This window comes from uncultured Sphingobacterium sp., assembly GCF_964277905.1.
In the GTDB taxonomy this organism is placed as follows: Bacteria; Bacteroidota; Bacteroidia; order Sphingobacteriales; family Sphingobacteriaceae; genus Sphingobacterium; species Sphingobacterium siyangense.
The window spans coordinates 57672-139144 of sequence record NZ_CAXYKD010000002.1 but is presented as its reverse complement, the minus strand read 5'-3'; the positions used below and the strand labels follow the sequence as shown (position 1 = coordinate 139144).

Genomic DNA, 81473 nt, shown 5'->3' with positions numbered 1-81473 from the left:
CATAGTCCCGACCATAGTTATAAGCCCCAAATCCCTGTTGTTCCCAATGACTGGGAACCGCAATCTTATCCCATTTTCCAGCCTTACGTCCCCCAGTTACCCAGAAGTCCCAATTGACCGTATGAACGTTGTCTGTTCCTGAGAGATAGTGTATTTGCTTCATCGTTTGTGCTGAGGCACTATGTGCCATCATAACGTATATCAAAGCAAAGAAGACAATTCGAATTTTAAGCATAGGTTTATTCATTGAATTAGCAAACCTCTAAAATAAAAAGTTCAGGACACTTAAGTATCCTGAACTTACCTGTATGGTTATGTTGCCAATATTGGCATTCACCCCCTGCGATACTGTTGAGACAGAACAGCACAGGATGACAAATTCATTCGGTATACCTAAACTTGCTGTATTAAATTGGTTATTTCCCAATTTAGACGGTGCCTACTTTTGGTATGATTTAGATAAAAAAAGCTATTATAGCAAAGGAAAGCCAGTAAAATAGTATCATATTTTTTATCATAAATTTAGGATTAATTGGTTATTTTAAAGGTTTTCATTCTCCCCGTTTGAAAACCTTTTTTTATAACAATCACTTTTATTAAGATGGCAACAGCATTACAATTTGATCATTATAAAAGCGTGAATATTTCGAAAGAAAGATCTCAGAAATACACTACTCCGTTCTAAAAGGTAAAGTAGGCAATCCTTCCTTATTAAAAAAATTGGGACGCGCTGTTTCATGCCAACCAAAGCTTTCATATATAGCATAAAACGATAGCCTGTCAATAATTAACAAGGCTATCAGTTTGCTTTTAACAGATTTGATAAAACCGTTTGATTTATCGTAAAAGCAGTTCCATGACGTACTCCCTTCGGAAAGCTCACCCGATCGGAGACATCCTCCCAGTTGATGCCGTCTTTGCTTCGTACAGCCCCATATTTGTGATCGCGGTATTTATCAAAATATACATATATATACTCCCCAACCTGCAGCGGAGCAGGCCCCTCCGCCCAATAATTTCCTGTAATCGGCTTAGAGACAGTCGTCGGAAATCCTTTCGCTAAACGCTTTGTTGTTGTGATCCGAATATTTTTCTCAGGTGGGTTAGAATTTTCATTTTTCAACACCATCATGTATTCCCCATTGGCCTGTTGCATAATGGCCGCATCGATGACACTAAATTCGGGATCAAAATATAACTTGGTTTTTGAAAAACGTTTAAAATCCTTTGTCGTGACGTTATACATCCGATGGTTCAAGCCTTTCTCACTGTCGCTGGTCTGTACCTCTTTATGTCGGCCCGGAATCGTCGTGGCCCAAATGATATAATATTCCTTCGTCGCCTTGTCGTAAAAAAGCTCCGGAGCCCATGCATTTTTCGCATCAGCTTCATCTACCATGACTGGTATTGCTTTTTGTTCGGTCCAATGTACAAGATCTTTGGAAGAAGAATATCCGATAATTTTATCCCACCAACCCGTTGTCCATACCAGGTGAAAGGTGCCATCAGGGCCTTGGCAAATACTGGGATCACGCATCAGCCTATCTTTTCCTACCGTTGGTATTAAGAAAGGTTTTCCCTGATTCAAGGGTTCCCATTTCATACCATCCAAACTATAAGCAAGATGCAGTCCGTCAGCACCATTACCTATAAAATAAGAGAAAAGGTAGACAGAAGATTGTGCCTTAACGAGGCAAGTTAAAATAACGAGGAGCGTGACTAGAAATTGTTTTTTCATTTTTATAATCTTATGAATAAGTCTATAACGAGTTTCCATTATAGAGCAGGAAACGAATACTTTAATCCAAATATAGTGTTACTTCATCGACCACTACGCCCTCATCAAGCGCTTTGATACGCAATATGTCCTGTTGCAATGAAGCTATCTTAAATTTAATCGTTCGAATGGCCTGGTTGCGCAAGACATTCTCTTTCCACTCCTCACTTCGTCCAATTGTTTTATAAGAAATGGCAGGCGAACGCTGTTGCCCCAAGGAAACTTCAAAACGCAAATCATCTGAAGAGACCGGGTGTGTAGGCAGTAAGTGGATGACAACGGTAACAGAATCGCCCTTGAGCCCTTTGAGCGGATAACTGGCTTCTACATCCAATGGGATAGCTCCGGCCTGCCCTTCATACCCCAAACCTTCATATCCAATTGAGCCTTTTAGATCTCTACCAGGAATCCGCTTGACGGGCTGATCATTATTGGCCAGTGGAGCAACTGCTTTCTCTTCTATAATCTTATCGAAAACGGCAAGGTTTCTGGGTTTATAATCCATTATCCCCTTCCACTTTCCTTTATTCAAGGCATTGTATTGCGCAGTTAAGGAAACGATTTTATCATACGCATCGTGGCTTTTTTGCCATTCAGCTTTGCCATGACGTGCCAACTGCGCATAAAGGTGCTTTTCATTCATCTTTGCCGCTGCAACAACCGGATACAGCACTAATTCAAAATAGGCATCCTTGCGATCCAACGGGACTGAAGCCTCAATTGCGGTGGCTGCATCTTGAATATGTTTATACTGCACCAATCGCTTTTTAATCTGCTGTTCGGACCAAGGTAGGTCTTTCACAATTTTATAGGCTGGATCTTTTTCTTCCGTACGTGTATTTCCCATAAACTCAGGTTTTCGAATATGAGCCAACCGATAGTGTTCCTGCATAATCGGCGCGATCTTCTTCGCCAAACGATGTCCAAATTCCCGTTGCAAAAATTGATTCAGATGCTGGTAGATGCCTATTTTCTGTACCTGGTCCATATCCCAGGCCATGTCCATCAGGAGTTCAATCTGATATTCAGCAGGCTTAATATCCCCAACATTGACAATCCACATTTTTTTAACATCATGTTGATAAGCTGTATTAAGCTGCTGGTAAATCAGCGCCGGACTCATGGTCGACAACCAAAGATAATCATGTGGTCGTCCCCAATAGGAAACATGATAATACAGTCCATTACCACCCGATCTTTTTCTTTCTATCGGATTTGGGAAGTGGGTGATATAACCATAATTATCGTCACACCACATCAGTGTTGTATAGTCAGGAAGATCCATACCGGCCCTATACACGTCCAACACCTCTTTATAAGGTATAACAACCTGAGGAATCTGCGCGGGGTCTGCATTAACATATTTTTTCAACAGATCCGTTTGATCTTTAATGACCTTATTGATCGCATCTTTATAAGCTGCAGTTGTTTTGACGCCTTCCATTGCTCCATCGTGTTTCCCACGCATACCCAGTGTAAATATGTTATGGGATTGCCCCAGTGTTTTGAGTCGATTGGACCAATAATCAACAATCTCATTTTTATTTGTCAAATAATTATAGGGCCCCCGACCTACGATATCCCATTCCGTCGCACTGTTTCGAGCGAGGGGTTCACAATGAGATGAGCCGATATATATTCCATATCTTTCGGCCATTTCGCGATTTCCCTGGACAAAATAGAAAGGAACAGTTACTTCATGCATTGCTGGCCAAATTGAATTAGCCCGCAGCCTTAATAACAGCTCAAAAATACGTGCATAGGTCTTAGGCCCTATCGTCGCCATTTTTTTTGTTTTGGCTGGATCAATTCCTGCCTCCAACTTTGCTTCGGCTTCATAGGTTTTACTGCTCCAAGGTGTCAATCCCCAGTCCTCGTCATTTATAAAAATTCCCCGGAATTGCACTTTAGGAAATTGCTTGTCTTCAAAATCGACGGGCAGAGAAATTGTTGATTTTTTAAGGGGAACCACATCTGCCCACCAACTCCATGGAGAAACGCCCAATTTTCTAGAAATTTCCATCACTCCATATGCCGTACCTCTGGCATCAGATCCTATCACTAAAAGTGTCGGCACTTTTTCTATCGGAATCACCTTCAAACAAAACATTTCCCATTGACCTTCCATTTCAGGAAGGCGGATATGATAATCTTTTATCAATTTGTCAATTATTGGATCATGTAATTCTCCAACGATAATCCCTCCGGGATCAGCCTTGTTGATTCGTTTAAAAGCAGATTGACCAACTTGCTGTGCATCTGCATCCAAAATTTCCAATGCGGTTTCAATGATCGGATTTCTTCCACCATAATAAACATCCGCAGCCCGATTATTTTTGATCAGATTGAAGCCTGAGCTGGCAAACAAGGGCACAATTGTCAAACAGAGGTATATAAAAACTAAAATAGACTTCTTCTGTAAAGCTGGATATATCATATGAATTGAATGAGGCTATTTCGCACCCGACTGAATTCGGATGACAGTTAACGAATAAGGCGGTAATTGTTGGTTTTTAAGCTTGTCAACGGACACGGTCTTTTCTTCGGGTTTTGCCGTTTTACTGTCCAATTTCCCCGCCAACTGAGCGACAAGAGCTGTATCACCCTTCAAATTGAGTTGATCCAATTCCAATTGTATATTGACCGCAACAGGCAAAATATTAACCAGCTTTACAATGAGTGATTGATCTTTCGGATCTTTAACAATAGAAAATGCCACACGCTTCTGTACCTCAACGTCAGCATTAGCATAAACTGTTTCTACTGGAATATATTCGGTTCCATTATTACGCCCAAATAATTGCTGTACATAATAGGATGGAGTTAAATTTACATCAGTATTGGAGAAATAAATAAGATCGGGGCGCCATTGCGTATAGCCTTCTTTGGCCAACAATGGCGCATAAGAGGCCATCTTAACAACGTCACCATTTCTTTCCAATGCCGTGAGATATGCTGCTTCAGCCAATGCAACTTCTAAGGTACTTGCTCGCCCATGAATATGGGCAGCATATTCGCCCAAATATACCTGCGATTTGCTTCGATCATATTTATCATAGAAGTCTTGATTATGAATAAACCAGCCCGGTGTCTGATAATAGTGTTCGTCCATAATGGGTACATTCAATTTATCGGCAATTTTCCAACCTTCTACATAGTCTGTTCCCTCAAAAAATGGCCCTGCCGTCCCAATAACCTGTATTTCGGGATATTTTGCACGGATAGCGTTATAAATCATGGTAAAACGCTCTTCAAAAACATTCGATATTAAATCTTCGTTACCAACACCAATGTATTTTAGATGAAATGGCTCGGGGTGCCCCGCGGCAGCTCGTACCTTTCCCCAGGTACTATTTTTATCCCCATTGGCCCATTCAATCAGATTCAGTACTTCCTGGATGTAGTCATCCATATCTTCCATTGGGATACCACATTGTTGTCCACCCAATGGGTGACCATGAGCACCCGAATTTTGGCAGGGTACACCAGCCGCCACTACAGGAACAGCATAGGCACCGATGTCTTCACAGAATTGAAAATACTCGTAATACCCCAAGCCCACGGTTTGATGATATCCCCACATGTTACGCTGTGGCATACGGCTTTCCAGCGGCCCTACAGTATTAGACCAATGGTAGATATTTTCAATTCCATCCCCATGTGCTAAACAGCCACCCGGAAAACGGACAAAACGGGGATTCAATGCAGCTATAGCCTCAGCCAGATCCTTCCGTAATCCATTTTTTCTCCCTTTAAATGTATGCTGAGGGAATAAAGAAATCAGATCCAGATCCAATTGTTGTCGGTCTGTAAATACAAATTCCACTACGGCATCCTTACAGGTTTCATTGGATGTCAATACCAATTGATATTTTTTCCAGTTTTTACTGTCAACAATTACAGATTTCTCATCGAGGATTTTTCCGTCTTTTGTACTTATCCGTATCTTTAGTTTAGGTACTTTACCAACAGTGCCCCTTCCGAAAAACGAAAGATCATAGCGTTCGTTCTTATTCAAGGCAATGCCATCGTAGCCTATATTTCTGAGGATGCCTTCACCCTGCAATCTCGCATAATGTTTATTATTAGGATGAATTGGATTGATGCTGTCAATATGAAATTGTCCCGAGCCATCCATACGCCAAGCAGTTTTCGCGTTCCAATTTTTATCACGGCCTTGTTTATCACTCAATTTATATTCAAAGTCTCTATTTTGAATCAATTCCGCATAGAGACCTCCGTCTGCGGCATAATTAATATCTTCAAAAAAAACACCCACCAACATATCACTGATGGACTTGGTTTGCCCTACCTTCGGCGTTAATTTGACATCCAATGGCTTTAGGCCAGGGAAGCGGGCGTCATCGTCAACGCTTCGTTCGGACCATTGTTTTTGCTTAAGCAGCGCGAGATCATAATGCTTGATTAATTCTTTAATAACAGACCATGAAACTTTCAACTTGGTTCCACGTAAACTTTCGCCATTCATGGAGATATTATCACGAGTCAATAAACTGTTTTTCACAAAAGAGACCACTGATTTATCCAAATCATTTAATGCAATAAAATAATCTTGTCTGCCCCAATTGAAAAAATCGGATGTAAAAGTATATGCATAAGGACCGTCACTTTCAGGACTTAATTGCCACGCACAGGACCAGCCGCCTCCAGTTCGAGGAAACAATACAGGATTTATCATCCGCTTTTCTGATCCCCAGCGTCCATAATCTGACTTTACAAAGGCAAGTTCTGTCCCGATGGAGTTCCATTGCTTACCATCCAAACTCCAGGCATATAATAGCCCTTCTCTGCCAGCATTCTTTTCTTTCGCATAAGCAAAGAAATAAGCCGAATCCGGTTCTGAACTCTTGCTATTATAAGCATATAAAGGCGTAGTGAAAATCCAAAATAGACAAAAAAAGCAGATCGCTTTTGCCAGCAAAAAATAGTAGATTCTAAATCTTAAAGAAACTCGTTCCATTGGTTATAATTAATCAGAAATACTTATAAATGTAAAAATTACATTTATAAAACACAAATGGCATTATCAAAAGATTGCACTGTAATTGACATGTTACGATTATATTCTATTCTCACAATAAACACTCGATTTGAATGAGCTGTTGATAGAGCCTAGAAGTATCGATTACCGCTAACAAGTGGTATGGTATCTCTACACAATGATATTAAAGAGTTTCGAATTCACTATCCTGCTGTCTCATGGTCAACATCAAAGAAAAAGGCCTGCACAGAGCAGACCTTTAATCATTAAATTAATAATCCAAACGTATATCAGGTTTACCGCAATTTAAAAGGTAAATACCAATTGTTCATATCCATCAACTTGCTACGTACTGCGCCAGCTTTTGGATTATTTGCTTTCAGCAATTTTTCGTAAACTTTATCGGCTAGGAAAGCTGGATCGTTACGGCGTTTTGCTATGCGCATCAGGTCAGACCAGCGTTCGCCCTCAAACGCTAATTCATAAGCTGATTCTTCGATGATCTTATCCTCCAAGTCTGCTTTCGGTACGTCAAAGGCGGTCATCATGCTTCCGTAACCACTTACTGTACCCGGACCATATTCAATTCCGGGGAATTGCCAACGTGGCATAGTAGCCCGTCCACGAATTCCCGAATTTCGATACCAAACCCCACGTACGATACTCGCATTATCGCGTGCGTCAAAATAATAGGGCGAAGACTCAGCATAAGTGGTCCGATTCGTCCCAAATCCGTCATAAGTTATTTCGGATTCCAATTCGAAAAAATTACCTGGGGCAATTGTTCCTGCACTGGTAAACGCACCATAATAAAAGGTACTGATCAGTCCCCAGTTCGCTAATGCATAGGCCAAGCGTCCCTGACCATCCCGATTGGCGGCCTCAGCAAAGCGCAAGTGTGCCCCTGCCGCTCGATTGATATTCCAACGACCGCCTTTATTTAATAAATTTAACAGACCTGTAGCGTTGTCAGTGAACTTTGTAATGACTGGTTCGCCATCAGCAGCAACTTCGTATGACATTTTACCTCTTGGATCCCAAGGAATACCGTTATTGTTTGTTTGTGCATTCCAGCTATCCATGATCTTTTGTGATGGTCGCAATTCATAATTCCCTGATTTTGAAAACAGTTCTATAAAAGGATTTCCCGGAGCAAAAGAATTGCTATAAGGAATAGACCAATTCCACTCCGAGTTCCACGGCTTCCCAGTATTTGCTACTGCAAACATACTTCGCCACCCCTCGGTCAATGAGTTGATCAAAGACGACCCCTCTTGCCCTCTTGTAAAACTGACAACATTATAGGACCAGCCAATCCGATTAAAATTAAATAAATAATCAATCTCTGTGTTGTTATCTTCGGCCGACATTAACTTCTTATACCAATAAGCCGCCTGATAATAATTACCTTTCCAAAGATAAATTTCGCCTAGTACCTGCGGTTTGTTGATAAATACCTTTTGTGTATTCGCTCCATCAGTTGTAAAAACCAGGGTTGAGCCATTTGGATAGGCATAATTCTCTAGATAGGGCAGATCTTTTACATCCTGAATCAAGGAGTCAATCAGATTATCAAAGTTTGTTTTAGGATAATCTGTCAATCCGGCAATCTGATCTACTGTCTCAATTGGTGTTTTCAAATAAGGCACATTGCCAAAATGTATTCCCAATTGCAAATATAGCCATGCACGCAAAACGGCAATATCCGAATAACGCTGATTGAATTCGGTATTGCTCAACTTACCTTGGCTTTCCATAATTTTAAAATTTTTCAATGCATCGTTGCAATTAAAAATAATCTTATAAAAAGCTGTTGGGTCTGCGTAAGGATTGTCCGATGCGACTTCGTGATTAGATATTTGTTGCAAATAAGGATTTGCATTTGCTGTGACATCCATCAGATCAGCTCGCAGCTCATTTAGCACGATATAACGATCTCCCAAAGTGGCAACTTGCCCGTAAATTCCCAATACCACAGCATCCGCGTCAGCTAAAGTATTGTACATTTTGGAGCTATCTACCTTATCTTCCGGCAAAAAATCTAAAGCCTTTTTGCACGAAGAGAGCGCTAAAATACAGGCTATAATCGCCCATATCATATATTTTTGATCTATTCTTAACATATATTGAATATTATAAACCTAAACGAAGTCCGAACTGGACAGATCTAACAATTGGTTCCATGGTCACGTCCACCCCCTGGTGAAAGCTATCGGCCGACTGTGCAAATTCGGGGTCATATCCCAAATACTTGCTGATTGTAAATAGGTTATTGGCCGTACCATATAGGCGAATATATTTGATAATCTTCTTATTGACCGGAATACCATATTCAACAGCGATCTGACGCAAACGTACATAAGAACCATCTTCAATCCAGCGATTGGAGAACCGGCTATTCCCCATTGGATCTCCATAACTCGCTTTCGGCACTTCAGTTACTTGGCCCTCTACACGCCATCTATTTTGCAACAATTCCGTCTGATTATAAAAAGTGCTCCCTGATTCCAGTTGAGCTCGGGTATAATTATAGACGTCATTCCCAATACTAAAGGTGAATAAGGCATCAAATTTCCAGTTTTTGTAAGTGATGGCATTACTAAATCCGCCCACCAAATCTGGATTGGGATCCCCGATTACGATCCTGTCATTCTGATCAATGATTTTATCTCCATTCTTGTCGAAAAACTTTGCATCTCCGGCTTCAAAGGAGATCTTCTTATTCGAGGCATTCAAAATAGATAATCCAGCGTTCGACGCCTCCTCCGACGTACTGTATACACCATCGAAACGATAGCCATAAAATGCATTGGGCGACGATCCGGCCTCCGTTATATAAGTCGCCCCTGCATACCGACTATAGGTTGTTTCAGGCAAATCGAGCATGTGGCTTTTATAATGTCCTAAATTTATACCAGCATCCCATTTTACGGCACCATCGATAATACGTCCAAAAAGACTAATATCAACACCTCTTGTACGCATAGAGCCGTTGTTGTATAAATAATAACTAATTCCAGATACCGAATTACCGGGATTATAAACCAATAGATCACGGCTTGTATTTTGATAGAGGTCCATCGTCATATTAAGACGTTCATTAAAGAATGATAAGTCAATTCCCGCATTGACCTTTTCAACTTTTTCCCATTTTAAATATGGATTCGCAACGCCATCACGCACAAGCCCTTGTACGCCCAAGAAATTTTGTGAAATATAGTTTTGTCTTGCATCATAATTACCGATGTCATCATTCCCTACCAAGCCATAACTTAATCTCAATTTGGCAACATTAACAGCTGTAATTTCTTTTAAGAAGTCCTCGTTGGAAAGAACCCATGCAATTCCAGCTGCAGGAAACACAGCATATACTTTATCTGCAATTTTAATTCCCGCATCAACCTTATTACCAAAACGTGATGAACCGTCCATAGCAATCGAACCATTAAAAATATACTTGTTTTTAACAGTAAGATTGGCCAAACCATATCCTGTCATATTTGCCCATTTACCAATATGCCCTCCGTAGACCCTCGATTCTGCAGTGGAATTACCTATACTAACCAATTGATCTGTTGCCGAATTGTAACCTAACGCATAGTCCTGCTCAGAATCGTGTTTATGGTAACGTATGCCTCCAATAGCTTGCAAATGACTCTCCGTTCCAAAATTCTGTTTATACTGCAACCTCAGATCATTGGAGATCGAATAATATCGAGCGACCTGCGTCCCTAGTCTACTATACACTTCAATATTGTTTACTGTATCTTTTGCAACCCCCTTCTTGGGTATAAAGAAGTTTTCCTGCGCTTTATCATAGGTTACGGTTGTTAGGTTACTCAATCTGAATTTATTACTAAAGTCATAGTTGAAAACCATTGAACCTAGAAAACGGTATGCTTTTTTATTATTGATCCCGTTTTGAATGATTTGCATGGGGTTGGAGTAGCCAAAATAGTCGGCATCCGCATAGTTGGGTGATATTGTACCGTCGGCTGCCATCTCATTGGTATTTAAAAACGGTGCCTTAATCAATGATAAAAATAACGGATTGGTCTTTGGTGAAAGACCTTGGTCTTTAAGTTGCTGTTGCCCATAGCCCATGGAAATATTGGTTTGTGCCGTAAATTTCTTCGTCAAAAACATATCGCCATTGAAGCGTGCAGTATAACGATCCTGACTTGTTTGATCGATAATACCTTTTTCTTTGTTATAACCAACAGATAATGCATATTTCGCAATATTGTCACCTCCTGTTACGCGTAAAAAATAATTTTGATCGACAGAATTCTTCATCACCTCATTCTGCCAATTCGTTTCGTTATGATACGCCGGGTATGTTGAAGAGGTCGGATTATCATCATTGAAAGGCATATTTGCTATTTCACTACCTGTATAATGGCTAGTCGCCAATATATCATTGAGATAACTACGATAGGCATAGGAGGTCATAACCGGCAAGTTCTTTGATTTGAAATTATACCCAGTAGTTGCCTGAAGGTCAATCTGCGTAGCAACCTCCCGCGAGTGATTGGTGTTAATAACGACAATTCCATTTGCTGCCCTAGCACCGTATATCGAGGCGGAAACTGCGTCTTTTAATACGGTTACATCCTGAATGTCACGCAGATCAATATGTTGCAATGCATTATTTAAATGCGCTGTTGTAATAGATGGGGACAAATGTTCCACATTATAAACGATCCCGTCAACAATGTATAAGGGTTGATTGTTTGTGTATAGCGACTGGACCCCTCTTATGTTCACATTACCACCCATTGATGGCGTTCCCGAGCGACGTACAACGTTCAGTCCTGCCATCCTTCCCTGCAGATAACTATCGATCGTTTCAGAGTTTTGTTCCCAAGCATCAAGTTCCAATTTATCTATCGCACCAGCCGTATTTAACAGTCCATTTTCTCCAAAAACTGTTTCAGTTGATTTATAGAGTGAGTGATAATCACTCGGATACAGCTTAACATGCAATTTGCTATTTTTAAGAATAGGGATTTGCTTGGCAATATATCCATCCATGGATACCTCAATCACCGCGTCTCCGGAAGAAACTTCTAAACTAAATTCCCCTTTGGGATTTGTCAATTTTGCAATCTTATCGCCGTAGGTTACCCGAGCTCCTGCGACTGCCTGATTGGTCCTGCTATCATATACTGTACCTTTTACTTGATATAATTGTTTATGTGTCTCAGCCAGATGAGTACGTGCCGAATCAATGCTTTGCTGCGCTACCGCTATGTGCCCTCCAAAACTAGAAAGCAACAAGATCAACCCGAGTCTACTATTCACTTTATTAAAAATTATCTTTGTTGTCATAGTTATTGGATAATGGGTACAAATCGTAAATATTCCAAAATAATTGGTCCGGTGGCATTACACATCACCAAAAGTGGCATATTACCATATTGATCTTGCGTTACCTCTCCTAAATAAACTTCGTCATGGTTCAATGGCAATACTTCAAATGCCATTCGTGTATCATTGCTACCAAGTTTATTAACCACCGCTCGCTTATATTGATCCGGCTCATTAGCAACCGTTGCTAAAGCAGGATCAAAAAATTGAACATATTGTGTAAATGTTGCTATTTGAGGATCTCCTGCCAAACCCATAATTGCCCGTCCGTACACTTTGTATTTAGTGACGTTCATGCCGACAGCTCTATATTTTGCATAAAATGATGTCACCCCGTGTCCGTAGATCTCAATATCATTATAAATATTCCCGTTGTTGTCGCGCTTTTCCCTATAAAATGTATTTGCCCGCTTATCCGCTTGTTTAAAACCTATTGGGTTCGTTCCTAACACCTTTATTTCTTTGATCTGACTGCTCAGCTGATAATCCAGTCTCTTGACGCGATAGACAACACCATTACTGGCTTTCGTTCGCGAAATAATATTGGTTGGATCAAGATGAAAAGCAGTTCCGGAAACCGAAATCAGTTCTTGCTCCAATTGCTCCGCATTCAACTCCCCTTCAACAATAAAATCACGGAGCAAAGCTTTTTTCGCAAAAAAAGTGGTTGTACTATCGGGACGATGGGTATTACCCTCTTCATAAGAGGTCATATAAAATGGCCGCAATTTTGCATATGCTGTTTCGAAATAATCGTCGTCGACCACGAAATAAGTATACTTGCGATTTTCGGTTGTCATATTTCGACGCACCTCTGAATACCAAACCGGACTATATTTGTAATATAAAACATCTCCTTCCGTATAGGCTGTATCAAAAGAGTTTACAGCCTCGGCTTGTTTTGTATCTTCAAAAAGCGTCCGCACGAGATTAAATATATTTTGTAATGGCTTCAACGGTTGTCCAACGACATGATAAAGGCCATTACTCGCTACAAGATTGCTTTGAAGCGGCTGAATGCCGTCAAATGTTCCATGGGTAAACTCGACATATTTATTTCGAAAGTTTAGGGCCTTGACAGTATCGACACCGGGATTTACATTGTATACCGAATTAATAATATGATAGCCAACAAAACTTTTTATCACGGCGGTATCGGAAAAATTATATTGATCTTGCACGGCTGCAATGGCATCGTTTGTGGGCACAATCAGCGTATAATTTTTTGACGCTTTCAATGATTCACCGTAACCTGATTTATTGAGCAAGTCCATAAAAGTCGAAAACTCGGCATGCTCGGATACAACTTCATATAAGTTTTTTTGTGCGTTACCATCCCCGCCGCCAAAATGGTCTTCCCATTTTTTTGAACAAGAAAACAGCAAACACAAACTCAATAAAGCTAAATTTATTTTATATATAATAGATTTCATAATTGCGTATCCTGTTATTTTGGTCTATAAAAAAGTTCGCCTGTAATCTGGTGAAACCTCGGATAATTCTGTTCGAGATCATCTGCTGGAATAAATTGAATCATATCTAGATACACGGTATTGCTTCCACATTTTTTATCTTTCACAGCTTCAAATCGTATCGTATGGCGATCTGTGGTCTCTACATTGATCGTACCAGCCAAGCGGCCGACATTCAACGGAGCTTCACTACCTGATTTCGCTTTGAGACCACCTGTGATATTATTCGCATTGTAATCACCTACCGTAGCCATATAACGTTTATATCCCTGCGCTAACATCAAATTATCCGCATTGGGATCTGCAAGATCGCTTACGCCCGAAGCCGTTAACGACTGATTCAGTATAATCACATTGGGTAAAACCTGCGCATCGGCTTTCCCTGGATTGAATGTTGCCTGAATCTCAGGAGCATCTCCATGCTGGGCATAGCAAACCCAAACTTTATAGCGTCCCTTGACGAGATAGGGTGTTTTGAACTCGATCCATTTTGCTCGATTTGCATTATTCGCACAAATCGAAAGACTCAACAGATCACCATTTGCATAAGGACGTTTTGTTTCCAATGTCTTGTAGACAGTATATGCATTAGTACCTATGGTAATAACACCCAAATCATTGAAAGAAAACGAATTGGCTATCGTTGCTCCGTTAGCGACAAGTGCTTTGTTGGAATTTTGGAATGCACTTCCCAATGCATTTACCATCTCTGGAGATGTTGCGATATCAAAATAAACCGGAACCTGTTGCCTTACCTTGATTTTGAAGCTTTGTTTGCTCTCATGAATAACGCCATTCGAAGCCATTACATCACTATAGTTACGATTCAATTCCGCGCCCGCCTCAAACACACCATTAAAGGTATCCTCATTCAACAATACTTTCGAGCCCACCAATTTGGTGGTTATGATTTCCTTTGGAGCCAAAGTATAAATACTGGAAGCGGCGACCACATCTTCCAAAAACTTTGCATCGTTACTTAAATGATAAGCGACATACAGCCAAAGACTATCTTTGGGATTGGTAGGCGTTCCTGTTTGTGAATATTTATTTTTTAAATCGTTGAAATTATAAATTCCCTGTGCATTTAATACAGAGTCAGATTCGACAATCGCAGTTTGGAAGCGTTTTTCAGCAGGAACCTCGCTACCACGTTGATAATACAATGTGTCGTAAAATCCTGTCTCTTTCAGTGCTGCCGAAAAGATGGAATATCGTGCATTTCCGGCAATAAATTCGGCAATACTCTGTACTGGAGGAACAAGAACTTTATCAATAGCATGAATAATTCCGTTACCACAGGAAATATTACTTTTGGTAACCAGGGCTGATTTATTCACGCGATAGACACCATTTTGAACATCTGTGTACAGATATTCCCCGAAAAGACTTGGCGTTTTGATCTTGCCATCCGTAAAACGAATACTGCCAACAGTATCTCGTACCACATGGTACTTGACAAAGTCCAATAATTCTGCATCAGTAAAATCAGTCAAGGACGATTTTCCCTTTTCTTTAATCCAAGCTGTAATACTCTCATTGTTTGGAGCAAACAAGGTATATGTACCGTATGCACCTAGGTATCCAGCGGTTTTGGAACGATATAGAATATCTGTCAACAGCGAATACGTATCAGGGTGTTCTTCCAAATAACCGGTAATATTAACTTCATCAGTTGTGGAAATACGATATTTTTCTTTTTGGCAAGCCTGAATCATTACGATAATCAGGCTTAATAACACGCCTACAATCCAAACCTGTTTTTCTAATTTTCTTTTCATAACGATTTATTTTAGGTAAAATGGGTTTTGCTTCAATTGAGGATCCTTAAAAAGCTCTGTTTCTGCTATTGGAAGATAATGGCTATCGGTATTTCTCACTTTACTGATGGCCGATTGTTGCACATTCGCATCTACAGTTTTGGTTATCAAATCAACCAAAATATTTAAGTTCGAGTAATTATCTTTCTTAGCCAACCGCAATAAATCAAACCATCTTTTGCCTTCAAAAGTTAATTCCCGCGCTCTTTCCTGGAAAATATATTCAATAATACCATCTAAATCACCCTCATCAACAGCTGCATCTGTCGCTTGCAAAGCCTTCCTTTTTGCTCGTAATTCCTTTATAATCTGCAATGCTTCAGCGCCTTTCCCCAATTCAGCAAGTGCCTCCGCTTTCATCAACATAACATCAGCAATACGATAAATCTGGAAATTAAAATAATCTGGTGTTTCAAGCCCATATTTAAGAACAATGCCATCTGAGGTATACAGGTATCCCTCACTACGGTTATCGCGTAAGTCCACATCAGTTTCTGTATTTGATGGAAATATTTCCGCATTTAAAATTTCTACATTCGCCATATAAGGTCTACGTGGATTAATAACCAGCGGGAACATCGGATTCTCCCGAGAAGCTTTGTGGCTAATTTCGAAAATGGTCTCTGTCGTCCCGCCATCAAAAATTGACGTCCAAGCATTACTTACAAGTGCGTATCGATTATTGTTCAAAATTTTATTGGTTTCAATCTCAGCTTTACTATATTCTTCCATCCAGAGATAAACATCAGCCAGCATTGCTGTTACTGCAGGTTTAGTAATACGCCCCGTATTACTTGCGTTATATCCTATGGCCTGTTCATGATATTCTGGTACCCAGGTCTGTGCCTGAATAAGATCGGCTTCAATCTGTTTTAACACCTGCGATTCTGATGATTGCCCCACGGAAACAATATCCGTGTCTGTTGACGTCCCTTTTAACTTTAAGGGAATATCCCGGAATGTACGAACCAGATAAAAATAAAGGAAACTACGTACCGCAAGAGCCTCCCCACGATAGCTATTGTATTCTGCATCACCAAATGTAGGATCAGCTGTTTTCGCCAAGGGAGCAAAATCTAACAATAAGTTACAGTCGTTTATTGCGGTATATACAGCGGACCAGTCTGATATAACATTCGTACTTAATATATTGTAATTTTTAACCAAACGATTATCATCACTTGCATAGGTCGTTAATCCAATCAAATCTCCTCGTAATTCACCCCATGAAAATAAACGTTCCTCAACAGCCCCTGCATTCAAGGAAGAATAAATTCCGAATACAGCGGCTCGTACATCTTCTTTTGTTTTCCAAAATTCCGCACGTGTAATACCATCCTGTGGCTGTAGATCAAGCCATTTACTACAGGAACTGAAGGCAATTGAACTCAATGCAACTATGCTTATTAAAAGTATTTTTTTCATTAGAATATTTTTTAGTAAAATTCCTGTTGGTTTCAATCTTTCGTTTATTAAAACCGTGCTGTAATCCCAAGCGTAACTGTCTTTAAAGGTGGTGTCATAGAATTGTCGATCAAAACGGTAAATGCGTCTTTTAGTTTAACCGCAACATCGGGATCTTGGCCAGTATACCTGGTGAACGTCAACAAATTTTCGACGGTCACATAAGCACTTAACCCATTGATCCTTAACCGATCCAACAACATCTTACTAAAATCATATTTCAACGTTACAGTACGCAGTCGTAAAAATGAGGCATCTTCCACATATCTACTGGATCCCAATGAATTATAACCTGAACCGTATAACGCCCTCGGAATATCGGTTACGTCACCTTCCTTTCTCCATCTACGCAGCACTGCTGTACTTTGGTTATTATAACTCAGCATATCAGTGGTATTCATTTTCGTTCCGTTAATCATATCCGCCCCTTGTCGATAGTTAAAGAAAGCACTCAATTTTAGGCTTTTATTATACCCCAATGAGAAACCGAAACCTCCGGTCAATTTTGGATTGGAATTGCCCAGATAGACAATATCTTTCTGATCTATGACTCCATCATGATTAATGTCTTCATATTTAGCATCTCCAGGCTGGAATACATAGTCCACTGTCGGATAATTGAAACGCATGTAAATGATTTCACCGTCTGGGCTTATAATTGGATTACCTTGTGCGTCACGTGCTACTGTTGATTCTTTATCTTGATATACACCTTCATAACGAAATCCATAAAATGAACCAAATGGATTATCCTCTTGCAAATAGGTAAAAAAGGACTTGTTCTTTAATGAAGACTTCGCATTTTCTCTAGGATATAGCGGAGAAATTTCCCGAATCACGTTCTGATTATGGGCAATATTAAAGTTGAAGCTCAAATCCCATTTTTTATTACGAATTGGAACTACATTAAAAGAAGCTTCCCATCCATCATTATCCATGGTTCCCACATTCATACTCAATCCGCTAAAGCCATTATAGGTAGCGATCTGAATATTGTCCATCATCAAATCTGTCGTTCTGTTTTTATACAATTCGGCACCAAAAGTCAGCCTATAATCGAACAAATCTACATCGAGACCTAAATTCTTTTGAGTTACAGTTTCCCATTTGAGATTCGACAGCTCGATATTATTGGAGTACACACCATTCTCCCCTAAGTAAGCATAATCATATGTATTATAAACATTGATATACGTGTAATCTTTACGCGGTGCATTTCCACTTTTACCCCAGCTCGCACGAATCTTAATATCTTTAATTGCGTCGATGTCTTTCAGAAAATACTCTCTACCAACTTGCCATGCTGCTGAAAAGGATGGAAATAGTCCATAACGATTATCTGGACCGAACTTCGAATTTCCGTCACCCCTTAAGCTTGCTGCAAAAACATACTTTTCATTAAGCATATAATTTGCTTGAATCAATGCGCCAATAGATCTTGACTGTGTGGTCACAGATTTTGCATCTCCGGTTAATACACGTGAGGGTACACTGGGATCTTGTAAATAAGAAGACGCTGTATTTGTTGAGCTAAGTCCTTGAATCGTATAGCGGTAATCTGAGGTCAAAAATGATAGGTTGGCTGTAAACAGATGATTTTTTCCGAAATCAGGTGTATACAATAAATTAGTTTTTGTGTTTAGGGAGAATTCATCCAAATCTGAATCAGAAGCCTGATTGACAGCACTCTCTGTAAATGGACGCCCAGTTGCTAGTTGTGGTAAAAAGTTTTTAGTTTTATTATTTCGGATATTCAGTGTTAAATTACTGGTAAAGCGCAAAATATTGGGTATTAACTTATAATCGATATTAAAGCGCGTATTTAAGATATCTCCTAATTGTCTATTAAATGAATTAGTTACCATCGACAAAGGATTATATGTTCCCCTAGAATCTTTGTCCGCAGCAGTAGAGATATAATATCCTTGTGCCGTCGAGATCGGATTAAATAAATTACCCGTCAAATTTCCATACTCATCATATTCCCAAATCGCCTGATTGGGCATTTTTTGATAGGCTACATCGCGTACATTTTTATGGTATAGATTGTCATTTGACACATGTGTATAAGATACATCAGACTGAAAACTGATCCGTTCAGAGACGATATAATCCAAGTTGATACGTGACGAAAGCCGATTTAACCCCGTACCAATTGTCGTACCTTTTTGATTGAAATAACCTACCGAGGCCAAATAGCGTGCTTTTTCACCGCCACCACGTACCTGGAGATTATGATCTTGAAAATAGCCTACTTGTGTAATCGCATCAATCCAGTTAGAATTATTGCTAAAATTGTGATAGATGTAGGTGTTATTGGGATCATACTGAAATTGCTGTGCGTTTTCAGTCGTAGAAAAAACCCGTCCAGCATTGTAAAAGGCCTCAGATAACAAGGTTGTATATTGATCACCGTTCAAAAGAGGAATTGCATCGGGCTGTTTAGAAAACGAACCTTTAAATGTATAACCCAATGTTGGCGCACTGACTGTACCACGTTTCGTATTAATTACCAATACACCATTTGCTCCACGTGACCCCCAAACAGCGGTTGCTGCCGCATCTTTTAAGACTGAAATATCCTGGATATCAGACGGTGCAATGTTTAATAATTGCCCATACGCATTATCGTCGGAAGTGGCAAAATTGAAATCATCGGGTATCGTAATATCGTAAGGCATACCGTCGACGACAATAAGCGGGTCAGTAGCTCCATTTAAAGAGGACGTGCCACGAATCCGAATTTGCATACCTGCGCCGGGATCACCTGATACCGTCGTGATATCAACGCCGGGTAAACGCCCTTGTAGAGCTTGATCCACCGAAGCAGATTGCATTTCAGACATCTCTTCCATACTTATAGTCGAAATGGCAGCTGTATTACGAGCCTTAGAAATCCCCATTCCAGTACCATCGTTGACTGGTTTTGATTTTGATATAACAACCTCATCAATGACATTTTGAGTTGATTCTATTTGTACATTGATTGTTTTCTTCTCTCCAATCGTAATAGCCCCCGAAGATTTATATCCCGTACTACTCACCATTAACCTTAATCCTTTCAAATTATTAGCTCTTAAGCTATAATTCCCTTCGACATCCGTCATCGTACCGACAATTGTACGATTCTCATTGTCTTTAAGTACAACCGTCGCACCGACGACAGGTTGTTTGGAGCTACGCTCGGTCACTTTTCCGGTCAATAGGGATAAAGTAGACTGGCCATAGGATATGCTATCATATAATCCTGCAAAAAAAATAAAGAGCAGGACTAGAAATTTAATTTGTTTCGTCATAATTTAAAGTCTGGTTATAGGCCATGATTAAGGTATCCATTAATCAAATGAACCATCACACGTTGCCCTAATTGGTTACTTTGCGGGACATCCGTTTCGATGACACGGTTCTTATTGTCCTTTAGTTGGAGTCTATTTACCTGATTTAACACAACTTGTAGAGACTGTGCGTTCCCATCAATATCCTTACAAAGCGACTGAAAATACCCAGTTTTCTTTCCATCAATTGCAAATGAATTGCGTGCAATATGGTATTGGATAAATCGTGTTACCTTATCAATATCCGCTTGCGCCGTAGGAGCTGTGGCAGTTGGCAAATCGTTGTTTGCAACCGCACTCGCTATCGCCTCATTATTAGGAATCAACATTGTATAATTCAATCCAAGTTCTATTCCTTTGACAACACCATCTGTAACTGAATAGAGTGTACTTGCAATTAGATATTTATAAAATGAATTGAATGGAGAGGAGGCCTGGTCCGCGCCAATATTTTTGAGAAAAAATCCAATATTGGTATTCGATGAACTCAATCCCCCATTAAGATAAACCGCCACTCCATTTAACGGCCCCGAAAGGTTATTCCCAATACTGATAGAATCAATGCGGATTTGCTGTGTTTCCGTAGGGCCATTTAAAGTTCCGCTAGAAGACATTTTCATCTGGTTAAACTTTACATACTCACCGGCATAGCTTTCCAATATTCCCTTTCCCGATAAATCAGGCAGAGGGTCATTTCCTAATGGGATAATATGAGCCATCAGCACCTCTCGCATTTCTGGTGTACCGTTTCCACCATTAAAACGGATCGGATCTGAGGTATTATAAGCATCATAGTCAAATCCCATTTCGTACAACTTTTGATCCGATACAAGGATCAGCATATAACGAATGGTTGGAATCTTTAACGTCAAATTCATGCTCATACGTTCCAATGCACGGCGCATAAAGCTATACTTCGGATCTAGCAGAACGTTTCCATAGACAGAATGAAAAACATTGGCCTGTTGGCAAGCGTCGGTTCCATAAAATGCACCATTGCTCAACAATTTTGTTTCTTTGACATTCGCTGTTGTAATTTTAGGCAATTCACCAACAAAGTTCTGTGCTTGCGAAAATTGCGAAGGCCAAACCTGTGCATTATACAGATGGGAATTAATAAACTCGGTCAACACCGTGGGGTTGGTATAAAATAAATCTTTTAATGTTGTCCCCGATGGATAATATTTAAGCAAAACACGTTTGGCATAATCATTTATCGCTTGATTGTTAGGCGCTGTGATCGAAAAATTATTCGTCTGAGCGTCATTGGGATCTTCTTTAGCATAATTCTCATTATTAAGGGCCAAACCAATCCCCGTATAACCTTTAATAAAGACAGAATCCCTTTCTCCGGTCAGGACTTCATTTTTTCGGGTGATATCTGCAGAATAATTGTAGGTTGCGAAGAAATCTAGAATAGATTTAAATGTCGAATAATTAGCATTACCAGTCAAATATTGATCAATACTCTTTTCTGGAAACAAAACTTTATCCACCACATGGATATATCCGTTTTCGGCAACCATATTACTTCGGTCGTTAACAATGTTTGCGGGGCCAACATTCAATCCGCTATACGTAGAACTTGGATAAAATGCATAATAGTCTTCCTTTCCCAAACCTCGCTGAGACATAAATCCTTCAAAAAAATAAGTGATATGCTTATTATTATTTTCAGTGGAGATATAGGTCTTGTCCGCTCCGCGATTTGTTGATACAAATTTTCGAACTTTCCCATTCATCATCGTCTCACTTTCAACAAAGTCATAGTATACAGATCGACGTCGAAATGCAAAACCTTGCTGCCAACCTTTTGCTGAAAAATAATCGTTCAGCTTTTCAAGTCGCTCACCGTCATAAATCATCGAAGAACGCACAATCTTCTCGGCCAGTTTCGCATCGATCTTTGCTACATCACTAATACCATTTTCCTTCATAAATTGATCAAAGGCCTGATCAGTGGGAGCAAATACCGTCCAAGAACCGGCAGTCCCGAGTGTATTTTTATAGCCAGACAATTCAATGCAGCTCAGGTACTTCTTAAAGTCGCCCATTGAATCGAGCTGCTGGTAAATTGGGCTTGCCAGCCAATCGGGTCTACCATAGTAGGCGTCAAAGGCTTCCTTCCTACATGACACTACCGTAATCAATAGTGCAATCCAAAATAGGTTAAATTTGGATGATAACATAGTAAATGTATTAGGTCAATAATTTGATTAATAATAAATTACGGCAAGTGCTTGTTGAGATACTTCAAATAATACGTTTTATGAAGCGAAAGTTTGTTCTTTTGCGGTTCATAATTGGTGTAACAAATATATGTCTAAAAGACATTTGTACCAACCTGCACTATCCTGTCTAAATGAGCAAATAGAACATAAAAAAGGTCGGACAAATACTGCCCGACCTTAACGTTACATCAATACAAATTAATTGCCATCTGGTTTGATAACACTATTGATCAAACTTGGTGGCCAATACCAAGTTTTAAAATCATCTGGTTGCTGCGGATCAAATCCCTGAAAATCGACGATATGGTCTGCTATCTTCAAGTTGTTTTCTTTAATTCCTGTGAGCACCATTTTAGCGATCTCATAGGCACCATAGGGATTGAAATGTGTATTATCGGCCAAATCATTTTTTTGATTTGGAAAAGTATGCGCGGGATAGTGAACAAATGCTCGTTTAGACTGCTCAACTCCTAATGCCTCGTAAAACAAACTCGTTTTCTGATTAAGATCTATTAAAGGCACTTGAAGTTCTGCTGCGACCTTCCGAGCCGCATCGGGAAAATCACCTAATGTCTGCAACAGTTTTCCTTGTTCATCAAATGCTCGCCGTGCTGTAGAGGTTAAAATAACTGGCAGGCCACCTTTTGCACGAAATTCACGTACAAAATAACGTAAACGATCACTATATCCCTTATAAGCACCTGCATTTTCTCCTTTTTCCTTTTGATCATTATGCCCAAATTCAATAAATAAATAATCTCCGGGCTTGGCGACAGAGAGAATTTTTTCCAATCTTTTTGAGGACAAAAACGAACTTAGTGCTAGTCCAGATTCCGCATGATTAGCAATGGCCACACCTGCATCAAAAAATCGAGGAATCATTTGTCCCCAAGACGCCCAGGGCTCATCCTCTTGATTAACTACCGTCGAGTTCCCCGCTAAAAATACAGTCGGGACATTGCTTACTGACTCGATTCGAATGGTCGAAATACAATTTGTTTGCTGGAACTCCAAAGTCAACTTATTATCCCAGTCGAGTTTTTGCAGCTCCCTTGGCTTCTTCAATGCTACAGTTTCGCCAGAAGCAATCTTTGGATCTTTGATATGTACAATAAAGGTCCTATCGAAAGATTTATTAGGTAATACCTCTTGGTCTTCAATCTGCAGCCTCCGGGATTCAGACCTTACAGTACTGCGGTAAGGCTTATCGTTCAAACCCTGATAGGTAATCGTAATTTTATAATTGCCTTCAGGAACCCTTACCGAAAAATAAAATGGCTTTTCGCTGAAAAGGCTTTTATTCTTTGAATCAATCCTGACATCTTGTTCTGTTGAAAATTCAAAACCATACCCTTGCTTATCCTTATAGGCTTGTGCTTCCCTTAAAGAAATTACAGTCTGGTTTTTCTTAGTACCACCAAAGCGAAATTCCCTGACAATCTGTTCGGCAAATAAAACATGGCAACAGACCTGTATAAAAAATGTGATCGTTAAGATTAGTCTCTTCATCTCTAAGTTTTATTAATTTAGGAGACTCAAATATAATTTTTCCAATTGGTCAGACCACCCTGCGCTTACCTGTGCCTCCCTTTTGCCAACAGTTCAGGACAGCTAATCGCCCAATTTTCCGCACCTTTAATCATCATATAATAATTGGTATAATTATTCTTAATTTTAGGTTTTTAATAAAAGGTTTCCTCACGCCCGTTTGGAAACTTTTTATTTTTTAACACAGGTCGTAACCATATAAATACACTCCTACCAATATATTAGAAAATGACTCCACAGATACCAACAGCAATGAAAGCGAACAGAAGGTTCTTTCTAACCAATAATATCAGACACTTTCAAAAAAAATAGGCCAGGCAAAAATCGCCTGACCTCTCACGATAACTAATAAAAAAACTAAATTCTTATCCCTGTTATTGAAATTAATGTATTTTTCTGCCTGCCCTAAAATAACGGAGTTCAATAATGTCATTTGGAATAGGCTGCTTATTCCAATGATCGTGAATAACCAGAGCTGCTCCAAGTGCCGTAGCTTGTGCCATTGATGCACCAAAAACTTCACTATTTGGAAAAGCTTGCGCTAATAACGTCATATAAATTACATTACGGCTAAATCCACCATCTACAAATATCCGTTGTACACCATTCTTTTGAAGAATCAAAGATGTCGCTTTTATCTGAGCCTTTACGAGATGCATCATCAAGACATGATACGCCTCAATATGATTATTGAAATGTGTCAAATCTATCGAAGCAAATGCATCCAATTGGTCCGATACCTCCATCACTTGATATTTTTCAATAATTTCCCAATCGAGGCCAATCTGTTTGAATTTTCCAGTTGACACTTGAAAAAATTGAGCAATACGTTTGACTTGCTCTTCATGCTCATAACCGGCAAATAACCGCGATGCTTTTACAGACCGACCTGTATAGGTCATATACATCAAACAATCTTGATTCAATTCATCTTTTGTCAAAGATTCTGTATTAAATGGATTGAATGAAATGCACCAAGTCCCCGTTGAAATCAACACAAAAGGTTCATGGAAATTGAGCAGGTAAGGAATCAAAGCCGAAGAACTATCGTGTAGCCCACTTCCAACTAGATAACCACTTCCTGGAAAAGTTGCCCTGAAGAGCTGATCTCCTTGAACGATAGGTGCCATTTTTTGTAAAATGCCTGTATCAAAAACCCACTGATGGTAATTATTTTTCTTAAAATCCCACAATGCTGTATGGCAACCTATACTTGTCATATCGGCATAGGGTTGTCCTGAAATTAAATAACTCAAATATTGTGGAAGATGTAATGCCCATTTGACTTCCTTAAACAGCGCTGGCTTTAATTTAAACAAACGATAGATCTGTAGCCCAGAATTAAGACTTCCCAAACTCGGAGACGAAGTTTCCAATGCGAATCTATCTTTTCCACCATATTGTGCATAGAATGACTCCAGCAGCTTTTTGGGATATTCCTTTAAATAGTTATATAATGGTGTTAAAGGCCGCCCATCTTTATCAATGTAGACAAAACTCGCACCATATGAAGTAAAATTAATCGCCTTAATCTCAAACTCACCTTTCCGAAAGACTTCATGTAATGAGTCAAAAACAGACAAACGTAAACTTTCTAGATTTTCACAGCTATCACCATCTTCATCGGTAGTTTCTAAAAAACGAGCCGACCTCTCAAAAACAATCTGGTAATGCTCATTAAAGAGAAATAATTTCTTATTCGTCTTCCCGACGTCGAATATTGCAACTACTGGTATTGGTTTCCCCTTCATTCTTTTCCCTTGTTACAAACCAGTAGCTACAGAATTTATTCCGCGTTCTTCGATAAGTTTACTTCGTAAATTTTCTTCGTTGAATAATCGAACTGGATTTAGTGCAGCACCACTTCTTAACCTTGCTTCTGCAACAAGCGGTCTGACATCAGTTCGAAACGCATCTTGCAAGATTTCCTGAGCTTTCACGATATCATTTGTCTGCTGTGCCTGTTTCAATGCTTTGCGATCAACTAACAAAGCCTGTGCATAGGCGATCTTAATCGCTTCAACTGATTGTAACAAATCGACCAAAGGATCTTTCAGGTTATGAGAAGCGTCAATCATCCAACCCAACCCTGTCGCATGGTCTATCCCATTCAAATCCATTCCATCAACCAATTCGTTGAATATCAAAAATAACTGATATGGCTTAATGCTGCCCGCTGTTAGATCGTCGTCAGCGTACTTACTATCGTTAAAATGAAAACCACCAAGCTTGCCCTCCATAAGCAATAGAGAAACAATCTGTTCAATGTTAGCATTGGGTAAATGGTGTCCCAAATCAACCAAAGTATAAGCTTTAGGGCCTAATTTATTGGCCAATAGTAAGGATTGCCCCCAATCTCCAATAGTTGTAGAATAGAAATATGGTTCAAAAGCTTTGTATTCTACAAACAATTTCCAATCGTCTGGTAGGTGCTTATAAATTTCACTTAAGCTAGACAATGTATTTTGAAATGCCTCTCTAAAACTCAACTGTCCTGGAAAAGATGAACCATCAGCGAGCCAAACTGTAAGAGATTTAGATCCCAAAGCTTTTCCATAATTGATAACTTCAATATTGTGGGCAATGGCCTGTTCACGTACTTTAGGATTGACATGGTGAAGCGAACCAAATTTATAGCTGTATTCTTGTCCAGTCTGATCTTGAAATGTATTGGAATTCACTGCGTCAAATGCAATACCGAGTTTAGACGCCAATGATTTGATTTTTTCTGCATCCGAAGGAATATCCCAAGGTATATGTAAGGAAATAGCACCGCTTGATTTGTTGAGCGCGTGTAATAAGCCTACATCCGCTAACTTTTGTTCCAAAGTTCCGGGCTCACCCGCTCCGGAAAACCGCCCAAATCGAGTACCACCTGTTCCTAATGCCCAGCTTGGGATAGCAATTTGAAATTTCTGGAGTTTGTCCAAGATTTCCTCTGTGTCTGAAATATCTGCCGATACATAGTCAAAAGCTCGTGTATGTTTCTCCGCTAATTGGTTATTGTGCTGATCTATAATTTGTTTATCAAGAATCATAATATTATTGGTTATCGTCTAAAAATTCTTTAGGTGTCGTCTTTATTTTTCCCTTTCTGAACACGACACCTAAAGATATAAAAATTAGCGTACAAACGCCATTGCAACGCCTCCGTCAACGTTTAACACATTCCCAGTGGACTTGCTCAGCAATCCACCCACAAAAGCAAAACATGCATTCGCAATATCTTGTGGAAGGATAATCTCATTTAACAAGGTTCTCTTTGCATAGTATGCAGGAAGTTCCGCAACAGTAATGCCATAGGCTTTAGCACGACCTTCTGCCCAACCCCCAGCCCAGATATTGCTATCTGAAATAACCGCATCGGGATTGACAACATTTACACGCACTCCTACAGGACCCAATTCTGCTGCACATAAACGACTCAAATGCAACTGGGCACCTTTTGCGCTTCCATACCCCGTATTGTTTGGTCCGCTAACCAAAGCATTTTTACTGACAATATTGATGATATCGCCACCGATTGCCTGCCCTTTTAATAATGAAGTCACTCCTTGCGTAACTAAGAACTGGCCCTTTACCAATACATCGTACAATAAATCCCAATCTTTCTCCGTGTGGTCTTCGATTGTTTTTGAAATCGATAATCCAGCATTATTAACGACGATATCAATACCACCGAATGCTAAAGCTGCATCTTTCAAAGCACCTTTGATAGAATCTGCATTGGTTACATCAAGAAGTGTAGCGATGACCGAGTCTGTTCCAAATTCGCCTACAAATTCGGCCTTACTCGATTCCAACCGTTCTGTGTTAATATCATTTAAGACAATCACAGCGCCTTCTTGAGCCATCTTTTTAGCGATTGCTTTCCCTATACCACCACCACTGCCAGTAACCAAAGCAATTTTTCCAGAAAGTGCCTTGGGTTTTGGCATGCGCTGCAATTTTGCTTCTTCTAGCAACCAATACTCAATATCAAATGCCTCTTGACGAGGTAATGCGGTATATTCGCTTACAGCCTCAGCGCCTTTCATTACATTGATTGCATTGGTATAGAATTCCGCGGCCACCCGTGCAGTTTGTTTGTCTTTCGCAAATGCGAACATACCTACACCTGGGTACAGTACAATTACCGGGTTTTTATCACGTACAGCTGGACTGTTTTCATGTTTGCAGTTTTCATAATATTGCGCATACATGTCACGGTAATCTTCGAATAATGGCGCCAATTTCGCTTTGAGCTCCTCAACGTTGTCTAAATCTTCTGATTTAGACAAATTCAACACCAATGGTTGGATTTTAGTCCTTAAGAAGTGGTCCGGGCAACTGGTACCAAGTGGAGCTAAACGTGCTAAATCATTGGAATTGATAAATTCCAATACGCGTTCATCGTCGGTGAAATGCCCTATCATATGGCGCTCACTGGAACAGAAACCTCTTAAAACCGGCGCCAGTTTAGCCGCTTGTGCAGTTCTTTCTTCCTTGCCCAAGCTAATCACTTTTTGTCCACCAAAGACAGGTGCTTTTTTACCATAATTCTGCTCAAGATATTCTGCACAGGCTTCAATGACATCCAACGAATTAACATAACATTCGTATGCTGTATCGCCCCAGGTAAACAAACCATGAGAGCCTAACATAATACCTCGGATTCCTGGATTCTCCTCCAAACAAGCTCTTAACTGCAGGCCTAAATCAAATCCCGGTCGTTGCCAGTCTACCCAGCCGATGGTCCCATTAAAAAGCTCTTGCGTGATTGTCTTTCCATCTTTGGCCGCGGCAATGGCAATTGCCGCATCGGGATGTAAGTGGTCGATATGTTTGAATGGCAGGAATCCATGCAATGGTGTATCAATAGATGGAGCTTTAGATGATAGATCATAGATACAGTGGTTAAATAATTCAACCATTTCATCTTCGTGATCTAATCCACGATAGACATTTTCCAAATTACGTAGACGTTGGAGATACAAAGCCGCCAAACCGGATTTTTTCAAAGTTCCGATATCACCTCCTGAGCCTTTGATCCACATCACCTCCACTTCTTCACCTGTCAAAGGATCTTTTTCAGAAACTTTGCACGAGGTATTTCCCCCGCCATAATTTGTGATCCTTAAATCTGCACCTAAAATATTCGAACGATATAACAGTAAAGCTACTTCATCACCGCTTAGTGCCTGAGCTTTCTCATCGTCCCATAAGTAATTGACATGTTTGTACGTTTTCACTTCTTCTATATTTATTTAAATATTAATTTTCTAATGTCTTTGCAAACCCTACAATGCAAATAGAGATGATAATGGTTACAATTCCTCCGATTATAGAACGATAAGTCGCACGATCCACACCTTTCCATTCCTTGAGTGCAACCCCCCAAGCATTTGAAATGAGAATGATAAATGCCATATGCAAGATCCAGGAGCTGGCTCCATTTCCTAAACGGCTTTCGCCCATACCATAAAAGAAAAACTGCAGATACCAAGTCGTTCCCGCTATCGCACATAAAAGGAAATTTTTGCCTTTTGGCACATCGGACTTTGTATAATCCCCAAAAGTTCTATTCTTAAACAATAAGTAAAGGCACCAAAGAAAGTTCGTCACAAAGCCACCCCAAAGGATTACAATATAGGTGACGTTATTTTGATAGAGAAATTCTCCTTGATTTGGATTAGTAGCCTTCCATAAGTTGTTAGCCACATCAGCCATCGGCTTTCCAGCCTCTATTCCAAAATTGAAACAAGCACTTAATATCCCCGATATAATAGCCACAACGATACCCAATCCAAAATTGTAATCAGACTTGCTTTCAGATGATAATGCAGATAAATGCTTCTCCTTTGACACTCCAGCCTTCCCACATAAAAACACACCAAGCACGCACACTAAAAGTCCTATGAGAATACAAATACCGGAATGTGTTGTAAAAAAATAGTCTATACCATGTTTGCCTGCAGTCTTATTGAAAAAATAATAAATACTTGGCATCAAGGATCCAAAAACCATGCTAAGTCCCAAAATGATACTACTTCCCAAAGATACACCGAGGTAACGTACACCAAGTCCATAGGTCAGTCCCCCAATCCCCCAGAGTAATCCAAATAAAAAAGTGTAGCCTACAATGGAACTATTCGTATCTTGGATAATTTCTACAAAATTTGGGATCGTCAACATTGCCGCTATCGGCGGAACGATCACCCATGAAAAAAGTCCACCTAATATCCACATGGATTCCCAGGACCAGCCTTTCACTTTCTTATACGGCACATAAAAACTACCAGACGCGAAACCGCCTATAAAATGGAATATAACTCCGAAAACAGCATTCATTGTGTATCTTTTTAGGTATTACAAAAACTAAATTAAATGATTTGATGGGAGGAACTGTTATGCACTGTTATGCCACATAACCCAGACAGTTGCCCTATACAAGATAATTTATTTAAACGGCATCTACAGCTTACAGTAAATTTTGATTACTTTTAGTTACTTATTATAAATACTTCCTTGAAAAAATATTTGTTATTCATAGATACCGAAACATCCGGGCTGCCGAAAAAATGGAATAAAAAGTACACCGACAGCGACAACTGGCCGCATATATTGCAATTGGCTTGGATTATTTTTGACGAAGAACGCAATGAAGTTAAACGTACGAATAAATATATTTATGAACCGCTAATACCAATCAGTCCCGCTTCAGAGCAAATACACGGATTGACTCCCCCTTTTTTAATGAAGCACGGCGAAAAGAAAAAAGAGGTGTTGCGTAAACTGAGTCATGACATCAAAAAATATAAACCGCAAATCGTTGGACATTTTCTTTCATTTGATTTGCAGGTATTATCTGCTGAATTCTATCGTTCCAATCTTCCGCTCCCATTTTGCGACTTAAAATACTTTTGCACCTTGCTGCATAGCAAAAGGTATGTTAGAAACCCACATATGGTCCATCTTCCGCTTTCATTATTACATGAATCGCTTTTCCTGGCTCTTCCCGAAAATATACATGATGCGGAGAAAGATGCTGAGATCACAGCGAAATGTTATTTTGAAATGATCCAACGAAAAGATCTCTCCGATCAAGAAATTCTAAACCAACAAACTGAGTTCGATAATCTTTTTTAATGCCGTATTCATGGAAAAAAACGAATCCCTCCTATCCTTGCTGAAATCGACCCAACCATTTCAGGTATTGCCCGAAACCCTTCAGCTAAGTATTGTCGATATACTCTATGAACATCGCTTCTCCAAAGACACCTTGGTGTATCGACAGAATATTACCGATATGGATGGAGTAGACTTAATCTTCGAAGGAGAATACGAAACATTTTTCTTAGATGCTTCAGATAATAAACGATTAGTCGAAATCCATCATATGCCTTATTGCTTTGGCGGTATTTCAGTCTTATTGAATCGAACAAAAGCGTTAAAATCTGTCATCGCTAAAAAAGGTACAATCATCTATCGATTACCGCGGAAAAATTTCATTGAGCTTTGTAATGCCAATGAAGAGTTCTTTCATTTTTTCACCAATTCTTTTGGAAAAAGGATGTTAGATGAGGAGTTTTCACACTTTGTAAAATCCCCAGCTTCTTTTGAGGAGAGCTACTTTGCTGCGGATCAATTGTACTCGCGAAAGATAGAACATATCACTTACAAAGATATTGTTGCCTGTACCGCTGAAACCCCCATTTTTGAGGTTGCAAAGATGATGGCCAAACAAAAGGTAAGTTGTGTGTTTATCCAAAACAAAAATGGTATCATCGGCTATGCTACTGATATGACCTTGCGGGATAATGTCGTTGCGCAACAAATCGCTGTCGACCGCGCGATTATCGAAGTGATGGACAACCCAATTGTTAGTATCTCTGATCAAGCTTACCTGTATGAGGCTGTACTAAAAATGTTCCGAACGAAATCAAGATACCTGCTCGTTGAAAAAGAAGGGAACTACGTTGGATTCCTAAGCCGTAACAGATTATTGAGTGAGCAAGGGCAATCGCCACTCGTATTTATTCAATCTGTCAAACTAGCAGAAACTTTAGACGAATTGCGCGAAAAGTGGAACAACGTTCCAGAAATTATCCATCAACTGCTCGGCAGAGGAGTAAATGCCGAAATTGCCAATCAGGTGATTACAACTGTAGCGGACAGTATTGCACTAAAAGTAATCGAAAAAGTAATCGAAGAGATGGGCGAACCGCCGGCAAAGTTTGTCTTCATGGTGACTGGTAGTGAAGGAAGAAAAGAACAAACGCTGATGACAGATCAGGATAATGCGATTATTTATGAAGATAAAGCCAATGAACAGCGCGAGCTCGTCCGAGCGTATTTTTTGAATTTTGCAAGTCGTGTATCTGATCATTTAAATACAATAGGTTTCAGTTATTGTACAGGAGGATATATGGCCAGCAATCCTGAATGGACACATTCACTATCACATTGGAAAAACAACTACAAAAAATGGATCGAGGAAAGCATCCCCGAAAATGCAATTAAGTTCTCCACATTCTTTGACTGCCGACGATTATATGGCGACCAAGAGATTATAGATCAACTTAAAGAGTTTCTAAATGTCGAATTACAAAAACCTAATGAGCGCTTTTTTACATTTATCGCAAAAAATGCCCTACAATATGAACCTCCCTTGACATTTTTTAAGGCGATCAAAACGCAAACCATCGGATCCTCTGAAGTCTTCAACATCAAAAAAGCTATGACACCTATTGTCGATTTGGTTCGTGTATATGCCCTGAAAAACCGAATTTATGAAGAAAATACAGGTGGAAGACTCAAGCAGTTACTCGAATTGGGGATTTTCACGCAGGAACAATATGAAGAATTACATCAATCTTACTACTATCTGATGTCGATTCGCCTAAAAAATCAAGCGAATCAGATTCGGATAGCCAAACTTAGCCCAAACAATTATGTACCGATGGACAGCTTGACAAATATTGAAAAGGCAACCATTAAGGAAATATTTAAAACGATCAATAACTTTCAGCTTGGAATTAAAGTAAAATTCACCAGTAACCTCTTTGGGTAATGGCCCATTTTAATGACTCGGTACGACTGGAAGAATTTTCCCATCTGTACCAAACAGCAATTTGTCCATACACACTTCGCGGTTATACCCAGCAGCTTCGCCCATCGTAATTCCCTTGGGATAGTTAAATCGATGATAAACAATGTACCATTCGTCTTTTCCTGACAGCTGCAATACCGAATTGTGCCCCGTGCCATAAATTCCAAGAGCAACATCTTTCTGCAAAATAAGATTATCTTCGGGGATTTGAATGGGTCCCAAAGGAGAAGTCGAAGTTCCATAACGAACCCGATAATTTTCGCTACGTGTATCATTTTCCGACCATAGGAAATAATAAATCCCTTTCCGGAAAAAGACATAAGTTCCTTCACGGAATGTTCTATCGGGGGTCAATAATTTGATCGTATTTTCCTTGATTGTCACCATGTCCTTATTAAGTTCGGCTACAGCAAGATGACCATTTCCCCAATAAAGATAACTCTTATTGGTTTTGGGATCAGTGAAAACAGCCGGATCGATCTCTTGACCTCCCTTTACGCCATTTGGTTTGAAGTCTATCAGCGGTTTACCGGAATCCTTAAAAGGCCCGATTGGCGAGTCTGCTACTGCAACACCGATTTTCTGAGCTGCTGTAAAATAATAATAATATTTATACACACCCTTGACTTTCTTCTCTGCGATCGTCGGCGCCCAGGCATGGTGGTTGCCCCATAGTACATCTTTTTTTAAATCTAATACCACTCCCTCATCTTTCCATGCTATCAAATCAGTAGAAGAAAAGGTTTTGAAGTAATATCCACCCCAACCGTCAAAGCCATCACTCGTTGGATAGATATAATATTTCTTTGTCTTATTAGAGTACAATACATCTGGATCCGCGTAAAATCCCTCCAATATAGGATTTTTCACATTGTTCAATGTGATATCAGCTGGTTTTCCCCAATGTTGTATCAATTTATTCAACTCATTTCTTGAAAGCGGTAAAATAGTGCCATGTCTAGGATGAAAATCCATATCAATCTGTTGATCTATTGCTTTAAAATGATCTAGATCCTGAGATTCACAAAACTGGTATTTCCCCTTTTTATAAACATCATACATCAAGATATAGGTGTCTGATTGATTGCGTTTAAAAATCCCAGATCCTTCCACATCGTCTGCTGTTGCCTGTTTATAACCAGGTTGTTCAACCCATTTCCCCGAAGTCAATGAATCTGTGATCGCCTGTTTTATCCCTTTCCCGTTCCCCTCAGTTTTATAAAACAAATGGAATAAGCCGTTTTTAACAATAATATCCCCATCTATACAAGATTGACCGTTTTTAGGCAAGAACAACACCTTAGGTTCACCCTCTAGATCCGTAAAATCGCGATTAGCATAGGCATAATAAATCACATCGGGTTGATCTCCATATTTCATGGACCAGTAAACCATATATTTACCTACACTTGGATCAAATATAGTCTGGGGCGCCCAAACCCTTTTTAAGTCTTTCTGCCCTTGATAACGTTGTTGGATGTTAATCACATGATGCTCCCAGTGGATCAAATCTGTAGATTTTAACAAAACCATGGCTCGGTTAGAATCCCATCCTTTGGATGCCGTCATATCCGTTAGCACCATATAAAATGATTTTCCGTCCTCGGCCCGTAAAATATGTGGATCCCTTACGCCACCTGTACTGCTGATGCGTTTAGAATCCAATATGGGCTGATTATTGTTCAGTGCCCTGAATGTATAACCGTCAGTACTAATCGCAAAACATACGGCCTCATCCGCAATTGCATTACCTTTAAAATAGGTAAATAGATAACCCGCGAAATCTTTTTCCGATGGTCCCGCTTTATATTCCTGTGCCGATACGGAACACAAGGCAGCCATTATCAAACCAACAACTCCCATGAGGGCTATCAACTCTCTTTTATTCATAAAAAAGTTATTTCATTTGTAAATAGCACATTACTATTTTTTTTGCATCGACAAATCAAACTGCCAATGCTTCGCTAAGCGCTCCAACTCTTGCTTTGTTATTGGGATGACAGCGCCATGTTTAGGCGAAGTGAAATTAGTGGATTTCATTTTACCTGCATTAAAGTGTCCTAGATCAACAAAATTTTTAAAATCTGTTGTTTCACTGAAGCCAAAATTATGGGGCGATATCCCATAGATATCATACATCAAAACCCATTTATCTTCCCCTATCCTTTTCCACACATTTGGCGCTTCGCATGCTTCCGGCTCAGGATCATAGAAGCGATCATCGTACTGATAAGGGCCATTTGGATAATCTGAAACAGCTTGCTTAATGCCCGGAATACCATCGTGGGCAACATAAAAAAGATGGTATTTATTGCCCACTTTCGTAATATCGCCATCGATGTAATTTTTATTTGCTTTGGGGTATTGAAACAAAAGCTCTGGTTCTGATTCAAATGCTGTAAATTCCTTATTTAAATAGGCGTAATAGAGCTGATTCAGTCCATTGCCAAACCGCATCGTAAAATAGATCATCATCTTCCCGGTACAATCATCATAGATGAGTTCGGGAGCCCAGAAGGAGCCTACATTTTCCCAACCTTGAAAGGCTTTCTCCAAGTAGAGCTCCGTATGGTTCCAGTGAATTAAATCAGTCGATTTCATTAAGACAATACCCCGGTTGTTACCCCATCCAAATGCGACTCCGTCACGCTCCCATTCCGTATTTCTATAACCCTGCTTTTGTGCGTAGATATGTAAATCCGTCATGACCATATAAAAATAACCATCTTTTCCGCGCATGATATAGGGATCCCGAATACCTTTCTGCTGTGCAATGCTATCGCCAGCAATGATCGGTTTTCCTTTATTGATATCGGTGAAAGAATAGCCATCCTGACTGACAGCAACATAAAGACCATGGCTTTCATCCTTAAAATAAACCATCAGGTAAGCAGCCAGATCCGATTCCTCTACCTGTGCAAACACGTTATGTGCAAATAGAATCAGGGTAGTAAAAAAGAGTATGCGGATATTCATCTTATTTCACAGTCAATTTTATCAAGGTCAAGGAATAGGGTGCGAACGTTTCCATCAGATTTTTACCCTTATAAGTTATGGATTCTTCTTTTGGACGAATATTTAACGGTTCTTCTAGACTGTTGCTCACGCTCAGATCTGCATTAGACAATGTAATCTTTTGCGCTATCGCTGACAATTTCTTTTTCGTCAATACATCTAAATTTAACTGCCTTGGCTGACTGGTATAATTGACGACCTTCACAATCAACTGCTGCAAAGTCTCATCATATACTGCAGAAGCATACAGGCTATCTTTACCAGCTACGAATTCACCATCCCGTTTGATCGGAACAATGCTTGTTCCTTTATTGGTAGCATATAATTTTTGTACTTGGTAGCTCGGTGTTCCATATACCTGCAAGTTATCCACCCAAATTAAATCTGGTGACCACTGCCAGCCATCGACATGACCGAATAATGGCGCATAAGATGCCATCTCTACCACGTCGCCATTTCGTTCCAGGCCCGTCATGAAAGCGGCTTCCGAGAGGGCCGCCTCCCAGGTACTTTTCCCTGGGCCGTTTGGTCGCGTCGTATGCGAAGCATATTCCCCTGCGAAAATTTTCGCCCCATTTCTAGCGTAATTATCATAGCGATTGGCGCTAGACAGAAACCAGGATGGTGGACGGTAATAATGTTCATCAATGATATTGATATTCATCGCCCGCAGCTTATCATTTAAGAAGTCAAAACGATCTCCTTCGGGATCAGTGCCCGAACTGGCGATAATTTTGATCTCAGGATGCTTTTCGTTTAACGCTTTCTTGAAGACGGTCAACCGCTCGATGTATTGCGGACCCCAATTTTCATTTCCAACTCCCAGCATTTTGAGGTGGAAAGGTTCAGGGTGCCCCATATCCGCCCGTAATTTCCCCCATTTTGTATCTGTTGGGCCATTGGCAAATTCAATCAGGTCCAAAGCGTCTTGAACATAGGTATCAAGTTCGTCCAATGGTACAAGTTCTCCGGTATTAAATTGGCAGGCCATACCGCAATTGAGAATGGGAACTGGAGATGCTCCAATATCTTCTGCGAGTAAAAAGTATTCATAAAATCCTAAACCAAAAGTCTGAAAATAATCAGGTGTCAGCCGATGGCTGAATTCGGTATTCCACCGGTTGATAATCAATTCCCTTTCCGTTATTGGTCCAACAGTTTTTTTCCATTGAAAGCGATTAGCCAAATCTTTCCCTTCAACAATACAGCCTCCGGGAAAACGGATAAAGCCGGGTTTCATATCGGCAAGCATCTGAACCATATCTTTACGCAACCCCTTCGGTCTCCCTTTCCAGGTGTCTACTGGAAATAACGAAAGCATATCCACGTCTAACGTACCCGCCCCTGTAAACCAAACATTTAATTTGGCTTTATCTGTCGTTTGGTTGACAGGAAATTTGACTGCAGCTTCAGACCATGATCCGACGGGTTCAAGTGGAAGTTCAGCTGCACCAATAACCTTATTCTGTTGATCGAGCAACTCAACATGGATTTTCATCCCCTTAGCAGCATTTTGATATTGTACAGAAAACTCATATGCTGCACCCGCTTTCACACCCATTCCTCTAAAGCCTTCATTTTGTAGCCCTAATTTCAGATTAGCCGCATTGTTTATCCTTAAATAACGTTTGTTGCCTTTACGTTTACTATCGTTTAACAGCAGGTAGGTTCCCTCAGGGCCATTTTCAAGCTTTTTCCAGCCCATCCAAGGCTGATCAAACTCAAATGATCTATTCTTTACCAATTCCGCATAGATTCCCCCATCAGCACCAAGATTGATATCTTCAAAAAAGACGCCCCACATATGCGGCGATATTTTGCCTGTAGGTTTATCCAATGCAATATTTAATGTTATCGGTGACTGTGCCATTGCTGAAGAGCCCAAGCTCGCTAACAGTAACAGTGTCGACACTACTCTTTTCATCCCTATATGTATTTGTTCAACAATAATTTATCATTTCAGGTTTTTAAACCAGCTATAACAGCATAAATAGGGTAGCACAACATGACAACCCTATCAAAATTGGCTGTTATATTAATTCCAATACAATAACTGAAAATGCCGGAATGTCCACTTCAATGGCACCATTCACTGCCTTTGCCTTATTGTACACAACAGGTTTAATTGTTGTGGGTTTTTGGAAGGAATTATAATCGCGTAGATTCTCCGCAGTAAGGATTCGGCCTGAAATTTTTGCAGCTTTCACTGAACCGAGATCCACACGTACCTTATTATTCTTTTTCGGGTCAATATTTACCAAGGAGATATGAGTACGGCCCTGCTTGTCTTGTGATGCTGAAACCGAAACGGCCGGAATTTTTTCCTGGTTAAATTCAAAATCCGTTGATTGCAGGGAAATAGGAATTAACTTAGCATCCTGATGTACCTTATACATTTCCATCACATGATAAGTCGGGGTCAAAATCATATTCTTTCCTTCTGTTAGAATAACCGCCTGCAATACATTCACAGCCTGCGCTAGATTGGCCATCTTCACCCGACGAGCATGATTGTTAAAGATATTGAGTGTCATTCCTGCAATCATGGCATCACGCATGGTATTTTGTTGGTAGAGAAAACCCGGATTCGTACCAGGCTCTACCGCATACCAGCCGCCCCATTCGTCTACGATCAGATCCACAAGTCCTTTCGGGTCGTATTTGTCCATAATGGCGATATTCTTCTCCACGAGCTCATTCATAAACCAAGCTGATTTCATGGTTCTAAAATATTCCTCTTCCGAATATTGAGTTGCTGAGCCTTTATTATCCCAGTTGATCACTGCATAGTGATGAAGTCCCATACCTTTCATCAAACCACTCGGAATTTTCTTCATGAGTGTCTCCGTCCAATTGTAATCTGCACTATTAGCTCCTGATGCTATCCGATACAAACCACTTCCATTGGTCCAATCCGACATAAAAGTGGCGTATTTGCGATAAATATCGGTATAGTAATCGGCGGTCATATTTCCCCCACAGCCCCAGGCTTCATTTCCTACGCCCCAGAATTTTACCTTCCAAGGTTCCTGCCGACCATTTTTTCGTCGCCAATCCGACATGGGGCTCTCTCCTTTAAAATTCACATACTGTACCCAGTCTGCAAGCTCCTGTACCTCACCGCTACCCACATTACCCGCCAGATAAGGTTCCGCACCAAGCAATTCACACATATTGAGAAAATCATGTGTGCCAAAAGAATTATCCTCTGTCACGCCACCCCACCAGTTGTTTACGATAGCAGGACGCTGCGCTTTGGGCCCAACTCCATCCTTCCAATGATATGTATCGGCAAAACATCCACCCGGCCAACGTAAATTGGGAATGTTCAAATTCTTAAGGGCTTCTATAACATCTTTCCGGACGCCATCGGCGTGGGGAATTGAGTCATTTTTCTCCCCGACATAAAATCCATCATAAATACAGCGTCCCAAATGCTCGGCAAAATGTCCATAGATATGTCGACTTATAATCTGCTCCTGCTGCGGCGTTTCTAATCTTACACTACTCTGTCCATACAATAATCCAGTGGCCAACGTAAAAACAACGCCTAATTTTAATCTTAGCTTCATCATATAGATTTTATTATTTCACACTGAATTGGTAGGTTGTTTTTGAACTATATTTTTCTCCAGGTTTTAACACCGTTGATGTAAAATTGGGGTGATTTGGTGCATCTGGAAAATGTTGTGTCTCCAAACAGAACGCAGAACGGAATGGATACACTTTTCCTTCTTTCCCTTTAGGGTCAGAATCCTTCATAAAATTACCACTGTAAAACTGTAAACCAGGTTCGGTTGTGTAGATGTCCATTTCAATACCCGTTTTAGTGGCATACACCTGTGCGACCTTCTGAAAACCATCCTTCTTGTTTAGTTCAAAATTATGGTCATAGCCTTTTCCGATCTTCAGTTGTGCATTTTCATCTTCAATACGAGCGCCAATACGTGTAGGTTTTGTAAAATCGAATGCTGTGCCCGCTACAGGCAGACTCTTTCCAGTTGGAATCAAGGTATTGTCAACTTCGGTAATTGCCTTTGCATCAATTTGAAGTTCATGATCCAAAATAGAAGAATCTCCGGCCCCATTGAGGTTAAAATAAGCATGGTTGGTCAGATTTAAGACCGTCTCTTTATCTGTTGTCGCCTGATAAGCTATGGCCAAAGCACCATTGTCCTCCAGGGTATAGGTAACCTCCATCTTGACCGTTCCCGGATAACCAGCTTCTTTATCAGGTGAGGTATAGGCTAATGTGATTGATGTCGAAGTGCTACTGACGACATCCCACACTTTATTGTAAACGCCATTGGTACCGCCATGAAGTGAATTCTCGCCATCATTCTTTTCTAAAGAATAAACCTCTCCATTCAGTTTAAATGATGCTTTGCCAATCCGATTCCCATAACGCCCTACAATTGCGCCGTAAAAATTATTATAGTTATCCTTGTATTCTTTGGCCGAATCATAGCCCAAAATCACATCAGTCAATTTACCGTCTTTATCTGGCACTTTTAAACTTACCAGGCGTGCACCATAATTTGTCAATGTAATAGCGAGTTTGTTATTCTTGAGCTGGAATAGTTTAACTTCTTTACCATCAATCTGGCTATCAAAAGCTTGGTTGGAGGTAGAGTCAGCCAAGGTCGCTGCTTGTTTACTTTGAGTTGATGAAGACTGGCAGCCATAAGCCAATGAAGCACAAGTCAACAAACCAATAATAATTTTCTTATTCATCTGCAATTAAGTTTTACCCCATCGGTCTGATGGAGGCTTCCTAATTTTAATTAGGAATGGTTCATAATCATTTAATAATTCAAATGGCAACATTTCTACCAAAAACGCACATAGATAGCAGTCACCAACAATAAAGTCACAACAATTAATGCCAATACGGACGGTTCCACTTTAAACATCGATCGATCCAATACAAAAGCTTTTGGATTAACTTTTGGTCCAAATAAGCTGACAGCAATCATAGCGATCATCGTAAACACAAATGCTAGTCCCATACATATCTGAAATGGAATTTCATAAACTCCCGCTTTGTTAAGATATGCCGTATAGATCCATGTTTCTGGCCCGAAAACTTTTGTTGCAAACTCGTTGAAAAATACCGACAATGCAAATCCCGTAACAAGGCCTGTAATGGCGGCTGCACCCGTAGTCCTTTTCCAGAACATACCGAGCAAAAACATCGCAAAAACACCCGGACTGATAAAGCCTGTATATTTTTGGATAAAAGTAAATCCTCCGGCGCCACCGATGCCCAGTGCATCATTCCAGGTAAATAAAACAGAAAGTAGAATAGAGATCACAATTGTTATCTTTCCAACCCAGACCATTTTTGCTTCGCTCGCATCTTTATTGATGTATTTTTTAAAGATATCCAATGTGAAGATCGTTGCGATACTATTCGCCTTTCCGGCCAATCCGGCCACAATAGCTGCTGTAAGCGCCGCCAGCGCGAGTCCTTTCATTCCATTTGGCAGATAGCCCAATATCGCCGAGTACGCATTATCGGCATGAAACACCCCTCCCGGAGCCATTTCGTGCTGTAACGCTCCATTTTTATAAAGCACATAAGCAGCGATTCCTGGAAGCATGACGATAATCGGCATAAACAATTTTAGAAATCCCGCAAAAAGAATCCCTGTACGTGCAGTCTTTAAATCTGCTCCCAAAGCGCGTTGTGTGATGTATTGGTTACAGCCCCAGTAATTTAGGTTGACAATCCAGATCCCGGCAAGATACATCCCTATTCCAGGCAGCATCAGATATTTATTGATATCTTCCTGACTGGCACCCGGCCCTGGTTTATCGACAAATAGGTTAAAATGTTCTGGCGAATCTTCCATCAGTTTATTGAATCCAGCCAAGGCGTCTTGTCCCAAACCAAAATGTTCACTGACCAAGGTCAATGCCACATAGGTCGTCGCTATACCGCCAATAATTAATACAACAACCTGAATCACATCTGTAAAACCAATAACACGCATTCCACCCAAAGTAATGATAACGGCAAATACGGCTAAAGCAACTGTAATGGTGTGGAAACTGTCGCCACCTCCGGCCATACTCGAAATGGCGATTGCCCCGAGATACAAAATGGAAGTCAGATTGACAAAAACGTACAAAAACAACCAGAAGATTGCCATAATAAGACTTGTTGTTTCATTGTATCGGTTGTTCAAAAACTGAGGCATCGTGAAAATCTTGTTTTTCAGATAGACCGGAATAAACCAAACCGCAACAATAATTAACGCTACCGCAGCAATGAGCTCATAAGCGGCTACAGCAATACCGACCTCAAATCCATTACCGCTCATACCAATAAACTGCTCAGCAGAAATATTCGATGCGATCAACGAAGAGCCTATGGCCCACCAGGTCAGTGATCCTTCTGCCAGAAAGTAGTCCTTGCTACTGCTTAAACTATTCGTCTTTTTACGATAAATCCAGTAGCCATAACCGGCTACAATAAAGAAGTAAATTACGAAGATGATGTAATCTACCGTTGCAAATTTTTCCATATTTCCCAAATTGGTTATTATCAATAAGCCATCTATACCCGAAGAGCAGGTATAAATGGCTTAGGCTATTATTTACTCAGTAAATAATATAGTTCATTCCATTTCAATTGATCTTCGAGTTTCGCTACCGTAGTATCCTCGTCGATCAATACATATTCCAGTCCGGCAATACGTGCAAAATCTTCCAGGTATTCGGGTGTTAAGCTCAAGCTGTAGGCTGTATGGTGCGCCCCCCCTGCCACAATCCAGGCACTACAGCCTGTTTTCATATCTGGCAGCGGTTTCCATAACACACGCGCAACAGGAAGCTTAGGTAACTCTTCTTCCACAGCAACACCTTGTACTTTATTCACGATCAAACGAAAACGCGTTCCCATATCGACCAAAGAGGCATTCAATGCATCTCCGCTCTGGCCATTGAAAACCAAACGGGCAGGATCCGCCTTGCCGCCAATTCCTAGCGGATGTACTTCTATACGCGGTTTTCCAGTTGCTAAAGCTGGATCCACTTCTAACATATGCGAGCCAAGTACCATGGGATTCTGCGGATCAAAATGGTAAGTGTAGTCCTCCATAAATGCGGTTGTTCCAGCTAATCCTGCACCCATTACTTTGCAAGCGCGCACCAAAGCCGGAGTCTTCCAATCCCCTTCGCCGGCAAAACCATACCCCTCAGCCATTAAACGCTGTACTGCCAAGCCCGGAAGTTGTACCATCCCATGCAGATCCTCAAAAGTATCCGTAAAACCTTTAAAGTTTCCTTGTTCCAAAAATTTCCGTAGGCCAATTTCTATTTTAGCAGCTTCGATGAGGTTAGCACGATATTCACCGTCAGCTTTCACGTTTTCGGCAAGTTCATAAGTCGCTTCGTACTCCGCTAATAATGCCGCGATTTCCGCTTCCGTACTCGCATTGATAACCGCTACCAAATCACCAATGGCATAGGTGTTTACAGCGAAACCAAATTGCGACTCTGCTTCTACTTTATCGCCGTCCGTAACAGCCACATAACGCATGTTATCGCCAAATCGTGCAAATTTAGCCCCCTGCCAGTCGTGCCATCCGGCTGCTGCACGTGCCCAAACATTAATCCGTTCCAACACTTCCGCATCTTGCCAATGCCCGGTAACGACTTTACGACCTATTTTTAAGCGGCTAACGATATGTCCAAATTCGCGATCCCCATGCGCACTTTGGTTGAGATTCATAAAATCCATATCGATACTATTCCATGGAATATCCTGGTTATACTGCGTATGCAGATGCAACAATGGCTTTTGCAAAGCTTTTAATCCTCGGATCCACATCTTTGCAGGTGAAAATGTATGCATCCAGGTAATAACTCCAATACAGTTTTTTTCATTGTTGGCGGCTGCCAATGTTGCATAAATCTCGTCCGCATTTTTTACGATCGGTTTATATTTTACCGCTACTGGAATCGCTGCTTGGGTATCTAAATAATTGGCTATTTCCTCAGCATGTAGGGCAACTTGTCGCAAGGTTTCTTCACCATATAGGTCTTGGCTTCCCACGACAAACCAAACCTCAAGTTCTTTTAAATTGATATTCATGTTAAATTGTAGTTTTTGCTATAGATTTTTTATTACTAAAAATTATTGACCATAATAGGCGTTGGCCCCATGCTTCCGTTCGTAATGCTTTTTGATCAGTGCAGGCTTTAATCGAGGCGCATTCGGATTGATTTGTTCTGTCAACCAAGCCATTTTAGCAACCTGTTCCAATACTGCACTGTTATAAACAGACTTTGTTCCAGTTTTACCCCAGGCAAACGGCGCGTGGTTACCAACCAGAATCATTTCCACCTCTTTATAATCCAGCTTATTTTCGGCAAAGTGATTGATAATCTGAAACCCCGTTTCATGCTCGTAGTTTCCGGCGATCATCTCATCGTGCATTGGTGGAGCACAAGGAATATCGACCGTCAAATGATCTGCATGTGTCGTTCCGAAAATGGGAATATCCCGTTGCGCCTGTGCCCATGCTGTCGCATAGGTGGAGTGCGTGTGGGTGATCCCACCGATTTCCTTCCAATGTTTATACAGTAGCGCATGAGTTTTCGTATCTGATGATGGCCGAAGATTCCCCTCAACCACCTGACCATCAAAGTCTACAATCACCATATGTTCCGGTGAAAGCTCTTCATATGGAACCCCACTTGGTTTAATCGCAAAAACTTCCTGACGACGATCGACAACGCTCACATTTCCAAATGTAAAAAGCACCAATCCCAGCTGGGGCAATTGCATATTGCAATGGTAGGCTTCTTCTTTAATTGAATTATACATGATTAAAATTTGAATGATTAAACAGTAATGGCTAGCGATTCCTTTCCTTCGATGAAAGCTCCCAAAGCCTTGTAATGTTCATAGCGTTCGGCATAGATGGTTACCCATTTTTCCTCAGGTATGTAAGTTCGTTCAAAACCTTGCCCCATTGCCTTCATAGCATCCTCAATCCGGTCATATAAACCAGCAGCTGTTGCGGCGAACATTGCTGCGCCAATGGCACAAGTCTGTTCACTTTTATGAATACGAATAGGCATATTCATCACATTGGCCATCATTTGCATAATAAAGGGTGATTTCTTTGCAACTCCGCCTAAACCGATCAAACCTTTTACCGGAATACCCTGCTCCACGAAACGGTCAACAATAGCCTTTGCGCCAAAACAAGTCGCTTCGACAATCGCCCTGAAGATCCGAGGTGCATCTGTTCCGAGGTGCAAACCTGTAATCGCTCCTTTCAAGGATTGATCCGCATCCGGAGTTCGACGACCATTGAGCCAGTCCAAAGCTAATTCAGATGTTGCCGTTACGGGAAGTAATGCCGCCTGCTCACTTAGACTGAACAAGAGTTTATCTTCCAGGGTTGCCATCAACTGTTCACGCGTATGCGCTTCGATCTCTTCAATATCTTGTATCAAATTTTTCGTTGGCCACAGTAACACCTGTTTCAGCCAAGCGTAAGCATCCCCAAATGCAGATTGCCCAGCTTCCATACCAATCATTCCCGGTATAATTGAACCGTCTACCTGACCGCAGATTCCCCTGACCAACGTATGCTGAACTTCCTCCTTTGGGGCAACTAGCATATCACAGGTCGATGTCCCCATTACCTTACTCAGATAATATGGCTCAATTTGCCCTCCGACTGCACCCATATGACAGTCAAATGCACCTACACCAACAACGACTGATGTTGTAAGACCTAATCGTTGCGCCCATTCTTCCGAAAGCTGACCAGCAGATTGATCAGCAGTGTATGTTTCGGAAAACAAACGATCAACCAAACCATCCAGCAATGGATCAAGTGTTGAAAAGAAAGAATTTGGAGGTAGGCCATCAAATTCTTCGGCCCAAAGCGATTTATGCCCCGCTGAACAAACCCCACGCTTCATAGCAGACACCTGTGTTCCCCCTGTCAATAGAAAAGGAATATAATCACAATGCTCAACCCAGCTATATGTGGCGGCACGGACCTTTTCATCAGCCCTAAAAACATGAAGTAATTTCGCCCAGAACCATTCCGAAGAGTATACTCCGCCCACATACTTCAAATAATCCACCGAACTATTTTGATTGTGCAGGTTAATTTCTTTGGCCTCTCCAACAGCTGTATGATCTTTCCATAAAACAAACATGGCATTGGGGTTGTCTTTAAACTCGTCCAACAACGCCAATGGAACCCCGGCTGCGTTTACGGCAACTGGAGTAGATCCCGTTGTATCCACGGAAATTGCTTTTACAGCTGCGCCAATATTGTCGATTTCCGATTTGAGCAAACAATCTTTTATTGTTGCTTCCAAGCCTTCGATATAATCCAACGGGTGCTGTCTAAACTGACTTAAAGCAGCATCACAATACTCCCCTCTTTTCCAACGCGGGTAGTAAAATACAGAAGAAGCTATCTCCTCGCCATTGTTAGCATCAACCAATACCGAACGGACCGAATCACTTCCATAGTCCACCCCAATGACATACGATTTATTCATTTTTGCTGAATTTGGTTTATAACTTATAATTGTCTCTAATGCCTTATTCTTCAATCCCCCCCTTTCTGAAGTTCGCCTTGAAAAAATAATTAGTGTCAAATAAACATTTATTTTTTTAAATATGAAAGAAAATTTTCATATTTAAAAAATAGAGCTAACTTCATAGCAGCAAATTATGGTTAACCCGAATTCCTTACATAGGCGTATAAAAGCCTTTTAAAGGGATGTATCAGACAATTATTATACTTATTTTTAGCTATTTACTTTTTTACATAGTTTTGCTCGTGGAATAAATGGGGTGGTGTCAGATAAAAAGATAAAACGATAGACGATGGAATATTATAAAAAAGATTCAGGGATCCTTTTGGCAGTAGACTGTATCATATTTGGATTTAACGGCGAATCCCTTGAAGTACTTTTAATTAAACGTGATTTCGAACCAGAAAGAAATAAATGGAGTCTGATGGGTGGTTTCGTTCAATCTGACGAAAGTCCGGAAGAGGCGGCGAGCCGGGTGCTCAAACAGTTAACAGGACTTGAAAATGTATACATGGAACAATGTAGTGTATTCGGTGAACCTAAGCGTGAACCTAGCGACAGGGTTGTCAGTATCTGTTATTTTGCGCTGATTGATACGCAGCAATATAAACATATCCTCAGTGACGATTACGAAGCTCAATGGTTTCCATTACAGGAGCATCCAACACTGATCTTCGATCATGATCAGATGATCGCTTCGGCACAGCACCGCCTACGCATGAAAGCAGCCTTGTATCCGATATTATTTGAACTGCTGCCTGAGAAATTCACGATTCCCCAGATTGCAGCACTCTATGAGGGTGTTTATAATATCGAATTGGATAAGCGCAATTTCAGCCGAAAACTGCTTTCCTCAGACCTTATAATCAAACTGGAGGAAAAGGATAAGGAAAACTCAAAAAAAGGAGCATACTATTTCAAACTAAATACGGCAATTTATAAGGAAAAGATCATGTCCTTTTTACGGTATTTGCCAAGTTGGTCTATCGAATCATGATAAAGTAACGGGAAATGACCAATGGGAATTGGAATATATTTCACTTATCATTTTCGTTTTTTCAATAATTCCTTATATTTATCAAAGGTAATATCCTAGTTTTACAATTAGGATAAGCTGGATTAACGCATTTTATAAAATAAACAACATGAGCAAATTGAGATTAGCATTTATATTCTTTACGATTTTATTTATTTCATCACATACGCTATTGAAGGCACAAACTCCTGCTGCGGCTCCCGCCGCTACAGCAGCACAACAGGATAATGCCTTCAAGTACAGTCCGGATGGATTAAAAAAAGGAAGTTTGGCGAATCAATTTGACCACCTGAATTATATTTCGAAAAACAACTATGATTTCAAGATGGTACGAAAAACCAACCTTGATATTGTGAAACGCAATGTAATTGATACCGTAGCAAAACTCCACAAGGAAATCAGCTCTTTAAAATCATCTTCAAGCAACTATACGTCCAATACCAAAACTTTACAAGATTCAATTCAGGTTTTAAAGGATCAGTTGGCACAGGAGAAGGAAAAAACAGAAAGTTTCTCTTTCTTGGGAATCAATACATCCAAAACTTTTTACAATACTGTTGTTTGGACGATCATTGCGGTATTGGCAGTAGCAGCATTTATCTTTTTATTTTCTTATCGGAAAGCGAAAGTGGACACGGTGGAATTCCAAAAAACCGCCGAGCAATCGCAAGAGGAATTCGCTACTTTCCGCAAAAAATCCATGGAAAAGGAACAATTGCTCAAGCGCCAGTTGCAGGACGAATTAAACAAAAAAATCTAGTCCTGCTTTTCATAAAATAGCAGATTTATTTCGATCGACCTGTAACGAATCCTAGAGGCACTCCGTTACAGGTCGATTTTATTTAATCAGGTTCCATTCCTAAACGAATAAAAGATTCAGCGAAGTAAAGCTGTAAACTTCAAAAATACATAGCCGGATAAAAGAGAAAAACTATATTTGCAGGTATAGAAATCGAAACATACAGAATTACAATCGATAACATTTTGACCTACATTAATAAAATTGTAATTTAATTGCAAATTCTATTTGTTTTTAAAAACGAATAACCTTATTTTTGCTGACCAAAAAAGAGGCCTTTTATGTCTCTTATATAAAATTGATTAATAAATATTTAGTCCCTATAATATGCCCAAGATTGGTAAAATAGCGCAGATTATCGGCCCAGTTGTTGACGTCAACTTCGCCGACAGTGAAAATCTACCTAAAATTTACGATGCATTGTACATTCAAAAAGAAAATGGACAACGTGTTGTATTAGAAGTTCAACAACACTTAGGTCAGGATCGTGTACGTACAATTGCCATGGACGCAACTGAAGGTTTAGTTCGCGGAATGGAAGTTGTCGATACTGGTGCTCCTATCAAAATGCCTGTTGGTGAAGAAATCAAAGGTCGTGTATTCAATGTAGTTGGTGATGCCATAGACGGGATCCAAAATTTGAATAAAGAGAATGGTCGTCCTATCCACAACGTACCTCCTAAATTCGAAGATTTGTCAACTGAATCCGAAGTACTTTTTACTGGTATCAAAGTTATTGACCTTTTAGAGCCATATGCTAAAGGTGGTAAAATTGGTTTATTCGGTGGTGCCGGTGTAGGTAAAACTGTATTAATCCAAGAATTAATCAACAATATCGCAAAAGGTCACGGTGGTCTTTCTGTATTCGCCGGTGTAGGTGAACGTACACGTGAAGGTAATGACTTATTGCGCGAGATGTTGGAGTCTGGTATCATCAAATATGGTGAGCACTTTATGGAAGGCATGGAAAAAGGCGAATGGCCTTTGGATACTGTTGACCACGAATTGATGAAAGATTCTAAATGTACTTTCGTATTCGGTCAAATGAACGAGCCTCCTGGTGCACGTGCGCGTGTTGCTTTATCAGGTTTGACAGTTGCGGAATACTTCCGTGACGGTGATGGCGAAGGTCAAGGCCGTGACGTATTATTCTTCATCGATAATATCTTCCGTTTTACACAAGCGGGTTCTGAAGTATCTGCCCTATTGGGTCGTATGCCTTCAGCCGTAGGTTACCAACCAACATTGGCAACTGAAATGGGTTTAATGCAAGAGCGTATCACTTCAACTAAAAACGGATCAATCACTTCGGTTCAAGCTGTATATGTACCTGCCGATGACTTAACTGACCCTGCTCCAGCGACAACTTTCGCTCACTTGGACGCAACTACAGTATTGTCTCGTAAAATCGCTGAGCTAGGTATCTACCCTGCTGTGGATCCTTTGGATTCTACATCACGTATCCTTTCTCCTGCCGTTTTAGGTAACGAACACTATAATACTGCACAACGTGTAAAAGAAATTCTTCAACGTTATAAAGAATTGCAAGATATCATCGCCATCTTAGGTATGGACGAATTATCTGAAGAAGATAAACAAACTGTACACCGCGCACGTCGTGTACAACGTTTCTTATCTCAACCTTTCCACGTTGCAGAACAATTTACAGGTTTAAAAGGTGTATTGGTAGACATCAAAGATACCATCAAAGGTTTCAATATGATCATTGACGGTGAAGTAGATGAGTACCCTGAAGCTGCCTTCAACTTAGTAGGTAACATCGATGATGCTATCGAAAAAGGTAAAAAATTATTAGCAGAAGCAGTTTAATCTAGATTATATCTAAGAATAATGAAATTAACAATTATCACTCCAGACAAATTAGCATTCGAAGGCGAAGTAACTTCAGTTACTGTACCGGGCACTGCGGGTTCTTTTCAAATTTTGAAAGACCACGCTGCCATTGTTTCTACTTTGGAAGATGGAAAAGTAATTATTCAACAAGGTAAAGGTGGACAAGAAGTGTTCATTAAAGGTGGTGTTGTGGAAGCAAAAGACAATGTCATTACCGTGCTTGCTGAAGGAATTATCGGAGATTAAATCAAATCGATTTTATAAAATCTAAAAAGCTTCCGATAGAAATATCGGAAGCTTTTTTTTTAAAGTTTTTTTGACATTTTCTTCATTTTAGGAAGAAAATTGGCCATTGTAACAAAAAATAATTTTTTACACCTGTAGACCAATTTTAAATATGGTATACGACTAACAAAATATAAAACCGAATAAAACGAATTATTGAAAAATAAAATTTTACAAAAACAGATTTAATAAAATTTTATTCTAAATACAAAATTAGCACTTTGCCTATTGCCAATTATTGTAATTCCTGCTACCTTGAGGAAATGAAAATCGAAAGTTTTTATAGAAGCTTGAGATAGCATGATTTACCACCAATACCACAACAAAGGGAACTATTATACTTAGGTAAATTTTGGGTTATGAAATATTACGATAAAAACACGTTGATCTATTTAGATGGAGCTTTTGTAAAAGCTTCCGAAGTTGCATTGGATCCCTTTGCACAGTCACTGCATTATGGGTATGCGGTGTTCGATGGTTTACGTGCGTATAATACCCACAATGGACCACGTATCTTTAAAGCTGACATGCATTTCGATCGCTTAAAGAGATCGTGTGAAGCAGTTAATATTCCCTATCGTTGGAGCAACCGAGAGCTGATCGACATCTGTTATGAGCTCTTGGCCAACAACAACCTAAGAGAAGCTTATATACGTCCATTGGTATTGACCGGTTCAAATATGCACCTAACCTCATCAACCGAAGCAACCATCATGATGGCAGCATGGGAATGGGGGCCATATCTTGGTCAAAACCTATTAAAGGTATGTATCTCTGATATCAAAAGACCTAATCCAAAATCGTTTAAAATTGACTCGAAGATCTCTGGGCAGTATGTAAACTCCATCCTTGCGACAACTGAAGCCATCAGGAAGGGTTACGACGAAGCGTTAATGCTCGACCACGAAGGCTACGTTGCCCAAGCATCCAGTGAAAATATTTTCATCGAAAAGGATTTCAAAATCTATACGCCGCCAGCGAAGAATATCTTCCCGGGCATTACACGCCAGACTGTAAAAAACATTTGTAAAAAATTAAACTTCGAAGTCATTGAAAAGCAATTGACGATAGAAGACATTTACACTGCTGATAGCGCTTTCTTATGCGGAACTGCGGCAGAAATTATCGGAATCAAACAAGTCGATGATGTCATCTACAAAGAAGCCTGGGAACACAGCATAGGTGCATCAATCCAAAGAAGATATAAAAATTTAGTATTAGAGAACGAAAATTATGAAGTCATCATCTAACGGCGAAAACGCAATGAACAAATACAGCCGTACATTTACACAAGACGAAACGCAACCTGCTGCAAAAGCAATGCTTTATGGTATCGGTCTTACGGATGCCGACATGGACAAAGCACAGGTCGGTATTGCCAGCATGGGATATGATGGTAATACGTGTAATATGCACTTAAATGATTTGGCACAAATCGTCAAGAAGGGCGTTTGGAACAATGATTTAGTGGGTTTGACCTTTGGAACCATTGGCGTCAGTGACGGTATGAGCAACGGTACCGATGGGATGCGTTATTCGTTGGTAAGTCGTGATGTGATCGCTGATAGTATCGAAACGATCTGTGGTGGACAATATTATGATGGCTTGATCTCTATTCCTGGCTGTGACAAAAACATGCCTGGTGCAATTATGGCAATGGCCCGTTTGGACCGTCCTTCTTTAATGGTATATGGCGGTACTATCGCTCCAGGCCACTATAAAGGTGAAGAATTAAACATTGTGTCTGCATTTGAAGCATTGGGACAACGCATCTGCGGAAATCTTTCCGATGAAGACTATGAAGGCATTATCAAACATACCTGCCCTGGTGCTGGTGCTTGTGGCGGAATGTATACAGCAAATACCATGGCTTCGGCAATTGAAGCCTTGGGAATGAGCTTACCATACTCATCTTCCAATCCAGCGATCTCGGAAGAAAAGAAAAATGAATGTTTAGAGGCAGGTCAACATATCCGCACGCTGCTTGAGAAAGATATCAAGCCCTCTGATATCATGACACGTAAAGCATTTGAGAACGCGCTACGTACCATTGTTATCTTGGGTGGTAGTACCAATGCTGTACTTCACTTTATCGCAATAGGCAAAGCCGTAGGCGTAGACATCACGCAAGATGACTTCCAACGCATGAGTGACGAAACCCCTGTATTAGCTGACTTCAAACCATCCGGTAAATACTTGATGCAAGATCTTCAGCAATTCGGTGGAACTCCTGCTGTCATGAAATATCTTTTAAATGAAGGTTTACTTCATGGTGACTGTATTACGGTAACAGGGAAAACGGTCGCTGAGAACTTGGCTGATGTTAAATCAATCATGGAATATGACCAACCGATTATCAAACCATTGAGCGATCCAATCAAGGCTACAGGACACTTACAGATTCTTTATGGGAACTTAGCAGAGAAAGGTTCTGTTGCCAAGATCTCCGGTAAAGAAGGTGAGAAATTCACTGGTCCTGCACGCGTATTCGATGGAGAGCATGATTTAGTAGCCGGTATTGCATCTGGTAGAATCAAACCAGGAGATGTTGTCGTGATCAAAAATGAAGGTCCTGTTGGAGCACCAGGCATGCCTGAAATGCTTAAACCAACCTCCTTGATTATTGGTGCCGGTCTTGGTAAATCTGTTGCTTTAATTACCGATGGCCGTTTCTCAGGTGGAACACATGGTTTTGTCGTAGGGCATATCACACCAGAATCTTACAAAGGCGGATTAATCGGTCTTGTACATGATGATGACATTATCGAGATCGATGCAGTGAATAACAGCATCAATGTGCTACTTTCCGATGAAGAGATCGCGCAACGTCGTGCCGCTTGGGTACAACCAGCGTTAAAAGTTAACAAAGGAGTTTTATACAAATACGCTAAAACTGTTGCCGATGCCTCAGAAGGCTGTGTAACGGATCAGTAGAAAATAAAAAAACAGAGACATTAAGCAGATAAAGACCTAAACAATCGATGCTTAATGTCTCAGATCTAATATCTAAATACTAAAAAGACTGAATAATCAACAATAAAAAAAATCAACGTAATGAGTACACTGGAAATAACAGAAAATAAGGCCGCTACAGCGCAGCAAACTCCGACACAAATTTCGGGATCGAAAGCTGTATTGGAGGCCTTATTGAGCGAAGGAGTTGATACCGTATTTGGTTATCCTGGAGGCGCAATTATGCCGATCTATGATGCCCTTTATGATTATACGGATCGTCTGAAGCATATTTTAGTGCGCCATGAACAAGGTGGAATCCACGCGGCGCAAGGTTATGCAAGAACTTCAGGTCGTACAGGCGTCGTCTTTGCGACAAGTGGTCCTGGAGCAACAAACCTAGTTACTGGACTGGCTGATGCCATGATCGATAGTAACCCTATCGTCTGTGTCACAGGTCAGGTCTTTGCTTCACTCTTGGGAACAGATGCTTTTCAGGAAACAGATGTCATCAATATCACGGCACCAGTCACCAAATGGAACTACCAAGTCACCGACGCAACTGAAATTCCAGCTGCACTCGCAAAAGCATTTTATATTGCCAGCACAGGTCGTCCAGGACCGGTATTGATCGATATCACTAAAAATGCACAGCTACAATTGTTCGATTACTTCGGTTACGAAAAATGCAACCACGTACGTAGCTATAGACCTGCACCACAAGTCCGTAAAGAATATGTTGAGCAGGCAGCCGAGTTAATCAACAATGCAAAAAAACCATTTGTTCTTTTTGGACAAGGCATCATTCTTGGAAAAGCAGAGGAAGAATTCAAAGCTTTTATTGAGAAAACTGGCATACCGTCGGCATCGACTGTTATGGGCTTAAGTGCACTTCCAACGGATCATAAACTTCACGTAGGGATGTTGGGTATGCATGGTAACTATGCGCCAAATGTCATGACCAATGAATGTGATGTTTTAATAGCCATTGGTATGCGTTTCGATGACCGTGTAACAGGTCGTTTAGACAAATATGCCAAACAGGCAAAAGTAATCCATTTGGATATAGACCCGGCAGAGATTGACAAAAACGTACAGACAACCGTACCTGTATGGGGCGACTGTAAAGAGTCACTTCCAATGCTGACGGAATTGGTAAACGCTACAGATCATTCCGCCTGGCTTGCACAATTCCGTGAACTTGAAAAAGAAGAAATCAAAGAAGTCATCCAAAATGAACTTCACCCACAAACAGATATTATGACCATGGGTGAGGTCATCAATGTGTTGAATGAATTGACAGGCGGTGATGCGATCATTACAACGGACGTCGGTCAACACCAAATGGTAACTTGTCGCTATGCTAAATTCAACAACAGCAAATCGAATGTAACCTCAGGAGGCTTAGGAACGATGGGCTTTGGTCTTCCGGCAGCAATCGGTGCCTGGTACGGCGCGCCAGAGAAAACTGTCGTAGCAATCATCGGTGATGGTGGTATACAAATGACGATCCAGGAGCTCGGAACGATTATGCAATTTGGCGCAAAAGTCAAAATCATGATCCTCAATAATGAATTCTTGGGCATGGTACGTCAGTGGCAGCAATTATTCCACGACAGACGTTATTCATTCGTGAATATCACGAGTCCTGACTTTGTTGCTGTAGCGAAAGGCTATTACATCGACGGTCAGAAGATTTCGGAACGTAAAGACCTACGTAATGCCCTGAAAACCATGATTGATCACGACGGAGCATATTTATTGGAAGTGATGGTAGGTAAGGAAAACAATGTATTTCCAATGGTTGCACAAGGAACATCGGTATCTGAGATACGTTTAAAGTAGAATTTAACATGGAAAAACAAGAATATACCATCACCCTATATACAGAGAATTCAATCGGTCTTATCGGTCGGATCTCAACAATTTTTTCAAGAAGAAAAATCAATATTGAAAGCTTGAATACTTCCCCTTCTGAAGTAGAAGGAATACATCGTTTTACCATCGTAATCACGGAGGCTGAAGATGTTCTGCGTAAGCTTTGTCGTCAACTGGAAAAACAGATTGATATCCTCAAGGCCTATTATAACACCAATGATGAAGTGATCTGGCAAGAACAAGCGCTGTATAAAGTACCTGCGGATGTGGTCAATGAAAAAGTATATGTAGAACGTTTATTACGTCAATATGGTGCCAATGTTGTTGTGATCCGCAACGACTACATCGTCTTTGAAACTGCAGGTCACCGCGAAGAGATCGATAAGTTAACAGAAGAATTGACCAAATATGGTTTGATCGAATTTGTCCGTGGCGCACGTATCGCCATCATTAAAGATAGTGCAGGTTTCCATTCCAAATTGGTTCAGTTTGAAGCCAAGGAACCATCGATAGAAATTGTAGAAAACGAGTATCTCGACAAAAGAGATGACGTATTTACGATGTAAGCTTTAATAGTATTATGCAAGAGACATTTAAATTTATCTTAAAGTCACGTCAAAAATTCATTGAATTAATTGACGGTCTTTCCATTGAACAGCTTAACAAAATTCCCGCGGGATTTAACAACAATATCATCTGGAATTTTGCCCACATTGTCGTCAGTACACAAACCTTGGTTTATGTCCGTACAGGAATCAAGGCCGATACGACTTGGGTGAACTATAACGAAGATTATAAAAAAGACACCAAGCCAACCCGCTTTGTTGAACAAGCAGAGGTTGATGAATTGAAAGAAATCGCAATCCGCAGTATTGAGCAAATTGCTGCTGACTATGAAAACGGTGTTTTCGGAGAAATCACCTCCTTTTCAACAGCAACCTATGGCTATCCAATGGATACCATTGAAGAAGTTATAGCCCTGACATCAGGACACGATAACGTTCATTTCGGTTACGCAATGGCTCAACGCAGATTAGTACAATAATTAAAATAAATAATCAACAACCCATAACAGAAAGAAAGTAAAACAATGGCAAATTATTTCAACACCTTACCGCTTAGAGAGCAGTTAGAACAATTAAGTCACGCTGAATTCATGGACAACACCGAATTCACGGATGGTGTAAACGCTTTAAAAGGTAAAAAAATCGTAATCGTAGGATGTGGTGCGCAAGGCTTGAACCAAGGTTTAAACTTAAGAGATAGCGGACTGGACGTTTCTTACGCTTTGCGTAAAGAAGCTATTGAACAAAAAAGAGATTCTTGGAAAAACGCTACGGACAACAACTTTAACGTAGGCACTTACGAAGAATTAATCCCATCTGCGGATTTAGTTATCAACTTGACTCCAGATAAACAACATACTTCAGTAATCAACGCTGTAATGCCCTTGATGAAAGAAGGCGCTACGTTATCGTATTCACACGGTTTCAACATCGTTGAAGAAGGTATGCAGATCCGTAAAGATATTACTGTCATCATGGTTGCTCCAAAATGTCCAGGTTCTGAGGTTCGTGCAGAGTACCTTCGTGGTTTTGGTGTTCCTACTTTAATCGCTGTTCACCCGGAAAATGATCCACAAGGAAAAGGCTGGGCTGAAGCAAAAGCGTACTGTGTAGGAACAGGTGGACACAAAGCTGGTGTATTGAAGTCTTCATTCGTAGCTGAGGTAAAATCAGATTTGATGGGTGAGCAAACGATTCTTTGTGGATTGTTGCAAACAGGATCGATCTTGTCTTTCGACAAAATGATCGAGAAAGGTATCGAAGCTGGTTACGCATCGAAATTGGTCCAATACGGTGTAGAAGTGATTACGGAAGCCTTGAAACATGGTGGTGTGAGCGGAATGATGGACCGTTTGAGCAATCCTGCAAAAGTAAAAGCATTTGAGATTTCAGAAGAATTGAAGGATATCATGCGTCCTTTATTTCAAAAACACCAAGATGATATCATGTCAGGTCACTTTAGCAAGACCATGATGGAAGATTGGGCAAATGGTGATGCAAATTTATTAAAATGGAGAGCTGAAACAGGTGAAACTGCATTCGAAAAAACACCTGCTGGTGATGTTAAAATCAACGAACAAGAATACTTCGACAACTATACGCTAATGGTTGCTTTCATCCGTGCAGGTGTTGAATTGGCATTCGAAACAATGGTTGAAGCAGGTATCAAACCAGAATCAGCATACTACGAATCATTGCACGAAACACCATTGATCGCTAACACAATCGCTCGTAAGAAGTTGTTCGAAATGAACCGTGTTATCTCTGATACAGCAGAATACGGTTGTTACCTATTCGACCAAGCTTGTAAACCTTTGTTGGCAGACTTCATGAAAACTGTTGATACGGATTTAGTCGGTAAAAACTTTAACGACAACAAAGATGCTGCAGTTGATAACGCACAATTGGTTGTCATCAATGAAATTCTACGCGATCACCCTGTAGAAATCGTTGGTCGCAAATTGCGTAAAGCGATGACTGCAATGAAAGCGATCAAAACTGTTTAAAAGTCCATACGAAATTATACATGCTCCAAAAATCATGAATATTTCGTAATTTAGTATATTGAAATCAAGGTGATATTGAGACATTTACAATATCACCTTGATTCATATAAAAATAACATAAGAGAGATTAAAAAATGTCAAAAACATTAGTAGAAAAGATTTGGGATGCTCACGTCGTCAAGCGTGAAGAAGGGTTTCCGGATATTATATATATCGACACCCACTTGATTCATGAAGTTACTTCACCTCAAGCTTTCGATGGCTTGCGTAAAAGAGGAATCCCAGTTTTTCGTCCAAAGCAAACGGTAGCTACTGCCGACCACAACGTACCGACACTCAATCAACATTTACCGATCAAAGAAGAGCTATCCCGTTATCAAGTTGATATGCTCACCAAAAATTGCGCTGAATTTGGTATTGAATTATATGGTTTGGGGCATCCATACCAAGGGATTGTACACGTTATTGGTCCGGAGCTGGGTATTACCCTACCAGGTAAAACGATGGTCTGTGGCGATAGTCATACCTCAACACATGGTGCTTTTGGAGCTATTGCTTTTGGTATTGGAACCTCTCAAGTTGAACAGGTCTTCGCAACGCAATGTTTATTGCAGTCGAAGCCAAAAACAATGAAAATTGAAGTCAACGGTACCCTTCAAAAAGGAGTTGGGGCAAAAGATATCATCCTATATATCATCTCCAAAATCTCTGCTGCGGGCGGTACAGGTTACTTTATTGAATATGCTGGATCAGCAATCCGTTCATTAAGCATGGAAGCACGTATGACCATTTGTAACATGAGTATCGAAATGGGTGCACGTGGAGGCTTAATTGCTCCGGATCAGATCACTTTCGACTATGTAGAAGGTCGTGAATTCGCACCGAAAGGTGAAGAATGGGATAAAGCCCTAGCGTACTGGAAAACATTGTATTCTGACGAAGATGCCATCTTTGATAAAGTGTTGACTTTTGATGCTGCAGACATTGCGCCAATGATTACTTATGGTACCAATCCAGGCATGGGTATGGGTATTGCGGAGCATATTCCAGCAACTAGCGCACAAGCGGAATCAGAAAGACCATCGTACCAAAAAGCATTGGATTACATGGGCTTCAAAGATGACTCAACAGTCTTAGGCAACCGTGTTGATTATGTGTTCATCGGAAGTTGTACCAATTCCCGTATTGAAGATTTACGTGAAGTAGCTTCATTCGTTAAAGGCAAGCAAAAAGCACAAGACGTTGAAGTATGGATTGTACCGGGCTCAAAACAAGTAGAAAAACAAGCTAAAGAAGAAGGCTTGGATAAAATATTTGAAGCGGCAGGATTCCAGTTACGTGAACCAGGATGCTCGGCATGTTTAGGTATGAACGAAGATAAAATCCCTGCTGGTAAATATTGTGTTTCGACTTCAAATAGAAATTTCGAAGGGCGTCAGGGACCGAATGCCCGCACCATGCTGGTATCTCCTTTGACAGCAGCAGCTGCGGCAGTAACAGGTAAAGTAACAGATGTAAGAGAGTTGATCTAAGCAGAAAAAAATGAAAAAATTTGAAACTTTAACGTCACAGGTAGTCCCTCTACCTATCGAAAATATTGATACCGATCAAATTATTCCCGCACGCTTTCTAAAAGCAACCACGCGTGAAGGTTTTGGTGATAATTTATTCCGCGACTGGCGTTTTGATACAGACAATCAGCCTAAAACTGACTTTGTATTGAACAACCCGACCTATACAGGGAAAATATTGGTTGCCGGTAAGAATTTTGGTTGTGGTTCAAGCCGCGAACATGCCGCATGGGCTATTCAAGACTATGGTTTTGATGTGGTCATCAGCTCATTCTTTGCCGATATATTCAAAGGAAATGCCCTTAACAATGGTGTATTACCGATTCAGGTACCCGAAGAGTTTTTGGCAAAAATTTTCGAATTGGTGCACCAAAATCCGACAACAGCGATTATCGTTGATCTTGAAAAACAAACAGTCATGTTGACAGAGACAGGTGATCAATTTGAGTTTGAAATCAATCCATACAAAAAATCATGTTTGATCAATGGATATGATGACATTGATTTTATCCTTAACCAGAAAGATTCAATCGAAGCATTTGAAGCAAACAGACAATGGTAGATCCTGTCGTCCATATTGCCAATTTAACCATTCAGTACGGTAAAGATACCGTACTGCACGACTTAAATTGGCAAATTTTTCCTGGCGAGCAATGGATCTTAGGCGGTCCGAGCGGTACAGGAAAAACCACACTTGCAAAAGCGATTGCCGGGCAATTGAAGTATGAAGGCGAGATCACATTCCACCTTGATCCAACGAGCCCACTGCCAGCAAAAATTCACTACGTTTCCAATTGGTTTCAATTTACCAATCTGGAAGGCGATCGCAATTTCTATTACCAACAGCGCTATAACAAATTTGCAAAAAACGATACATTAACAGTTTTTGCTGAGTTGAAACATTTTGCGCAAGAAGAACAGCTTTCTTTTGAAAACGTACGTTCTTACCTGAACATTTTTGGATTCGAAAATTTCAAAGATCAGCAGTTGATTGAACTTTCGAGTGGCGAACACAAAAGACTGCAATTGGTCAAGGCCTTATGGCTTCAACCTCAGGTGCTCATTATCGACCAGCCTTATACAGGACTAGATGCACAGTCTCGGGAAGATCTCAATCAGATTTTCGATCAGCTTGCGGATAAAGGAGTTACCTTGTTGTTGATAAGTAATGATGACGAACAACCGGAATGTATCAATCGTTTTGCGGAGATCCAGCATGGTAAGATTGTTATTCGCCAAAATAGCAATGCGTTATCCAGAGGATTGCCCCGCACAAGAAAGGCACTCCCCTATTTTCTGCAACGAGCCCCTGAAGTAACTTCTCCGATCATGGTAAAAATGAACAAGATCAATATCTCCTATGGCGAAAAACAAGTCTTAAAGAATATTGACTGGGAAGTAAAAGCCGGCGAAAAATGGTTGTTACAAGGACATAATGGTTCAGGAAAATCCACGTTGCTCAGTTTAATCAACGGCGATCATCCACAGGCCTATGCCAACGACATCCATCTTTTTGGCAAAAAAAGAGGATCTGGAGAAAGCATTTGGGATATCAAAGAACATTTGGGTATTATATCGCCAGAATTGCATTGGTACTATGATATGAATGCCAACGTTGGGCAGACTATTGCTTCTGGATTTTTTGATTCCATGAGCCTATACCAGCGATTAGGATTTGAACAACAGCAAAAGCTCGAGCAAATTCTCCATTTTTTTGACCTTAAAGAGGTTAAACACAAAACCTTGGGGTCGTTACCATTAGGCCAACAACGTTTGGTCCTATTGGCTCGCACGATCGTGAAGCATCCAGAATTGCTGATTTTGGACGAACCTTGTCAGGGCTTAGATAAAGAACAGACCCAGTATTTCAACGATGTCATTGATGACCTCAGTAAAAGTGGCCAGACGCTCATTTATGTAGGGCACTTCCAGACACAACTACCAACCTGCATTGACAACAAAATCGTGTTGGAAAAAGGAGAAGTAAAGGCTGTATCCGAAGTTATCCACAAAAAAGAAGCTTTATCCACATAAAAAATGTGGATAACTTCAATTAATTCGAAAACAAGAACAAAAAAATAAAAAAAGAATCAAGCTATCGACAAAACACTGGAAATCAAAAGTCAAAAATAAAGACAATACAATAGGGCTTAGGCCTATCTTCCAAAGTTTCAATATACATATCGCTGATAGCTCAATACTAAAAATACAATGAAGAAAAATATTTTAATCATACCTGGAGATGGCATCGGCCAAGAAGTAACAACTTGGGGTAAAAAAGTTTTAGAAAAAATCGGTGAAAATTATGGTCATGAATTCAGCTTTGATGAAGCTATCATGGGCCATACTGCAATTGAAGCTACGGGCAACCCTCTTCCTGATGAAACATTAGCGAAAGCAAAAGCTTCTGATGCGATCCTTTTTGGCGCCATTGGCCATATCAAGTATGATAATGATCCTTCTGCTAAAGTAAGACCTGAACAAGGCTTGTTGAAAATCCGTAAAGAACTAGGTCTTTATGCAAATCTTCGTCCAATCCTTTTATTCGACGAGTTATTGGATGCTTCGAGTTTAAAGCCTGAAATTCTTCAAGGTACAGATATCCTTTTCTTCCGTGAATTGACAGGTGATGTGTATTTTGGTGAAAAAAACCGCAATGAGGACAACACCTTTGCGTCAGATTTGATGAACTACCACCGTTACGAGGTTGAACGTATCGCACGTAAAGCTTATGATGCAGCACGCACACGTAGCAAAAGATTATGCTCTGTTGATAAAGCCAACGTATTGGAAACATCCCGCCTGTGGAGAGAAGTGGTACAGGAAATCGCAAAAGAATATCCGGATGTTGAAACCGAGCACATGTTTATCGATAATGCAGCCATGCAATTGGTTAAAAATCCGAAGAAATTCGATGTGGTATTGACAGCCAATCTTTTTGGTGACATCTTGACAGACGAAGCATCACAGATCGCAGGCTCAATGGGTATGTTGGCTTCTGCTTCCGTAGGTGATGGCACAGGCTTCTTCGAACCTATCCACGGCTCAGCACACGATATCGCTGGTCAAAATAAAGCAAATCCACTTGCTTCAATTTTATCTGCAGCCTTGATGCTTGATATTAGCTTTGGTCTACAGGACGAAGCTAAAGCTGTTACCAATGCTGTTGCTGAAACATTAAAAGCTGGTTGGAGAACCGGTGATATTGCCAACAGCAGCACTGAATCTTCAAAAATCTTAGGTACTCAGGAAATGGGTGAAAAAGTATTGGAGTTTATTAAATAGTATACCCTTTTTAATTTGTAAATCTTTTGAATTAAGAAATTATGTTACACGATCCTAATCATCTTTACATTTTCGACACCACCTTACGTGATGGCGAACAGGTACCAGGCTGCCAATTAACTACTCCAGAGAAAATTGAGATTGCTAAAGACTTGGAAAAACTAGGGGTAGATATTATCGAAGCCGGTTTCCCAGTGTCTAGCCCTGGTGATTTTCAGTCGGTGGTAGAATTATCTAAAGCGGTGAACGATGTTATTATATGTGCATTAACCCGTGCCAATCAAAACGATATTGACGTAGCTGCCGAGGCATTAAAATATGCCAAACGCCCACGTATCCATACCGGTATTGGTTCTTCGGACATGCATATCAAATATAAATTCAACAGCACAAGAGAAGAAATTTTAGAACGTGCTGTTGCGGCTGTAAAACATGCCAAATCCTATGTGGAAGATGTCGAGTTTTATGCAGAAGATGCTGGTCGCGCAGACTTGGAATTTCTAGCTAAAATGGTTGAGTCGGTGATTGCGGCTGGTGCTACGGTGGTCAACATCCCTGATACAAACGGTTATTGTTTACCTGACCAATATGGTTCAAAAATCAACTACCTAAAGGAGAATGTACGCAATATCGATCAGGCAATTATTTCCGCACATTGTCACAATGACCTAGGACTTGCAACAGCAAATTCTATCGCTGCCATTCAAAATGGAGCCCGCCAGGTAGAATGTACGATCAACGGCATCGGTGAACGTGCCGGAAACACGTCGCTTGAAGAAGTAGCCATGATCCTTAAAGTGCACAACCAGTCGTTTGGAAGCTTAACATCCAACATCGATAGCCGCATGTTTACGTACTTATCGCGCAAGGTAAGTGAAATGATGAACATGCCTGTCCAACCGAATAAAGCGATCGTTGGCCGTAATGCCTTCGCGCATAGCTCGGGTATTCACCAAGATGGTTTCCTAAAACACCGCGAAAACTATGAGATCATCAGACCAGAAGATGTTGGTTTGATTGAAGCTGATATTATTTTAACTGCACGTTCAGGAAGACATGCCCTTAAACACCATTTGGAGCGTTTAGGCTTCCATCTTGAAAAAGATGATTTAGCAGATTGCTATCAACGTTTCTTGGTTTTAGCCGACGAAAAGAAAAATATTTGTGATGATGACCTAAAAAGCCTCATCCAGGAAAAAATATAAAACAAAGGAAGGCTGCAGATGCAGCCTTTTTTTATCATAAGTACATTTTTTAAAAGGATCCATATGACGCCTAGCTGATTATTATTTTAGCATGTGTTCAGACGGTCTTCCATTCAAAATCAACTAAATTTAAACACTGTATAGGTAGAATCTCTCATATAACAGCGAATATCTGCGTTTTATTTGCTACCTTAACTAGGCAATCATCTAACAATGAATCTATCAACCTTAAACATCAATTCAGAAGCTACACTTGACCGCATCAAGTCTGTGGTCAACAGAACACCGCTTCAATATAATCGGCATCTGTCCGAAAAATACGGTGCCGAAGTCTATCTCAAACGGGAAGATTTACAAGTCGTACGTTCCTATAAATTACGCGGTGCCTACAATAAAATTATCTCCTTAACAGCGGAAGAGCGACAACGCGGCGTTGTATGTGCGAGTGCAGGTAACCACGCCCAAGGCGTTGCTTTCTCCTGCAATAAACTCGACATCAAAGGTGTGATATTTATGCCGGGTCCGACACCACGCCAAAAGATCTCACAAACGGAAATGTGGGGTAACGGTAATGTAGAGATTATCTTGACCGGAGACACTTTTGATGACTGTCAAAAAGCGGCGTTGGCTTACACAGAAGAGCATGGCATGACTTTCATCCCGCCATTTGATGATCTCAAAGTTGTGGAAGGACAGGGTACTGTGGCCGTTGAAGCTTTACAAGATCTTCCCGATATGGATGCCATATTTATCCCAATTGGTGGCGGTGGACTTGCCGCGGGAGCAAGCTATTACCTGAAGAGTAAAAACAAAGCAATCAAATGTTATGGTGTTGAACCCGAAGGAGCTCCTTCTATGCAAGCGGCTTTGACACATGGCGCACCGATCGAGCTCGAGCATATCAACAAATTTGTTGATGGAGCCGCCGTTAAAAAAATCGGTGCAACGACATTTGAAATTGCCAAACAATTGTTGGATGATACACGCTCTATTCCTGAAGGAAAGATCTGTACCTGCATCCTAGAGCTGTATAATAAGGATGCAATTGTCGTTGAGCCCGCGGGTGCTTTATCGGTAGCTGCTCTTGAATTTCACAAAGATGAAATTAAAGGCAAGAAAGTCGTCTGTATCATATCCGGTGGAAACAACGATATCGACCGCATGAGTGAAATCAAAGAATTGTCTCTGCTTTACGAAGGATATAAACATTATTTTATCGTTCGTTTCCCACAACGCCCGGGTGCATTAAAACTCTTCGTTTCTGAAGTATTGGGACCTAAGGATGATATTACCCGTTTTGAGTTTATCAAAAAAACAGAACGCGAAAGAGGTCCAGCGCTAGTCGGCATTGAGCTCAACAAGCCTGAGGATTACGAAACATTGATTGAACGCATGAAAGAATATAAGTTTGATGTCATTGAAATCAACAAAGACCAGACACTATTTGAATATCTTGTTTAAATAATAGGTATAAATGAAAAAAGCCAGTGATTCATATCCTGGCTTTTCTCGTTTATATAACCAAAATACCTCATCCAAAGTCTTCAAAAAAAACTAACAATTCCATAATTTAAAAATCTTATATTTAATTGTTTAATCAATAATATACGCAAAATGAGAGTACTAATTTTAACAATCCTGACCTTAATAGGTCAACTTACCTTTGCTCAGACCGACAAAAGTAAACGCCCAAGTCCTCCAGACAACACCAAGGTAACCACCACCGACGGTGTCACGATTGACATTAATTATAGCCGCCCTTCATTGAAAGGCCGTCAGCTTGGTGTTGATATCGCTCCTATTGGCATTGTATGGCGCACTGGAGCGAATGAAGCAACCACCATCGAATTTAATAAAGATGTATTGGTTGAAGGCAAGAAATTAGCCGCTGGAAAATATGGTCTTTACAGTATCCCTGGAGAACACGAAACAACGATTATGTTCAATAAAGTGTGGAATCAGTGGGGAACAAAATATGATGCCAACGAAGATGCGCTCCGCGTCTCCGTAAGCAACGCAACTGCAAGTACCTCACAGGAACAATTTAAGATCAACGCTACTCCGCAAGGCACTGTCTCCTTGGAATGGGGACAGTATGTTGTTCCATTTACGGTAAAAGCAAGCAAATAAACTCATTATTCATGTAATCGGTATGGTACGATCGAACGATTTTTTAATCAAACAATAGGCCTTCCGATTACATGATTCTTATTCTCTTTCAGCTCTATTTTAAATTTCAGCTCTATTTTAAAGACTTATTTGCTTATCAATCCGCTTTATTCATCCCATATTTCGTCATAAAAGCAGTATATTCCACTTCATCCTGACACATCTTATCATACCAGTTCTTTTTGAGAATCAGCGTGGTAATACCCAATATCAGTATGCTGGTCAGTAGGCCCTGTCCCTGTTGAATGACAATATACATCGGAATTAAGGTCAAACAGCATTGCCATATAATCCCCACCCCAACATTAAATAGATCGCGCTTAAAGTGATTGTTCGCTTTAAGATCGGGGTATTTCTCCAACGCTTTTTGGTGAATTGGTCCCCAAAATCCCCAGGGGCGAACACGAACATAAAAATCAACCAACACCGATTCCTCAGTTGGCTTAGATAACCATGTTCCAAACAAGCAGCCCAGTAAAGATAGGACAAACAAAAAGGGGAAATAATAAAGCGGCAAAGTATGTGGGAAAAACTGAGGCAGAATAATCGCGCCGAATATACCTGTCAACATTCCCCAAAAAAATCCGGTCCCATTAAATCGCCACCAATGCCACTTAAGCACATTCGCGGCAATATATCCACCGTAGAGTGCCGAAACGATCCACTGTAGTACCGAATTGATGTTTTGGACATATAATCCGATGATCGTGCTACATACAACCACAGACACAGAAACAATATAACTCAAACGAATCTGTTTTTTAGGCGAAGCCGAACGATAAAAAAATTTCAGCAAGACATCATTGACCAAATACGCTTGCGCCGCATTTATCGTTGAAGCAAAAGAAGACATAAACGCCGCCAGAAGCCCTGCTAATAATAAACCTGTCAATCCAACCTTCCCAAAACGACTAATTGCTTTGGGTAAAATGATCTCGAAATCCATATGGCTTCCCATCGCCGTAAATTCGTCCCGAAAGAACACAAGCGCTAACACCGTAAAGCCCATGATCATCAGATAACGTGGGATCAGCAAGATAACAGATACCGAACCGCTCATTAATGCGGCCTCCTTTGGTGACCTGCAAGCAAGAATCTTTTGCATATCATAGTTGGCCGCGGGCCCGGCCATACTCATGAAAATACCTTTGAAAAGCATCATCATCACAAATATGGTAAACAGGTTATATTGATCATCGGCTATTCTATCCATAATAGAAGGAAGTACCTTACTCCAGTCCATGTCCAAATGCCAGCCAAAGAAGGGAGAGTCCCATCCCGCGGGTGTATTGGCGGCCAACAAGTCAGGACTTACCTGCTGCATTGCAATCACTGCGATTGCAATGCCAGATACAATCATGATTCCGAACTTCACCATATCTGCCCAAACGATACTATGCATGCCGCCAAGCATGACATAAAATGTCGTAATAGCGGTAAAAAATATGCCATATACCTGGGGAACATACATCGGGTCAATAGTTAACGGAATGAACCGCGAAAGCTGTTCCCAGGGGAAGAATACCTCCATAAATTTACCGATTCCAATAAATCCATAACATAGAAAACCCAATACCGCTACAATAGCGTATAAAATGACGATGGTGTAAGCTCCGTCTGCACCCTTACCATGCCCAAAACGGGTTCGGATCCATTCAGCTCCCGTCAACACATTTGAACGCCGCAGCCATACCGAAAGGTAAACCATCAGGAAAATCTGATTAAAGACAGGCCATAACCAAGGAATCCACATGCTCTTGAGGCCGTAGACAAAGGCGAGATAAACCATCCACATCGTGCCCGAAATATCGAACATCCCCGATGCATCAGAAATACCAAGCATATAGTAAGGAAGTGACTTCCCTCCCAAGAAATAAGAGTCGAGATCCTTAGAAGCTCGTTTTTTAAGAATCAGGCCAATGACAATCATCGTCAGCAAATAACAGACAATGATCACTATATCTATTACGGAAAGTTCCATGAATATTCTTCTCGTGGTCAACCGCAATCTACAATTATATTTCTACTTCTCCAATTGGCCAATCACGACCGAAACTGGGTAATGATCTGATATTCCTTCGAGATCAGGACCATTGTGCACTTCGACCTGCTGAACCAAAGGCGACAATCGCTCCGACAATAAGATATAATCAAGTCTTTCCGACACTTCAGCTAACCGGCTATCGCCCCAATTCCAACCATAAAGTGTGGCTGTTGGGAAACTGACACGCTTATTTTCTGGAAATACCATACGTCCAATACAATCATCAAAACCTACAGCAATAAAAGTCGACAGCACACTATAGTCAAAATACTGGCCACGCATATTGCCATATTCTGGATGCGCTTGATCCCAATTCGACAAATTCTTTCTCAGTGGTGCTTTGTGTTCCAGCCAAATTGCATCCAATGGGGAATAAGCGTTGAGATCCCCCAGGATCATACAGTTATTCAAGGAATTACTTTTGATATAATCCACAATCTGCTGTGCTTCTTTTAATCGATACTTCCAGGAAAAAGGACTGAGATGCGTGACAATGAAGTCGATATCTTTAATTCTAACATGCAGCATACCATGCCAAACCCCATCTACCTGAGCTTTGATCAAGGTAATCGGATACCGGGATGTAATCCCTACCGGATAGCCCTTCTCCTTGAGTAAGACGCTGTAATGATGTCCGTAGGATTCGGCCAGCTGTTTAAGATCGGCCTGTTTAAAATCAACCAGTTCTTCCAAAGCAACAATATCGGGTTGCTGCTGTTCCATCCAATGGACAAATTTATCCGTTTTTGCTTTCGTATGTTCAAATCCATTCCAGATATTCTAAGAAATTATCTTTAGCGGTTGATCGGCCTGAGATTTCACTGTCAAACACAGCAAGAGTAAAGCAATCACCCCATAAAACTTGATCAGATTTTTCATTTGTATACTCCTAAATATCGATTTTATAACTAACAATAAGCTTTATATAACTAACGACAAGCCGGGCTATGCGATCTAAAATAGAAGGTCGGCTTTCAATTTCACATCCTATTATCGGGCTCGTTTCACATCGTTTCGGGAACAAATTTCAGATTCCATGGTATATAGCGCATTGCGACCAATAAGCTGGAGGACATTGTCAACCGAGGTTGCCGAGCGAAGGCCGTCAGGGGCTGTATTTAGGCAATAATCCAAAAGCCGGTCAACCGAAGATACCGCAACATGCATTCGTGTATCACTCGATGCGTAGTAGATATAAACCATACCATTGGCATTCATGATCCAACCGTTAGAAAACAACACATTGGAAACATCACCGATCCGTTCTTCTCCCTCCGGAGCCATCAGATAACCCGCAGGCTCTGCGATCAATTGGCTTGGATCATCCAGACTGGTCAGATAAATATAGAGTACATAGCGTAAGCCTGCAGCCGTGCCACGCACGCCATGGGCGAGGTGCAGCCAACCTTTCGCCGTTTTTAAAGGTGCAGGTCCCTCACCATTTTTCAGCTCTTTAATGGTATGATAAAAACGTTTGTTGATAATTTGTTCTTCAACAACAACGGCATTTTTAATATCATCAATCAATGACCATCCAATTCCGCCACCACGTTTTGCTAGGATAAAATCATCTTGTGGTCGTGTATAGAGGGCATATTTCCCCTGTACAAATTCGGGGTGCAATACGACATTTCGTTGTTGACTACTCGCTTTCAAATTGGGTAAACGCTCCCAGTGCTTCAAATCTTTGGATCGAATGATCCCTGCAGAAGCAACGGCACTAGAGAGATCCCCAGGAGCAGCTGCTGCATCGCGTTTTTCACTGCAAAAAATACCATACACCCAACCGTCTTCATGAGCAGTCAGCCGGATATCATATACATTTGTTTCCTCTTGATCCAAATCCGGAAGAACCAATGGCTGATCCCAAAAACGGAAATTATCCACCCCATTTTCACTTTCTGCTATCGCAAAAAATGATTTCCGATCTGCCCCTTCAACGCGAACAAACAACAGATACTTTCCTTGCCAGTATAGTGCCCCCGCATTCATTGTTGAATTGAAGGTGATTCGCTCTAGAAAAAGCGGGTTTGTCAATGGATTAAAATCATAACGCCAGGTCAAGGGGATATGTTCTTTGGTAACAACAGGATATAAATAACGCTTAACAATTTTTCCTGGATTAGACAGTTCAACATTGGCTCTTTCCAATAATAAGCGTTGTGATTCGATAATATAAGCTTGCTGACGTTCAAATGATTCGGCCATAAATTTAGTTCAGTTCAAAAAAATAGTTACTTTACAAGTTTTCGGGATAAAGCGGCATACGTGTCACACGATGGAATGCTGTACCGCTACCAGTAGCGACCTCAAGATCGAATATCACTTCCTTTGTTTTCGGATCAATCTCCACAACACGTCCGCCTGAACCAATAGAAGTTGCTACCCCCATACCCGGACAAAATAAAACATGTCCAGTTTGCCCCAAATATTGCACGCCCGAAATGGCCTGTGAAAAGCCTTGCGTACCGCGATCTTTTCCATAAGACCATACTTGCTGTACCGTTCTATTGGTCAGGTCAACCTTATATTCCACCACCCGGCTATAGCTTTTCACCCCGGGAGCAAAATTTGATTTCCATTGCCGGTTATACCCATTGTCGAAAACTAAAATACGATCCTTGCTCAATGCAACCGGTGTATGTGGACCCCAAGGCCAGTCAAAACCTGCAACCGCAGCATCCCCATTGATCACTGCTGGGTCTGTAATTGCTGTACCATCTTCGGCAATTGGCTTCAACAACAAGGGCTGATATTTGGCTCCCCAATTTTTATGTGGTGATATAATCCATTGCGTCATTCCTGAGTGATTGAAGCTGAAAATCCCCTGATAACGTGCCGTGGCCAATAAATCTTCGCCAATTTCTGTAATTGAATTATTATGCGCCCAGTTATTGGGGCTTTGCGAAAATGCTGGCGGTGTTATGCCATCGGGCTTGATATAACGCGTTGTATCAAGTTGCTTGGCAAGATCCCATTCATTGACTAAGACACCTGTTTGTGGATTCAATTCGATGATAAAGTCGTTAATACGTGGTTCGCCATTAGTTAAACGCGCCGCAACTTTGGTTACATTGATCAAGAAATTACCATTGGCAGCTTCACTAACCTCATGGTGAAATCCATACCCCAGTTTCCCCAGATCCCACTGATTGATCAGATTTCCAAAAAGATCAATTTCAACGACACGTTGTTGAGACTGGTCACCCGAAATAAAGGTCCCTTTTTTGGTCCGCTTAAGACCTATCGATCCGGAAAACTTCTGTAAATCAGGTGATTTTTTCAACAGCAACAACCAACGCAATTCCCCCTCGTTATCAATCATATAAGGTAAAGAAGTATCTAACTCACTCTGACCGGGATAACTCACCAAATTGATCCCAGGTTCCATTTTCTCGGTTTGCCCTTTGACAATCTTCCATTGGGGAAAGTCTTGCACTGTTAGAGCTTGTGTGATAATATGTATCGTCGTGCTACCGCGCTCGTTGCCTTCCCGGTCAGTAAAAGCAAGATCGACCACATTATCATAATCGGCATATAAGCCTAATATCGGCACGTTTTGACGTGGTGTATCATCGTTACATAAATGCGTAATAGTACCCAGTTTGCTATGCTTACCACGTACAGTTACCCGTACACGACCATAGGTCGGTAGCCATACATTTACCATGGCCGACAGTGGATTATAACCAGAAGGATCCCGTTTAATATTTTCAACAATAAAATCGAGCGAAGTACCTTTGGTAGGTACCTCCACCTCCGATCCGTCGCTAAAGGAGAGTTTTGTACGCCAATGTGCCAGATCAGAAGTTATCTTGAGGATATCCTTTACGGGGACATTTACGGCTCCCTTCTCAAAGTTGAAAACATACTCTAGTGTATGCTGATTGACATCAAGCAACAATTCTCCTGCATCGATTTTGGATGTCAATGCCAGCTTGGAAGATAATTCATTCGTTGTTTCCCGATCTTTCTTACAGGAAAAAAACAACAGAAAAAAGCATATAAGTGGCAAAATCAAAGTACTGAAAAATCTACCCATCCGTTGTACTGCAATCATACATATTATTGTTTAAAAGAAATTTTAAAAAGTATTCCGGCAGAGGCATCTACTCCCCTACCGGAAAAAACTAACACTCAACTGTGGAATCGAGAATAAATTTTTATGTGTATGCCAAGCTCTTAGTGATTTGCACAGAAAGGATAACCACTAGCTTGACTAGCAAGTATACATATGATGGAAAATTGGTCATAATCATTAAGTTGATAATTCCCGAAGTTCGACTCCGGCCCCCCACATTTAGATCCCTTCATTGGCAATCCATAAAGATATTGGCCAGAATTCGATCCTAAAAAGAACCCTTCAACTTCGTAAGTTCCTGCTGGAATGTTCGTATAAAAGTTAACACCAGGCGCAATAGGATAATACAAAGTCATCACTATATTTCCATTTTGTTTAAGATAAACACCACAATTAGGTAATGCCGTACCGGTTGAATTATTAAGGTTTATAGAAACTGTATTAGCAAATACAAGCTTCTTTGTTTTTACATAATCCTTGCTATTTGTATTATTTTCATTTTCAATAAGTTTAGGAACAGAATAGCTACTTGCAACAAAAGCCATACAACACAATAAACATAATGTCAGATAATTTTTCATAATACTTTACAATTTTAATGATCGGTAAATTTATACGGATTAAGATTTTGACTATACTTCTTTATCGCCACAACGGATGCTGCTGAATCTTGGTGTTGGTATTAATTTCACCCTCTGGCAAAGGCAGATAATAATGCTTTGGTTGAAACTCGGCGGCACCTTGCTTTTTATTATCTACAAAAATCTGCTTCATTTGAGCATAAGGATACCAGCGTTTTAAATCGAAGAAACGATGACCTTCAAAGAAAAACTCAAGTTCGTTCTGGTGAATAATCTCTTTCATCAAATCATCCGCGTTGGTCCAAGTTTTATTGGCTAATCCTGCACGATCGCGAACGCGTTTCAAACTAGAAGCTGCCCCGGCAGTGTTACCATTCTTAGCACATGCCTCTGCATGTAAAAGTAGTACTTCTGCAAAACGTAGCAGACGGAAGTTATTGTTTGTATTTGCGGCGTCGTACATACTGTTAGCTCCGGATACATTTCTAAAGAAGTTGGTGTATTTCTTGATCAAGAATCGTCCAGGCTTATTATCTATCATCGGATACACAAGACCTGGATTTGCTGAAATTTTAGCCATAGACTCTGACCACAACTTATCAAAAGAAAGATTGCCGAACCAAGCGCCGTCTGTAAGACCAGTTTCATAGTCCGAATATTTCCAGTAGAAGCTCGTATACATCCGTTTGTCAAAACGACTATCTGATCCACTTGGGCGCTCCTCTGCGATAAAATCGCGAACAACGGAAATACCGGGCACCAACTTAAACCAAGCCCCTGTACCTGCCGGTCCCGCAAAATTGGGAATGATAAATCCTTGACGACTATTGGGATTCTCTGCCCCCCAAATACCATCTGAACCATATTTACCATCATATACCAATTCCCAAACGGATTCTTTATTTAACTTTGTATTGTCTTTAAAATTATCTTCGAAATTTTCGACAAGATCATAGTTATAAGGGGCAGTTAACAGCGTCTTCAATTCTGTTTCGGCTTCCCCGTATTGTTTAGTATACACCAATGACTTTCCTAAAAAGGCAATCGCTGCTCCTTTAGTCACTCGACCTGCTTCTGCTGCTGGACGTGTAACAGGTAAATTTTCTTTTGCAGCCTTGAAGTCCGCGATCACTTGTTTCCAGATATCAGCTTCAGCTGTCGATGGTTTGTTTTCGGGATCAACATCTGCGGGAACCAACAATAACGGTACATCGCCATAATTGGAAGCCAACAAAAAGTAATATACGCCCCGTAAAAAAGTAGCCTCGGAAATCAGCTCCTTTCTCTTTGCTTCGTCCATGGAAACTTTCCCAATATTATAGAGAAGCACATTGGCTCGATTAATACCATTATATAAACTTCCAAAATCACTTCCTCCAGTTCCCGGAGTATTTAGAAAGGTTGCATATTCCCATGTAAATCTTTCTTCACCTGCAAGGAACCAAACATCATCAGCACGATTCATCGTCTGCCATCCCGTATAGGCGCCATAATACCCTTCCATTTGCCCACGGATAGGTGAATAAACGGTTGCCATTGCCGCCTGTACTTCCGCTTCATTCGACCAGAAAATCTCCGACACCGGTTTGTTTGGGTTCGTACGATTGAGAAAATCTTTGCTGCAGCTTCCCATCAAAAGAAGAACGGCTGCTGCTGCTGTATATTTTTTAATTGAAATCTTCATTATTTTAATTTTAATTGTAAACTTCCTGTAATCCACTAGAAATTAGCCTGTATACCAAACATAATAGTTCGCGCCAGCGGATACCGACCATGATCTGTACCAGCCGTCATTACTCCTGTCTGGCCGACCCCATTATCGTTATTGCTTGGACCTAAATCAGGGCTATAACCTTTATATTTTGTTACGGTAAACAGGTTGTCAGCAGCCAAATAAATACGTGCATTTTTCAAGGTTACTTTATTCAACCAAGTATTAGGTAGTGTATAACCCAATTCTATTGTTTTTAAACGGAAGAACGCACCGCTTTCCAACCAGCGGTCACTGACGCGACGTACGTTACCATTGGGATCCTCACGCGTATAACGCGGGATATCGGTATTGGTATTACTTGCTGTCCACGAATTCAAAAGACTGGTAGAATAATTATGCACCTCACTTGTGCTCTCTATTCTAGCACGCGTATAATTGTATATTTTGTTACCGTACATACCATCAAAGAAGAACGCAAAATCAACGCCTTTATAATCCAGTCCACCACGGATACCGTAGGCTAATGAAGGATAAGGACTGCCCATGTATTGACGATCGTTGTTATCGATCTTTCCATCGCCATTGTAGTCAACGAACTTAATGTCCCCAGCTTTGGCCGAAGGTTGGATTACAGTACCATTCCCCGATTTATAGGCTTGTACTTCAGCATCTGACTGGAACAATCCATCCGTTTGGATCAGCCAAAAACCGCCAATGGGATAACCAACTTTAGCCCAACTAATTACACCTTCACCCTGTGGATTATACCCCTCAAACTCCTGCTTATTTCCTACGGTAATCGCTTTCATTTTATTTTTAACGGCCGAAGCGTTGACACCGATATTGTAATTTACCTCACCAATTGCATCGCGATAGCTCGCTAAAAACTCGAAACCCTTGTTACTGATAGTACCCGCATTCATTACTGGTGAACCCGATTTTCCTGCAGAAGGTGGTTGGTTGATTGACAACAAGATATCTTTCGTATTTCGAACATAATAATCTGCACTGATTCTTAGCTTACTTTGTAAAAAAGCCAGGTCAACACCGAGGTTGCTCGTCTCGGTCTCTTCCCAAGTTAGATTAGATGGCGAAACCCAGCTCGTTCCAGGGATTGCTCCTTGCCACCACGCTCCACCTTGAATATAGTTAATACCGTATCTCGTAACATTTTGTGTCGTATAATTGGCAATCTCCTGATTACCCAAGCGACCATAAGTTGCCCGGATTTTGAATTCATTGACTGAATTTTTCGCCTTTTCAAAAAAGCTTTCGTTCATGATATTCCAGCCCAGAGCCACCGATGGGAAAACCCCATAGCGATGTCCATTATCAAACTTCGAAGATCCGTCTCGACGAACCGTTGCCGTAAATAGATAACGGTTATCATACGTATACATCACACGACCAAATTGCGATATCATGGATGCTTCCTGCAGACTTCCTGAAGTTGATTGCTCTGCTGGTGATGCTGCATCAATTGCATCCGTGCCTGCTGGAATATCAAGTCTCTTGGCACCAAATCCCCTATTCGAGTTTTCCTGAGAGGAGTAACCGGCCAATAAGGAAATCGTATGCTTATCAAAAGTATTGTCGTAATGTAAGGTATTTTCAATCAGCCACTGATTATTGAAGAAAGCGCTTTCATTCAGCGAAGATTGCAAAACGGCAGTACCATCGGGACGTCGATCCGATTTGTTATAATTTCTTCCTGTGGTTCTATTAATCCCTACATTCAATCTATATTTTAATCCTTTTACAAAAAGATCTGCCTCCGCATATCCATTGAGCATGATATCTGTCTGATAGACATGATTCGTATTGAGATTTAAATTACCAACGGGATTATCCAAATTTTTCATCCATGGTGCATAGGTTGAATATCCACCGACAACATTGGCATCATAAACCGGTAATAACGGATTTTGACGCAGGATATCTGTGATTACCAAATTGGCATATTGGCGATCACCCGATTTAATCAAGAAAGTATTTCCAACACGGAGATGATCATTGAAAAAGTTAAAGGTATTTTTGCTGCGTACATTGAAAGATTCATAACCCGTTGTTTTCAAAATACCTTTTTGATTCAGATACCCTCCGGAAACACTATAGGTCGATCGATCGCCACCACCAGCAACATCCAGATTGATCTTATTCACGGGTGCTGTTTGAAACACTTCATCTTGCCAGTCGGTATTCGCATTGAAGTCTTTGGCTTGTACTGGTAGATATCCCTTTTCGTCCACAAATTTTTTCCATTGCGGTCCATCCATCAAGCTCATTTTTTTGGGTAGACTTTGCACCCCAGTATAAGCATTTAAACTCAACGTGGCTGGACTTGCCCTTTTACCGCCCTTCGTTGTAATAATCACCACCCCATTAGCCGCACGAGAACCATAAATAGCTGCTGCTGATGCATCTTTTAACACTTCCAATGAAGCGATATCATTTGGATCTACCGTATTGATATCGCCAAATACACCATCAATCACATATAAAGGATTAGTGCTGCCCATCGAACCTATACCACGAATATTGATATTCATTCCTGCTCCTGGCGATCCACCAGCATTTGACACACTCACCCCAGCAACGCGCCCCTGTAAAGCGCCAGCAGCACTTTTAGCTAAATTCGATTGCAGATCCTTGCCCGTCACGGATGCCACTGCACCGGTCAAATCACTTTTTTTCACCGTACCATAGCCGATCACCACAACTTCATCTAATTCCGTACCCGACTGAAGTATAATACTATAGGTTGATGCATCATTGACAAGCACCTCCTGCTCCTTCATTCCCACGTAGGTAATTTTTAAGGTTTTGCCTTTCGCAACATCAAGTGTAAAAGAACCATCGGCATCTGTTTTCGTTCCGCTGGCGCTCCCCTTGATATTGACCGTAGCTCCTGCCACTGGCTTATTATCCGCATCGAGGACTTTGCCCCTCACCTTTTGGGATTGCTGTGCAAAGGCTAAGCTCCCATAAGTGGAAAGTAAGAGTAGTAAAGCTGTTTTTCTCATATTGTGTGTATTTAAGGTTTACAATAAATAGATGGTTTGTATAATATGTCTATACTTAATTGGTATTCTTCTATTGGTTTGTTTGACGAAATTAGAGAAAAGGAGATGCCGTAAATAGCAAGATCAACTCATTTGTATTGTACTTTTCATTCATATTTCTCCTGGGAAAAACACAAAAATGTCAACACAAACGATTGCGCAAAATAGAAATAACAATAAAATAGGAAAAAAAATGAGGCAACAGAACAACACCATAAACAACTCAAAAACAGTATATTAAAAATTAATAAAGATCATTTTATTGAACTTTAAACTCACTTGTATTGAATTATCTAGCAAGAGGAATAGGGGTAATCAATAACTAAATAGCGTTTAAACGCCACCATATTCACGGAATGGTTGACTTTGTTTAGATAGACGTATATAGATCTTTCGTCTATCTAAAAAAGCGAAATGAGAAAGGAAAAAAGAAAAAAACTAGATGATCATCTGTTGCTTGCGAAGGCTATTTCTATATTCGACGGGAGTGAGGTCTTTTTTCTTTTTAAATACACGGTAGAAATACGAAACGCTGTTAAAGCCACATTGTTCGACAATATCAGCAATTAAGGTTTCTTCTTTCAGTAGTCGCACTGCCATATTGATCCGAAAATCAAGCAGATAATCGGTAAAATTCATCCCTGTAGTCGATTTCAGAAAACGGGAAAATGTTGATTTGCTCATGTTCATCACCGCGGCAACCATCGGAAGGCTCAATTCTCTATTTACATGGGTAACGATATATTCCTGCAATCGTCCCATCATCAATTCACTATTGCTCAACACTGTATTGGTCGCAGTAGATAGTACACGGATATCTTCACCCTTAGACAGTTCATACAGCAACACCAAAAGTTTCATAACCGAATAGAATCCATCCCTTTCCAAAGTCAGTATGCGTAATAGCGGTAATACCCGATCTACTGTGTCTTTCCCAAAAACTACACCACGCGAAGCTTTGGATAATAACTGCTGTATACTTGCAAACTGCTTTTTATCCAGATACTGTTCAATTAATGAAGGATGAAACTGAATAGTGATCTCATGAATATCATTCGATTGGCAATCGCCATCTTTCCAGGCGTGTTCAAGCTCGGGGCTTGCAATGAGTACCAGATCCCGCTCTCCAATAGACTCTATCGAGTTGCCAATGATACGTTGTGCCCCCACAGCCCCCTCAACATAATTGAGCTCATATTCTGGGTGAATATGTACAGGAAACGTAAAGGAAGATTTTCTCCGATCGAAGACCACAAAGCAGTCATCGGAAGACAATGGCGATTTCTCTCTAAATATATCAGGTCTCATAATTGGATTTTCCCTCCAGTAAATTACCCAAACTTAAAAAAATAATATGTATAATCCACTGGTACTTCAGCACATTTTCCGGCTGTCCAACAGGAGCCTGCCAAAGTTGAGCCCCAACTTCGGGGTATCCAAATCAGATTAACGCAGATCAAATCGGGGCTGTTGCCCCATCTAAAAAGAATGAGCCCGATAAAATATCGAGCTCATCACATGAACAATTAATTTCTAACTTTGTACAACTTTTTGGCTGCATTGCATTTACAACAACCTCTTCATATTCTTTTCGATATTCACCTTATTTTTTAAGGTATTTTTCCAAAAATTGATCCTGCTCCCAAAGTAAATGGAAGATATTTTCCTTGGCGACATATCCATGTGCTTCGCGTGGTAAAATGACCATACGCACGGGAGCTCCCAAGTTTTTCAGGGCCTGGAAATAGCGTTCTGTCTGCAGGGTGAATGTTCCGGGATTATTATCGGCTCCGCCGTGAACCAACAAAAGTGGGGTTTTCATCCGATCAGCACTCACAAATGGAGACATGGTCATATACAAGGCTGGATCATCCCAGAAGTTTCGTTGTTCACTCTGAAAACCAAATGGTGTTAAGGTCCGATTGTATGCTCCAGAACGCGCTATTCCTGCGGCAAACAATTTTGAATTGGACAACAGATGTGCTGTCATAAACGCACCATAGGAATGCCCACCCACAGCAACTTTTTTCCGATCGATATAACCCAAATGATCTACCGCATCAATTGCAGCTTCGGCATTTGCCACAAGTTGTTCAATAAAGGTATCATTCGGTTCTTTTGTTCCCTCTCCAACAATAGGGAAGGCCGCATTATCCAATACAGCATAGCCCTTCGATACCCAGTAGATAAAAGAGCCATAACTTGGGAAGGTAAACTCCTTCGGATTGGCCGTGCTTTGTCCGGCTGTATTCTTGTCCTTATATTCCCGTGGATAAGCCCACATTAGCAGGGGCAACTTCTCTTTCTTCGTAAAATCATAACCGGCAGGTAAATATAATGTTCCGGAAAGTTCGACTCCATCCTTGCGCTTGTATTTTAAAATCTCTTTATGAACTTTTTCCAACGATTTAAATGGGTTTTCCAACGTGGTGAGCGTCACCTGTTTCCCCGATTTCATATTTTTCATGAAATAATTCGGATAAATGGATGCTGACTGAAGCGAAATGAGCAAATCACCTGTTTTAGGGTTTACAATTTGCGTGATACGCTCCTGTAGTTCAGATGCTGGAGCAGTGTAGATGCGTTTTTTCTTCAATGAATGCAGATCAAGCTCATCCACAAAAGGAAACTCGCCATTTTTAGTAAAACCCTTACCTACAAACAACGCCTTATCCTTATCTATATACATCGAATAAGTGCCTAAACTATTTTTTTCCATATACACATCTCCCGGATCATTATAGACGTCCTGACTGTTCCGGTCATGCAATAGTTTAGATTCTCCCGAGGAAGGATTCACCACAAAAGTTTTTGCATTTCTCGTATCATACCATTGCGAATTGATCAATGCATATTTATCATTCCCCCATGTTACACCAGCATAACGGTCTTTGATTTTAAAAATAAGCTTTCCCGCACCATTGTAAGGGTAAGATAAAGTATATAAGGCATCACGAAACTCCGCAGGTTTATTTGCATCCCCACCATCCAAGGCTTCTACATAAGCTAATGTAGCTGGCTGATCACTCCGCCAATGCCAGGCACGTTTTCCCGATCGTGTCGACGAAAAACCTTTCGGCATTACCTCTGTCAAGGCTGTCTCATTCACAAGCGCTATTTCCTTGCCCAATCGGTCATAAATACGAACCTGCTGTGGAAAAGACGAGACCGGAACTACGTAGGAATAAGGTTTTGTGATCGTCGTGATCATCACATACTCACCATCCGGAGAGAAACTGATCCCCGTATAAATGGCTTTATCTTTAAAGGAAGAAATCTTGCCGTCCAGATCTACAAGTTCAAGGTTGGATTGTACCAATGTTTCAAAATTCACTTCATCCTGCGGATTTTTAAGCAGATCTTGGTATGTCCTCAATTGGGACACCTTCCCATCACTCGTTGAGACAATAGGTCCTGTCGGCAAATCTTTTGAAGGATCCAACAGTGCCGCCCTATCCTTTGGCAGACTTGTTATTATTAAACCGGAAGAATTTCTCAGCCACTGAAATGGTGCTGTCAATGTTCCGTTCAAATTGTAAGCTGTCAACTGTTTGACATTTCGCGATGCAAGATCAATGACAAATAAGGCAGTTCCGCTTTCATTTGTATTGCTAAATGCCAAACGCTTATTGTCTGGAGAGAACACAAAATTGGCCATCGCCGCTTTTTCGGGCATCCC

The 81473-nt window shown here is 40.6% G+C and carries 52 protein-coding genes (1 of these 52 only partly in view); 19 read left to right on the top strand and 33 right to left on the bottom strand.

The window, feature by feature from the left end; genetic code table 11:
- Nucleotides 1–799: 799 nt before the first annotated feature.
- From ACHWSC_RS01970 to rhaT, 15 genes are all read right to left on the bottom strand, one after another.
- On the bottom strand, nt 800–1738 hold the full coding sequence (locus ACHWSC_RS01970) for a glycoside hydrolase family 43 protein (RefSeq protein ID WP_394675613.1): 939 nt from the start codon (nt 1736–1738) through the stop codon (nt 800–802).
- Nucleotides 1739–1799: 61 nt separating this feature from the next.
- Nucleotides 1800–4214, bottom strand: a complete 2415-nt coding sequence (locus ACHWSC_RS01965) for a glycosyl hydrolase 115 family protein (RefSeq protein WP_394675612.1) — start codon at nt 4212–4214, stop codon at nt 1800–1802.
- 15 nt (nt 4215–4229) lie between these two features.
- Nucleotides 4230–6758 carry an alpha-L-arabinofuranosidase C-terminal domain-containing protein gene (locus ACHWSC_RS01960; RefSeq protein ID WP_394675611.1) on the bottom strand — a complete coding sequence of 843 codons (2529 nt, stop codon included), beginning with the start codon at nt 6756–6758 and terminating at the stop codon, nt 4230–4232.
- 317 nt (nt 6759–7075) lie between these two features.
- The gene (locus tag ACHWSC_RS01955; protein WP_394675610.1) at nt 7076–8902 is read right to left on the bottom strand and encodes a RagB/SusD family nutrient uptake outer membrane protein; all 1827 of its coding nucleotides are present in this window, start codon (nt 8900–8902) and stop codon (nt 7076–7078) included.
- A gap of 10 nt (nt 8903–8912) precedes the next feature.
- On the bottom strand, nt 8913–12110 hold the full coding sequence (locus ACHWSC_RS01950; RefSeq protein WP_394675609.1) for a SusC/RagA family TonB-linked outer membrane protein: 3198 nt from the start codon (nt 12108–12110) through the stop codon (nt 8913–8915).
- A gap of 2 nt (nt 12111–12112) precedes the next feature.
- Nucleotides 12113–13582, bottom strand: a complete 1470-nt coding sequence (locus ACHWSC_RS01945; RefSeq protein WP_394675608.1) for a fasciclin domain-containing protein — start codon at nt 13580–13582, stop codon at nt 12113–12115.
- Nucleotides 13583–13596: 14 nt separating this feature from the next.
- Entirely contained in the window at nt 13597–15402 is a 1806-nt protein-coding gene (locus ACHWSC_RS01940) for a fasciclin domain-containing protein (RefSeq protein ID WP_394675607.1), read from the bottom strand.
- A gap of 6 nt (nt 15403–15408) precedes the next feature.
- On the bottom strand, nt 15409–16866 hold the full coding sequence (locus ACHWSC_RS01935; protein WP_394675606.1) for a RagB/SusD family nutrient uptake outer membrane protein: 1458 nt from the start codon (nt 16864–16866) through the stop codon (nt 15409–15411).
- 47 nt (nt 16867–16913) lie between these two features.
- The gene (locus tag ACHWSC_RS01930; RefSeq protein ID WP_394675605.1) at nt 16914–20201 is read right to left on the bottom strand and encodes a SusC/RagA family TonB-linked outer membrane protein; all 3288 of its coding nucleotides are present in this window, start codon (nt 20199–20201) and stop codon (nt 16914–16916) included.
- A 14-nt stretch (nt 20202–20215) separates the two neighbouring features.
- On the bottom strand, nt 20216–22429 hold the full coding sequence (locus tag ACHWSC_RS01925; protein ID WP_394675604.1) for a fasciclin domain-containing protein: 2214 nt from the start codon (nt 22427–22429) through the stop codon (nt 20216–20218).
- 240 nt (nt 22430–22669) lie between these two features.
- Nucleotides 22670–23980 (bottom strand): rhamnogalacturonan acetylesterase, encoded by a 1311-nt coding sequence (locus tag ACHWSC_RS01920; protein ID WP_394675603.1) that lies wholly within the window; start codon nt 23978–23980, stop codon nt 22670–22672.
- 422 nt (nt 23981–24402) lie between these two features.
- Nucleotides 24403–25770 (bottom strand): FGGY family carbohydrate kinase, encoded by a 1368-nt coding sequence (locus ACHWSC_RS01915; RefSeq protein WP_333625780.1) that lies wholly within the window; start codon nt 25768–25770, stop codon nt 24403–24405.
- 12 nt (nt 25771–25782) lie between these two features.
- A complete protein-coding gene (locus ACHWSC_RS01910) occupies nt 25783–27057 on the bottom strand; it encodes a TIM barrel protein (protein WP_088163089.1) in 1275 nt (424 codons plus the stop codon).
- A gap of 84 nt (nt 27058–27141) precedes the next feature.
- The gene (locus ACHWSC_RS01905) at nt 27142–29250 is read right to left on the bottom strand and encodes a bifunctional aldolase/short-chain dehydrogenase (RefSeq protein WP_394675602.1); all 2109 of its coding nucleotides are present in this window, start codon (nt 29248–29250) and stop codon (nt 27142–27144) included.
- A gap of 22 nt (nt 29251–29272) precedes the next feature.
- The gene (gene rhaT / locus ACHWSC_RS01900; RefSeq protein ID WP_145327537.1) at nt 29273–30349 is read right to left on the bottom strand and encodes an L-rhamnose/proton symporter RhaT; all 1077 of its coding nucleotides are present in this window, start codon (nt 30347–30349) and stop codon (nt 29273–29275) included.
- A 177-nt stretch (nt 30350–30526) separates the two neighbouring features.
- Here rhaT and ACHWSC_RS01895 point away from each other — a divergent pair, with 177 nt between their 5' ends.
- Both ACHWSC_RS01895 and ACHWSC_RS01890 read left to right on the top strand, forming a co-directional pair.
- The gene (locus tag ACHWSC_RS01895) at nt 30527–31147 is read left to right on the top strand and encodes a 3'-5' exonuclease (protein WP_157698585.1); all 621 of its coding nucleotides are present in this window, start codon (nt 30527–30529) and stop codon (nt 31145–31147) included.
- A gap of 10 nt (nt 31148–31157) precedes the next feature.
- On the top strand, nt 31158–33071 hold the full coding sequence (locus ACHWSC_RS01890) for a DUF294 nucleotidyltransferase-like domain-containing protein (protein ID WP_145327536.1): 1914 nt from the start codon (nt 31158–31160) through the stop codon (nt 33069–33071).
- 9 nt (nt 33072–33080) lie between these two features.
- Here ACHWSC_RS01890 and ACHWSC_RS01885 read toward each other — a convergent pair whose 3' ends face one another.
- The 9 genes from ACHWSC_RS01885 to ACHWSC_RS01845 all read right to left on the bottom strand — a co-directional run bounded on the left by ACHWSC_RS01885 (nt 33081) and on the right by ACHWSC_RS01845 (nt 46667).
- Nucleotides 33081–35000, bottom strand: a complete 1920-nt coding sequence (locus ACHWSC_RS01885) for a family 43 glycosylhydrolase (RefSeq protein ID WP_394675601.1) — start codon at nt 34998–35000, stop codon at nt 33081–33083.
- A gap of 33 nt (nt 35001–35033) precedes the next feature.
- Nucleotides 35034–36086, bottom strand: coding sequence for a glycoside hydrolase family 43 protein (locus ACHWSC_RS01880; protein ID WP_394675600.1), 1053 nt, complete (start codon nt 36084–36086; stop codon nt 35034–35036).
- A 1-nt stretch (nt 36087) separates the two neighbouring features.
- On the bottom strand, nt 36088–38049 hold the full coding sequence (locus ACHWSC_RS01875; RefSeq protein ID WP_394675599.1) for an alpha-L-arabinofuranosidase C-terminal domain-containing protein: 1962 nt from the start codon (nt 38047–38049) through the stop codon (nt 36088–36090).
- A 106-nt stretch (nt 38050–38155) separates the two neighbouring features.
- Nucleotides 38156–39700 carry an alpha-N-arabinofuranosidase gene (locus tag ACHWSC_RS01870; protein ID WP_394675598.1) on the bottom strand — a complete coding sequence of 515 codons (1545 nt, stop codon included), beginning with the start codon at nt 39698–39700 and terminating at the stop codon, nt 38156–38158.
- 10 nt (nt 39701–39710) lie between these two features.
- Nucleotides 39711–40859: an aldose epimerase family protein gene (locus tag ACHWSC_RS01865; protein WP_394675597.1), complete on the bottom strand. Its 1149-nt coding sequence runs from the start codon at nt 40857–40859 to the stop codon at nt 39711–39713.
- 95 nt (nt 40860–40954) lie between these two features.
- On the bottom strand, nt 40955–42655 hold the full coding sequence (locus tag ACHWSC_RS01860) for a sodium/solute symporter (protein ID WP_075994355.1): 1701 nt from the start codon (nt 42653–42655) through the stop codon (nt 40955–40957).
- A 68-nt stretch (nt 42656–42723) separates the two neighbouring features.
- Nucleotides 42724–44226, bottom strand: a complete 1503-nt coding sequence (gene araA, locus ACHWSC_RS01855; RefSeq protein ID WP_394675596.1) for an L-arabinose isomerase — start codon at nt 44224–44226, stop codon at nt 42724–42726.
- Nucleotides 44227–44268: 42 nt separating this feature from the next.
- The gene (locus tag ACHWSC_RS01850; protein WP_088163099.1) at nt 44269–44961 is read right to left on the bottom strand and encodes an L-ribulose-5-phosphate 4-epimerase; all 693 of its coding nucleotides are present in this window, start codon (nt 44959–44961) and stop codon (nt 44269–44271) included.
- A 17-nt stretch (nt 44962–44978) separates the two neighbouring features.
- Nucleotides 44979–46667, bottom strand: coding sequence for a ribulokinase (locus ACHWSC_RS01845; protein ID WP_394675595.1), 1689 nt, complete (start codon nt 46665–46667; stop codon nt 44979–44981).
- A gap of 331 nt (nt 46668–46998) precedes the next feature.
- Here ACHWSC_RS01845 and ACHWSC_RS01840 point away from each other — a divergent pair, with 331 nt between their 5' ends.
- The 17 genes from ACHWSC_RS01840 to ACHWSC_RS01760 all read left to right on the top strand — a co-directional run bounded on the left by ACHWSC_RS01840 (nt 46999) and on the right by ACHWSC_RS01760 (nt 66273).
- Nucleotides 46999–47703: an NUDIX domain-containing protein gene (locus ACHWSC_RS01840; protein WP_075994359.1), complete on the top strand. Its 705-nt coding sequence runs from the start codon at nt 46999–47001 to the stop codon at nt 47701–47703.
- 148 nt (nt 47704–47851) lie between these two features.
- A complete protein-coding gene (locus ACHWSC_RS01835; RefSeq protein WP_394675594.1) occupies nt 47852–48502 on the top strand; it encodes a hypothetical protein in 651 nt (216 codons plus the stop codon).
- Nucleotides 48503–48868: 366 nt separating this feature from the next.
- On the top strand, nt 48869–50371 hold the full coding sequence (atpD, locus tag ACHWSC_RS01830) for a F0F1 ATP synthase subunit beta (RefSeq protein WP_075994361.1): 1503 nt from the start codon (nt 48869–48871) through the stop codon (nt 50369–50371).
- A gap of 21 nt (nt 50372–50392) precedes the next feature.
- Nucleotides 50393–50641, top strand: a complete 249-nt coding sequence (gene atpC, locus ACHWSC_RS01825) for an ATP synthase F1 subunit epsilon (RefSeq protein ID WP_120335003.1) — start codon at nt 50393–50395, stop codon at nt 50639–50641.
- A 398-nt stretch (nt 50642–51039) separates the two neighbouring features.
- Entirely contained in the window at nt 51040–51930 is an 891-nt protein-coding gene (locus ACHWSC_RS01820) for a branched-chain amino acid transaminase (RefSeq protein ID WP_394675593.1), read from the top strand.
- On the top strand, nt 51914–53614 hold the full coding sequence (gene ilvD, locus ACHWSC_RS01815; RefSeq protein ID WP_088163104.1) for a dihydroxy-acid dehydratase: 1701 nt from the start codon (nt 51914–51916) through the stop codon (nt 53612–53614). The genes ACHWSC_RS01820 and ilvD overlap by 17 nt, the downstream gene beginning before the upstream one ends.
- Nucleotides 53615–53734: 120 nt before the next feature.
- Entirely contained in the window at nt 53735–55477 is a 1743-nt protein-coding gene (ilvB, locus tag ACHWSC_RS01810; protein WP_394675592.1) for a biosynthetic-type acetolactate synthase large subunit, read from the top strand.
- An 8-nt stretch (nt 55478–55485) separates the two neighbouring features.
- Nucleotides 55486–56076 carry an acetolactate synthase small subunit gene (gene ilvN / locus ACHWSC_RS01805; RefSeq protein WP_070570155.1) on the top strand — a complete coding sequence of 197 codons (591 nt, stop codon included), beginning with the start codon at nt 55486–55488 and terminating at the stop codon, nt 56074–56076.
- Between the two features lie 14 nt (nt 56077–56090).
- Complete coding sequence (locus ACHWSC_RS01800; protein WP_394675591.1) at nt 56091–56555, top strand: DinB family protein; 465 nt, start codon at nt 56091–56093, stop codon at nt 56553–56555.
- A gap of 45 nt (nt 56556–56600) precedes the next feature.
- On the top strand, nt 56601–58082 hold the full coding sequence (gene ilvC / locus ACHWSC_RS01795; protein WP_088163107.1) for a ketol-acid reductoisomerase: 1482 nt from the start codon (nt 56601–56603) through the stop codon (nt 58080–58082).
- A 134-nt stretch (nt 58083–58216) separates the two neighbouring features.
- Entirely contained in the window at nt 58217–59614 is a 1398-nt protein-coding gene (gene leuC / locus ACHWSC_RS01790; protein ID WP_075994368.1) for a 3-isopropylmalate dehydratase large subunit, read from the top strand.
- A gap of 10 nt (nt 59615–59624) precedes the next feature.
- Nucleotides 59625–60215, top strand: coding sequence for a 3-isopropylmalate dehydratase small subunit (leuD, locus tag ACHWSC_RS01785; RefSeq protein ID WP_075994369.1), 591 nt, complete (start codon nt 59625–59627; stop codon nt 60213–60215).
- Nucleotides 60209–61687 (top strand): ATP-binding cassette domain-containing protein, encoded by a 1479-nt coding sequence (locus ACHWSC_RS01780; protein ID WP_394675590.1) that lies wholly within the window; start codon nt 60209–60211, stop codon nt 61685–61687. Before leuD ends, ACHWSC_RS01780 begins: the two co-directional genes overlap by 7 nt.
- Nucleotides 61688–61864: 177 nt before the next feature.
- Nucleotides 61865–62938: a 3-isopropylmalate dehydrogenase gene (leuB, locus tag ACHWSC_RS01775; protein WP_394675589.1), complete on the top strand. Its 1074-nt coding sequence runs from the start codon at nt 61865–61867 to the stop codon at nt 62936–62938.
- Nucleotides 62939–62979: 41 nt separating this feature from the next.
- On the top strand, nt 62980–64143 hold the full coding sequence (locus ACHWSC_RS01770; protein WP_120335010.1) for a 2-isopropylmalate synthase: 1164 nt from the start codon (nt 62980–62982) through the stop codon (nt 64141–64143).
- A 213-nt stretch (nt 64144–64356) separates the two neighbouring features.
- On the top strand, nt 64357–65604 hold the full coding sequence (ilvA, locus tag ACHWSC_RS01765) for a threonine ammonia-lyase IlvA (RefSeq protein ID WP_075994373.1): 1248 nt from the start codon (nt 64357–64359) through the stop codon (nt 65602–65604).
- Nucleotides 65605–65757: 153 nt separating this feature from the next.
- Complete coding sequence (locus tag ACHWSC_RS01760; RefSeq protein WP_394675588.1) at nt 65758–66273, top strand: DUF2911 domain-containing protein; 516 nt, start codon at nt 65758–65760, stop codon at nt 66271–66273.
- A 136-nt stretch (nt 66274–66409) separates the two neighbouring features.
- Here ACHWSC_RS01760 and ACHWSC_RS01755 read toward each other — a convergent pair whose 3' ends face one another.
- The 9 genes from ACHWSC_RS01755 to ACHWSC_RS01715 form a co-directional block, all read right to left on the bottom strand.
- Entirely contained in the window at nt 66410–68293 is a 1884-nt protein-coding gene (locus ACHWSC_RS01755; protein ID WP_394675587.1) for a sodium:solute symporter family protein, read from the bottom strand.
- A gap of 42 nt (nt 68294–68335) precedes the next feature.
- Nucleotides 68336–69133 (bottom strand): endonuclease/exonuclease/phosphatase family protein, encoded by a 798-nt coding sequence (locus ACHWSC_RS01750; protein WP_394675614.1) that lies wholly within the window; start codon nt 69131–69133, stop codon nt 68336–68338.
- Nucleotides 69134–69346: 213 nt separating this feature from the next.
- Nucleotides 69347–70564 carry a glycosidase gene (locus ACHWSC_RS01745; RefSeq protein WP_394675586.1) on the bottom strand — a complete coding sequence of 406 codons (1218 nt, stop codon included), beginning with the start codon at nt 70562–70564 and terminating at the stop codon, nt 69347–69349.
- Nucleotides 70565–70595: 31 nt separating this feature from the next.
- Entirely contained in the window at nt 70596–72416 is a 1821-nt protein-coding gene (locus ACHWSC_RS01740; protein WP_394675585.1) for an aryl-sulfate sulfotransferase, read from the bottom strand.
- A gap of 122 nt (nt 72417–72538) precedes the next feature.
- On the bottom strand, nt 72539–73018 hold the full coding sequence (locus ACHWSC_RS01735; protein WP_248932624.1) for a hypothetical protein: 480 nt from the start codon (nt 73016–73018) through the stop codon (nt 72539–72541).
- Nucleotides 73019–73079: 61 nt separating this feature from the next.
- Nucleotides 73080–74702 carry a RagB/SusD family nutrient uptake outer membrane protein gene (locus ACHWSC_RS01730; protein WP_394675584.1) on the bottom strand — a complete coding sequence of 541 codons (1623 nt, stop codon included), beginning with the start codon at nt 74700–74702 and terminating at the stop codon, nt 73080–73082.
- Nucleotides 74703–74737: 35 nt separating this feature from the next.
- A complete protein-coding gene (locus ACHWSC_RS01725; protein WP_394675583.1) occupies nt 74738–77755 on the bottom strand; it encodes a SusC/RagA family TonB-linked outer membrane protein in 3018 nt (1005 codons plus the stop codon).
- A 477-nt stretch (nt 77756–78232) separates the two neighbouring features.
- The gene (locus ACHWSC_RS01720; RefSeq protein WP_075994380.1) at nt 78233–79102 is read right to left on the bottom strand and encodes an AraC family transcriptional regulator; all 870 of its coding nucleotides are present in this window, start codon (nt 79100–79102) and stop codon (nt 78233–78235) included.
- 295 nt (nt 79103–79397) lie between these two features.
- On the bottom strand, nt 79398–81473 hold the 3' portion of the coding sequence (locus tag ACHWSC_RS01715; protein WP_394675582.1) for a prolyl oligopeptidase family serine peptidase. It continues 327 nt past the right edge of the window; the window shows 2076 of its 2403 coding nt (coding positions 328–2403); the start codon falls outside the window, past its right edge — the gene reads right to left on this strand; its stop codon occupies nt 79398–79400.

What these genes read in the sequence shown, in the direction of transcription:
- ACHWSC_RS01970 (WP_394675613.1), bottom strand. Translation starts at nt 1,738, where the DNA reads ATGAAAAAACAATTTCTAGTCACGCTCCTCGTTATTTTAACTTGCCTC.
- ACHWSC_RS01965 (WP_394675612.1), bottom strand. Translation starts at nt 4,214, where the DNA reads ATGATATATCCAGCTTTACAGAAGAAGTCTATTTTAGTTTTTATATAC.
- ACHWSC_RS01960 (WP_394675611.1), bottom strand. Translation starts at nt 6,758, where the DNA reads ATGGAACGAGTTTCTTTAAGATTTAGAATCTACTATTTTTTGCTGGCA.
- ACHWSC_RS01955 (WP_394675610.1), bottom strand. Translation starts at nt 8,902, where the DNA reads ATGTTAAGAATAGATCAAAAATATATGATATGGGCGATTATAGCCTGT.
- ACHWSC_RS01950 (WP_394675609.1), bottom strand. Translation starts at nt 12,110, where the DNA reads ATGACAACAAAGATAATTTTTAATAAAGTGAATAGTAGACTCGGGTTG.
- ACHWSC_RS01945 (WP_394675608.1), bottom strand. Translation starts at nt 13,582, where the DNA reads ATGAAATCTATTATATATAAAATAAATTTAGCTTTATTGAGTTTGTGT.
- ACHWSC_RS01940 (WP_394675607.1), bottom strand. Translation starts at nt 15,402, where the DNA reads ATGAAAAGAAAATTAGAAAAACAGGTTTGGATTGTAGGCGTGTTATTA.
- ACHWSC_RS01935 (WP_394675606.1), bottom strand. Translation starts at nt 16,866, where the DNA reads ATGAAAAAAATACTTTTAATAAGCATAGTTGCATTGAGTTCAATTGCC.
- ACHWSC_RS01930 (WP_394675605.1), bottom strand. Translation starts at nt 20,201, where the DNA reads ATGACGAAACAAATTAAATTTCTAGTCCTGCTCTTTATTTTTTTTGCA.
- ACHWSC_RS01925 (WP_394675604.1), bottom strand. Translation starts at nt 22,429, where the DNA reads ATGTTATCATCCAAATTTAACCTATTTTGGATTGCACTATTGATTACG.
- ACHWSC_RS01920 (WP_394675603.1), bottom strand. Translation starts at nt 23,980, where the DNA reads ATGAAGAGACTAATCTTAACGATCACATTTTTTATACAGGTCTGTTGC.
- ACHWSC_RS01915 (WP_333625780.1), bottom strand. Translation starts at nt 25,770, where the DNA reads ATGAAGGGGAAACCAATACCAGTAGTTGCAATATTCGACGTCGGGAAG.
- ACHWSC_RS01910 (WP_088163089.1), bottom strand. Translation starts at nt 27,057, where the DNA reads ATGATTCTTGATAAACAAATTATAGATCAGCACAATAACCAATTAGCG.
- rhaT (WP_145327537.1), bottom strand. Translation starts at nt 30,349, where the DNA reads ATGAATGCTGTTTTCGGAGTTATATTCCATTTTATAGGCGGTTTCGCG.
- ACHWSC_RS01890 (WP_145327536.1), top strand. Translation starts at nt 31,158, where the DNA reads ATGGAAAAAAACGAATCCCTCCTATCCTTGCTGAAATCGACCCAACCA.
- ACHWSC_RS01885 (WP_394675601.1), bottom strand. Translation starts at nt 35,000, where the DNA reads ATGAATAAAAGAGAGTTGATAGCCCTCATGGGAGTTGTTGGTTTGATA.
- ACHWSC_RS01880 (WP_394675600.1), bottom strand. Translation starts at nt 36,086, where the DNA reads ATGAATATCCGCATACTCTTTTTTACTACCCTGATTCTATTTGCACAT.
- ACHWSC_RS01875 (WP_394675599.1), bottom strand. Translation starts at nt 38,049, where the DNA reads ATGAAAAGAGTAGTGTCGACACTGTTACTGTTAGCGAGCTTGGGCTCT.
- ACHWSC_RS01870 (WP_394675598.1), bottom strand. Translation starts at nt 39,700, where the DNA reads ATGATGAAGCTAAGATTAAAATTAGGCGTTGTTTTTACGTTGGCCACT.
- ACHWSC_RS01865 (WP_394675597.1), bottom strand. Translation starts at nt 40,859, where the DNA reads ATGAATAAGAAAATTATTATTGGTTTGTTGACTTGTGCTTCATTGGCT.
- ACHWSC_RS01860 (WP_075994355.1), bottom strand. Translation starts at nt 42,655, where the DNA reads ATGGAAAAATTTGCAACGGTAGATTACATCATCTTCGTAATTTACTTC.
- araA (WP_394675596.1), bottom strand. Translation starts at nt 44,226, where the DNA reads ATGAATATCAATTTAAAAGAACTTGAGGTTTGGTTTGTCGTGGGAAGC.
- ACHWSC_RS01850 (WP_088163099.1), bottom strand. Translation starts at nt 44,961, where the DNA reads ATGTATAATTCAATTAAAGAAGAAGCCTACCATTGCAATATGCAATTG.
- ACHWSC_RS01845 (WP_394675595.1), bottom strand. Translation starts at nt 46,667, where the DNA reads ATGAATAAATCGTATGTCATTGGGGTGGACTATGGAAGTGATTCGGTC.
- ACHWSC_RS01840 (WP_075994359.1), top strand. Translation starts at nt 46,999, where the DNA reads ATGGAATATTATAAAAAAGATTCAGGGATCCTTTTGGCAGTAGACTGT.
- ACHWSC_RS01835 (WP_394675594.1), top strand. Translation starts at nt 47,852, where the DNA reads ATGAGCAAATTGAGATTAGCATTTATATTCTTTACGATTTTATTTATT.
- atpD (WP_075994361.1), top strand. Translation starts at nt 48,869, where the DNA reads ATGCCCAAGATTGGTAAAATAGCGCAGATTATCGGCCCAGTTGTTGAC.
- atpC (WP_120335003.1), top strand. Translation starts at nt 50,393, where the DNA reads ATGAAATTAACAATTATCACTCCAGACAAATTAGCATTCGAAGGCGAA.
- ACHWSC_RS01820 (WP_394675593.1), top strand. Translation starts at nt 51,040, where the DNA reads ATGAAATATTACGATAAAAACACGTTGATCTATTTAGATGGAGCTTTT.
- ilvD (WP_088163104.1), top strand. Translation starts at nt 51,914, where the DNA reads ATGAAGTCATCATCTAACGGCGAAAACGCAATGAACAAATACAGCCGT.
- ilvB (WP_394675592.1), top strand. Translation starts at nt 53,735, where the DNA reads ATGAGTACACTGGAAATAACAGAAAATAAGGCCGCTACAGCGCAGCAA.
- ilvN (WP_070570155.1), top strand. Translation starts at nt 55,486, where the DNA reads ATGGAAAAACAAGAATATACCATCACCCTATATACAGAGAATTCAATC.
- ACHWSC_RS01800 (WP_394675591.1), top strand. Translation starts at nt 56,091, where the DNA reads ATGCAAGAGACATTTAAATTTATCTTAAAGTCACGTCAAAAATTCATT.
- ilvC (WP_088163107.1), top strand. Translation starts at nt 56,601, where the DNA reads ATGGCAAATTATTTCAACACCTTACCGCTTAGAGAGCAGTTAGAACAA.
- leuC (WP_075994368.1), top strand. Translation starts at nt 58,217, where the DNA reads ATGTCAAAAACATTAGTAGAAAAGATTTGGGATGCTCACGTCGTCAAG.
- leuD (WP_075994369.1), top strand. Translation starts at nt 59,625, where the DNA reads ATGAAAAAATTTGAAACTTTAACGTCACAGGTAGTCCCTCTACCTATC.
- ACHWSC_RS01780 (WP_394675590.1), top strand. Translation starts at nt 60,209, where the DNA reads ATGGTAGATCCTGTCGTCCATATTGCCAATTTAACCATTCAGTACGGT.
- leuB (WP_394675589.1), top strand. Translation starts at nt 61,865, where the DNA reads ATGAAGAAAAATATTTTAATCATACCTGGAGATGGCATCGGCCAAGAA.
- ACHWSC_RS01770 (WP_120335010.1), top strand. Translation starts at nt 62,980, where the DNA reads ATGTTACACGATCCTAATCATCTTTACATTTTCGACACCACCTTACGT.
- ilvA (WP_075994373.1), top strand. Translation starts at nt 64,357, where the DNA reads ATGAATCTATCAACCTTAAACATCAATTCAGAAGCTACACTTGACCGC.
- ACHWSC_RS01760 (WP_394675588.1), top strand. Translation starts at nt 65,758, where the DNA reads ATGAGAGTACTAATTTTAACAATCCTGACCTTAATAGGTCAACTTACC.
- ACHWSC_RS01755 (WP_394675587.1), bottom strand. Translation starts at nt 68,293, where the DNA reads ATGGAACTTTCCGTAATAGATATAGTGATCATTGTCTGTTATTTGCTG.
- ACHWSC_RS01745 (WP_394675586.1), bottom strand. Translation starts at nt 70,564, where the DNA reads ATGGCCGAATCATTTGAACGTCAGCAAGCTTATATTATCGAATCACAA.
- ACHWSC_RS01740 (WP_394675585.1), bottom strand. Translation starts at nt 72,416, where the DNA reads ATGATTGCAGTACAACGGATGGGTAGATTTTTCAGTACTTTGATTTTG.
- ACHWSC_RS01735 (WP_248932624.1), bottom strand. Translation starts at nt 73,018, where the DNA reads ATGAAAAATTATCTGACATTATGTTTATTGTGTTGTATGGCTTTTGTT.
- ACHWSC_RS01730 (WP_394675584.1), bottom strand. Translation starts at nt 74,702, where the DNA reads ATGAAGATTTCAATTAAAAAATATACAGCAGCAGCAGCCGTTCTTCTT.
- ACHWSC_RS01725 (WP_394675583.1), bottom strand. Translation starts at nt 77,755, where the DNA reads ATGAGAAAAACAGCTTTACTACTCTTACTTTCCACTTATGGGAGCTTA.
- ACHWSC_RS01720 (WP_075994380.1), bottom strand. Translation starts at nt 79,102, where the DNA reads ATGAGACCTGATATATTTAGAGAGAAATCGCCATTGTCTTCCGATGAC.